Here is a 115343-nt window from a genome sequence, read left to right as displayed (position 1 = left end):
ATGGGACGGTTGCCGACCGACAGGGTGATGCCGGCGATCGGCGCCAGGCGCTCGCGGATCAGCTTTTCCAGTTCCTGCTGCGAGCGGCGCTTGTGCGTCTTGAGGTCCGTCAGTTTCAGGTTCACCTCGGCCGCGTTGCGTCCATCGGGCGTGCCGATATTGGCCACCAGGCTGTCGATCTCGGGAAACTCCTTCAGGGCCGTTTCGATCTGGCGCACTTTGCTGTCCGTGTATTCGAGGCTGGAGCCGACAGGCGTCTTGAAGCGCAGGTTGACCCAGCCCTGGTCCGTCTCGGGGAACATCTCGCCGCCGATCATCGGCACGAGCATCAGGCTGCCCGCGAACAGGGCCACGGCCGTGGCCAGGGTGGTCTTGCGCCAGCGCAGGGCCACTGCCAGCACCTTGCCATACCAGACGTGCAGGCGGTCGATGCCCGTCTCGATCCAGGCCATGAAGCGGCCCAGCCACGGCGCATACTTGAAGCGGTCCTTGACGGGGTCGCGCCAGACGGACGACAACATGGGGTCGAGCGTGAAGCTGACGAACAGGGAGACGAGAACGGCGACCGCCACGGTGATGCCGAACTGCAGGAAGAAGCGACCGATGATGCCGTCCATGAAGGCGACCGGCACGAACACGGCGACGATGGCGAACGTGGTGGCCATCACTGCCAGGCCGATTTCATTGGTGCCGTCGTTGGCAGCCTTGTAGTGGTTCTTGCCCATGCCCAGGTGGCGCACGATGTTTTCGCGCACGACGATGGCGTCATCGATCAACAGGCCAATGCACAAGGACAGCGCCATCAGGGTCAAAAAGTTCAGGGTAAAGCCGAAGGCCTTCATGGCGATGAAGCTGGCCAGCACGGAGATCGGCAAGGTCAATCCCGTGATGATGGTCGAGCGCCACGAGTGCAGGAACAGGAAGACGATCACCATGGTCAGCACGGCGCCTTCGATGATGGTGCGCTTGACGTTATTGAGCTGGCTTTGCACGCGTTCCGATTCGTCGTCCAGCACGCGCAGCTTGATATCGGGCGGCAGCGTCTTTTGCAGGTCCGCCGCCACTTTCAGGATGCCGGTACCCACTTCGACCACGTTGGCATCCTGCACCTTGGTGATTTCCATGGTCACGGCTTGCTGGCCGTTCATGCGCGAGATCGACAGTTCTTCCTGTTCGCCGTCGACCACGGTGGCCACCTGGTCCAGGTAGACGGGGCCGATGGCGCGGCGCGCGACGATGATCTTGCCGAATTCGCGCGCATCCTTGATCTTGCCCTCCACGCGGACCAGCTGTTCGGCCGCGCCATGGCTGATCGAGCCGGCCGGCAAATTGGTATTCGTCGCCTGGATGGCGCGGATCACTTCATCGACGCCGATGCCCTGGGCATTGAGTTCGATCGGTTTCATGCTGATGAGGATCTGGCGCGCGCGCAAGCCGCGCAGCTTGACTTGCCCCACGCCGGCCACGCCCTGGAAGCGCTTGCTGATGATCTGTTCCGTCATGGTCGACAGCGAGCGCAGGTCATGCCCGGTCGAGGTCAGCACGATGGTGGCGATGGGGCGTTCGTTGTCGCCTTCGGCGCGGGCGATGAACGGGTCCTTGGCTTCTTTCGGGAAGCGGGGGCGCACCAGGGCCACCTTGTCGCGCAAGTCCTGCATGGCCTTGTCCATGTTCGTCGACAGCTCGAATTCCAGGTAGACGCCGGCGCGTCCTTCCCACGAGTTGGCGCGGATGGTCTTGATGCCGCTGACGGTGTTGACGGCGTCCTCGATGGGGCGCGTGATGTCGTTTTCCACCGCTTCGGGCGAGGCGCCCGGGTAGTTCACTTCAATGGCGGCGAACGGGAACTGCACGCTGGGCATGCTTTCCACGCCCAGGCCCCGGTAGGAGAAGATGCCCAGCACCACCAGCGCCACCATGACCATGGTGGCGAAGACGGGATTTTGAATACTGACTTTGGTCATCCACATGGCTCAGTCCTTCCGTGCCAGCACGGCTGCCGGCGCGGCAGGGGCGGCAGCCGGTGCGGCGAAGGTCACGCTGTGGCCCGGCTTGACGCCATCGAGCTTGGCGATGATGACTTTCGCGCCCGGCACCAGGCCGGACGTCACTTCCGCATAGCCTTCATCCTCGTTGCGCAGTCCCAGCGTGACGGGCTGGGCGACCACCTTGTTGTTCACCAGCGCATACACGACGGGACCCTGCTTTTCATTGCGCACGGCCGTCAATGGCACCAGCGGGGCCACGGACGAGCGCTCGGTGACGATGCTGCCCTTGGCGAACATGCCGCCGCGCAGCGCGCCATCGCCATTGTCGACGGCGATGTAGACGAGCATGGCGCGCGAGCCGCTCTCGGTGGTGGGGTTGATGCGCGTGACCTTGCCGGCGAAGTCGCGCGCGCCGAAGCCGTCGACCTTGAAGTGCACATCCTGGCCCAGCTTGATGCGGGGGATTTCCGCGCTGGGCACGGGCGCTTCCAGGGTCAGCTGCGCCAGGTTGACGATGGTGTAGACGGGCATGTCGGGCGAGACCTTTTCGCCGGCCTGCAGGTGGCGCTTGCTGACGATGCCGGCCATGGGCGCGCGAATCACCGTGTCGGCCAGCGCGATGCGGGCGATGTCGACCATGGCGGCTGCGGACTTGACGCTGGCGCGCGCCAGATCGACGGAGTTTTGCGTCGTGTCGTAGGCCGTTTGCGAAATGTACTTTTGCTTGAGCAAGGCCTGGCTATTGGCCTCGTTTTTGCTTGCCATCGACAGGCGCGCCTGCGCTTCGTCGAGCATGGCTTGCTGCTGCGTCAGGCGGGCGCGCTGGTCGGCCGCATCCAGGCGCACGAGGATTTGCCCATTCGCCACATGCTGGCCTTCCTGCAAGGTCGTTTCCTGGATTACGCCGGAAACCTTGGCCTTGATGGTGGCCTGGGTCAAGGGCGCCAGCGAGCCGGACAGGGGCAGGCTGATTGCCAGCGCGCGCGCATCGATGGCGGCCACGTCGCCCTGCGCCAGTTCATGCACGGGCGTCTTGTCCTGCTCCTTCTTCTTGCTCGCTTGCAGTTCGGCAGCCTTGGCGGCTTGCTGCTTCGATTGCATCACCGTCCAGCCGCCGCCGGCCAGGGCCAGCACGACCAGGATCAGCACGGGGGTGCGCCAGCGCCGGCGGCGCGTGGCGGCAAGGGGGGAGGCGGGGGGCAGGGTCTCGTTTTTCATAGGTTTTTTAGTCAGGAGCGGCGCAGGGGTTCGGCGCCAGGTCTCGGTGCGGACCCGGCCTGTCGCTGGCCGGGAGAATTCGGGTAGCGCATCACCGTGGCGGCCGCAGGCAGCACGCCTGCCGCTGCGGTCGTTCACGGCGATGCGCATGTTGCCACTTTAGGAAGATTCAAGTCTGGCCGCCATCGCCGTGCGACAGATTGCACAAAATCGGGGCTGGAATGCAAAAAACGGCGACCGGAACCACTGCCGGCATGCCCGCGGTGCGCGTCACGATGCTTGCGCATCCTCAAGAAGCCGATTCGCGGGCGCGCAAGAATGGTCGGGATGGTTGCGCCACCGGACAGGCCATCCGCCCGCCGGTTGCCGCGCTGCCGCGCCACGGGGGGCCTGATGTCTGATCGGATTGTCGGAGCCGCCCCGTCGCCGGGCCGTTTGCTGGCCGCTGCCGAACCGCAGGCGGGGCCGGCCGGCAAGGCGCTCGATTTGCTGTCCATCATTGTTGCCGCCGTCGAACAGGCGCCCGGCCTGGCCGTGCGCGGCATCGACCGCGATGGCATCGTGCGCTACTGGAGCTTTGGCGCGGCGCGCCTGTATGGCGTGACGGCGGAGCTGGCGCTGGGCCAGCCGTGGGCCAGGGTGGCCGCTTCGCTGCCGGACGCCGCCACCGTGGCCGAGGAGGTTGCCGGTGAATTGGCAGCCGTGTGGGACAGCGGCAAGGCGCGCAGCACGCGCTTGTGGAAGCTGGATGCCGATGGGGCCGCGCCGCGCTGCATCTGTTCCACCGTGTTTCCTGTCATGCAGTCCGGAAGAGTGCGGCAAGTGGTCTGCATCGATGTCGACATCACAGCCAGCGGCCAGGATGGCGCCGCGCAGGGCGCCTTGTTGCTGATGGGCGACAATTTCCGCCAGCTGTACCAGAAATCCGCCGATGCCATCCTGCTGCTGCGCGATGAGCATATCGCCGAGGCGAATCCGGCCGCCATTGCCCTGTTTCAATGTGAAGACCGGCAACGCCTGCTGGGGCGCCGCCTCAGCGACTTTTCGCCCTTGCGCCAGCCCGATGGCGAATTGTCATCGTTGAGCGGCACGCAACTGGCGGCGCAGGCCCACGCCGACGGCAATTGCCGCTTTGACTGGCGCTATCAGACGTGCAGCGGCGAGCTGTTCTGGGGCGAAGTGCTGCTCACTTCCGTCACGCTCGACCACACCTATCTGTTTTACGCCGTGATCCGCGATATTTCCTCGCGCAAACTGGCCGAGCGGGCCCTGTACCTGTCGATGCAGGTCATCGAGCATGCAAGTGTCGCCATCGTCGTGATGGACCCGCAGCAGCGGGTCGTCAGCATGAATCCCGCGTACAGCGAGATCAGCGGCTATAGCCTGGACGACATGCTGGGCAAGCCCTTCGTCCTGCACGGCGTGGAGCCGGATGCGCCGGCGTTTTTCGACCACGTGTGGGACGAGGTCGATGCGAATGGCTATTGGCAAGGCGATATCATGGGCCAGCGCAAGGCGGACGGGCGCTACCCAGCCTGGCTGTCGCTGACTGCCATCCGCGATTCGCAAGGGCAATTGAGCAATTACCTGGCCATTCTCAGCGATATCAGCGAGCGCAAGAAAAACGAGGAGCACACGCGCCACCTGGCCGAGCACGATTTCCTTACCGACTTGCCGAACCGGGTGCTGCTGCTGGACCGGCTGTCGCTGGCCCTGGCGGCCGCGCGGCGCAAGCTGAGCATGCTGGCCATCCTGTACCTGGATCTCGATCATTTCAAGCACATCAATGACAGCATGGGCCACCACGTGGGCGACTTGCTGCTCAAGGAAGTGGCGCGGCGCCTGGTGCGCTGCGTGCGCGGCGTCGATACGGTCAGCCGGCATGGCGGCGACGAGTTCGTCATCATCCTGGCCGAGGTGGGCGGCATCGACCAGGTGGCCCATGTGGCGTCCAGCCTGCTGCATGCCGTGACGCAGGTCTACCAGCTGGGCGAATACGAACTGCATGTGTCGACCTCGATCGGCGTGGCCATCTTTCCCAGCGATGGCGACAGCATCGATACCCTCGTGCATAACGCCGACATCGCGATGTACCATGCCAAGGAAAGCGGGCGCAACAATTTCCAGTTTTTCAATGCCGAGATGAATGCGCAAATCGTCGAGCGGGCCAGCCTGGAGCAGGGCTTGCGCGAAGCGCTGGGACGCAATGAATTCGTGCTGGAGTTCCAGCCCGCGCTCGATGTTGCCAGCGGGCAGATCGTTGGCGCCGAAGCGCTGCTGCGCTGGCGCCACCCGCAACTGGGTGTGCTGCCGCCCGAGCGCTTCATCGCCGTGGCCGAGGAATGCGGCTTGATGGTGTCGATTGGCAACTGGGTGCTGCGCCACGCCTGCCTGCGCGCGCGTGCCTGGCACGATGCGGGCCATGCCTGGCACGTGGCTGTGAATCTGTCGCCAGCGCAATGCCTGCACAATAATTTATTGCTTGGCGTACAAGAGGCACTGACCGCGTCGGGTTTGCCTGCCGGCTGCCTGGAACTGGAAGTGACGGAGTCCTTGCTGATGAAGGGCGGCGCCCGCCTGGCCGGGGTGCTGGCGCAGCTGCGCGCGCTGGGCGCCAGGCTGGCCATCGATGACTTCGGCACCGGCTATTCGCGCCTGGCCAATCTGCGCCATTACCCGGTGGATAAACTCAAGATCGATCCATCGTTCCTGCCCGCCGCCGCGAACGGCGCGGCAGGCGAGTCCGACACGGTCGTCGCCGCCACCATCATCGCCATGGCGCGCGCGCTGCAATTGACGGTGATTGCCGAGGGCGTGGAAACGGCGCAGCAGCTGGCGTATCTGCGGGGGCAGGGCTGCCAGCAATACCAGGGCCGCTATGCCAGCGCGCAAGTCGAGGGCAGCGCGCTGGCGAGGTTGCTGCATTAGTGGATATTTCCCAGCAGCTTGATGCGTGCCAGCACCTGGCCATGGTCGGATGCATGCGGCAAGCCCAGCAGCAAATGGTCGTTGAGATAACCCACTTCCTGCACCACGCCGATGGCGCGCGGCGAGGCGGCGTGGAAATGTTCGGACACAAGGATGTGGTCGATCGTCATGTAGGTGCTGTCGTGGATATTCGTGTAGCCCACGTGGCGCAGGGCATCCTGGCGCAGCTGGATGGCATTGGCGTCGTACAGGCGCGCGCGCATTTCCGGCATGTCGCCATGTGGTTCGCACGGCCCGCCCGCCCCCATGACGATGGCCGTGGTGACGGCATTGGCGATGTCGTTGAAGTCGCCCAGCACGATGCGGGGGCGGCCGCTGTGGCCCAGTTCGCTTGCCAGCACGCGCAGGGCCACGGCTTCCGCGCCGCGCCGCTGCAGCGAGCGCAGGTTGGCCAGCGCGTAGGCGATGGCATCGTTGCCGTCGCCATGGCGGTAGTCGGGCCGGCGTGATTTCAAATGCACGACGACCACGTCCGTGAGTTGTCCGCCAGGCAAGATGACCTGGACGTGCAGGGGCGCGCGGGCGAAGCGGCAGGCATTGTCATCCAGGACATGGCTGTCGGCTGGCACGCTCACGCCGGCAGGGAAATTCGCCCAGGCGACACCAGCGCCGGCCAGCGGCAGGCGCGACACCAGCGCCACCGTGGGCAATATGCGTCCGGCGGCATCCATCGCATCGTAGCCGGCCAGGGTGGCTTCGCGGTAATGGCGCGTGCGCGACAGTACGTCGCGCAAGGCCGTTTGCGAGAAAATTTCCTGGAAACCGATCACGTCGGCGTCGAGCAGGTCGATCTGCCGCGCCGTCCACTCCGCCTTGGCCGCGTATTGCGCCGGGCTCAACGGTTCCAGGTTGTCATACAATTTCGCCCCGGCGGGGGCCAGGTTGCAGACATTGAATGTGGCAAAGCGGATTTCTTCCTGCATAATTAGCACTCCTCACTGAACGATCAGCGTATCACGCATGGCTAAAAAAGAGCATATTTCCGAGACCCAGGCGACGCAGTTGCTGCGCAAGCATCAAGTTTCCTTCGATGAACACCCGTATCCGTACGAGGAGCACGGCGGCACCAGCGTCTCGGCGCGCGAATTGAACGTGCCCGAGCATGCGGTGATCAAGACCCTGGTGATGCAGGATGAGGCGGCCAAGCCGATGATCGTGCTCATGCATGGTGATTGCAAGGTCTCGACCAAGAACCTGGCGCGCGCCATCGGCTGCAAGTCTGTCGAGCCGTGCAAGCCCGAGGTGGCGCAGCGCCATTCGGGCTACATGATCGGCGGCACGTCGCCGTTCGGCACGAAAAAAGCCATGCCCGTGTACGTGGAGCAATCGATCCTGGCGCTTGAACGCATCTATATCAATGGCGGGCGGCGCGGCTTCCTCGTCTCGCTGGCGCCGCAGGTGCTTGTTGATTTGTTGCAAGCCAAGCCGGTGCAGTGCGCCCTGCAGGATTAATGAAATGGACGACGGGCTGTTACCGGGCATCGGCCATGGTGTATATTCTGCTGCGCCAGCCTCGATGCTGGTGTAATAAACACAATAAAGGGAAGAAATGAATCCAGTAATCACAACCGTGGCAATGACAGTGGCCGCTTACTTGCTCGGCTCGATATCGTTTGCCGTGGTGATGAGCAAGGTCTACGGCATTGCCGATCCGCGCACCTATGGCTCGAAAAATCCGGGCGCCACCAACGTGCTGCGCAGCGGCAACAAGGGCGCCGCCATCATGACCCTGCTGGGCGATGGCGCCAAGGGCTGGCTGGCCGTGTTCCTGGCCGACCATTTTGCCACTGCGCTGGGCGTGGGCGACACGGCCGTGGCCCTGGTGGCCATCGCCGTTTTCCTCGGCCATTTGTGGCCCGTGTTCTTCCGCTTTGTCGGCGGCAAGGGCGTGGCCACGGCCCTCGGTGTGCTGCTGGGCATCAATCCATGGCTGGGCCTGGCAACCCTGGCTACCTGGTTGATCATCGCCTATGCCTTCCGCTATTCCTCGCTGGCAGCGCTGGTGGCGGCCCTGTTCGCGCCGTTTTACTATGGCTTGCTGTTCGGCGTCGATCCCATCTTGCTGTCCGTGATCGTCATGAGCGTGCTGCTGGCTTATCGCCACAGCCAGAACATCGCGAACTTGCTCTCCGGTAAGGAAAGCAAGATCGGCGGCAAGAAGGATGCGGCCAAGGCGACCGTCAAGAAGAAGTAAGCGCTTGATTTCCCGCGGCCCGCACGCATATGCTGTGCTTGCGGCGCCGCGCGGTGCGGCCGCCACCGACTCGCGCAAAGGCTGCCCACCATGAGTTCCACTCCCGCCACACCCACCCCCATCCGTATCGATTTCGTGTCCGACGTTTCCTGCCCCTGGTGCGTGGTGGGCCTGAAATCGCTGGAGCAGGCGCTGGACAAGCTGCAAGACACCGTCCAGGCCGACCTCCACTTCCAGCCGTTCGAATTGAACGCCAATATGCCGCCCGAAGGCGAGGATATCGGCGAACACATTGCCCGCAAATATGGTTCCACTCCGGAACAGATGGCGCAGTCGCGCGAAGCCATCCGCGCGCGCGGCGAGCAGCTGGGCTTTACCTTTGCCATGGACAAGCGCGGCCGCATCTACAACACCTTCGATGCGCACCGTTTGCTGCACTGGGCCGGGCTGGAAGGGCGTCAGAAGCAACTCAAGATGGCGCTGTTCGATGCCTATTTCACGCAGGGACAGGATCCATCCTCGCATGCGGTGCTGCTGGCCGTGGCCGGCAAAGCGGGGCTGGACACCGTCAAGGCGGCCGAGGTGCTGGCGTCCGATGCCTACGCGGACGAGGTGCGCGCGCAGGAACAGTTCTACCAGCAGAACGGCATCAACTCGGTGCCTGCCGTCATCATCAACGAGCGCCACCTGATTTCCGGGGGGCAGCCGCCTGAAGTGTTCGAGCAAGCCTTGCGCCAGATCATCGCCGGCGCTTGAGCGGGGCGCCAATGGCGCGCGCCATGGCAGACTTTTTGCGCTACACTCGGCGCAGAAGGAGGATAGTCAAATGCCAACAGCCAGCTGGAATGGCGCTGTCATCGCGCAAGCCACCGATGCGCAGGTGCAAGTCGTTGAAAACAATGTATATTTTCCTTTATCGTCGGTGACGCAGGAATACCTGCGTCCCAGCAGCCACACGAGCATCTGCCCGTGGAAGGGCACGGCCAGCTATTACGACCTCGTCGTCGGTGGCCAGACGAATGCCAACGCGGCCTGGTATTACCCCCAGCCCAAGGATGCCGCCAAGCAAATTGCCGGCCACGTCGCCTTCTGGCGCGGCGTGAGCGTCGAGCGCTGACCTGACTCCCCCAATTTCCTGACAAAGAAAGCAGACGATGGATTTACGCCTCGCCGTGTACCAACTCGCCTCGGACCATGCGCTCGATGCCCTACAAACCCGGCAGTTGCAGGAAGTGGCCGGCTTCCAGCGCGAACCCGCGCGCCTGGCCTACTGGCTGCCGCGCGGCGTGGCCGTGCTGGGCGCCGCACTGCTGGGCATGGGCTTGATCTGCTGGGTCGCCGCCAACTGGGAAGAGCTGGGCCGCATGGGCCGTTTTGCCCTGCTGCAAGGGGTGCTGGCCGCCGCCTGCGTGGGCGCCTTCGCCGTGCCCAAGGCGCGCGTGCCCTTGCTGCTGCTGGCCTTGCTGGCCATCGGCGGCCTGTTTGCGTATTTCGGCCAGACGTACCAGACGGGCGCCGACCCGTGGCAGCTGTTCGCCCTGTGGGCCGTGCTGGCCTTGCCCCTGTGCCTGGTCGCGCGCAGCGACGTGCTGTGGACGCCATGGATGCTGATACTGTCGACGGCTGCCACCCTGTGGATGCAGGCGCAGGCGCGCCACAGCTGGCGCATCGATTCGGCCGATCTGTCCATTTTCGTCAGCGGCTGGCTGACCGTGCTGCTTGCCTGTGCGTTTGTCTCGCCTCTGCTGGCGCGCTGGACGGGCGCGGGCAGCTGGGCCTTGCGCCTGGGCCTGGTACTGGCCACCATCCTTATCACGGGCACGGGCGTCAGCGCCCTGTTCGGCAATGATATCGAATCGCCGTACTGGGCGGGACTGGGCTTGCTGGCCGTCGCCGGCGTCCTGCTGGCCACCGGCCGGTTCTTTGATGTGTTCGGCCTGAGCGCCGTCGCGCTCGGTATCAACACCTTGCTGGTGGGAGGGCTGACACACGTGCTGTTCAACGGCCATGGCGATGGCGTCGGCGCGCTGGCCATGCTGGGCTTGCTGGCTGCCGTGCTGCTGGCGCTGACCGTGCAAGGCATCCTGTGGCGCACGCGCCGGGAGGCGGCATGAACACTATCCATGGTCAACGAGCCGATGCGCTCGCCACCCTGATCGACGACGCCACGCGCGCCGGCCTGCTGCCGCCCAACGCCACCCGTCCCGTGCAGGATGTACGGCCGTGGCCGCTGGTGCTGATGACGGCCTTCGGCGCCTGGCTGGCCGCCATTCCCCTGATGATTGCGCTGGGCGTGGGCCTGGAAAGCGTCGTGCGCCACGGACCCGGCGCGTATGTCGTCGCCGCCATCGTACTGGTGGCGGCCGTGCTGCTGATCCGCACGCGCGGCGTGGCGCTGTTCGTCGAGCAGCTGGCCGTGCCATGCCTGCTGGTAGGCGGCGGCTTGCTCGGTTATGCCCTGTACCGCGACTATTCCACGCAGACGGCGTCGCTGCTGCTGTGCCTGGCATGCCTGGTGGTGGCCGCCGCCTTGCCGCGCGACTGGCTGCGGGTGCTGCTGGGCCTGGTCGCCTGCGGCTTGCTGGGGCTGGGCATCGTCGATAGCACGCGCGACTTTATTTTCGAAAACGACCCCACGCAACTGTATCTGGCCTGGATGCTGGCCCTGGCCCTCTGGCTGGGCGCCCACTGGCTGCAGAAGCAAGCCTTCAACGATGGCCGCGGCGCGTCCGTCGCCGCCTTCCTGGAATCGCTGTCGACGGGGTGGGTCCTGGCAATCTTGCTGGGACTGGTCTTCTGGTCCGGCATGACCTTCATGCTGGGCGGCGCCTTGGGCGGTGGTTTTGCCGGCGAAGTGGCGCGCGAAGTGACCCGGCACCAGGCCGGCGCCTGGTATGCGCAAGCCTTGAATGGTGTGTCGCTCGTGCTGGCCATGGCGGCTGCCGCCTGGACGGGATGGCGCTGGCCGGCGTTGCGTCAGTTGCCCGCCATCGGCGTGGCGCTGGTGCTGGTCGTGCTGTCCTGGTTCATGCCGGCGCTGGGGCCCGTGCTGCTGATCCTCGCGTATTGCCTGACGAGCGGGCGCTCCCGCGTGGCCGTGGCGGCCGCGCTGGCCGCCGCATGGATACTCGGCAGCTTTTATTATCAGCTGGCCTGGCCGCTGGCCAGCAAGGCGGCGTTGCTGGCCGTGGCTGGCACCGTGCTGTGCGCCCTGTCGTGGCTGGCCATGCGCGGCGCCGTGCTGCACCTGGTGGAAAGCAAACCGGCGGGCGTGGCCACCGAACACCGCGCCGCGCGCCTGGGCGTGCTGGGCGGCTTGCTGCTGGTGTTGCTGGTCGCTAATGGCGGCATCTGGCAAAAAGAGCAGCTGATTGCCAAAGGACAAGCGATCTTCGTGGCGCTGGAGCCCGTCGATCCCCGCTCGCTGATGCAGGGCGACTACATGCGCCTCAATTTCGTCAACCTTGGCGTCCTGAGCACGCTGGCCAGCGTGGACCGGGCGCCTGGCCGGCCCCTCGTCGTGGCCACGCGCGATGCGCGCGGCGTGGCCGAACTGCTGCGCCCGTACACCAGGGAAGCCCTTGCGCCCGGCGAATTCCTGCTCGAGCTGACGCCGAAGGATGGGAACTGGGTGCTGGTCAGCGATGCCTGGTTCTTCAAGGAAGGCGAGGCGGCGCGCTGGGAAAAAGCCCGTTATGGCGAGTTCCGCGTGATGCCGGACGGGCGCGCCTTGCTGGTCGGCATGCGCGGGCCGGAGCTGGAAAAGCTGTAGCGCACGCGCACGCGGGGGCGGGCGTCCTGTAAAATTGCCCGATGGATAATATTACGCATTCGGTCATCGGCCTCGGGGTCGGCGAACTGGTACACCGCAGCCTGCCGCCCGAGCCGCAGGCCCCCGCCCAGCGCACCCGGCGCGCGCTGTTTCTCTTTACGGCCTGGTTTGCCAGCAACGCGCCGGACCTGGACCTGGTGCTCACCCGATTGCTGCCGCGCCCGTTCGGCTACATGCTGCACCACCGGGGCCACACGCATACCTTGCTGCTGGCCTTGCCCCAGGCGCTGCTGTTGCTGGCCCTGTTGTGGCTGCTATGGCCCGGTGCGCGCCGGCTGTTGAAGGAGAGCGTGCCCGCCCGCATCGGCCTGGCGGCTTGCCTGTTGCTGGGATTCTGCTTGCACATGGGCATGGATTTCCTCAATTCCTATGGCTTGCACCCGTTTTACCCGTTTGACAGCCGCTGGCTGTATGGCGACATGGTCTTCATTGTCGAGCCCATGTTCTGGGTGCTGCTGGGCGTGCCCATGATCATGTCCTTGCACTACGGCATCGTCAAAAGCGTGCTGCTGGCGGGGCTGGCGGCGGCCCTATGTTTCTTCACCTATAAAACCTACCTGGCGCCGGCTTCGCTGGCCATGCTGCTGGGGCTGGGCGTGATCCTGGCCCTGCTGCAAGGCCGGGCCGGCGAGCGGGGACGCGGACCGTTGCTGCTGGCCTTCGCGCTGGCCGCCACGTTCATCGGCACGCAGGGCGTGGCCTCGGCCCTCGGCCGCGCGCGCATCGAGGCGGCCGTGCAGCGCCTGGACCCTGGCACGCGCGTGTGGGATGTGGCGATGACGGCGTTTCCCAGCAACCCGCTGTGCTGGATCTATGTCTCGCTCGACAGCAAAACGGACATGTACACCTTGCGGCGCGGCACGCTGAGCCTGCTGCCGGAGTCGCTGGCGCCCGCCGCCTGCCCGGCGGGCCTGGTGGAAACGGGTAAGCAAGGCCAGCAATTGGCGCCCGGCATCGCCGTGTCCGCGCAAGCGGCGGGCAGCCTGGCCGCCTTGCGCGCGCTGCAGGAAGACAATTGCTATGTCGACGCGTGGTTCCGCTTTGCCCGCATGCCCAGGTTGAATGCGGACAAGCTGACGGACGTGCGCTTCAATCCCGGCATGTTGCCGAATTTCACCACGGTCGAATTGCAGCAGTTCCGTGGCCGGCCATGCCCCGCCTACGTGCCGGGCTGGGACCGCCCCCGTGCCGACATGCTGGCGCCGCCGAAAGCGGATGGAAAGTAGCGGTCATGTTGCCTTGCGGCAAAAAATATCGCGTGCGCGCCTGCTGTGCCCTTGCTCAGCATGCGACAATTGTAAATTCGGCATGAATGCCATTCAATTAGGATTATCTTGGAAGAGCAACACGCCTTACCGTATCTGCGGGAAACCCTGCTGTTTCTCGCCCTGGCCGGGATTTTTATTCCGTTATTGCAACGCCTGAAGGTCAACCAGGTCCTCGGTTTCCTGGCCGTGGGCGCCCTGTTTGGCCCGTTCGGCTTCGGCCTGTGGGCCGGCGAGTTCACGTGGCTGACGTATTTCTCGTTTGTCCGCGCCGAGCAGGTCAGCGGCCTGGCCGAGCTGGGCGTGATGTTTTTGATGTTCATGATCGGCCTGGAACTGTCGACGGAACGGCTGTGGGCGCTGCGGCGCTGGGTATTTGGCGCGGGCGTGGGGCAGGTGGCGGTCAGCGCCTGCCTGATCGGCGGCGTGGCGTATTACTTTGGCCTGTCGCTGGAAGCGTCCATCGTGCTGGGCCTGGTGCTGTCGCTGTCGTCGACGGCCGTGGTGATGCAGTTGCTGACCGATCAGCGCTCGCTGCAGACGCCGGCCGGCCAGGCGGGTTTTTCCATTTTGATGTTCCAGGATCTGATGGTGGTGCCGCTGTTCATCCTGATCGACGTGTTCGCCAGCGGGCGCAGCGACGACCTGGCGTATCTGCTCAGCTTTGCGGCCGTGAAATCGGCCGGCGCCATCCTGCTGATCTATCTGCTGGGCCGCCGCGTCATCCGTCCGCTGTTCCAGTTTTTCGTCAAGAAACGCCAGCCCGACGTGTTCATGGCCTTGACTCTGCTCAGCACCCTGGGCATCGCGGGATTGACCTATCTGGCGGGCTTGTCGATGGCGCTGGGCGCCTTGCTGGCCGGCCTGCTGCTGGCGGAAACGGAATTTCGCCACGAAGTGGAAGTGACGATCGAGCCCTTCAAAGGCTTGCTGATGGGCTTGTTCTTCATGTCCGTGGGCATGCAGATCGACGTGCGCGAAATCCTCAAGTCGCCGGTGTTGATTCCCTTGGCCGTGCTGAGCCTGTTTGCCTTGAAAACCCTCGTCATCAGCGTGATTTTCCGCATCGGCGGCTTTCACTGGGGGCGCGCCGTGGAAACGGGCGTGCTGCTGGGGCAGGGCGGCGAATTCGCCTTCATCGTCGTCGCGTATGCGCTTGGTACCAAGCTGATCGGACCGCAGGTGGCGCAGTTCGTCATGCTGGTGGTGGGCCTGAGCCTGTTCGCCACGCCGGCGCTGGCCAAGGCGGCGCGCGCCTTTGGCAACTGGTGGGAGCAGCGCCACCACCATCAGCTGGCCGACCTGGCGCACGGCGCGCTGCCGCCGCAGGGCAACACCGTCATCATCGCCGGCTTCGGCCGGGTGGGGCAGTTGCTGGCCAAGGTGCTGACGGAGCAGGATATCGCGTATGTGGCCATCGAGAATGATGCGCGCCTGGTGACGACCCTGCATCCGCGCGGTTTCCCCGTGTATTTCGGCGATGCGTCGCGCGCGGAACTGTTGCAAAAGGTCAATGCGGACCGGGCCGCCGCCGTGGTGCTGACCATGGACCATGCGGCGTCCGTGCTGCATGCCGTGAAATCGATCCGCCGCGAATATCCGCAGCTGCCCGTGTATGCGCGAGCCCGCGACGAGGCGCATGCCGTGGCCCTGATACAGGCGGGCGCTACCCTGGTCGTGCCCGAGGCGCTGGAATCGGCGCTGCAGCTGACGGCCACCGTGCTGCACACGGTGGGCATCTCGGAAGCACGCACGACGGACATCGTGCAGGCCGAGCGCGACCGGCGCAATGCCGTGCTGCTGGCGAAAAAGCTGTCGTAGTGTTGTTGTAATGAAACCTGTAGCCCAACCGTGCGTGTCGCCGTGCTTTGTCAATTATCTATACAATAATAGTATATGAGCACACTACCCACATGAAAGCCGCGACGAAGAGCGGCGCGGCGCCCCTGACGCCGCAGCAACTGGCGGCGCAGGAAACGCAGCAGAAATATGGCAAGCCCGAGCGGGGCTGGCGCGAGCAGGTGTACACCGTCATTTTCGAGGCGGAAACGCGCACGGGCCGCGCCTTCGACCTGCTGCTGATCGCCGCCATCCTGATCAGCGTGACGGTGGTCGTGCTCAGCAGTGTCGCCTCCGTGGCCGAGCGCTATGGCGCCTGGCTGACGGCGCTGGAATGGTTTTTCACCATTTTATTTACCATCGAATATTTCGCCCGCCTGTCGTGCCTGCAGCATCCTGTGCGCTACGCCAAGAGTTTTTTCGGCATTATCGACTTGCTGGCCATCGTGCCGACCTACATCGGCTTGCTGCTGCCGGGCGCGCACGTGCTGATCGACGTGCGCATTTTGCGCCTGCTGCGCATGTTCCGTATCCTCAAGCTCACGTCGTATGTGCATGAATACACGGTGCTGGGGCGGGCCTTGCTGGCCAGCCGGCGCAAAATTCTCATTTTCTTGTCTTTTGTCATGATGGTGGTCTTTCTGCTGGGTACTGTGATGTACGTCGTGGAAGGGCCGGAAAACGGTTTCAGCAGTATCCCCACGTCGATATACTGGGCCATCAGCACCATGACCACGGTCGGTTTCGGCGATATCACGCCGCGCACCGACATCGGGCGCACCATCGCTTCGCTGATGATGTTGCTCGGCTGGGGCATCCTGGCAGTGCCTACCGGCATTATCAGCGCGGAAATGACGGTACAGCGCAGTTCCAAGCTGGTGACCACGCGTACCTGCCCCACGTGCCTGAAAGAAGGGCTCGATGACGATGCCAATTTCTGCAAGAACTGCGGTGTTGCATTGCCGCCGCTGGCACGCGATTAGCGCATAGACCATACATCAACCGTATTTACTTTACTTTTTTAAGGCCAACATGATTCCAGTTCGCCTGATCGCGACGGGCAAGGCCGTGCCGTCGCATAGCGTGACTTCCGCAAGCCTGGACCTGACATTGGGCCATCCAGCTGGCTACACCCTGCGCAAGAGCGGCGTGCTGTCGCGCTTTGTCGCCGCGCCCGATGAATCGCAAAGCCAGCTGGGCGCCGCCGCCCTGCTCGACGCGCTGAAAAATGCCAGTCTGCGTCCGGCCGACATCGACCTGCTGATCTGCGCCAACGGCGTGCCCGAGCAGGCCTTGCCGAATACGGCCTGCTTCGTTGCCGAACATGCGGGATTGCCGCCAGGCACGCAAAGCTTCGACGTCAACGCCAGCTGCCTCAGCTTCATGGCCGCCTTCCGCGTGGCCGCGTCCATGCTGGCCGGTGGCGCCTACCGGCGCATCGCCATCGTTTCGTCCGACCTCGCCTCGCGCGGCGTGGACTGGAGCGAGCCGGAAGCGTCGATGATCTTTGGCGACGGCGCCGCCGCCGTCATCGTCGAGCGGGGCGATGGCAGCGCCGGCATCCGCGCCTACAAGATGGGCACATATCCGGAAGGGCGGCGCTACTGCGAAATCCGCGGCGGCGGCACCGAGCGCAACCCGCGCAATGGCTGCGAACCGGGCGATTATCTGTTCCGCATGGATGGCAAGGCCGTGTTCCGCCTGGCCGTCAAGGTAATGCCGGATTTCCTGGCGGAACTAATGCTGGAATCGGGCGCGGGACTGGATAGAGTCGACGTGGTCGTGCCGCACCAGGCCAGCCCATTGGGGCTCGCGCATGCGGCGCGCATCCTTGACGTTCCCGATGCTAAAATCATCAAGATCTTTGAAACGCACGGCAACCAGGTGGCCGCGTCCTTGCCTACCGCCCTGCACGAGGCGGTGATGACGGGGCGGGCCGTGGCGGGCCAGCGTTTGCTGATGATGGGGACGGCCGCGGGCCTGACCATCGGCGGCATGATTCTTGACCTGTGAAGGTGGTGTAATGAGGCGGATACTGGTCACGGGAGCGACGGGCGGGCTGGGGCGCAATGCCGTGCGCACCCTGCTGGCGCAGGGCGTGGAAGTGCGCGCCACGGGCCGCAACGCCGCCGTGGGCCGCGAACTGGAACGCATGGGCGCGCAATTCGTGGCGCTTGATCTGGCGCAAGCATCGCCGCGCCAGGTCGATGAGCTGGTGCGCGGCATGGACACCGTCTGGCACTGCGCCGCGCTGTCGTCGCCATGGGGCCCCGAGCGCGATTTCATCGCCGCCAACGTCACGGCCACGGCCCAGCTGCTGCGCGCGGCCGCCAGCCTGCACGTGGCGCGCTTCGTGCACATCTCCACGCCAGCCATCTATTTCGATTATCGCAACCGCTACGACGTGCCGGAAACCTTCCGCCCCGACGCCTTCGTCAACGCCTACGCGCGCAGCAAGGCGATGGCGGAAAAACTGGTGCAGGATTGCGTCGACCGCCACCGCGGCATGACGTGCGTGATCCTGCGCCCGCGCGCCATCTTCGGCCCGCACGACCAGGTGCTGATTCCGCGCCTGGCGAGGGTGCTGGAACAGCGCGGCGGCAAGCTGCCGCTGCCCAATGGCGGCGCGGCCACCATCGACATCACCTATGTCGACAATGTCGTGCATGCGATGTGGCTGGCCACCGTGCACAAGACCATCGCTTCCGGCGCCGCCTTCAACATCACGAATGGCGAGCCGGCGCGCTTGTGCGACATTTTGCGCACCCTGTTCTGCGACCATCTGCAGCAGCCGTTCGAGATCGTCAGCGTGCCGTACCGCGTGCTGGCGCTGGTGGCGCGCCTGATGCAGTTTGCTTCGCGCTTCACGCGCCGCGAACCGGCGCTCACGCCCTACAGCATCGGCGCGCTCAGCTTCGACATGACGCTCGACAGCGCCAAGGCGCGCAAGGTGCTCGGCTATCGTCCCATCGTCAGCCTGCAGGACGGCATTGCCCGCACGGCGCAGTGGATGCGCCAGGAAGCGGCGGCGCACAAGGTGGGCAAGGAGCGCAATGGCTAGCATCACCGCGTTTCGCGTCGGCCACTGCACGCATCCTTCGTGCATGGTCTTGAAAGGCAGCGGGCTGGCCAGCCGCTGCTTCCCGTCGCGCGCCTACCTGATAGCGACGCGCGCCGGCCTGTACCTGTGGGACACGGGCTACGCCGAACACTTTCGCGCCGCCACGTCCAAGGGCGTGTACCGCATGTACGCGTGGGTGACGCCGATTTCCTTCGACGGGAACGAATCGTTGCAGGGCCAGCTGCGCGCGCATGGCGTGGCGCCCGGCGATATCCACACCTTGCTGCTGTCGCACTTCCACGCCGACCATATCGCGGGCCTGCGCGACTTTCCCGGCGCGCGGCTGATGGCCTCCAAAACGGGCTGGGACGCCGTGCGGGGACTGTCCGGCGTGGCCGCCGTGCGCCAGGCCTTCGTGCCCGAGCTGCTGCCAAACGATATAGCCGACCGCCTGGATTTCGTGGAAAGCGTGCCCGAGACGGCCTTGCCGGCCGCCCTGCTGCCATTCACGCACGGGCGCGACGTCAGCGGCACGGGCGAGATCTACATCGTCGACCTGCCCGGCCACGCCATCGGCCATCTGGGCGCCTTCGTGCTGCAGGAGAGCGGCTGGACCCTGCTGGCGTCGGACGCGGCCTGGGTGCCGGAAAGTTTCCAGCAGCTGCGCGGACCGTCCGAACTGTCGTTTATCATCCAGCACAAGCGCGCGCCGTATTACGCCACCCTGAACCGGCTGCACCAGTTGCACCGGTCGGGCAATGCGCAGATCCGCATCACGCACGAAGACACGGCGGACTATATTCCTGTGGCGGGCCGCCCGTGAAGCGTATCTTCTGGCTGTTGCTGTCGTACTGGCGCACGCGCCGCCTGCACTTTGCGGACCGCGCGCAGCTGCACGCCTACCAGCAGCGGCAACTGGCCCGTTTCATTGCGGTGCTGTGCGCGCGCAGCGCTTATTTCGCCCCGTACCGCGGCTTGCCGCTGGCGCAGTGGCCGACGATGAACAAGGCGCTGATGCTCGAGCATTTCGACGCCATGAATACGCAAGGGGTGACTTTGGCGCAAGCGATGGACGCGGCCATGGCGGCCGAGCAGAGCCGCGACTTTACGCCGGCCGTCGGCGACATCACGGTGGGCCTGTCGTCCGGTACCTCGTCGCGGCGCGCCGTGTTTACCGTCAGCCCCCGCGAAAAGGCCCAATGGGCGGGCGTGATGCTGGCCAAGGCGCTGCCCGACGGCCTGTTTTCCGGCGAGCGGGTCGCCCTGCTCCTGCGCGCGAACAGCAATCTGTACACGGCCGTGCGCTCGCCATGGCTCACCTTTGCCTTTTACGATTTGTTCGAACCGTTCGACAGCCTGTGCGCGCAGCTGGCGCAATATCAACCAACGGTCATCGTCGCGCCGGCCCAGGTGCTGCGCCAGCTGGCCTTGCGCGTCATCGATGGCAGCCAGGCGCTGGCGCCGAAAAAAGTCATCTCGGTGGCCGAAGTGCTGGAAGCCCAGGACCGCGCGCTGATCGTGCAGGCGTTCGGCGCCGTGCATGAAATCTACCAGGCCACCGAGGGTTTTCTCGCCAGCAGCTGCGAGCACGGCGTGCTGCACCTGAACGAAGAGTACGTGCATATCGAGCCGCAGTGGCTCGATGGAGAGCAGCGGCGCTTCGTCCCCGTGATTACGGACTTTACGCGCATCACGCAGCCCATCGTGCGCTACCGCCTGGACGACATCCTGATCGCGCGCGCTACGCCATGCCCATGCGGCCGCGCCACGCGCGCCATCGATGGCATCGAAGGGCGCTGCGACGACATGCTGTTCTTGCCATCCTTGCCGTCCGCGCATGGCGGTGCACCCGTCGCCGTGTTTGCCGACGTGCTGACGCGGGCCTTTGCGCAAGCCTTGCCGCCCGACGCCGATTACCGCCTGGTGCAGTCGGGCGACGCATCGCTGCAACTGCATGCGGCCCTGGACGAGGCAGGACTGGCCGCCCTGCGCGCGCACCTGGCAGCGGTGCTGCAGGGCCTCGGCGTGGCCGTCGACGGCCTGGCATGGACGACGAGCGCTGAACTGCCTCCTTTTGATCCCACCATGAAACGGCGCCGCATCCGGCGCCTTGCGACCGCATGAACCCTTCTTCCATGACCGTACGCGGCCGCCTGCTGCATTTGCTGGCCGGCTGGGGCAGCGTGGGCCTCGTGTATTTTTCCAGCGACTTGCTGCAAGGGCAGGGCGTGCTGCTGCCGGAAACGGCCATCGACCGCGCCATTCCCTATACGGACGCCGCCATCTGGCTGTACCTGTCCTTCTTCATCCTGATCCCCTACGCCTACCTGGCGGCCGATGCGGCGCGGGTGCGCTGGCTGGCGCGCGCCATGGCGCTTTCCGCCGTCATGTGCGGCGTGGTGTTCCTGCTGTATCCGACCACCCTCGCGTATCCGCCCGTCGGTGCAGGCAATGCCTGGAGCACGCAGGCGCTGCGCATGCTGCAGGCGGCGGATTCCACGCAAAACTGCCTGCCGTCGCTGCACGGCGCCCTGACGTTGCTGTGCGTGTGGGCCTTGTGCGACAAGCGCCATCTGCTGCGCTCCGCGCTGGCCGTGGCGCTGGGCCTGGCCATCTGCTATGCCATCATCGCGCTGCGCCGGCACGTGAGCATCGATCTGGCCGCCGGCCTGGCCGTTGGCATCGCTGGCGGCATGCTGGCCAAAATGCAGGTATCCTTGGCTGCCCGCCGCGCCGTTTCCATGAAAACCGCACCATGATGAATCCATTTGCCCTGTCGTTTTTGATCATGCTGGCCTTCGTGCTGGCCGAACTGCTGATCCTGAAATGGGTGCGCAAGACCCCCGTGCCGTGGAAGGACGTGATCTTCAACCTCAATTCGGGGCACATATTGATGTGGGTGTTCCGCGGCGTGGAAGTGGCGGCGTTCGCCCTGCTGCTGCGCCATGTGAACCTGCACATCGTCGACCAGTGGCCCGTGGCGGTACAATGGGTCTTCGCTTTTTTTGCCTGGGATTTGTGCTTTTACTGGATGCACCGGCTGCATCATAAAATCCCTTTGCTGTGGGCCGTGCACGTGGTGCACCACCAGGGCGAGCATTTCAACCTGTCGCTGGGCGTGCGCAATTCCTGGTATTCGTCGCTGACGAATTTCCCCTTCATCGCCATCCTGGCCGTGCTGGGCGTGCCGCTGGAAATCTTCCTTGTCGTCTCTTCCCTGCATTACACGGTGCAGTTCTATAACCACAATGCGCTGGTGAACAAGTCTGGCATCCTGGATAGCTTTATGGTCACGCCCTCGCACCACCGCGTGCACCACGGCACGGATAAACGCTATATCAACCGCAATTTCGGCGGCACCCTGCTGCTGTGGGACAGGCTGTTCGGCAGTTTTCAGCCCGAACTCGAGGGCGTGGAAATGCGCTATGGCGTGAAGGGCATGACACCCACGCACAACCCGCTGCTGGCCAGCAACGGCAAACTGTTCACATGGCTGCGCGCGCGCTTTCCCCACTGGCAGTCGCGCGGCACTTTCCACGTGCCCGAGCTGTTCATCGGCATCGGCGGCGTGATCCTGTTTGGCCTGGTGATCTATTACGTCAATCACGAAGCGGTGCTGGCCGGCGCGCAGCAGGCCATCCTGTTTGCGCTGATCTTTGGCGGCACCCTGGCGCTGGGCGGCCTGTCGGATGCGCGCCGCTGGGGCGCCATCGCCTGGGTCGCCATCGCCGTGGCCATGCCGCTGCTGTTCCTGGGCTGGTATGGCGCGCGCGATGCGTGGGGCGTGGTCTTCCTGGCTGCGCTGCTGGCGCATGGCCTCGACGGCGCGCGCCGCCTGTGGTGGCCGGCAGCGGCGGGGACGCGCGCGTGACGCAGCCTGTACCTTCGTTGCCGCCGCTGCGCTTCCAGCCCGCCCGCGATTCCGCCTTCCGCCGCGAATTGCGCGCGCGCGCCGACGCCTACCTGGCGGACGAAGGAAGACACCGCTTCGGCGACGCGCGCCTGCATGCGAAAACCGTGTTTCTGGCCGCGCTGACGGTGGGGCTGTATGCGCTGGCCTTGAATGCCGGCGGCACCTGGCCGTTTGTCGCCAGTTATGTGGCTTGCCTGGTCGCGGCCATGGCGCTGGCCATGAATACCCTGCACGACGCGGCCCACAGCGCCGTCTTTCGCCAGGGAGCCTGGAACCGCGTGCTGATCCGCCTGGTGGGCTTGCCCGTGGGCGTGGACACGGATTTCTGGACCATCCGCCACGTGCACTTCCATCACACGTACGCCAACGTGGAAGGCTATGACCTCGACACGGAGCCGAATCCGTTTTTGCGCCAGACGCCGTTCCAACGCTGGTCGCCGCAGTACCGCTACCAGTACCTGTACTGGCCCGTGGTGGCGGCCCTGTCGCTGCCGTATCTGAACTGGTATGGCGACTGGCTGGACCGCTTCGGCAAGACGCCCGTGGCCGCGCACAGCCGTCTGCAGGGCTGGCGCGGCTGGCTGTCCTTCCTGGGCTGGAAGCTGGGCCACGTGGCGCTGGTGCTGGCGCTGCCCATGTGGGTGCTGCAGCAGCACGGCATCGGCTGGGGCGTGGTGCTGGGCGCGTATTTCGTGGGCCAGATGCTCGCCTCGTGCGCGCTGGTGGCGCTGATCCTCGGCACGCACTGGGCCGAAGTGGAGTTTTTCCAGCCGGGGCAGGATGGCACCCTGCCGCACGACTGGTACCAGCACACGTTTTATACGGCCTGCGACTGGACGCCAAGGCCGCGTGCCCTGCGCTGGCTCGGCTACTGGCTGGGCGGCTTGAATCTGCATCTGACGCACCATTTGTTCCCCACCTGGAACCACCGCCATTACCCGGCACTGGCGCGCATCCTGGCCGAACTGGCGCCGCGCCACGGCCTCGTGTACCGCGAACTCGGTTACGGCCAGCTGCACGCCTCGCAGCAGCAATTCCTGCGCGCCATGGGCCAGCCACCGGCAAAGCCCTGACGAATCGCGCTTGACTCGGTTTCCGTTTCGTCTTAAATTTCTGTAGCGACAGAAATGAGAGAAAGCAATGGAACTGAGTCCAACTACGCAAAAGTACATTCTCCATTGGGGCGAGATGGGCACCCGCTGGGGCGTCAACCGCACGGTGGCGCAAATCCACGCGCTGCTGTTCCTGGCGAATGAACCGCTGACGGCGGAAGACATCGCGGCCAGCCTGAACGTGGCCAGGTCCAACGTCAGCAACAGCCTGAAGGAATTGCAAAGCTGGGGCCTGGCGCGCATCACGCACGTGATGGGGGACCGGCGCGACCATTTCGTCGCCTTGCAGGATGTGTGGGAAATCTTCCGCGTCATCATGGAAGAGCGCAAGCGGCGCGAGATCGATCCCACCCTGACGGTGCTGCGCGAATGCGCGATCGAGGGCGAGCACGATGCCGCCATTCCACCGGCTACTTTGGAACGCATGGGCGAAGTGCTGGCGTTTTTGGAGATGCTCAGCAGCACCTACAGCGATTATAAAAACCTGCCGCCGGCCACCCTGCAGCGCATGCTGTCGATGGGCGGCAAGGTGGCCAAGTTCCTCAGCCCGGAAGACAAACCGGGCAAGCGTGGCAAATCATGAACGGCCCCTCGGAAGGAGAACTGTTCAAGAAGGTGATGGGCGCACAGTGGCTCACGCTGCACCCGGATATCCGCCGCCGCTTCGAGAAAAATCCCGCGCCGGGCCAGCCCCTGTACTACCGGGGCGAACTCAGTGAACTCACCAGCTCGCGCCTGGGTAAGGTGCTGGGCTGGCTCACGCGCCCGTTCATCGACGGCGCTTTGATCCCGTACGACGACCACGGCTTCCCCGTGGATATCGAAGTCTATTCGCGCCCCGGCTGTCCCTACATCTTCAAGCAGCGCACGTATCGCCTGCACGGGCGCGCGCCGATCCGCTTCACCTCCTATATGGCCGAAAGCGAAAAAGGCGAAGTGCTCGAATACGTGGGCATGGGCCTGGGCATGAAGCTGCTGCTCCACGTCGAGGATGGCAACCTGCACTTCACCAGCGATGGCTATTTTTGGGACCTTTTCGGCTGGCGCATGCCGCTGCCCGGCGTGCTCACGCCCGGCAAGACCTATCTGTGCCACCGCAACGACACGCCGCAGCAGTTCAATATCCGCATCGAGATTCGCCACGCCCTGTTCGGCACCACGTTTACGCAAGTGGGCGTGTTCCGCGAATCCGCCGCGCCGGAAATGAAGGAGACACCATGAATACGCATCTGCTGGCCCTGCAACTGATGGCGGCGCAAGGCTGCCTGGGCGCCTTTGACACCATCTATCACCATGAAATCACGGAGGCGCTGCCGCAAAAGGCATCGGCGCGCCTTGAATTGACCATCCATGCGACGCGCGCCCTGATCTACAGCCTGCTGTTCGTGGGCCTGGCCGCCTGGGAGTGGCATGGCGCCTGGGCCTGGGTGCTGGTGATCGTCTTTGGCGTGGAAATCGTGCTGACCCTGTGGGATTTCGTGGTGGAAGACCAGACCCGCCTCTTGCCGGCCACGGAGCGGGTCACGCATACGGTGCTGGCGATCAATGCGGGCGCCTTTATCGCGCTGCTGGCGCTCAATAGCAGCGAGTGGGCCAGCTTGCCGACGGCCCTCGTGTGGCAGCCGTATGGCTGGCTTAGCGTCTTCCTGGCCCTGTGCGGCGTGGGCGTGGGCCTGTCCGGCCTGCGCGATGCGTATGCCGTGTGGCGGCTGGGACGGCGCAAGGTGCAGGAGACGGCGGAGCAGGAGGAGCGGCTGAGCTTTGCCGCCGCGCCGCAGTCCGTGCTGGTGACGGGCGCCACGGGTTTCATCGGCCAGCAGTTGGTCAGCGCCTTGCTGGCCGACGGCCATGCGGTGACGGTGCTGACGCGCCAGCCGAAACAGGCCGCGTGGACGTTCGATGGCCAGGTGCGCTGCATCCAGGCGCTCGACGAATTGCCGGATGCGCGGCGCATCGACATGGTGGTCAACCTGGCCGGCGCGCGCATCGTCGGGAAGCGCTGGACGGACGCGCGCAAAGCCACTTTGCGCCGCAGCCGCGTGGCCCTGACGCAGGCCCTGGTGGCGTGGATCGCCCGCGCGCAGCACAAGCCACGGGTGCTGCTGTCGGCGTCGGCCATCGGCTATTACGGCGTGCAGCCGCAGGGCGATGCGACGCAGCTCGATGAAGACAGCGCGCCGCAAGCCATCTTCATGTCGCAGCTGTGCCAGGAATGGGAAGCGGCCGCGCGCCAGGCGGAGAGATTTGGCGTGCAGGTGGGCTGCATGCGCTTCGGCCTCGTCTTCGGCCACCAGGGTTCGCTGCCGCAGATGCTGCTGCCGATCCGCTTCGGCGTGGGCGGCCCCCTCGGCAGCGGCAAGCAGTGGGTCACGTGGGTGCATGTGCGCGACGTGATCCGCGGCATCGCCCATCTGGCGCGCCGCAGTGAGCAGGGCATGGTGAGCGGCGCGTATAACTTTTGCGCGCCGGAAGCCATCGAGCAGCGCCGCTTCGCCCAGGTGGCGGGCGCCGTGCTGCACCGCCCCAGCGTCATGCCCACGCCGGCCTTCGTCATGCGCGCCTTGCTGGGCGAGCAGGCCGACTTGCTGGTGGAAGGCCAGCGGGTGGCCCCGCGCCGCCTGCTGGCCGAAGGATTTGCCTTCCGCTATCCGCATCTGGAAGGGGCGCTGCGCAGTTTATAAGTTGGCGTAAGATGGGGATTGGAGGAACCGAACCATGCCCCGCTTCAGCCATACGATAGACAGCCATGTTTACCAGTTCGCCAGCCTGAAAACGCTGCTGGCGAAGGCCACGCCGCCCCGTTCGGGCGATGTGCTGGCCGGCGTGGCGGCAGCCAGCGCGCGTGAACGGGTGGCGGCGCAGCTGGCGCTGGCGGACGTGCCCTTGTTGACTTTTCTCAATGAGGCGCTGGTGCCGTACGAAGACGATGAAGTCACGCGCCTGATCATCGACACCCACGAGCGCGCCGCCTTTGCGCCGATTTCCCACCTGTGCGTGGGCGACTTTCGCGACTGGCTGCTCGATGACGCGACGGATACGCAAACGCTGTCCGAGGTCGCCGCCGGCATCACGCCGGAAATGGCGGCCGCCGTCTCAAAAATCATGCGCCTGCAGGACCTGGTACTGGTGGCCCGTAAGTGCCGGGTCGTCACATCGTTCCGCAATACCCTGGGCCTGGAAGGCCGCCTGTCCACGCGCTTGCAGCCGAATCATCCGACAGACGATGCCACGGGCATTGCCGCCGCCATCCTTGACGGCCTGCTGCTGGGCAGCGGCGACGCCGTGATCGGCATCAACCCCGCCACCGACAATGTGGCGCAAGTGGTGTCATTGCTGCAGCTGCTCGACGCCGTCATTGATCAATATCAGATTCCCACGCAGTCGTGCGTGCTCACGCACATCACCAACACCCTCGAAGCGATCCGCCGCGGCGCGCCCGTCGACCTGGTGTTCCAGTCGGTGGCGGGCACGCAGGCGGCCAACCGCAGCTTCGGCATCGATTTGTCCCTGCTGGCCGAGGGGCAGGCGGCGGCCCTGTCGCTGGGGCGTGGCACGGTGGGCAACAACGTCATGTATTTCGAGACGGGGCAGGGCAGCGCCCTGTCGGCCGGCGCGCACCACGGCATGGACCAGCAAACGTGCGAAGCGCGCGCGTATGCGGTGGCGCGCGCGTTCCAGCCGCTGCTGGTCAATTCGGTGGTGGGCTTCATCGGCCCCGAGTATCTGTACGACGGTAAGCAGATCATGCGCGCGGGGCTGGAAGACCATTTCTGCGCCAAGCTGCTGGGACTGCCCATGGGCTGCGACGTGTGCTACACCAACCATGCGGAAGCGGACCAGGACGACATGGATGCCTTGCTGACCATGCTGGGCGTGGCCGGCTGCAATTTCATCATGGGAGTGCCGGGCGCGGACGACATCATGCTCGGCTACCAGAGCACCTCGTTCCACGACGCCCTGTATGCGCGCCGGGTGCTGGGCTTGCGTCCCGCGCCGGAATTCGAAGCCTGGCTGGCACGCATGCGGATCACGGATGCGCAGGGCCTTTTGCATACGGCGCTGGCGCCCGCCTTCCAGGCGGCCCTGCTGCGCCTGGACACCTAGGGGGACGCATGGACGGGAACCTTCCTTGGCAAGCCCTGCGCGCGTACACGGCGGCGCGCATCGCGCTCGGACGCCGCGGTGTGAGCGTGCCGACCAAGGCACAGCTGGCGTTCCAGCTGGCCCACGCGCAGGCGCGCGACGCCGTGCACTTGGCGCTCGATGGCGAGGCCCTGGCGCAGGCACTGGCGGAGCAGGGGCTGGCCAGCGTGCAGCTGCACAGCGCGGCCGCCACGCGCGCCGACTATCTGCAACGCCCCGACCTGGGACGCCGCCTCGACGACGCTTCACGCCTGCGGCTGGCCGCCGGTGCCACGGGAGCCGACCTGGCGCTGGTGGCGGCCGACGGCCTGTCGGCGCTGGCCGTGCAGCGCCATGCGGCGCCCTTCCTGGCCGCCTTGCGCGAACGGCTGGCGCTGGAAGCGTGGACGCTGTCGCCGGTATGCATCGTGGCGCAGGGACGGGTGGCCATCGGCGACGAGGTGGGGGAATTACTGAAGGCGCGCGCCGTGCTGGTGCTGATCGGCGAGCGGCCTGGCTTGAGTTCCCCGGACAGCCTGGGCCTGTACCTGACGTGGGCGCCCGAAGCAGGTTTGCTGGACGAGCGCCGCAACTGCATTTCGAACGTGCGCCCCGAGGGGCTGGCGTATGCGCAGGCCGCGTACCGGCTGCACTACCTGCTGTCGCAGGCGTTCAGCCGGCAGCTGTCGGGCGTGGGCTTGAAGGATGAAACGGTGGCGGAAGGCGCGGCCCTGGCGGGCGCGCGCAACTTCCTGCTGGCGTGATCAGACTTCGCGGATTTCGTCCAGCGGCCAGCGCGGGCGCACGTTGAACGAGTAATCGTGCTTGGCGGCGTCGGGATTGATTTGCAGGCGCATGGCGCCGGCAAAGGCGATCATGGCGCCGTTGTCGGTGCAGAATTCCAGCTCCGGGTAATACACTTTAAAACGCTTCTTGGCGGCCGCCGCGTTGAGCGAGGCGCGCAGTTGCGCGTTGGCGCCCACGCCGCCGGCGATCACCAGGCGTTTCAAGCCCGTGTGCTTGAGGGCCGAGACACACTTGGCTGTCAGCACGTCGACGATGGCGTCGACGAAGCCGCGCGCGATATTCGCCTTGTCCTGTTCGCAGATATTCGCGATGACTTTTTCTTCATGGTTTTTCACCACCGTCAGCACGGCCGTCTTCAGGCCGGAAAAGCTGAAGTTGAAATCCTTCGAGTGCAGCATGGGGCGCGGCAGCTTGTAGGCCAGCGGATCGCCGAATTCGGCCAGGCGCGAAATGGCCGGGCCGCCCGGATAACCGAGGCCCAGCAGCTTGGCCGACTTGTCGAACGCTTCGCCGGCCGCATCATCGAGCGTTTCGCCCAGCATCGTGTACTGGCCCACGCCATCGACGCGCATCAGCTGCGTGTGGCCGCCCGACACCAGCAGGGCGATGAAGGGGAATTCCGGCGGCTCGGACGCCAGCAAGGGGGAGAGCAGATGGCCTTCCAGGTGGTGGATGCCCAGCACCGGCTTGTTGATGGCCAGGCCCAGGCTGCAGGCGACGGACGATCCGACCAGCAGCGCGCCGGCCAGGCCCGGCCCCTGCGTATAGGCGATGGCGTCGATCTCGGGCAGGGTGATGCCGGCCTTGGCCAGGGTTTCTTCCAGCAGCGGGATGGCGCGGCGGATATGGTCGCGCGACGCCAGTTCCGGCACCACGCCGCCATATTGCTCGTGCATGGCGACTTGCGAATAGAGGGCGTGCGACAGCAGGCCGCGTTGCGTGTCGTACAAGGCCAGGCCGGTTTCGTCACAGGAGGATTCGACGCCAAGAACAATCATGAAGGTGCTAAATAGGGAGGAGTAATCCGCCATTGTAAAGGAAAGCCGGGCAGTCCACCGTGCGGCCGGCGCACCATTTCGGCGGCAGTGTGCACTTGCGCAGTGCGCCGCGGGCCGGTTTTCCCCCGGCTTTTGGCCATTCTTCGCCTGTGCGGCACTGGCACCGCTCTTGCTTAGAGGTGCATGTGCCTTTCTCAAGGGAGCTAGCGATGTCGGAACAATGGAAAATGATTTGCCGCCTGAAGGACATGCCGCTGGCGGGCGCGCGCATGGTGCAACGGGGCCTGGCCTGGCAGGATTTGCCGGGCGTGGCGCTGTTCCGCGCGGCTGACGATACGGTGTATGCCTTGCTCGACACGGTGCCTTGTCTGGGCGGCCCGCTGGCGCATGGGGTGCTGATGGAGAAAAACCTGATGGGGCCGAAAAACAGCTGGATCATCGAACTCGATTCGGGCCGCCTGGTGGCGCCCGTGCAGGGCATGGCGCGCCTGTACGCCGTGCGCATCATGGACGGGCGCATCTACCTGGATGTCAATGAACTCAATATCCCGGCCAGCAAGGCGGAACAGGCGCTGGCGGGATCGTTCGCCGTGCTGCCGCATGTGCAGATGGCTTGATATGTCTCTTGGTGGTGTCGGCTTACGCGCTGTGCGCTAAGCCAACCTACGCATTGACGCGCCCGTCGGGTAGGTCGGATCAGGCCCACAGGGCCGTAATCCGACAACATTGTTGGCCGTAATATTTTACGCCGGGCGATTGACGAGGTGCGCATGCGCATCGCGCAGCATGGTCGCTGTCGTGTCCCAGTCGATGCAGCCGTCGGTGACGGAGCAGCCGTAGGTCAGTTGCGACAGGTCTTGCGGAATCTTCTGGTTGCCGCCAACGATGTTCGATTCGATCATCACGCCCACCAGCGAGCGGTTGCCCTGGCGGATCTGGTTGACCACGTCGGCCATCACCAGCGGTTGCAGTTCCGGCTTCTTGTAGCTGTTCGCGTGCGAGCAGTCGACCACCAGGTTGGCCGGCAGCTTGGCCTTGGCCAGTGCCTGTTCGGCGATGGCGATCGACACCGAATCGTAGTTCGGACGACCGTCGCCGCCGCGCAGTACGACGTGGCCATACGCGTTGCCGCGCGTGCGCACGATGGCCACATTGCCTTCGCCGTTAATGCCGAGGAAGGAGTGCGGGTGCGCCGACGACAGAATCGCGTTGACGGCGATGCTGATGTCGCCATCGGTGCCGTTCTTGAAGCCGACCGGGGTCGACAGGCCCGACGACATTTCGCGGTGTGTCTGCGATTCCGTGGTGCGCGCGCCGATAGCGGTCCAGGCGATCAGGTCGCCCAGGTATTGCGGCGAGATCGGGTCCAGCGCTTCGGTGGCGGTGGGCAGGCCCAGTTCGCATACGTCGAGCAGGAACTGGCGCGCCTTTTCCATGCCTTCGTTGACCTTGAACGAGTCGTCCATGTACGGATCGTTGATATAGCCTTTCCAGCCCGTGGTGGTACGCGGTTTTTCGAAATACACGCGCATCACCAGCAGCATCGTGTCCTTGACTTCCTCTTGCAGCGCTTTCAGGCGGCGCGCGTAATCGAGGCCGGCGACGGGGTCGTGGATGGAGCACGGGCCGACGACGACGAACAGGCGCTGCTCCTTGCGGTCGATGATGTTGCGCAGCGCTTCGCGGCCGCGGCTGACGGTCTCGAAGGCGCTTTCCGACAGGGGCAGCTTGGCGTGCAGTTCGGCCGGTGTCGGCATGGGCGCGAAGGAGGTGACGTTGATATTTTCGATGTCTGGCGTATTCATGATTCTGGCTCGGCTTTCGCTATTGCGTTCTTTAAGAGGCAATAGTGTAGCGGAAATGCGGCCTGGCGGCGGGGATGGCGCCAAAACGGGAATGCCTCAGTTGTTTTTATGGCAGGGCCGGCACGCCGCCGGCCCCCTGTGTGCTCAATGGCCGCCGGCCAGGCTGGCGCCAAAGGTGTAGCGGGCGATGCGCTGGTAGTTGCCGGCCAGCTCGGGCGGCCGGGGCAGGCCGGGATGGCGCCGCACATGGTCGAGGATGGCGCTTTCGTGCTGGCGTATCTGTGCGTCCAGGCAGGCGACCTGCTGGCGCACGAGGGCGTGCAGCGCATGCTGGCCGGCCTGCAGGTGCGCATCGAGGCGCGCCGATTCCTGCCGGCGCACGCCTTCCATGGCGTGCAGGCGGCGCAGCCACAGCCGTAGTTCCACATAGGCGGGCGAGGGCGGCGTCCAGCGCGCAGGGCGCCTGTGCTCGCAGTAGTGGGCCAGCACCGCGGCGCTGTGCGCCGCGTCCCCGGGCAAGTCATGGCTGCGGATATATTCTTCCAGCTGCGCGGGCTGGGCATCGCAGACCAGCATGCCCATGTCTGCCAGCATGCGGGCCGGCGCCTCGCTGTACGGCATATCGAGGCGCATGCAGACGCGCAAGCCCATGACGGGCACGTCGTTCCTTTGCAGCCAGCTGCGCAGCCAGCGGTAGCCGGCCACGTCGTTTTCCAGCACCTTGCACAGCATTTCGCCGCCCGAGAGCAGCACGGCTTTCAGCTGCAGCTTGCTCGTCTCGATGCCGACGAAGGCGCTTTCCCTTTTGCTTGCGTGTTCCATGATGAGTCCCCCCTGTGCAGTCATATACGCAGCGGTGGCGCGTTTGGATGCAGTCGTGATGCAATTCATCCAAATAGCGTGAAAGACTGTTGCATTGGCGCCTATGGCGTCTTTCAGCCCCTCTGCAAGGGGAAAAATCCGTGTAAGCTGGCGCCATGACGACTGTTTCCATCCCCCATACCGATGTGGCCGGTGAGCCATTTCCCGCTGCACGTTTCATCAAAGAAATAGGACGCGGCAAGAACGGTGCGCGCAGCATGACGCGCGACGACGCCCGTACCCTGTACCGCGCCATGCTTGAGGGCCGCGTGTCGGACCTGGAACTGGGCGGCATTTTGTTATCCATGCGCATCAAGGGCGAGTCCGTGGATGAGATCGCCGGCTTCCTCGACGCTGCCGAAGCATCGTTCGCGCCGCTGGCCGCGCCGGCCGGCGAATTTGCCCCGATCATCATTCCCAGCTACAACGGCGCCCGCAAGATGGCCAACCTGACGGCGTTGCTGGCGCTGCTGCTGGCGCGCGCGGGCGCACCCGTGCTCGTGCATGGCGTGACCAGCGATCCGGGCCGCATCACCACGGCCGAGGTGCTGGCCGCGCTGGGCGTGCCCGCCTCGCCGGACCATGCGCAAGCCGAGGCCGCCATGGCCCGCGGGGAAGCCGCCTTCCTGCCCATCGCCGCGCTGGCGCCGCGCCTGGCGCACATGCTGTCCCTGCGGCGCGTGCTGGGCGTGCGCAATTCCACGCATACCCTGGTGAAAATCATGCAGCCGTTCGCCGGGCCGGCCCTGCGCCTGGTGTCGTACACGCATCCGGAATACCTGGAAATGCTGGGTGAATATTTCCTGACTGCCTCTGATCCTGCACGCGGCGACGCATTCCTGATGCGCGGCACGGAAGGCGAGACGGTAGCCAACGCCAACAAGGCGCAGCAGATCGACTGGTTCCATGGCGTGGAGCGCACGGTGCTGGTGGAAAAGCAGTTGCTGGTGGAAGAGTTGCCGCATTTGCCGGCCGAGCGCGATGCGGCCACCACGGCCGCCTGGATCACTGCCGTGCTGCGCGGCGAGGTGCCCGTGCCGCCATCGATCGCCGAGCAGGTGGAGCAATGCCTGATGGCATCGCGGCAGATTGCAGCACGGCCGCGCTAGCCGCGTCGCCGCAGTTTACAATGGCGTCTTTGTAATCAGCGGTGACCGGAATTCTTATGGCAAAACAATTTGATGTGGCAGTGATCGGCGCGGGCGCGGCCGGCATGATGTGTGCGGCTGTTGCCGCCCAGCAAGGCAAGCGCGTGGTGCTGATCGATCACGCGGCCAAGCTGGCCGAAAAGATCCGCATCTCGGGTGGTGGACGGTGCAATTTCACCAATATTAACGCCACGCCACAAAATTTCCTCTCGGAAAACCCGCATTTCTGCAAGAGCGCGCTGTCGCGCTACACGCCGCAGGATTTCCTCGCGCTGGTGAAAAAATACCGCATCGGCTACCACGAGAAGCACAAGGGCCAGCAATTCTGCAATGAGTCGGCCGAGCAGATCATCGACATGCTCAAGGACGAGTGCGCCGCTGGCGGCGTGCACTGGCGCATGCCGTGCAAGATCGACAATGTTGTCCAGCAAGATGACGGTAGCTTCGTGCTGCAGACCGATAGCGGCGACATCGAGACGGCCAGCATCGTCATCGCCACGGGCGGCCTGTCGATCCCGAAGATCGGCGCGACGGATTTTGCCTACCGCATCGCCAGGCAATTCGATTTGACGATGGTCGAGCCCCGTCCGGCTCTGGTGCCGCTGACGTTCGATGCGGCCAGCTGGGCGCCATTCGCGGAACTGTCCGGCATCGCGCTGGAAGTCGATGTGGAAACGGGCAGCCTGAAAGGCCGCAAGGCAACGGGCGCGCGTTTCCGCGAAGATTTGCTGTTCACGCACCGCGGCCTGTCGGGCCCGGCGATCCTGCAGATTTCCAGCTACTGGCTGCCGGGCGAACCCATCGTCATCAATCTGCTGCCGGAAGTGGACGTGGCGCAGACCTTGATCGAAGGCAAGGGCACCCTGAAGAAGCAGCTGGGCAATATCGTCGCGCAATGGCTGCCGCAGCGCCTGGCCGACTGTTTGCTGGCCGTCAACGGCCTGGCGCCGGATGCGCGCATCGCCGACATGCCCGACGCGCAGCTGCGCAAGCTGGGGCTGGCCATCAACGCCTGGTCCATCGTGCCGAACGGTTCCGAAGGCTACCGCAAGGCGGAAGTGACGCGCGGCGGCATCGACACGCGCGAACTGTCGCAGCAGACCATGATGGCCAATAAAGTGCCGGGCCTGTATTTCATCGGCGAAGCGGTTGACGTGACGGGCTGGCTGGGCGGCTACAACTTCCAGTGGGCCTGGGCTTCCGGCGTGGCGGCAGGTATTGCCTTGCAGTAATAATCAGTTGTCATTTTGGCGCGACAAGTGATTATTGGTGACAATGTTCTTGACTTCGATCAAGTGATGTTGAATACTTGGCATGTAAATTAATTTTTAGACATTTTTCATGCCTGGTGGTAATTAGTCAGGCATTCCCCTGACCATGCCCTGGAGTCGCCATGAAACGCCTGATCGCCACCGTCGCAGCAACCGTACTCACCAGCGCCGCCTTTGCCAGCACCCCCGTGCTGAGCAACGGTGGCTTTGAAAACAATTCCGTCGGTGGCGGCTACGTCTATGGCAATGTGGCGCCGGGCTGGAGCTTCACGGGCGGCGCCGGCGTGTCGGCCAGCTACACGGCGTGGAATGGCGTGGCGCAGGAGGGCAACGCCTTTGCTTTCCTGCAAAATACGGCATCGATCTCGCAAAGCTTCGTCAGCTCGGGCGCCGCCGACTACTCGTTCGCCTTCAACCTGGCGCTGCGTCCCGGCTACGATCAGGGCCAGGCCGTGACGGTCAGCCTCGATGGCAGCCTGCTGGGCCAGTACGCGGTGACCAGCACGGGCTGGACCAGCTTCAACGTGAACGCGCTCAACATCGGCGCCGGCAGCCATACCCTGAGCTTTGCCGGCATCAACCCGAACAATGCCTACGATACCTCGGCCTTCCTCGATGGCGTCAGCATGAACGTCAGCGCCGTGCCGGAACCGGGCACGTACGCCATGCTGCTGGCGGGCTTGGGCCTGCTGGGCTTCATGGCGCGCCGCCGCAAGAGCGCCATTTGAGGTAAACTGCTGCCAGGATGCGTGGTTTACACCACAGCCGGGCAGCAATCTCAGGCTGCATGCCGCACGCAAGTGGGGGAGGGGCTTCCCTTTCCGATTAAAAGCTGCTACTATCTATCTCTTCCTATACACCACCTCAACGGTTTGAATTTTACATGACCACTATTCGCCTTAAAGAAAACGAGCCGTTCGAAGTCGCAATGCGTCGCTTCAAACGCACCATCGAAAAAACGGGTCTGCTGACCGAATTGCGCGCTCGCGAATTCTACGAAAAGCCAACAGCTGAGCGCAAGCGCAAGCTGGCAGCTGCTGTAAAGCGTCATTACAAACGCATCCGCAGCCAACAACTGCCGAAAAAATTATTCTAAGACTGTTCAGTCAGAACCAACCCGGGTAGTTCGGCGCATTGTTCGCCACGGGTTTTGTTTTGATTCGCCTGGAGTGATACTTCAGATGAGTCGCATACCCGCTCCGGTTCGCCGCAGCGGGTTTTCGCTTTTGTGGCCGCCTGCTTGGTTCACACATGAGCATCGAACCCCACTTACCAACACGAGGATTGCCATGAGCTTGAAAGAACAAATTACCGAAGACATGAAAAACGCCATGCGCGCCAAGGAAGCGGGCAAGCTGGGCACGATTCGCCTGTTGCTGGCGGAAATCAAGCGCAAGGAAGTCGACGAGCGCATCGAATTGACAGACGCCCACGTGACGGCCATCGTGGAAAAGATGATCAAGCAGCGCAAGGATTCGATCACCCAGTTCGAGGCCGGTGGCCGTGCCGATCTGGCCGACATCGAAAAAGCCGAGCTGGTGCACCTGACGGGCTACATGCCTGCCGGCCTGTCCGACGAAGAAGTGGCGGCCGAAGTGGCTGCCGCCGTGGCCGCCTCGGGCGCCGCCGGTCCGCAAGACATGGGCAAGGTCATGGCCATCGTCAAGCCGAAGCTGGCGGGCCGCGCCGACATGACCGTGGTGTCCGCCCTGGTCAAGAAAGCCTTGACGCCGGCAGCGTAAGCATACAATAGTAGCAAGGGCTGCCAGCCATCGCGCTGGCAGCCTGTTAACAGCCCACACGTTGACCTGGCTCAACCTCAGGCCGCGTGCGGTAGTATAGTCTGACCTATAACAAGACCCGCCCTAGCCAGTGATACCTCAATCCTTCATTTCCGATTTGCTCAACCGCGTCGATATCGTCGATGTCGTGGGGCGCTATGTGCAACTGAAAAAAGGTGGCGCCAATTTCATGGGCTTGTGCCCGTTCCACAGTGAAAAATCGCCCAGTTTTACCGTCAGCCCCACCAAGCAGTTCTATCACTGTTTCGGCTGTGGCGCGCATGGCACCTCGATCGGCTTCCTGATCGAATACTCGGGCATGGGCTTTGTCGACGCCGTCAAGGACCTGGCGCAGAACGTGGGCATGGTTGTGCCGGAAGCGGACGACAAGATCCCGCCGGCCCAGCGCGCGCAGATCCAGGCGCAAAGCATGGCCCTTTCCGACGCCATGACGCAGGCGTGCGATTATTATCGCGGGCAATTGCGCCACGCGCCGGAAGCCATTGCCTATCTGAAGAACCGGGGCTTGACGGGCGAAGTGGCCGCTCGCTTCGGCATGGGTTTTGCGCCCGGCGGCTGGGATAACCTGCGCTCCGTCTTCCCCGACTACGACGTGGTGGCCCTGGCCGAGGCTGGTCTCGTGATCGACAAGGTCGATGAAGAGGGCAATAACCGCAAGCGCTACGACCGTTTCCGCGAGCGCATCATGTTCCCGATCCGCAATACCAAGGGGCAGGTCATCGCCTTTGGCGGCCGCGTGCTCGACCATGGTGAACCGAAATACCTGAACTCGCCGGAAACCCCCTTGTTTTCCAAGGGTTTTGAATTATATGGGCTGTTCGAGGCGCGCCAGGCCATCCGCGACGCCGGCTATGTGCTGGTGACGGAAGGCTACATGGACGTGGTGGCGCTGGCGCAGATGGGTTTCCCGCAAGCGGTGGCGACCCTGGGTACGGCGTGCACGCCCACCCACGTGCAAAAACTGCTGCGCCAGACCGATAACGTGATTTTCAGCTTCGACGGCGACAAGGCCGGCCGCCGCGCCGCCCGCCGCGCGCTGGAGGCGAGCCTGGCCCATGTGTCGGACAATAAAACCATCAAATTCCTGTTCTTGCCGTCGGAACACGATCCGGACAGCTATATCCGCGAATTCGGCGCCGAAGGCTTCGAGCAGCAAGTGCATGAAGCCATGCCGCTGTCGCAATTCTTGCTGAAAGAAGTGTCGGGCGAGCATGATCTGTCGGAACCGGAAGGGCGCGCCCGCGTGCAGTTCGACGCCAAGCCCCTGCTGCAGCTGATGGCGCCATCGTCGCTGCGCCTGCAGATCGTGCGCGGCCTGGCGCAGTTGACGCAGTCCACGCCGGCCGAGATCGAAGCCCTGTTCGAGCTGGCGAAACCCGTTGCCGTGGCGCGCCGTGCGCCGCCGAAATCGGGCCGCCCTGTGCCCGTGGGTCTGGAATTGAAGATCATGCGCATGCTGGTGGCGCATCCGCCCCTGACCATGCGTATCGACGAGGCCGCTCTCACCGCCTTCCAGCACCTGGGGCCCGATGCGGCGCACAGCCTGGGGCAACTGGTGGCCGTGGGCCAGGCGCTGGGCGAGCACGGCAGTTTCGCCGCGCTGGCGCAGCAGTTGAAGGAGCTGGGCAGCGAATACGACGAGATCATCGGCGAGATCGCGGCCGGCACGGAGTCCGATTACGACAGCGAATTGTCGTGGCTGGTGAGCACCATCCGCGAGATCAAATTGAATGCCTTGAAGGCGGAATTGCAGCAATTGTTCGCGTCGGGTTTGCCATCGGAGAAAATTGGTGTACGCTACCGCGAAATCATGCAGGAGCAAGGCGACCTGGAGCGCGAGCGCGATGCCGAGTTGGTGAATCGCTAACCTTGCTCTGAGGGTATGGCGCGCACTGGAAAAACATTTTTCGCGTGCTATAATTAAATGCTAAGTATTGTGTGCTTTGGCAAGCTAGTTCTGTTTCGTAAATAGTATTTGTTTTCAGTAAGTTAGGCTCTTGATCGGCGCGGTGGATCGTGTCGGCAGCCAGGGCCAACTGGCGTTTTCGGCGTTGCGGGCAAGGGCTCGCAGACGCTGGCAAGCCGCGCCAGGCTCTCGCTCCCAACGCGGTCGATGCAGGAATTTTTGCCGAGACGGCTGGCAACAGCCGGTGGACAGGAATTGCTGCGCTTCCCGCGGATCGTGGCCGATGAGGTGTAAGTAACGTAACAGTGTCGAATTTGCGTTGTCCGCAGGTTCGAAGATGGTGGTTCCCGCAGGTAGACAGGGAACTGGCAGCAAACTTTATCCTAATCCACCGTAAAGCAAGTCGTTGTGTAATCGAAAGCGCCTGTGCCAATCAAGAAACCCGAATCCAAAGCGGCTGTAAAGCCCACTAAAGTTACCACGAAAGCCGAAAAGGCGCTCGACCGGCCAGAAGCGCGCGTCACCAGCGCGCCTGTGGTCAGCCAGACCACCGATGCCGCCACCCTGGCGGCGATCGATACGTCCGGTTATGTCTTGCCGTCGGTAAAAGTGCCGGGCCGCCGCGGCCGCAAGCCAAAAGAATTCCAGCCAGAAAATGATGAAGTCGCCGCCCTGAACGCCGTCGAGCGGGCTGAACTGAAGGCCGTCGACAAGGCCAAGGCGAAGGATCGCAAGGCGAAAGAGCGCGCGCTGCTGAAGGACGCTTTCTCGTCCGACACGGAAGCGAGCGAGGAAGAACTCGAGCGCCGGCGCCAGAAACTCAAGACCCTGATCAAGTTCGGCAAGGAGCGCGGTTTCCTGACCTATGCGGAAATCAACGATCACTTGCCTGAAAACATCGTCGATCCGGAAGCCATCGAAGGCATCATCGGTACCTTCAATGACATGGGCATCGCCGTCTACGAGCACGCGCCCGATGCGGAAACGTTGTTGTTGTCCGATAACGTTGCCGTCGTCACCAGCGATGATGAGGCGGAAGCGGCAGCCGAGGCCGCATTGTCGACCGTCGACTCCGACTTTGGCCGCACCACCGATCCCGTGCGCATGTACATGCGCGAGATGGGCTCGGTCGAGCTGCTGACGCGCGAAGGCGAGATCGAAATTGCCAAGCGGATCGAAGATGGCTTGAAAGACATGATCCAGGCCATTTCCGCCTGTCCCGTGACGATCGCCGAGATCATCGCCGCCGCCGACCGCATTGCCAACGAAGAGATCAAGATCGACGAAATCGTCGACGGCCTCGTCGATGAAAACGAACCGGTCGCCGCCGCGCCTGTCGTGGCCGCTCCCGTCGAAGAAGACGAGGAAGAAGGCGAAGCGGAAGAAGAGGAAGTCGAAGAAGAGGAAGAGGCGAGCGCTTCCGGCGCAGCCGGCTTCTCCGCCGAGCAGCTGGAAACCCTGAAACGCACGGCGCTGGAAAAATTCGCCATCATTTCGCAGCAATTCGACAAGATGCGCCGCGCCTTCGAGAAAGAAGGCTACAACTCGAAACCCTACGCCAAGGCGCAGGAAGCCATTTCGCAAGAGTTGCTGGGCATCCGCTTCACGGCCAAGGTCGTGGAAAAGCTGTGCGACACCCTGCGCGGCCAGGTCGATGAAGTGCGCCATATCGAAAAGCAGATCCTCGACGTGGCTGTGAACCGCTGCGGCATGCCGCGCGCCCACTTCATCAAGGTCTTCCCGGGCAATGAAACCAACCTCGACTGGGTCGATGGCGAAGTCAACGCAGGACACGCGTACAGCGCCATCCTGGGCCGCAACATTCCGACCGTCAAGGAACTGCAGCAGCGCCTGATCGACCTGCAGGCGAGGGTCGTCTTGCCGCTGCCGGACTTGCGCAACATCAACCGCCAGATGGCGGCCGGTGAAATGAAGGCGCGCAAGGCCAAGCGCGAAATGACGGAGGCCAACTTGCGCCTGGTTATTTCGATCGCCAAGAAATACACGAACCGCGGCCTGCAATTCCTCGACCTGATCCAGGAAGGCAATATCGGCCTGATGAAGGCCGTCGACAAGTTCGAGTATCGCCGCGGCTACAAGTTCTCGACGTATGCGACCTGGTGGATCCGCCAGGCCATCACGCGCTCGATCGCCGACCAGGCGCGCACGATCCGGATTCCCGTGCACATGATCGAGACGATCAACAAGATGAACCGGATTTCCCGCCAGATCCTGCAGGAAACGGGCGCGGAACCCGATCCGGCCACCCTGGCGATCAAGATGGAGATGCCCGAGGACAAGATCCGCAAGATCATGAAAATCGCCAAGGAACCGATCTCGATGGAAACGCCGATCGGCGACGACGACGATTCCCACCTGGGCGACTTCATCGAGGACAACAACACCCTGGCGCCGGCCGACGCGGCCCTGCACGCCTCCATGCGCGGCGTCGTCAAGGACGTGCTCGATTCCCTGACGCCACGCGAAGCGAAAGTGCTGCGCATGCGTTTCGGCATCGAGATGTCCACCGACCACACCTTGGAAGAAGTGGGCAAGCAATTTGACGTGACGCGCGAGCGCATCCGCCAGATCGAAGCCAAGGCGCTGCGCAAGCTGCGTCACCCATCGCGCTCCGACAAGCTGAAAAGCTTCTTGGAAGGCAACTAGAAGCCAATAGGGCTTGACGCGCGCCCCTGATACCCCTATCCTCGCGTGTCCGTTTCCAAAACGGCCGCGCGAGGCGGGCTTCAACAGCGCCGCCACGCCGCAGTCCCCGGGCCTCTAGCTCATGCTTGGTTAGAGCAGCGGACTCATAATCCGTTGGTGCCGTGTTCGACTCACGGGAGGCCCACCATTATCTTGCAACTGCAATTTGAAATTTTTCGATTTGTGGTTGCGTTCTTCTTCTGCCTGCGCCTCAAAGGCCACGGCAGGGTCTACGCCAGCTTCTTTTACGATCTTCAGGGCCGTATTGAAGTCTGGCATACGCTCCCCCTTCACATACTTCACCAGCGTTGAGTTTGGCAGTCCCCACAACTTGGACATCGCCAGCGTTGGACTGTTCGTTTGCTGGCCGGATTGACCCTCTCAGTTTGACCCTCCCTCCAGGTTCTGGCGAACGCCGCGACCCTATCGTAAGACCCCTCGAATCCCAATTCCTTCAAGTCTTCATGGATCTGTTTCAGCGTACGCCGCTGCTTGCGTGATCGCGCCGCTTCGGTCTTCAAGAGCGCAGAAAGCTGGAACGCGTACTTATCGATGGCGCGGGTAGAGCGCCGCTCTGAGTAAGTCGGTTCAACGGTTTCTGATCGCAGATAGCGTCGGACGGTGTTTCTAGAGATGCCTAAACGCCTGACTATCTCTCTCAAAGGGACCTGGTCGCGAATGTGCCAGCGTCGAATAATGCCTAGTAATGCCACGTCGATCACTCCAATTCCCCACTCAATGTTATGAGCAGGATTGTGTCTTATACGTGGGTCAGTTTCGTGTGCAAATTATGCGGTGAAGTGGGTCAGATTTCGATGCAAATCAATATGTAACGGTCAGCCTGTATTTCTGCCGCTACAGCCGCATGGTACAAGGCGTTAAAACGTTGTGATATTGAAGAATTTAGGTGGCATGATTTGCGCCATACATGGACAAGCTGGCATTTGCAACGTGGTACACCATTGCATGCTTTGCAGGAGTTGGGAGGTTGGAAATCAGCCCAAATGGTTCGACGCTATGCGCATTTCTCAGCTGGGCATCTGGCCACGCATGCGGCAAACTTGCCGGTGCTTATGATTGCTACTTGATGTGTTTTATTGGTTGTGTTATTTTGTTTTCAAACAACATTTTTAATTTCCTGGTTGTGATAATTTGTCTTTAATGCATTTTTGTTTTAAGGAAAAAAATGACTCATAATTTTGAACGTTTGCGAGATCATATCTTACCGCTCTCACACTCCCAGGTATTTGAACAAGCTCGCTTAGAGTGGCGGCTCGACTCAGTGGAAGTTAGTGATGAGTTCGATTCATGTCCGTGCGGCAAGGATATTAAAGAGCATTGCTACATCAGAAATACCGTTACGGGTAATCAGACGTATGTAGGAAACGTGTGCGTCAATCGTTTCATGGAAATAGATACGGGTACATTATTTTCTGGTCTTAAGAAAATTAAGGCTAACCCTACTGCAAATGCAAATTTAGCTGTTATTGAATATGCGGAAAGTAAGGGGTTTCTTTTTGAGAAGGAGTTAGCTTTCCTTACGCAAACCGCTAGGAAGAGAAATTTAAGTGTTGCTCAGAAATCTTGGAAAGAGAAAATTAATACTCGCATCTTGAATGAGACCGTCGTCCAGCGCAGAACGACTAGATAAAAAACTGGAACGAATCCACTGTTCGAAAGCCGTTTTTTGCATGTTGGCAAGATAGATCATGTGTCTCAAAATCCGTTGATATCGTGTTCGACTCACGGGAGGCCCACCAGAATTTAGCAGTAATAGAACAAGCCCCGGCGGGCAACTGCTGGGGCTTTTTCATGCTGTCGTACAATCGCGGCATTGCGATTGACGAAGGATGAAACGAGATGACGGCTGAAGTGAAGATGGAAGATATCGTCGTGGGCGATGGCAAGGCGGCGGCGCGTGGTGCGCTGATTACGGCCCACTACCGGGGCTGGCTGGAAGATGGGACGGAGTTTGACTCGTCGCACAAGCGGGGCGAGCCTTTTCGCTGCGTGTTGAGCAATAACAAGGTGATCCAGGGCTGGATTCTGGGTTTGCAGGGCATGCAGGTCGGTGGCACGCGCAAGCTGCGGGTGCCGGCGCAGCTGGCGTATGGCGAGCGGCAGGTGGGCTTGATTCCGCCAAACTCCAATTTGCTCTTCGAGATTGAGTTGCTGGAAGTGCTGACGCGCGATTGATGTTTGGATGGTGCAATCAGGCCGATACGACTTCCGCTTTTTTCAGCAGCAGTTGCTCGATGTCGGCGCGCAGCGCCTGTTGCGTGGGGAAGGTGGCATAGCGCAAGGTGACGTAGCCGGCCAGCCTGAGCATGGCGTCGCGTTCCCTGTCCTGGCGTTCGCGGCCGTTGTGGCTGCTGTCGTCGAGCTCAATGACGGCGATGACGTTCAGTTGCCGGCTGCACAGGACAAAATCGGCCACCTTGCGGTCGAAACGGTTTCTGTTCGCCCATCCCTTTGCCGTCACCAGAGCGGAAAAAGCCACCTGCGCCAGTACCGTGCATTCCGGTAACGCTACCTGCAGCAAGTGGTACATCTGTTGCTCGCGCGCCGTCATGACGGGTTTTCTTTCCAGCCTTAGCGGCCTGCGGGAATTGCCCGTCTGGCGCTTGACCCGCATGACATAAAGCAGGACGAGCGCCACGATAATGATCAGGAAAGTGAAGTTCGGCATGGACTTGCTTCAGGGGGCGTAGTCCTGATGGTACGCGAGAAGCTGGCCGCTTTTGCACTTCTTCCCGCGCATTTCACATGATGCGTTTGTTGGAGATCAAGCCTGTTTCAGTTTGACTTGCATCATGTCCAGCATTGGCACGATGTCATGCAGGCTGGCCACTTCACAGGTGGGGATGGCAGTCGAGGTATTGGCCATGTTGTCCGGGTTGAACCAGCAACTGTCGATGCCGTAGCGGTTCGCGCCGAGGATGTCGGCGTCCAGCCGGTCGCCGATGATGATGGTCGTATCCTTGCTGAATGCGCGCGCCATGTTGGCGGCGTATTCGAAGAAGCGCACGTCCGGCTTGGCGTGGCCGCACGCTTCAGAGGTGGCAACGAAGGAGATGCAGTCACTCAGGCCGGAGGCGGCGATGCGGCGGTTCTGGATGGATTCGACGCCATTGGTGATGATGCCCACTTCGCCGATGCGCGACAGCGTTTCGCACACTTGTTTGGCGCCATCGATGAGCACGACCGTGTCCGGCAGGGAGTCCAGATACAGCCGGCTGGCCAGTTCCGGGTCGATGGCGATGCCGTTCATTGCAAACGTCTTGCGGAAGCGCTCCACCTTCAGGAAATCCTTGCTCACGTCACCCGTTTCGAAACGTTTCCACAGGTCGACGTTGATCGCCTGGTATTGGGAAAACAGCGCGTCGATGCCGTCGCGCAAGCCCAGTTCGTCCATAGTGTGCAGGAACGAGCGTTTTTCGGATGCCCGGAAGTCGAGCAGGGTATCGTCGAGGTCAAACAGGAATAGCTTGTATTTCATGGCGTGTCATGGAAAGGAACTTGTCTTGCATCGTAGCACGTAGCGATGAGTTCGGTTGCGCTGAGGAGTGCTAGCGAGTCGTCTATTTGTACTGAAACCTGACCATTTTCGTTCGCTACTCAAGGGCCACGATGCACTGTTTGACTCTTGGCAAATCCATGCGCAGGTAGCGCTCGGTACCGGCACGTCTCCCTTCGCTGGGCGGAGTGGGGATAGACAAGGCCTCGGCGTTCGCCGGCGGCTGATTCGCCGGATGGGGCAGCATGCGCACACCGTCGAGCCTGGCGGCGGGCAGGTTCCAGGTCGAGGGAGCCGCTTGTGGGGAAGAAACGGCGGCAACGTGCGCTGCGGCAATGGGCCGCATCGTCGTGGCCGCCATGGCTAATGCCAGCGGCTTCATCCGATGTCCGCCGCCGAACGGCCGAAGTAGATCACGCGGGCGCCGGGTTTGTGATTGCGCCATTGGCCGAAAATTTCAATGCCGCCAGGCACCTGGCGCATGAGGAGCGCCGCATGGTTGCCCTGCCGCAGGTTCTGATAGGCTTACATATCCACCCACCAGTTGAGCAAGGTTTCATCATCGTCGTCATCGAGGTTGACGTAGATATTGGCGAAGTACCATTCGACGCCCGTCGCTTCGCGGAAGGCGTCGAAGGGGCCGTTGACGTTGTAGATGCCGTGATGTCCCGGTACGCTGAAGGTGAGGTTGCCCTTGTACTGGCCATCCATCGTGCCGCCCAACTGGCTTTGCACGTCGCGTTCGAGCTGGTCCACTGCCTCTTGCGACACGTCGTCGGCATAGATCTGGATGCAGAAGTTACCGCCGCGCTTCAGTACTTCGGCAGGGGCCAGCGGGTTGGCAATGTTGACGATGTCGCCGCGCGCCAGGTTCAGGGTCAGGCCGGGCGAGGCCAGCAGTTCGTAGACGTGCTCGTCGATCTGGCGCGCAGGCAGGGTTTCATACACGGGACCCTTGGTGTTTTCGCCTGCCAGTACGCGGATGTGCGGCAAGCCTTCGCAATTGATGTCTTCCATTCATTCTTTCATAGTGCCGGCGCCACGCACTTTGGGCTGCGCCAGGGTGGGTTTATGGCAATATTGTACCGGGTGCGTGCCGGCTGGCCGGGTACGCAACGCTGCAAACGAGGAGACGCGATGGAGAATGTGGTGCAAACAGGCGGCTGTTTATGTGGCGCCGTGCGCTTCGAAGTGACAGGCGAGGGCGGCAATCCGCACAGCTGTTCCTGCCGCAATTGCCAGCAGCACACGGGCGCGCCGGCGGTGGCGTGGGTGGAGTTTGCGCGCGATCAAGTGCGCTGGACGGGGTCGGCCGGTGTGCCTGCCACCTACCGTTCTTCCGAATATTCCAGCCGGGCCTTCTGTGCCGCTTGCGGCAGTTCCATCGGTGCCATCGACGATGCGCCGACGGTGGCCTTGCTGGTGGGCAGTTTTGACGATCCTGCCCAGGCGGCCTTTGCACCCGAATATCACTCGTTTGACGATGTCAGGCCGGGCTGGTGGCACTTCGATCCGGCCGCCGCTGTAGCCGGGCCGGGCGGCGCAGGCAAATAGCCTGCGGCGCGTCAAACTGGCGGCGTGGCCAGGAAGGCGGGCAAGGTTTCCGCCGAGCGCGTGTAGGCGTGGATGGCCGGGTAATCGCTGGGTTTAACGATATCGGGCGTTTCCAGCTGGGCGAAGCTCCAGCCGACGGCGATGGTCACGCCCGCCTGGTCGATACTGCCAGTCTCGCCAGGCAGGGGCAGGTGCGCGCATTCCTGTTCCAGCGCGTTCCAGGCGGCATGCAGCTGCATGCTGACCCGTTCCAGCCACGGCGCATGTTGCTTGTCGAGCGGACGCAGCTTGCGTTCGTAGACGATTTGCACGGCTTTTTCATAGGCGGCCAGCGCGAGGCCCGTCAGGCGCAGCGCGCGCACGCTGTCGGCGAGGGCGGGGACGGCGGTGCCCGGACGCAGCAGCGATAGATAGTGGAGTATCAAGGTGGAATCCATCAGCACTTGCCCGTCGTCCAGTACCAGGGTCGGCACCTTGATGACGGGGTTGATCTCGCGCACGGCATCCATGTTGCGGAACACGGATAGCGGCAAGTGCTCGTAGGAAATTCCCTGCAGTTGCAAACAGATGGCGACCCTGCGCACATAGGGCGAGTCGAGCATGCCGATCAGTTTCATGGCCAGTCTCCGGGGTAGTCAGGAATATCTACGATACCCGCTTGCCTGCCCGTTTGCCAGCGTCGTGCTTAATTGTGTGCGCTGATGCCGCTGCGGAATTGTTCGAAACCGGCGCGCGCTGCCTTGTAGCAATTGCCGGCGGCCGCTTCCAGGCCTTCGCGGTCGAGCACTTCGACCGTGCCGCGGCGGTACTGGATCAAGCCTTCGTCCTGCAGTTTGCGGGCGGTGACGGTGACGCTTTCGCGGCGCACGCCCAGCATGTTGGCCATGGTGTCTTGCGTCACCTTCAGTTCGTTCGACAGTGAACGGTCGAGGCGGTCCAGCAGCCAGCGGCACAGTTTTTGCTCGATGCTGCAATGACGGCCGCCCACCACGTTCTGTGCCATTTGCGCGAACATGGCGCTGGTGTAGCGCATCAGCAATTGTGCCAGCGCGCCGCCTTCATCGAACACTTCGCGCAGGAAGGCTGTTTTCAAGCGATAGCCGTAGCCGGCCGTCTGCACGATGGCCGTGCAGGTGGCGCGCTCGGCTTCGTACAGCACCACGCCAGCCACGCCTTCGCGGCCGATGACGGCGATCTCGGTGGTGGCGCCGTCTTCCATCACATACAACAGGGAAACGATGGCGTTGGTGGGGAAGTACGTGTGTTCAATCTTGCCGCCGCAATCGAACAGGTGCTTGCCCGCAGGCAAAGCGACCAATTCCAGTTGGCAGAACAGGCGCTCCAGATCGGTGCGCGACAAGGCGCGCAGCAATTCGTTCTGTTGTGCGCCCGTGATGCTGATCATCGGGGTGGCGGGAGCAGCTTGCCAGTTGTGCTGGGCGGCGGCGTGGTTATTCGTTGCTGGGGTCAGGTTGCTATAAGCTTTGTACATGGTAGGGCCTCGTCTTCTGATTTTGTTGGATGGCGCTGCTTTTCTGGCTTGCTAGCGTTGTGCTGAATCTTGTATCCACTATAGGACCAGGGGCCGCGGACGGGCATCGGATGAGCCGACGCGCTTATGTAGGCTAGGAACATTGCCTCGTGTCATCCGACTCCTACGCCTGCTGCTGCATTTTTCCCTGTAGAAACAACGTTGCCTGGAAAAAATACGCCGCCTTGCCCGCTACCCGTGAACTTTGGCCGCATACCTTGATCAAACCCCTCTGCACTGCAGTACGACGGTGATAAGATGTTGCGCTGCGGAAATTCGACTGGTGTTTCGGGATGCGCTGCTGTCCTTGTCCTCCATCACTGTTTACTTCCGCTGCAGCCTGCCCTCACTGCCCGCGCCGTGCATTTGCCGGAGCGCGGCCATCTTGTCCCGTTTACCCGTCTAATGAAGGAACGCAACGCATGAAATGGTTTTTTGATCTGAAAATTGCCACCAAGCTGATCTTGTCGTTTGGCGCCGTGCTGCTGTTGACGGCCGCGCTGGGCGTGTCGGCGATCTTTTCCATGGCGCGCATCAATACCGCGTCGACGGACCTGTCCGCCAACTGGATGCCCAGTGTGCTGGCGGCCATGTCCATGCGCAGCGATGTCAGCGATTTCCGCCGCTGGGAACTGGCGCACATGCTGGCCGCGCAGGATGCCGACATGGCGCAGAACGAAACGCGCATGACGGAAACCCAGGCCAAGCTGAAGGTGGACGGCGATAAGTACCGCAGCCTGATTTCCGAACCGGGCGAGCAGCAAGTATTCGAGCGCTTCCTGGCGCTCAACGATGAATTCATGCGCCTGCATGCAACCATGCTGAGCCTGTCGCGCGAGATGAAGAAGGAAGAGGCGCGCGCCCTGGCCGTGGGGCCGTCCGCCAAGGTCATGGCGGACATGATGGTGACCCTCGATAAGCTGGTGTCGATTAACACGGATGGCGGCGTGCGCTCGAGCGCCAGCGCTGATGCAACGTATGCGGCCTCGCGTGCCAGCCTGATCGGCTTGCTGGTGGGCAGCGTCGTCATCGGCATGCTGCTGGCGCTGTGGGTGGCGCGCAGCGTGGCGCGTCCGCTGATCGAGGCCGTCGGCGTGGCGCGCCAGGTGGCGGCTGGCGATTTGACGGCGCATATCGTTGTGCAATCGCAAGACGAAACGGGGCAATTGATGCAAGCCCTGAAAGACATGAATGCCAGCTTGCAAAAGCTGGTGGGCCAGGTGCGCAGCGGCACCGATACGATTGCCACGGCGTCGAGCCAGATTGCCGCCGGCAACCAGGATTTGTCGTCGCGCACGGAAGAGCAGGCCAGTTCGCTGGAAGAGACGGCTTCGTCGATGGAGGAACTGACTTCGACCGTGAAGCAGAATGCGGACAATGCGCGCCAGGCCAACACCATGGCGCTGACCTCGTCGAGCATCGCCATCGAGGGCGGCAAGGTTGTCGGCGAAGTGGTGGGCACGATGGCGTCGATCAATGCCTCGTCGCGCAAGATCGTCGACATCATCGCCGTCATCGATGGCATTGCTTTCCAGACCAATATCCTGGCCCTGAATGCAGCCGTCGAGGCGGCGCGCGCAGGCGAGCAGGGACGCGGCTTTGCCGTCGTGGCCACGGAAGTGCGCAATCTGGCGCAACGCTCGGCCGCCGCGGCCAAGGATATCAAGGTCTTGATCGGCGATTCGGTCGAGAAAGTCGAGGCGGGGTCAAAACTGGTGGATCAGGCGGGCCGCACGATGGATGACATCGTGGCCAGCATTACCCGCGTGACGGATATCATGAGCGAGATCACGGCCGCCAGCAGCGAGCAGAGCGCTGGTATCGAGCAGGTTAACCAGGCGATTGCCCAGATGGACCAGGTGACGCAGCAAAATGCGGCCCTGGTGGAAGAGGCGGCGGCAGCGGCCGAATCGATGCAGGAGCAGGCCGCCAGCCTGAGTGACGTGGTCAGCATCTTCAAGCTCGACGTGGCCAGTGCCGCCGCAACCCGGCCGCGCGCGCCAGTCCTCGTCAAGGCGCCGGCCGCCGTGACGCCGGCAGCGGCGCCGCGTCAATTGGCCGACACGGCGCGTCGCACGGCGCCAGTGGATGAGTGGGAAAGCTTTTGATTAAGCGCGCTTGCGCGGTTTTTTGACGCCCTTAGTGGTGGGCGCGGTAGCGGCTTGCTGGCGCTGTTGCCACGCCCTCAGGGCCTCTTCGTAGGCGGCCAGGTCTTCCTGGTACATTTCCAGTACGCAAAAGGTGCAACCGCTGTGGCAACACTCGTCATTGCCCGGTTTGCTGGGCGCTTGCGGTTGCGGATCGTGGGGTAAAGGCGGGGTGGGCATGGTGAGGGCAGGGGGCGGCGGAAGAGGCATCGGAGCTGGCATCGCAGTTGCCATCATACGGCATCCCGGCGTGCCGTTGCTGGAACGCTTTTTGCTCAAAAATCACGGTTTCCGTGTACAGTTGCGGTGAATTAGGGTATCGTTTACAGCACTGATATTGTATCTTCTGCGCGCGATGTTCCGCCGGCGCGATCTCCGCCGCCATCGCAGCACATCTCTTCGACGCTCCCGCATACGCCCTACAGCATGTCCCGGAGCACGGAGGTGCCGCAAGAACAATGATCCATGGCTTGCAAGACGGAGCTGCCTGTGCCCCGAAATGTTGTTTATTGAGAAAGCATGGCTTCCGCAGTGCGGAGGCACACCAGAAAATTTATGTCTGAAACCGAATCGACTCCTACGCCCAGCCCGGCGATTGCCCCTGAGGCGGCGCCCGTCGCCGCTGCGCCTGCACCAGCACCTGCCGTATCCGCTGCTCCCAGCCTGACCTTTGCCGACTTTGGCCTTGCGCCTGAAATCCAGCGCGCACTGACCGACCAGGGCTACACCCATCCGACACCGATCCAGGAACAAGCGATCCCCGTGGTGCTGCAAGGCCGCGATGTGATGGGTGCCGCGCAAACGGGCACCGGCAAGACGGCCGGTTTTTCCTTGCCGATCATCCAGTTGCTGATGGCGCATGCCAGCAGCAGCATGTCGCCGGCACGCCACCCGGTGCGCGCGCTGATCCTGACGCCGACCCGTGAGCTGGCGGTGCAGGTGGCCGAAAACGTCAAGGCTTACGCCAAGCACACGCCGCTGCGCTCGACCGTCGTCTTCGGCGGCATGGACATGAAGCCGCAAACCGTCATCCTGCGTGGCGGCGTGGAAATCGTCATCGCCACGCCGGGCCGCTTGCTCGACCATATCGAGCAAAAGAACATCAGCCTGAGCCAGGTGCAGATGCTGGTCATGGATGAGGCTGACCGCATGCTGGACATGGGCTTCCTGCCGGACTTGCAGCGCATCATCAACTTGCTGCCGAAACAGCGCCAGAACCTGATGTTCTCGGCCACGTTCTCGCCAGAAATCAAGAAGCTGGCTGCCACGTTCCTTAACGATCCGCTGACGATCGAAGTGGCGCGCAGCAACCAGACGGCCGACAAGGTCACGCAAGTGGTCTATAAAGTGACGGAAGACCAGAAGCATGCCCTGGTCGCCCATCTTCTGCGCCAACGCGACCTGAAGCAGGTCATCGTATTCTCGAATACCAAGATCGGCGCCTCGCGCCTGGCCCGCGTGCTGGAACAGGAAGGCATGAGCGCCACGGCGATTCACGGCGACAAGAGCCAGCAGGAGCGCATGGCGGCGCTGGAAGCGTTCAAGAAGGGCGAGATCGACGTGCTGGTCGCCACCGACGTGGCGGCGCGCGGCCTGGATATTTCCGATTTGCCTTGCGTCATCAACTTCGACTTGCCGTACAACGCGGAAGATTATGTGCACCGCATCGGCCGCACGGGCCGCGCCGGCGCCTCGGGCGACGCCATTTCGATCTACTCGGATAAAGACGAGCGCTTGCTGGCCGACATCGAGAAACTCATCAAGCAAAGCATCAAGCGTGGTGAATTGACGGGCTTCAACCCCGCGCCCGCCCGCAGCAGCGACAGCGAGCGCCGTCCGCCGCGCCGCAGCGAAGGTGGCGAGGCGCGTCCCGCGCGTGCCCCGGAGAGCCGCCATGCTGGCGACAGCAGCCGCGACAGTCGTTCCGCCGAGCGCGGTGCGCGTCCCGCCTTTGGTCCTGGCGCCCGCCGCGAAAAGGCCGATCCCTGGTTCCTGAAGCCATATGAGCCCGCCAAGGCAGCAGCCCCGGCTGCCGCCAGCATGGCGCCTGTCGCGGCCAAGCCGAAGCAGAAGGTGGCTGCGTTGCTGGGTGGTTTGCTGAAGCAATAATATTGTGTGAGAAAGGATGGACGGCGCAAGTCCTTCTCCATGGTGTTGATATCGGATAGTACTTGCCGCCTTCCAGTATGGAAGAGATGCCCGCCCGCCAAGGCGGGCTTTTTTTTGCCGCGATACAAATATATTTTTTCGATATTCAAGCAATGGCCTGCAATTCCTTATGTTGATGATGTTGAATGATTAATTGTGGTGTGCGTCTTCATTCTTCCTATCGCCTGGTGTTGGCTGCAGTTAATTGTTTTTTCTTTGCCTGTATTTTGATCGAATACCGCATTCAAATCCCTGCATTCTTTAGCGGCTATATCCCACTTCTCTTTCACCTGTTTTCCCGCCTGTTTTTGCTTGCGGGGCGCGAGATGGTCATGGTCTGGCCTGTGCTGGCGCTTCTGGCGTGTGATGCCGATGCTGCTGGCCAAGCCGGGATGCTTTGCCCAGTGTCTTGCGGTGCATCGGATGGCTGGAGCGGTCAGCGTTTTTTTGTGACAAGGTGTAAGACACTTTTTTTATTGGATAAATTTGGCATAGGCTACGGTTGGGCACAGCTGTGAGCTGTTTTTGAAGGTGTCATTCATGCCTGGCCTGGCGCAGCTTGCCGGGCGCGTTGCCCTGGCTATCCTGCGCGCATTGCGCGTCATGTGGCAGCATCGTTGTGCGCGAAGACGCCGCGGTAGATGTTTTCGCTTGCCGCGAGTGTGTGTGGCTGGCCTTATCCTGCTGCATCATGATTATTTTTTGATAATATTGATATGTCGCTTGATTGCGGAGCGATTATTCTGTTTCTGCTGTTTTGAGTGTGTTGGCGTCGTACGCATTCTTGAAAAAAATTAATATGTGCATTGGCTGGCGTGTTGTATTTTCTGTTGGGTCGTGATTTGATTTCCGATACCCGGCTCTGGTAATAAATGTGTGTTTCATTTAAAATGAATGCCCGCATTTTGCGTTGCATTATGTTGACTTAATTGCAATTTCCAGTGCGAGGTTTGTTTTCCTTTCGCAATGGAATACTTGACTCAACACAAGGATTTGGTGATCTTTCTTGATAAGGCAGCGCATGCGAGTCTCACGCACTGTAGTGTCTGGAGTGCGATTGACGGCGCGAGTTGCATGGCAGTGCATGCGCCGTACAGCCGATATACATCCAGCCTGGGGGGCATGCGTATCTGGTGTGATGTCGCCAGCGTGTGCGGCTTTGACAGTGCGCAGCACCATGATCGTGGTGCGATCAAAGAAAATTGATTTCGCAAATGATTGTCAAGGCGTAGGCAATTGACTATGCACGGCGATGGGGAGCCGGTCCGTGACGGTGTCAGCCTGTCTTCGTTCATTGCTTGCCGATACGGGCCCTGTGTGGTGTGACTATGTTATGCCAGCATTGATGTACGGTCTGCCAGGAAGTCGGGGTGCTGCTGCGCCTTTGCGTTGCAGCCCATTGTTTAATGCCTTTGGTAAACCGAAAGTTGAAGATGATTCCTTTAGTAAAAGTTGGCTTCCCTGACAAGCAGGTCCTGATGCCTGCGCTTGAGCAAGTGCTGTATAGCGGCCAAGTGGGGGAGGGCGAGCTGGTCTACGAGTTTGAGCGACGTTTCGCCGAGCATTTTGGTTTGCCTTTTGCATTGGGGATGAGCAGCGGTACCGCCGCATTGCATGCGGCATTGCATCTGGCTGGCGTAAGGGCTGGCGATGAGGTCATTTCGACCAGCATGACGGCGGAGCCAACGAATGTCGTTATCCTGCAAATGGGCGCGGTGCCCGTGTTTGCCGATGTCGATGCGCTTTCCGGCAACCTTGATCCCGCCGCCATCGAGGCTGGCATCACCAGCAAGACCAAGGCTATCCTGATTGTGCACTATGCCGGGATGCCGGTGCGACTGGCCGAGATCGCTGCCATCGCGCGTCGTCACGGCATTGCGTTGATCGAAGATTGTGCGCATGCCATGGGTGCGCGCTACGATGGCGCGGCAATTGGCACCATTGGCGACTTTGCCATTTTCTCGCTGCAAGCCATCAAGCACATGACGACCGTTGACGGTGGCATGCTGACCATGCGCGATGCATCGCTGATCCGGGAAGCAAAGAAATTCCGCTGGTTCGGATTGGAAAAGGGTGTGCCGCGTACCGAAGTCGACATCACGTCCATCGGTTATAAATACAATATGAATAATGTGACGGCCACGTTTGGGCTGGCACAACTGCAAGACATTGATGCCCGTGTACTGAACCCGCACAAGGAAAACGGCCGTTATTTTGACCGTGCCATCGGCGCCATCCCGGGTCTGGCCGTGGCCGCGTTCGACGAGCGGGCTGAGCCCAGTTACTGGCTGTACACCGTCTTGTCGGATGACTCCGCCGATGTCGAGCGCCGGCTTGCCGCCATCGGCGTGTCGGCGTCGAAGCTGCATCGTCCTAACCATTTGCATAGCATTTTCAAGGAACTGGCCGCGCCCCTGCCGCAGCTGGATACCTACTATCGCCGCATGGTGCATATTCCGTGCGGCTGGTGGCTGGGAGCGGAAGACCGCGAGCGCATTGTCGACGCCTTGAAAAAAGGGTGACGTCCATGTCCGTACTGCCTTTGTTTGGCGTGGTGAATACACCCGAGATGGAAGCGGCGGCCCTGGCTGTATTGCGTTCGGGGCGCATTGCGTCCGGCCCGCACGTTGCCGCATTCGAGGCTGGTCTGGGGGAATTGCTGGACCAGTCGCATGTCGTGACCACCGTGGATATGACCAGCGCGCTGCACCTGGCCTTGTATCTGGCGGGCGTACGCCCTGGCGATGATGTGCTGACCACAGCTTTTGCCTGCATGTCGACCAATTCGGCCATTGCCGGATGCGGCGGACGGCCCGTCTGGGTGGATGTGGCCCCCGCATCGGCCTGTATGGACGTGGCCGATTTTGAGCGTGCCATCACGCCGGCCACGCGCGCAGTGATTCTGTATCACCTGGCCGGTTATCCAGGCCCGGCGCAGGCGATCGCTGAAATTTGCCGCCAGCGCGGCATCGTTTTGATCGAAGACTGCGATAACGCCTTGCTGGCGACAGTCGATGGACAACAGGTGGGTACGTTTGGTGATTTCGCGGTGTTTTCTTTTTATCCGAACCGGCAAATCAATACCACCGAGGGAGGCGCGCTGGCGTGCCGTGATCCGGATGATGCTGCGCGCGCGCGCAAGCTGCGCCGTTTCGGTATCGATGCCAGCAGTTTTCGCACCGCGGCTGGTGAAATCAATCCGCATTCCGATATTCCCGTCATCGGCTGGTCGATGGCCATGAATAATTTGTGCGCGGCCCTGGGCTCTGTACAATTGCAGGGAGTCGCGCAGCGCATGGCACAAACGCGCCTGCATGCACAGCAGATCAAAGATGGGCTGGCTTCCTGTGCCGGCTTGACCCTGTTGGCGCCGAGCGCCGGAGCGCTGCCGTCATATTGGGCCGTATTAATTGCGGTTGAGCAACGTGACGTTGTCCTGGCAGCGCTGAAAGCGCACGGCGTAGCAGCGTCAATATTGCATCAGCGCAATGATATTTATTCCGGGTTTGTGGCTTGTCGCCGTGAATTGCCGAATACCGACATATTACAACGTAGCATAATCGCCCTGCCGTGTGGCTGGTGGCTTTCCGCGCAGGACGTCGAGCAACTGATCGCTGCCGTGAAGAGCGCGCTGCACGCGTCTGCCGGTCAAGCCTGACGGCAGCGCCATTTTTAATCTCTACCTTTACCTGGACTGACATGTTTGATAATAAAGTTTTAATGATTACTGGCGGCACTGGATCCTTTGGTAATACCGTGTTGAACAGATTCTTAAACACGAATGTCAAGGAAATCATTGTTTTTAGCCGCGACGAGAAGAAGCAGGAAGACATGCGGATCGCGTTGAACAACGATAAGGTCAAATTCCATATCGGCGACACGCGCGATTACCAGAGCGTTGCGCAGGCAATGGCTGGCGTGGATTATGTTTTCCACGCGGCGGCACTCAAGCAGGTACCGTCATGCGAGTTTTATCCCATGGAAGCGGTGCGGACCAATGTCCTGGGCACGGAAAATGTCCTGAATGCGGCCATTGCCAATAACGTCCAAAAAGTCATTTTGCTGAGTACTGACAAGGCCGTATATCCCATTAATGCAATGGGTATCTCCAAAGCCATGGCCGAAAAAGTGCTGGTTGCCAAGTCGCGCATGGTGCGCCCAGGCGGCCCGGTGATGTGCGCCACGCGTTACGGCAATGTGATGGCATCGCGTGGTTCGGTGATTCCGCTTTTTATTGAAAAGCTCAAGGCTGGCGTACCGCTGACGGTGACCGATCCGGAAATGACCCGTTTTCTGATGTCGCTGGAAGATTCGGTCGACCTGGTCATTCACGCTTTCGAGCATGGACAGCAAGGCGATATCTTTGTGCAGAAAGCGCCTGCCAGCACCATCGAAGTACTGGCGCAGGCCATCCAGGAACTGTTTTCCAGCAATGTGCCCGTCAAGGTGATCGGTACCAGGCATGGTGAAAAGCTGTACGAGTCGCTGGTGTCGCGCGAAGAGATCGCCAAGGCAGAGGACATGGGCGATTATTATCGCGTGCCGGCTGATAACCGCGATTTGAATTACGATAAATTCATCCTGGATGGACAGCCCGAAGTGAACCAGGCGCAGGACTACACCTCGCATAATACGCAGCGCCTCGATGTCGAGGGCGTCAAGAAATTGCTGCTGTCCCTTGATTATGTGCAGCAGGAATTGAAAAATAGCTGATAAGCAGCGGAAATGGTACGGCATCGATAACTGATGCCGAACATATTGCTTTAAGAATTATAATAAAAATGACATCTCCTATCTTGCTGCACCATTCCCCGGATATTCATGATTAAGCGGAATATCACTGCCAATATCGTGGGACGTGCATGGGGCTTCATTTCAGTGTATCTGTTTGTGCCGCTGTATCTGCACATGCTGGGAGCGGAAGCGTATGGCCTGGTAGGGTTTTATTCGACACTGCTCGGTGTCATGGCGTTTGCCGACATGGGGTTTTCCGCCACCTTGAATCGCGAGATGGCACGCCTTTCCGCGAGCGCGAATGCGGCGCAGGAGCGGCGCGACCTGTTGCGCACCTACGAGTTGAGCTATCTGGTGATTTGCTGCGTGATCGCCGTGGCGCTGTGGCTGGGCGCGCCATTGATTACCGAGCATTGGCTGCAGGCCAGCACTTTGCGTTCCGACGACATCACGCTGGCGATCCGGCTGATGGGCGTTGCCATTGCGTTCCAGTTGCCATCCGGCCTGTACATCGGTGGTTTGATGGGCTTGCAGCAACAGGTGCGCGCGAACTTCCTGCAGATCGCCTGGAGCGCCTACCGGGGCTTTGGCACCCTCTTGGTGTTGTGGCTGTTTTCGCCAACGATCGTCACCTTTGCTATCTGGCAACTGGTGGCGAATGCGATTTATTGCATTACGGTACGGCATGGCTTATGGCATGCGCTGAGAACTGATGGCGTGCGCGCCGTCGGCTTTTTCCGCAAGCAAGTGTTTCACAACACCTGGCGCTATGCGTCAGGGATGGCGGGCATGGCCCTGCTGTCGATTTTACTGACCCAAATCGATAAGTTGACGGTGAGCAAGATGTTGTCGCTTGAAATGCTGGGCTTTTATACGCTGGCAGGAACGCTGGCATCGGTCCCGTTGATATTGGCCAGTCCAATTGCTTCGGCAATTTTCCCCCGCTTCACAGAATTGGTCGCACGCAATGAGACCGAGCAACTCATTGCCCTGTATCACCGGACATGCCAGTTTGTTGCCATCGTGACGGTGCCCGGCTGCCTGGTGGTGGCGCTGTTTTCGCAAGATGTGATTTATTTATGGACCGGTTCCGCGGCCAGTGCCCAGGCCGCCGCACTTGCCGCTTCGCTGTTACTCGGCGGGCAAGTATTGCAAGCGTTGACAGTGGTGCCCTATTACCTGGCCTTGGCACACGGCAATATCCGCTTGAATTTGCAGGTCGGCATGGTGTCCGTGGTTGTCGTGACGCCGATGATGATTTACCTCGTGCTGCACCACGGTTTGGCAGGGGCTGGCTTGTCATGGCTGATCATGAACCTGTGCACGATGCCGCCGTATATGTATTTCTTGCATCGCAATTTTTTGCCGGGCCAGTTTGGACGGTGGTTCCGGGAAAGCCTGGCATTGCCGGTCCTGGCCAGCTTGCCATGCCTGATGTTGGGCTACTGGTGCCTCTCTACCATCGATGGCCGGTGGCTGCGCTTGTTGCTCATCGCTGTGACGGCAGTGCTGTCTATTGGATGTAGCGCGTTGTGCGCACCAGATATCCGGCGTTGGCTGGCTAACACTAGATTTGCCCGACGGCTGCAGTATTAAAGCAGCATCGGATTGCATTGTTGATACACCACCCATTTGTTTATACATAATACTTATAATGCCTCTTCTGTCTGCCATCATTCCTACGCATAATCGTCAACGCTATGCGATCAATGCGATTACCACCATCCTGACAAATTTTCCGGATACGGAAGTCGTTGTGTCGGATACCAGCGATACCATGCAAATCGCTGAAGAATTGGGGCATTGGATCGAATCGGGACGGCTGATTTATCACCATCCGCAACGTCCGATGGATGTGGTCAGTAATTTTCAGAATGGACTGCGCCTGGCAACTGGCGATTATCTGATCTTCCTCGGCGATGATGATTGCCTGGGACCCGGTGCGGAAGAGCTGGCGCGCTGGGCGCGCGATACGCAGGTTGAAGCGGCCGCCTGTTCCCTGGGCGCGGCTTATTTCTGGCCGGACTTCAAGTCCCTGTATTTCGGTGCCGACTTTACGGCCAAGCTGACGGTGCAGCCATTTGCCGCCACCATTTCCCCGCTCGACGGGCCGCAGGTGCTGCAGCAGGCATTGAAAAATCTGGGGACGGGCGTCATGTCCATGCCACGCGCCTATCTGGGCATGATGTCGCGTGCGCTCGCCGAACGTATCGAGCAAAAATATGGTTCGCTTTTTGGCGGAGTCAGCCCGGATATCTATAGCGCGGCGTTGATTGCCGAGGAGTCGCGCAGCAGCGTGCAGATCGATTTTCCCTTTATTATCGCGGGTAGTTCGGGTGGCAGCACCTCGGGACAAAGTGCGGAAGGCGGGCACAAGGGTGGCTTGCGCGACAATGCGCACATCGGCGCCTTCACCAATCTGGTGTGGGACCCCTTGATCCCCGAGTTCTACAGCGTGCCAACGGTCTGGTCTTACTCATTCAAGGCGGCGATCGATAAGATCGGCAAAGCCGGGTATCGCCCCAATCTGCCCCGCCTGTACGCCAAGTGCTGCCTGCATCACCCTAAATATTGGCGTGAAACGAAGGCTTCCCTGTGTGCCTACGTCAAGCGCGAACGTTATAGCCCGGCCTGTTTATCGTTCGTATGGGAACTGTGCCGCGAGTTTTCACGCCGGGCCTATCGTTTTATGCAGATCAAATTCAAACCTGCCATTAACCGCCAGGCATATGCCCATCAAAATCTGACGAATATTGGCGAGGCATATGCGCATTTGTTGACGCATGTGCAACCGAGTCTGGGCCAGTTGCAATCCGCCATGAAAGAGTTCAAGCGCTGAGATGGCGCCCGAGTGCGTAGCCGGGCTCTTCGGTGCCTGGCACGCGGCGCCGCAGGTGTTGCGTTGCTGTAGCGCAAGTTCGGCACCGCCCCGTTTGAAAAAAGAAAAATGCCAATCGGTCAAGTTTATATACTCGCTTTCCTGCCTGTCTTGATACTCGGGATGTTTACCCAGGATAAGTCGCGTCTGTCATTTCAGATCGCGATGTGCTGCCTGATCACCTTGTGCGCCTTTGCCTTCCGTTCGCCGGAATTCGGCACGGATTCATCGACATACCTGAACTATTTCTTGACGGCTTGCCGAGGAGGCGGCGGCGCCATCGAAGCCGATGACTATTCCTTCTATGTCATGGACTTCGTTTTCTCGATGGCGCCCGGGGCATTGTGCAACCGGTATGCTTTCGCGAGCATCTGGATTCTCTTCATCGTGTTGCCGATTTTGTTTATGAAAGGAAATATCCGGGTCAAGTTCTTCATGTTGTTCTTCCTGGTTATTTCTCCGGTGGGCACCGAATTTTTTACAAATGCATTCAGGCAATCCGCATCGGCCATCCTGTTTTGCGTGGCTGTCTCGCGCGGAATGAAAACCAAGTCTGGCCTGGTTTTCCTGGTTCTGTCGCTGCTGTTGCACAAAAGTTCATTGCTATTGTTGGCAATTTATCTGTTGTCATGCTGTGACATGCGGCGCCTGCTCCAGGGCGGCCTGGTGGTCTTGCTCTGCCTGTTTATTGTGCCGGCGGACAGCGTCCTGTATGCGCCGGTCAACGGTTTTATCTACGAGGTCACGAAATATCTGGCGCATGACAACGATGAGATTTTGGCGCGGATCAGTATCTATGCCAGTTTCTTCTGTCTGTATGGGTTCATGCGCCATTTGAACAAGCGGGAATATATCGACTTGAAGCCCTATGCGAGCTTCCTGTGGCTCCTGTTTATCGCCAGCGTGCTGCTGTTCCCGCTGCCGTACTTCAGCTACCGGTTTGTGTATTCGATTTATCCGATCTTTGTGTGGTGCTTTGCCTATGAGCTTGAGCGCAGCCGAGCCTTGGAGATGTACCCGCGCGTGTACTGCTATGTCCTCGCGTCATTTGGCCTGACCATCGCTTTCCTGCTTGGTTCGTCTTCCATTAACTCGGTGAGCTTCTTCTAATTATGACTATCGGAAAAACATTTGGCATTACCGTGGTCATTCCCGCGTATGCGCGCCATGAAGCTTTGCTTGATGCCATCGAGTCCGTCACGACCACCTCGATTGAACAGGTTGAGATCGTTGTCGTCGACGACTGCTCGCCCAATCTGGTGCTGGCCGAAAAATTGCCCGTTAGCAATTCGTCGGGCGTGCCGGTACGGGTTTACCGCCTGTCGAAAAACAGTGGCCCCCAATCGGCACGCAACCTGGGCGTGCGCCGCGCGCGCTTCAGCTTCGTGGCATTTCTGGACTCGGATGACCGGTTTACCCCAGAGAAAATTGATTTCCTGCTCGGCTACCTGAAACAGGATACGTGCGACATTGTTTATCATCCCGTCGATACGCCGACCAATATCAATGCCATCAATGCGCGCTGGTATGCGGGGCGCCTGCGCCATTTGCCGTTCAAGTATCTGCTGGCGGCGCTCAATCCCGTGTATACCCCTTGCCTGGCCGTGCGGCGTAACCTGGGCCTGGGCGTGCCGTTGATGCGCTATTGCGAAGACTATGCCTATCTGCTCAATATTAATGCGCGGGCCAAGGCCGTGCATTTCGTTCCTCAGCCGATGACGACGCTGTCGCGCGCGCCGGGCAGCACGGGCGGCCTGTCTTCCGCACTGTTCAAGATGCGTCTGAATGAATTCCGCGCAAAGAAAGTGATGCTGCGCCATTGGCGCTTTTATGGCATCGGCTGCCTGTTGATTTCCGTCGCATTCGGTTGCTTGAGAATATTGTCAGATGTGCTGAAGCTAAGATATTTCCGTAAATAATTATCTGTATTGCCTATCGTATCGTCTGGTTGCAGGCAGTGTGCAGCGTATGCGCGAGAGGGCATTTGTGTTGAATGACAAGTTAAAAATGAAGGTTGGTCAATGAAGATTGCAATTATTGGAACGGTGGGCTTGCCGGCAAAATACGGTGGCTGGGAAACGCTGACCGAGCACCTGACGGATAATCTGTGCGGCAAGTTTGATATCACCGTATACTGCAGTGGCAAAAAATATGCCGAGCAGCCGCCGACGTACAAGGGCGTCAAGCTGAAATATGTCAATCTGGACGCGAATGGCGTGCAGAGTATTCCATACGATATCGTTTCCATGCTATCTGCATTACGCTATGCGGACGTGCTTGTTATCCTCGGGGTCTCAGGCTGTATTTTCTTGCCTGTTATTAAGTTGCTGAGCAAGAAGAAAGTCATTGTCAATATCGATGGCATGGAGTGGCGCCGCGCCAAATGGGGACGTTTCGCCAAATGGTTCCTGAAGCTTTCCGAAGCGACGGCGGTACGTTTTGCCGACGTGACGATTGCGGACAACAAGGCGATTCAGCAATACGTCAGCGCGCAATATGGCCGCCCCAGCGAACTGATTGCGTATGGTGCCGACCATGTGACGCAGCAGCCCATCAGCGGCGAGGTACTGCAGCGCTTTCCCTTCTTGCAGCATGACTATGCCTTCAAGGTATGCCGCATCGAGCCGGAAAATAATGTGCACTTGATCATCGATGTCTTTGCTTCGCAGACGCGCATGCCACTGGTGATTGTCGGTAATTGGGCCAATAGCGCGTACGGGCAGGAACTGAAGCAAAAATATGCGCAGGTGGCGCATGTGCACTTGCTTGATCCGATTTATGAACAGGCTATCCTGAATCAGTTGCGCAGCAATTGCCGCATGTATGTGCATGGCCACAGCGCCGGTGGAACGAATCCTTCGCTGGTGGAAGCGATGTACCTGGGCTTGCCCATTCTGGCATTTGGCGTGAGCTATAACCGGGAAACAACGCAAAATCAGGCCCGATACTTCGACGATGAAGCCGGCTTGCTGGCCATCCTCAATACCGTGCAGCCAGATGAGCTGCAGGCGATTGGGCGTACCATGAAGCGGATCGCGGAAGAAAATTATACGTGGAGCACAATTTCGGCTAAGTATGCCGCCTTGTTTGACACGCCGCGCCAGGCGCGCTAACGGCAGGATAAGCCGCCCATGCGGCGCACAGGATGCCGGCCCGGTATCCTGTCCCGAGGTTTTTGATTAGGAATGTATTGTGGTGTTATTGACTGGAGCGACCGGATTTGTCGGCGCCGCATTGATTGAACGGCTGGCCCGCATGGGCGATGGGCGCATTCGTGCCTGCACGCGCGATGCCGGTGCCGTGTTTCCTGATACGGTGGAAACGTTTGTCATCGATGACCTGTCCAGCCAGACATGCTGGGATCATGCTTTCGACTCGGTGAGTGTCGTCGTGCATGCCGCGGCGCGCGTGCATGTGATGAACGAGACGGCGGCCGATCCGCTGCAGGAATTTCGCCGTGTAAATGTCGATGGCACCCTGCACCTGGCGCGTTGCGCCGCCCGCGCGGGAGTACGGCGTTTTGTGTTTATCAGTTCCATCAAGGTGAATGGCGAAGCGACGCTGCCTGGGCAGGCCTTCTCTGAAAGCGATGTTCCGGCACCGTCGGATCCGTATGGTATTTCCAAGCTGGAAGCCGAGCAGGGATTGTTTGCGCTGGCCAAGGAAACCGGCATGCAGGTGGTGGTGATACGGCCGCCGCTGGTGTATGGGCCTGGCGTCGGGGCCAATTTTCTCAGCATGATGCGCTGGCTGCGGCGCGGCGTGCCGCTGCCGCTGGGAGCGATCCGGAATCGGCGCAGCCTGGTCGCGCTGGGCAATTTGGCTGACCTGGTTGCCGTATGCGCTGAACACCCGGCGGCGGCCAATCAGGTCTGGCTGGCGGCCGATGGCGAAGACTTGTCGACGAGCCAGCTGCTGCGCCGTATGGGCCAGGCGCTGGGCAAGCCCGCGCGGCTGCTGCCGGTACCGGCATGGATGCTGGGCGCGGCATGCGCGATGATCGGAAAACGGGGCTTCGCGCAGCGCTTGTGCGGGTCCTTGCAGGTGGATATTTCAAAGGCGCGACAGCTGCTTGGCTGGGTGCCGCCGTTGAGTGTGGATGAAGGTTTGCGTCGTGCGGCGCGGGGAAATTAAATGAAACGTTTGTTTGATGTAAGTGTTGCCTTGCTGGCTGTTGTCGTGCTGTCCATACCGCTGCTGGTGGTGGCCGTGCTGGTCAAACTGACCTCGCCCGGGCCCATCGTGTATTGGTCGGACCGCGTGGGGCGCCATAACCGTATTTTCCGGATGCCGAAATTTCGCACCATGCGTGTGGATACCCCGGCGGTCGCGACCCATTTGCTGTCCGATCCCAAGCGTTTCCTCACGCCAGTCGGCCCGTTCCTGCGTAAATCCAGCCTGGATGAGTTGCCGCAGCTGTGGAGCATCCTTGCCGGTGACATGAGTTTTGTCGGCCCGCGTCCCGCCCTGTTCAACCAGGATGACCTGATTGCCTTGCGTACCGAATATGGCGTAGACCAGGTATTGCCGGGCTTGACCGGCTGGGCGCAAATCAACGGCCGCGATGAATTGCCGATACCGGACAAGGTTCGCCTGGACGCCGAATATCTGCAGCGCCAGTCGTTTTTCCTCGACTTGAAAATTATCTTCCTGACCTTCCTGAAAGTGGTGCGTCGCGATGGCATCACGCATTGATGCCCAGGTTGCGCCTGCATATTGAGATTGGTAAGAATTGATGACTCCTTTATCGAATTTCCCGCGCTTGCAAAAGCAGCTGATCGCCGCATCTGCGGACATTTTCTTTTTGCCACTGACATTTTGCGTGGCGATACTGCTGCGCTTTGACGGTGTCAGCCTCGCCGTATTCCGCCCGTACTTCTGGCTGATTCTCCTGGCGCCACTGATCTCGATTCCGATCTTTATCAAGCTGGGACTGTATCGTGCGGTGATCCGCTTTATCGACTACAAGATAGTCTACGTGGTGGTGCTGGGCGTGACGCTGTCGGTGGCGGTCTTGCTGGCCTTTGCGGCTTTCTCGACGCATATGATCGGCCTGTCGCGCGGTGTCTTTGGCATTTACTGGGTCAGTGCGATCATGTACGTGACGGCCAGCCGTTTCATGGCGCGCGGTTATTTCGCACGGGTATCGGGCGTGACCGGTGGCATTCCTGTCGCCATTTATGGCGCCGGCGCTTCCGGCAGCCAGTTGGCACAGACGCTGAGCTATGGCACCGAGTACCGCCCGGTGGCGCTGATCGATGAGAAAAAAGAGTTGCATGGCGCAATCATCGCCGGCATTCGCGTGTATGCCCCCGAAGACTTGCCGGAACTTGTGGCTGACAAGGGCATCACCAAGATCCTGGTGGCCCTGCCATCCTTGTCGCGTGCACAGCAGCGCCGTATCCTCGACAAGCTGGAACCCTTGAAGATCAAGACGCTGGTGACCCCGCCGATCAAGAGCCTGATCAGCGGTCTGGTTCGCTTGCAGGACTTGCGCGAGATCGAGATCGAGGATTTGCTGGGCCGTGACGCAGTCGAGCCTGACCATGACTTGATGGCTATGTGTATCACGGGAAAGACCGTCATGGTCACGGGCGCCGGCGGCTCCATCGGTTCCGAATTGTGCCGCCAGATTCTGCGGCAGCGGCCTGCGCGCCTGATCTTGCTCGAGATGTCGGAATTTGCCCTGTATACCATCGAACAGGAGTTGCAGGGTTTGCGCAAGGCGCAGCATATCGAACTCGAACTGTTGCCATTCCTGGGCTCCGTCCTGGAAACCGAGAAATGTGAAAAGATCCTGCGCACGTTCAAGGTGGAAACGGTATATCACGCCGCCGCATACAAGCATGTGCCGTTGGTGGAGCACAACCCGATCGAGGGGATACGCAACAATGCCCTGGGGACGCTGAGCATGGCACGGGCGGCCATCGCCGCCGGGGTGAAGCGCTTTGTGCTGATTTCCACCGACAAGGCCGTGCGCCCAACCAATGTCATGGGCTCGACCAAGCGCCTGGCGGAATTGATCTTGCAGGCATTTTCCCGCGAACAGGACAAGACGCGTTTCTGCATGGTGCGCTTTGGTAATGTCCTGGGCTCATCCGGTTCTGTCGTCCCCCTGTTCCGCAAACAGATCATGGCAGGCGGCCCCATTACCATTACCCATCCTGAAATCACGCGTTACTTCATGACCATTCCGGAAGCCGCACAACTGGTTCTGCAAGCGGGCGCCATGGGCGAAGGGGGCGACGTCTTCGTGCTGGACATGGGCGATCCGGTGAAGATCGTCGATCTGGCCAAGCGCATGGTGCATTTGAGCGGCCTGGAAGTGCGCAGTGAACAGACGCCGAATGGCACCATTGAGATCCATCATGTGGGCTTGCGTCCCGGCGAAAAATTGTATGAGGAACTGCTGATCGGCGATAACGTTGAAGGTACCGATCATCCCTTGATCATGCGTGCCCAGGAAGCCGAATTGCCCTGGCCGCAGCTGGAGCTGCTGCTCGATGACTTGACGCAAGCATGCGCACGGTTTGATCATGAAGCCGTACGCGCCTTGCTGCTGCAGGCGGTAACCGAATATGCACCTCAGTGCGGCATTGAAGATTTGATCTGGTGCGCCCGTGGCGATGCCGTATCGCCGCCGCCTTGAATAATCAGGCCCAGCCCGCGCACCTCGTGTCTTGCGGTACCGGTGGATGGATATATTTACTTTCTAAAGAAGAAACATGGAAAATTTGAATCAGCTTGACAAGCACAATGGCGAAAACGTTGTCAATTATGTTAAAGCCTTGCGTGACGCGCGCAAGTGGATTGGCGCCGCCACGATAGCGGTCATGGCCATCGCCGTGTCCGGTGCCTTGTATCTGGGGCAGTATCGTAGCGAAGGCTTCTTGCAGTTTGGCGGTCCGATTCCCTTGCCGCTGGAGACGCTGGACAAGGACAAGGACAAGGATCCGAAAAAGGACAAGGACAAGGAAGGTAATCCGGGTATCGTATTGGCGGATTACAAACGCTATGCCGCCGCCTTCAGTACCAGCGAGCGCTTTGACGCTTTTGTGCAGGCGAACAAGCTGCAGGGAGTCGACGGTATCGGGGGACTGCGCAAGGCCATGGCCAGCGGTGACGGATTCAACAAGATGGTGGAGCCGATTTTCCCCTTCACCAAGATGGACGCCAAGGAGCTGATGGAGCAACCCAAGGATGGCGGCAATAATGTAATTGGTTTGCGTATTTCCTATGCCGCAGGCAGTGCCGAGAGCGCCCAGCGCATGGTAGGCTTGTTGGGGCGCTATGCCATCGACAGCATCATCTACTCCAATTACTCCGATGTGCTGCGTTTCAAGCACATTGAATTATCGGCCAAGATCACCAAGCTTGATAACGACATCATCAGCATGAATGAACGGCTGGAGATGTATCAGCGCAAAGGCGTGGTGCTCAAGAAAATCGTGGGCAGTTACCCTGAAGCGGCGAACAAGTCGGCAACCTCGGTGATTTCAGTCACGGAAGACAGCGCCCGTTATTTGTCGCCCATTACCCATCTGATGTCCGGTGAAGTGGAAGCCTTGAGCACCAGCGAAACCATCATCCGCCTCAAGCGCGAGCAGGCGCAGAGTATTCTGTTGCGCGAGTACTACGACCAGGCCAAGAGTCTGCTTGATACCAACCAGTCGGGCGAAGCGCTGCTGCGCGGCCTTGAAGCGGTGAAGGAAGGCGTCTTCAAGACCAAGAACCTGAACGATGAAGTGGTCAAGGAAGTGTATAACATGATCACGATTGATAACCAGCGCTCCATCAATTTGTATCTGGAAAAGAGCCGCTTCATCGCCGGCCCTACCTTGCCTGAGAAACGCAATATCCGCATGTCCGCGGTATTGTTGCTCAGTCTGCTATTCGGCTTCTTCCTGTCCTCGGCGATCGTCTTGCTGCGTAAATGGTGGGCGCTGAATATGGATGGCGTTCGTCCTTGAGTGGAACGCGGCAGTCGCTAGGTGCCTGGCAGCTGTGTTGGCCGATGCATGCATCGGTTGATGGCATCTGCTGGGCGTGCCGCCGCGAATGCCGTCTGCTGCCTCTTCTCACTGTTCATGTTGGAGCGGATTAACTCATGGAATCGTCGAAAATGGTTCATGCAGAGGGCGTGACAATCACACTCTCCATGGTGGCATCCGAGGCCTTGAAAGCGTTGTTTTGGGAGGTTTTTTTCCAAAGTAAAAACCGTGGTGTGACGCTGCAGCGTCATTTTCCCTGGCTGTCGGCGGCGCCGAACGGCGTGATTTTTGCCGAAGCGCGCATCGGCACGGTGACTGTCGGCGGACTGGTGTTGCGGGAAAAACAGTATCCGCTGGGTGAGCGCACGCTCCGTATCGCGATGATCGGCCTGGTCTGCGTGGCACAACGGGAACGCGGCAAGGGTATCGCCAACAGCATGCTGGAAGCCATTGTTGCCCATGCGAGAGAACAGCAGTTCGATTACCTGACGCTGTGGACCAGCCAGTATTCGGTGTATGAAAAGCATGGCTTCCAAGTGGCGGACCGCTGGATGTATGGCTGGGTCAGGGGGGGCGAGGGCAACGATCAGCAGCCATTCGAGCCCGATGGCAACCTTGTGCCCGACACCAGCTTGCCCTTGCCGCCGTTTGCGCGCGCCGTATATTGCTATCGCGATCCCGTGTGCTCGATGGTGGTGCTGGAGGATACCCATGGCGCCATTGTCACGGCATACGACGGCTTGCCTGCTGCGGCGGCCTCGGCGATGGTGCGCCATCTCCCCTCTTGGTGGCGCCTGAACGTGCTTGCACAGGATGCGATTTTGCATGAGTTGCAGCTGCATGGCAGGACGCTCGAGCTTGCCCCCGTCCGGCTCCAGATGTGGCTCCCACTGCGCGATGTCCTGCCCGTGGAGCAGCTGCTCGATCATGTGACGTTCCCGGTGCTGGATAGAATTTGACGCAATCCCGCTGTTCGACAATACTTGCAGGCTTTTGCTTCAAGTAGATATATTGTCATGTATTTTACTCTGATCACGATGACGCGAATGAGCGACAAGTGCGTGGAAAACGCCGAAAGAAAAGGTTGCACCGATGATTTTTAGTTCCGCTCAGTTCATTCTGTTATTCCTGCCTGTCTCGTTCTTTGGCTATTTTTTCCTTAACCGGATACGGCTTGTCGTGCTGGGCAAAGCATGGCTGGTAGCGGTCAGTCTGTTCTTTTACGCCTACTGGAATCCCGCCTACATCCATCTGTTGCTAGGCTCGATTCTGTTCAATTTCTCGATCGGTAACCACCTGGCTTCGGATTTCCGTTCGCGGCATTTCCCTTTGTCGCGGCGCAGCGTCCTGACGCTGAGCATAGGCTTGAATCTCGCCTTGCTCGGCTACTTCAAGTACACCAATTTTTTGGTCGACAATATCAATGGCGTGTTCGGCGCCGCCTACGTGGTGCCGCAGATATTGCTGCCATTGGGGATCAGTTTTTTTACGTTTACGCAAATTGCCTACCTGGTCGACAGCTATCGCGGCGAGGCCAAGGAATATGATTTCCTCAACTATGCGCTGTTCGTCACCTTCTTCCCGCACCTGATCGCTGGTCCGATTCTTCATCACCACGAGATGATGTCGCAGTTCAAGTCGCACCGTAATCTGTCCATCCGTCATCGTAATATCCTGCTGGGACTGTTCATTTTCAGCATCGGCCTGTTCAAGAAAGCCGTGATCGCCGACACCTTTGCCATCTGGGCCAACGCGGGTTTCGACGGCAAAACACAACTGGATTTTTTCAGCGCCTGGCTGACCAGCCTGTCGTATACCTTCCAGCTGTATTTTGATTTCAGCGGCTATTGCGACATGGCGATCGGTGCATCGCTGCTGTTCAACATCTGGTTGCCGATCAATTTCAACTCACCATATAAGGCGCTCGATATCCAGGATTTCTGGCGCCGTTGGCACATGACGCTGAGCCGTTACTTGCGCGACTACCTGTACATCCCGCTCGGCGGCAATCGCTGTTCGCCTGGACGTGTCTATTTCAATTTGATGGCCACTTTCGTCCTGGGTGGCCTGTGGCATGGTGCCAGCTGGATGTTCATTATCTGGGGCGCGCTGCACGGCGGCGCGCTGGTGCTGCACCGCTTCTGGAGCGGGCGGGGCTGGAGCATGCCGAAACCGCTGGCCTGGCTGGTGACTTTCCTGTTCATCAATGTCACCTGGGTCTTCTTCCGCGCCAAGGACATGGACGATGCACGTCGCATTCTGGGCGGCATGGTTGATTTTGCATCGATTCAGCAGTTGCCTCTGGCCGCAGTCCCCAGCAGCCAGCTGGCCTGGGGCGGCTGGCTGACCGACTATCTGCTGCGCTGGTTGCCTACCGGATTGGCGGCGAACTTCCTGTGCTTCTGCGCAGTCGTGGTGGCCTTTGTGATTGTCCGACAAAAGAATTCCTTTGACTTGATGCAGAGCGGTTTGAGCCGGGCAAAAATGGCTGGTGCCCTGTTCCTGTTTTGCTTTGCAATGTACTCCGTGCTGGTGACAACGACGTCCGTCTTCCTTTACTTCAATTTCTAAGCGGTATCATCATGAAAAAAAGGATTCTTGCCTTTATCGGCCTGGCATTGCTGGCCTTGTCGCTGGTACCTCTGATTAACCTAAGCTTGGGCAAGGTGCAAAAAAAGCCGGGCGAAGCCTGGTGGCACCGCGCCGTTCTGTACAACCTTGATTTTGCCTTGCCTTACTGGAGCCGGGCACTGTATGGCTTTGGTATTTCCACCAGCCCCAGCCAGGTGACGATAGGCCGTGATGGCTGGTTGTATCTGGGGGACCAATATGAACAGACGCTGACGGTAACCCGGCGCGGCAGCACACCTGCCGATGTCGAAGCGGCGAGGAAAATTGCGCTGGCCACCGCGGGCTGGGAGCAATGGCTGGCATCGCAAGGCGTGCAGGCTTTCCACATAGTCCTGGGGCCGAACAAGGATAGCGTGTATGGCGACATGGCACCTGGCTGGGCGCAAGCGCTCAAGCCATCGGCTACCGATACCCTCGTCGCTGGCATGAAGCCAGGCCAGTATGTCGATGTGCGGCCTGCCATGCTGAAAGCCCGGACAGAATTTTCGCAAGCCCTTTACTACAAGACCGACACCCATTGGAACCGGCTTGGTGGATGGGTTGCCATGCGAGCGCTCGGCGACGAGCTGGCACGCACGGCACCGGGACTGCAGACGCTTTCCGGACAACAGGTGCGGCCCGGTACAGTCAGCCAGCGCAACGGCGGCGACCTGGCCAACTTCCTCAAGTTGAGCGAGACCTTGCATGACAGCGAGATTCCTGTCGAGATTGATATCGGGCGTCCGGTGGAAACGGCGAAATATGACTTTGATACGGGCCGTCTGCTGGAATCGGGCGGGAATCCGGAAGTGGGCGCGCCGCGCACGCCGGTGCTTGTCAAATCACCCAATGCGCTGAATCGAAAGAAAGTGCTGTGGCTGCGCGATTCTTTCGGTACTGCCATGTCGCCCTATATGGCAGCGACGTTCAGCGAAACCTTGCAGATTCATTATGGGGTGACCGATGCCGCCATGGTGGTGAAGCTGGTGCAGAAGTATCAGCCCGATTATGTGTTTTTCACCGTTGTCGAGCGCGATGCGAGAGCTCCCCGCTTCGAGCAGGCGCCGCCCCTGCATGTGACGGCCAGGCCGGCCAACTTCGTGGCCATGGCGCGCGGCACGGAGTCCTCGGCAAATGACCTGGCAGCGGTGCCTGCTTCCCGGGCTTACCGGGTCACTGGCGGCGATGCCTTCCTTACTTTCAAGCTCGCACCGGCAGTACGCGCCGCCGAGGCGTCCAGAGTGACGTTTAACCTGGTCTGCGACGACAAGTCCGTGGCGGTGCCGGTACAACTGTTCTGGCACGCTGCGGACGGTCATCCGGGCGAAGCGCTCAGCGTACGTTTCATGGCTACGCCTGGCAGCAACTCCATCGATCTTGCGACGCTGCCGGCATGGCAGCCAACGGCCATGATCGCCGGCTTGCGCATTGACCTCGATTCTCCCGATGCTTGCTCGATGCTGACGATCGATGCGGTGGCGCTTGGCCGCTAGTGTTTGGCCTGGCTGGCGCGTGCCGCCAGCCAGATGATGATGGACAGGCTGGTGGCAATGATGCACCAGTAGATATAGCGGAAATCGGCTGACGGGACGCTCGCCAGGTAGCCCAGGAAGTAGCCGAGCGCCGAGGCGTTCAATGCCAGTATCTGGGTCTTCTCCAGCGACGGCCGCATGCGCCAGCCAAGCACCATCATGGCGATGGCCAGCAGCAGCCAGGAATACGGCTTGAAGAGTTCTCCGAGCGGCGTGACCTGGCTGCCTTCGACATAGGCTTGCATCAGGTGCGCCAGTTTCGGATTGTCCAGTTTGATTCCCAATTCATTGTCCATGATGCCTGGGTGCCAGGCATAGTAGGGTTCCAGCGTGGGCGAGCGCAGGAAATACAGGAATGCTCCGCCCTTGATCTGCAAGTACGGCAGCGGATGCTCGAGGATGGTCTTTTTCCATAAGGCGTGGGCCTCCGTATGCGGCATGCCGGCAAACAGGCTGCCGCTGGGGTCGTAACCTTTGCGTACAAAGCACATCGCCCGCTCATATTGGATAGGCATGGGTGAGCAGGCGGCATTGTCTTCAGGCTTTACCCAAGGCATCAAGTTTTCGCCCGTCATGAAGGCGATCCTGGCCACCTCATCCCCCATCGTTAATGTTTCAAAGTGTTTTCTTTCCGCGTGCAGGACGTTGTAGCTGAGAACTGACGTGGCCAGGGGCAGGGTGGCCGACAGCAGCACGCTCAGGATCGCCATTTGTACGATGGATCGTGTCGGCCAGAAGTGGCGCAGCGCACAGTAGATGAGGGGCACGATGGCCAGGATGGCATTGTGCCTGACTGCGGAGGCATAGAAGATGAAAGGGATGGCCAGGGCGGCGACTCGCCAGTTCTTCGTCCTTGTATACAGCAGTCCCGTTGCCACGAGCAGGGCGAAAGCCATGCCCACGTCTTTCCACAGTACACCGGCAAAATTGACGACCCATGGCAGCAAACACATGGCGGGAATCAGCAGGGCCCAGCCACGCTGTGCCATATTGCCGTACCAGATCAGGATGCCCGCTGCCAGCAAGGCGAGATGCAGCAACAGCAGGCTTTGCGGGCCGGAAACCAGGTACAGGCACAGATGCCACACGTAGGACATGATGGCGGGATTGCTATCCGTATAGTACTGATTCAGTGCCGTCTTGTATTGCACCATGGAATCATATGACATGAAACCGGGAGCAAAGCAGAACCAGATGACAGCCAGGACGATGGCTGTCAGGGCAATGGCCAGGGGAGTGAAAACCTGATTTTTCATGGGTAACTTCAAATTCGAGCAAGAGAATGGACCAGCACCGTGGGTGGCGGCGACAGGGTGCTTATGCCTTTGTGGCAACAAGGATGCCGACGATGATCAGCGCGACACCGATCATGTATTGGGTTTGGAAACGTTCGCCAAAGAGAAAATGGCTGCCGATCGGCACCAGTACAAAGGCCAGCGCCATCAGCGGGTAGATTCGGCCCAGTTCGATGCGTTGCAATACCCAGACCCAGGCCAGCGTCGTCAATCCATAGAGGCAGATGGCCGCCGACAGTGCGGCCAGGGTTTTGACGGAAAAAAAGCTGCCGCTCTGCAGCAATCCATTGGCACTGATTTTAAACAGGATTTGCCCGGCTGCGATGCCAAGCACACATAACAGGGCCACGATGTAAGTCATTCATTTATCTCCATAGAGTTGCTGGGGGTGATTTCCCGTGCGCCATACTCCGCACGGGCGCAGCCTGTAGTGTGTCCGTCAGGCAATGCCATCACGCCTTCACTTCCTGCCGCGCCGAATGCGGTGGAACGGTTTTTTAGGGATCGAGCTGATATCGTGTCCGAGAAAGGCCAGGATTAATTGCAGGCCGACAATCACCGGCAAGCCTGACAGCATGACTGTCCCTGCCGAGGCGGGCATATCGTCATGGACGGAATGCAGCCATTGCGTCGCACCAAACACGCACCCGAAGGCAAGCATCAGGACACCGATGGGCAGTTCAATGGAGGCAATGGACAGGTCCCGTAAATAATAGTTGTAGAAAATGCGTTTGAAGAAATTGCGCAGATGCTTGGCAAAAAATTCCAGCACCACCTGGGAAATCTTCAGATTGCTGACCTCATCGCCATATTTTGCATCCATGGGGATATCGGCGACGACGGCGCGCAATGTATTCAGGCGAAACAAGATATCAGTTTCAAAAAAATAGCGGCGGCTGATTTTTTGCATCGGCAGGTGGCGTACCACTTCGCAGTGGATGGCGGTGTAGCCGTTGGTCGGATCGAAAATATCCCAGTAGCCGGAAGAAATCTTGCTCATGAAAGACAGGATCGCGTTGCCAAAAAGACGCGCCTTGGGCATGCTGCGCACGCTTTCCAGATCGTAGAAGCGGTTGCCCTTGGTGTAGTCGGCTTCGCCAGCAACAATGGGCGCGATAAAGTCGGGAATGCAGGCGGGATCCATCTGGCCATCGCCATCGACCTTGACGATGATATCCATGCCGTCGTCCAGTGCGGCGCGGTAGCCTGTCATGACGGCGCCGCCGACGCCCTGGTTTTCTGCATGACGCAACACGACCACGCGCTTGTCGCTGCAGTGCTCCTCGACCAGGTCGCCGGAGTGGTCCGGACAGCAGTCGTCGACGACATAAATTCGGCTCACTTCGGCGCCAATCTGACTGATGACAGAGAGGATATGCCTATCGACCTTGTAACTGGGTATGACGACCGCAATGGCCAAGCCTTGTTTTTTCATCTTGTTATTGCTTGTCTTTACTAATGGTGGCGTTCCCGGAATCGGGCAATATTGTGAATTATGACATGCGCAGTTGGCGCGCCTCTGGCGCTGGCGGGGAGTGGCGCTGTTGCGCGCCACCAGGCGCGCATGGGCAAGGCAGGGGCTAGTTCTTGTTGCCGTAGCAATGCGGGCAAGACACCTCATACACGTATTCCGGCGCCAGCTGCTGGCGCGGCGTGACGACGGCGCGGCAGACAAAACACTGCACCGTTTCTGTCGGTTCCAGTTTCGGGTTCAGCGCCGTGCGGTAATCGAAGACGAAGCAGTCGCCCGTGTAGTGCTCGCCGCCCACTTCCTCGAAATATTTCAGGATGCCGCCGTCGAGCTGGTACACGCTGTCGTAGCCGATTTCCTTCATGTGGATGGCGGCCTTTTCGCAGCGGATGCCGCCCGTGCAGAAGGTGACGACGGTCTTGCCTTCCAGTTCATCCTTGTGGGCGGCTGCCACGGCCGGGAATTCCGTAAACTTGTCGATGCGGTAATCAAGCGTGTTGTTGAACGTGCCCACGTCCACTTCAAAGGCGTTGCGCGTTTCCATCATGACCACGGGTTTGCCCGCATCGTCGACGCCGGCGTCGAGCCAGCGCTTGAGCGTATGCGCATCGACGGACGGGGCGCGGCCCAGTTCCGGCTTGATCAGCGGCATGCGCATGGTGATGATTTCTTTTTTCAGCTTGACCAGCATGCGCTTGTGCGATTGCTCGTTCGACAAGCTTTCCTTCCATTCCAGATCGGCCAGACGCTCGTCGCTGCGCACCCAGGCGAGGAAGGCATCGATATGTTCGCGCGTGCCCGACAGGAACATATTGATGCCTTCCGGCGTCAGCAGGATCGTGCCCTTCAGTTCCAGCGCCAGGCATTGCTCCTGATACAAGGGACGCATGGCTTCCGTATCGGCTAGCGTGATGAATTTATACGCGGCAATATTGACAAACGTGGCGGCCAGCGGGCTGACGGCGGCGGAAACGGCGGGTGTGGCAGGGGTGATGGCTTGCATGATGGCGATCGGGTTAGACTGAACAGCCGATATTATAAGCCCGACAGGCCAGGCAGGATACCCGGCCAGCCACGTTTTGCCGTGCCGGCGGGCTGTGCACGGCAGGAATTTCTTGCCCGCAACCGAGGGCCGCACCGCCGGTCCGGGGCCGCGACGCGGTAGAATAGACCCCATTGAATTTTGCACGAAACGGTACACAGGATGGAAATGGTAATGCAAGAGGCCGGCGCTCCGGCAGGTTCACAGCAAGCGATGCAGCCCGGTCCTGCCTTCGTCCATTTGCGCGTGCACTCGGAGTACTCGATCGTCGATGGCCTGGTGCGCATCGACGACGTGGTCAAGGCGGCGGCGAAGGACAAGCAGGTGGCGCTGGCCGTCACCGACCTGTCGAACCTGTTTGGCATGGTCAAGTTCTACAAGGAAGCGCGCGGCAAGGGCATCAAGCCCATCGTCGGCGTCGACGTGTGGATCACGAATGACGACAACCGCGAAAAACCGTCGCGGCTGCTGCTGCTGGCGAAGAACCGCATGGGCTATCTGCAGCTGTGCGAACTGCTGTCGACGGCCTGGCTGACGAACCAGTACAAGGGCCGCGCCGAACTGCGCATCGAGTGGCTGCAGGCGCTGGCGACGAATACCTACGACCTGTACCCGGGCGAAAGCGCGGCAAATGGCTTGATTGTGCTGTCGGGCGCGCACTTTGGCGATGTCGGCACGGCCATCGAGAATGGCAACCTGGCCCTGGCCGAGCGCAATGCGCAGCGCTGGGCCGAGATTTTCCCCGGCCATTTCTATATCGAAATCCAGCGCGGCGGCCAGGCCAACCAGGAGGCGCAGGTGCGCCATGCGGTGGCCCTGGCGGCCAAGCTGGGTTTGCCCGTGGTGGCCACGCATCCCGTGCAATTCATTTCCCCTGAAGAATTTATCGCCCACGAAGCCCGCACCTGTATCGCCGAAGGCGAAATGCTGGCCAACGCCAAGCGCGTGAAACGTTTCAACGACAGCCAGCGTTTCCTGTCGCAGGCCGACATGGCGGAACTGTTCGCCGATTTGCCGGCCGCGCTGGCCAATTCCGTGGAAATCGCCAAACGCTGCAACCTGACCCTGACCCTGGGCAAGCCGCAGCTGCCGAACTTCCCCACGCCGGATGGCATGACGATCGACCAGTTCCTCGTTGCCGAGTCGCAGGCCGGCCTGGAAAAACGCTTATTGCAGCTGTATCCGGATCCCGAGCGCCGTGAAAAGGAGCGCCCGCGCTACGAGTCGCGCTTGAAATTCGAGACGGACACGATTTGCAACATGAAGTTCCCCGGCTACTTCCTCATCGTGGCCGAATTTATCCAGTGGGCCAAGGAAAACGGCGTGCCCGTCGGCCCGGGCCGCGGTTCGGGCGCGGGTTCGCTGGTGGCGTATTCGCTGCTCATTACCGACCTCGATCCATTGCAGTACAACCTGCTGTTCGAGCGCTTCCTGAATCCCGAACGCGTCTCGATGCCCGACTTCGATATTGACTTTTGCCAGGAAGGGCGCGACCGCGTCATCCAGCACGTCAAGGATTTGTATGGCAAGGAGGCGGTCTCGCAGATCGCCACCTTCGGTACCATGGCGGCCAAGGGCGCGATCCGCGACGTGGGCCGCGTGATGGATTTCGGCTACAACTTCTGCGACGGCATCTCCAAGCTGATCCCGTTCAAGCCGGGCAAGCCCGTGTCGATCGCCGACGCCATCGAAGAGGAACCGCTGCTCAAGGAGCGCCTGGAAAACGAGGAAGAGGTCAAGCAGCTGCTGGATCTGGCGCAGCAAGTCGAAGGCATCACGCGCAATATCGGCATGCACGCGGGGGGCGTGCTGATCGCTCCGGGCAAGCTGACGGATTTCTGCCCGCTGTACACGCAGGGCGGCGATTCCGGCGTCGTGTCGCAGTACGACAAGGATGACGTGGAAGCCGTCGGCCTCGTGAAGTTCGACTTTTTGGGCCTGACTACGCTCACCATCCTCGACCGCGCCGTGCGCTACATCAAGCAGCTCGATCCGGCGCAGGCGAACTTCGACCTGGCGACCTTGCCGCTGAACGACAAGCCGTCGTACGACTTGCTGACCAAGGCCAAGACCGTGGCCGTGTTCCAGCTGGAGTCGCGCGGCATGCAGGGCATGCTGAAAGATGCGCGTCCCGACCGCTTTGAAGACATTATCGCGCTGGTGGCGCTGTACCGTCCGGGCCCGATGGACCTGATTCCCGATTTCTGCAAGCGCAAGCACGGTGAGCGTTTCGATTATCCCGATCCGCGCACGGAATCGATTCTGTCCGAAACCTACGGCATCATGGTGTATCAGGAGCAGGTGATGCAGATGGCGCAGATCGTCGGCGGCTACTCGCTGGGCGGCGCCGACATGCTGCGCCGCGCCATGGGTAAAAAGAAGGCCGAAGAGATGGCCGAGCACCGCGAGATCTTCCGCGCCGGTGCCGCGAAAGATGGCTTGACGGCGGAAAAGGCCGACGAGATCTTCGACTTGATGGAAAAGTTCGCCGGCTACGGTTTCAACAAATCGCACGCCGCCGCCTATGCCTTGCTGTCGTACCACACGGCCTACCTGAAAGCGCACCACACGGCCGCCTTCATGGCCGCCAACTTGTCGCTGGCCATGGACGACACGGACAAGATCAAGATCCTGGTGGAAGACTCGCTGGAAATCTGCAAGCTGACCTTGTTGCCGCCGGATATCAACGAATCGGACTACCGCTTCACGCCAAGCGGCGCGGCACCGTCCGTGAGCGGCAAGAAAGTCACGCAGATCCGCTATGGCCTGGGCGCCGTGAAAGGTTCCGGCCAGAACGCCATCGAAGCCATCATCGCCGCGCGCGAGGCGGGCGGGCCATTCACGAGCCTGTTCGACTTCTGCAAGCGCGTGGACAAGAAGCAGATCAACCGCCGCACCATCGAGTCGCTGATCCGCAGTGGGGCCTTCGACTGCCTGAAGGTCGACCGCGCCATCCTGCTCGCGTCCGTCGCGTTCGCCATGGAGTGCGCCGACCAGGCCGCCAAGGCGGCAAACCAGGTGAGCCTGTTCGGTGGCGACGACAGCGACATGGTGGCGCCGCCCGAGTACGTCAAGGTGCCCGTGTGGACGGATAAGCAGCGCCTGACGGAAGAAAAGATCGCGCTGGGCTTCTACCTGTCCGGCCACCTGTTCGATTCGTATGCGCCCGAAGCGCGCCGTTTTGCGCGCACGAAATTGTCGGAACTGTCGCCCTCGCGCGAACCGCGCATGATGGCGGGCGTCATCACGGGCTTGCGCACGCAGATGACGCAGCGCGGCAAGATCCTCATCGTCACCCTGGACGACAAGAGCGGCACGGTGGAAGTGACGGTGTACGGCGAATTGTTCGACTCGAACAGGAAAATCTTCAAGGAAGATGAATTCCTGGCCGTCGTGGGCAAGGTCTCGGAAGACCGTTTTTCGGGCGGCTTGCGCATCACCGCCGAGAGCGCCTTCGACATCATCGCCGCGCGGGTGCAGTATGGCCGCCAGCTGGGCTTGACCTTGCCGGCCACCCTGGACGCCAAGCGCATCCGTGAGGTGATCATGCCGCACCGCGCCGAGACGGGCTTGCCGATTGCCGCACGGGTCAGCCCGCAGGGCGTCAGTTGCGTGCTGCAGTTTGGTGACGAGTGGAAAGTGGCGCCATCGGATGAGTTGCAGATGGCGCTGGAGCAAATGCTGGGTGCGCAAGAAGTGGCGGTCGAATACTGACCGGCACCGCCCGGCGCATACAACAAAGCCAAACCGCGGACACGCTGGTTTGGCTTTTTTCGTTTACATGTCTTTCAGGCCCGTGATCGCATAGCCCTTGGCGGCGATCTGCTGGTGCGGCTGTTCGATATGGTAGTTGGGCAAGGCCTGGGCATCGTCGGCCACTTCGCTGGCGCGTACTTCCAGCTGCCAGTCGGTATTGGTAACTTCTTCCGGAATGAGCTTTCCTTCCGGCACGGCGAGGTAGGAAAAAATGCCGTCGTGCTCGGCCCGGCGGTAGATGTCTACGCGCATGACTTGCCTCCTAGTAAGCGTTGGGGGAACCGGCGCACCACATGTGCATACCGATAGCGCTAGCGTAACAGGATTGTGCCGTGCACGGGTTGAAGCGTGTGCCGCAGGAGGAGGGGCGGTGCTCAGGCGGCGGCGGAAGCGTAGTCTTCGTCGTCCATATCTACCGCTTGCCGTGCCTCGTTGGCGGCTGCCGCAGTGCCTGCCGTGGCGACCTGCAGCGGGCTGCGATGGGCGTCGAGGCCGCTACGCAGGCTGCCGATCATGGCCAGCGTCAGTTCGTGGCGTTTGCGTGCTTCCGAGCGTTTTTTTGACGGAATGTCTTCCAGGGCAGGCAGGGGCAGATTTTCGCATGGCAGCTCAAAATCGCCATCCTTGCGTGCCTGGGCGCCAAGTTCTTGCCAAAGGGCATTGTAGTCGGCGAACAAACGGCCCTTTTTGGCGGAATGGTGGACGGCGCGGTTGGCGTTACCTACAAGTACCATGTTGCGGCAACCATGTTCATGTCCCAGCTGGCGCACCAGGCGCACCATCAGGGCCTTGGGGCGCATGCCATGCAGGTCGCGCGTAGCCTCGCGCACGCGGCGCAAGCCTTCCGCACCGCGCGGACCCTGGATGCAACCGATGCCCACGCCCATGCTGGCGCGCGCGCGGGAACCGAAGAAGGTAAAGGCGACCGAGTAGATCACGTCATCGCCATGTGCCAGTTGCAATACCATCTCGCCTTCGCGGTCCATCGGTTGTAGCGAACACAGCTGCAGGTGGTAAGGCGCGCCCGATTTTCCCGGTACGGTACCCAGGCGCACGGGGGCGCGCGCCGCCTGCGTCATCAGCTTGCCCCAGCCTTGTTGCAGGATGAAATGATAGTGCTCGACCAGCAAGGCGACGCGCTGGCGGCACGACAGGTTCGTGCTCAGGTAGTGGCGGTACACCTTGTGCATCATGCGCGGATAGGCTTGCAGCAAATCCTGGAACACGGGATGGGAATTGAGCAGCTGCAGCCAGATGCGCGTCTGCCGGCGCTGCAGCTGTGCCCGCAATTGCAGCTTGAGCAGCTCGCGCACGCGTGACATGCCTGGCGGCATATTGCTCAGGCCTGCGTGCAGGGTAATGGCTTGTGTCATCAAAGGGTTCCATGTGTATGTGGATGGGCCTGGCGCCGGCGGCGCTTCAGGCTGGCGGCGGTCCGCTCATGCCGTCGGTATCGGCCAGCAAGACCGTGGCGCTGCGCGTGGCGCGCGCCAGCCTGCGTGCCAGCGCTCCGGCAAAGCGGCGCTGCCAGGGACTGTGCCGCAGTGCCGGCAGGACGATTTCGTGGCAGCCGAGCAGTTCAGCCGTATCGAGGATCGTAAACAGCAGCTCGCCGGCGACAATATGCGTGCTGAAGGCGAGCTGCGAACGGCTCAGATACAGTCCCGCCTCGTGCATCATCTGCTGCGTGGCCGGGTCCAGCGCATGGCATGCGCCGGCGCTGTGCCGGGGCAAGCCATCGGCCTGGCGCGGTGGCGCCGCTGTCACGTGCAGCAGGCTGACGCTGACCTGGATGCCCCATTCCTGCAAGCGCCTGGCGTAGCGCGCGCCGTAGATGATGTCGCTGGCGCGCTTGACGGGCAAGAGCAGCAGCAAGGTATCCTGGCCCGGCTTGCCGCCCGCGCCCGCGGCGCTGTCTGGGGCGCGGTGACGTTGCGGGGCAAGGCGCGATGCATGCATGGAAGGGATGGCCATAGTCGGAAAACCGTCTCATGTTATCCATGCCACCCCCCTGTGTAAATTGGCGAAACAGCGTACGGGTTCCCCTTATGCCGTCCCGGTCTTAATAGCGGTAGGTGACATACACGGCGCCGATCGGCGATGTCTTGCGCTGCACGATGGGGCTCTTGGCCGCGTCGCCCAGGCGGCTCTCGACGCCGACCAGGGTATTGATGCCCCAGCGCGCATCGAAGCGGTGCTCCCAGTTGATGGTGGCCTGTGCTTCATAGAAGCCGCCCTTGGGCGTGTATTGCTTGAACGAGGTATTCGCCGCCTGGGTGGCCGTCACGCCATACATGGTCTGCACGTACTTGCGCTCGCCCCAGCCCAGCTGGCCGCTGATGTTCACGCTGTCTTGCTGCACGCCCTTGGCATCGGCCCGGCCGTAGATCTGGCCTGTCGCGCCGAAATGCACGTTGGCGCCGTTTTCGCGGTTCGACAGGGGAATGTCGCTCGACACGCTCAACGACAGGCCCGGCAATGGCGAATAGCCCGCGCTGAGCAGGGCGCTGGCGTTGCCCTTGACTTCGCCCATGCCCTTCAGATAATCGCTGCCGCCCCAGCCGTTGGCACCATTGCGCTTGTGGTCTTCGCGATTGCCGCGGTAGCCCAGCGCGGCGCTGTAGCTGAAGGGGCCTGCCTGGCCGCCATAACCGATGCCGCGCGAAGTGCTGAAGAACAAGCCATTGGCCATGGCGTAGTCGAGGATGATCAGCGGCGAGGCCGACAGCTTGTCAGCGCCGGAATAGCTGGACACGGCAGCGACGCCGCCGCCGATGGTGAAGACATTTTCCGCCGCCGGTTCGGCCGCCGCGGCGGCCAGGGGATTCAAGCTCAGGCCGCAGGCCAGTGCCAGCGAGGTCAACAAGGTTGTAGATGCGTGCATGGAGTTTTCCGTCAGGTGGAGAACCGAGTCCGGAGTGGCTCGATTGACAGCCGACAGTATTCATCCTTGCCATGAAGGAAAAATGAGCCTTTTATTAAGATTGGATGAAGAACGCTTCTTTACCCATTCTTCAGCTTGCGGTGGTTTAATACTCCCCATGAAGATACTGCTGATTGAAGACGATATGGACCTGGGCAATGGCGTGCGGATTGCCCTGCGCGACCAGGGCATGCAAGTGGTCTGGGTGCGCAGCCTGGAGGATGCGGCGCGCAGCATCGAGCACGACAGTTGCGAACTGGTGCTGCTGGACCTGGGCTTGCCCGATGGCGATGGCCTCGATTTGCTGGCCCGGCTGCGCGCGGCGCGCCTGCCGGTGCTGATCCTCAGCGCCCGCGATACGCTGGAACAGCGCTTGCGTGGCCTGGACGGTGGCGCCGATGACTACCTGGTGAAGCCCTTCGTGCTGGCCGAGCTGCTGTCGCGCGTGCGCGCCCTGGCACGCCGCAGCTATGGCTTCGATGGCGACACCATCGAATTGCGCGGCTTGCTGCTGCAAGTGCCCACGCGCAGGGTCAGCGTACATGGCCGGCCCGTGGAGCTTACGGCCAGTGAATATGCCCTGCTGAAGACCTTGCTGATGCGTGCCAACCGGGTCATCACGCGCCGCGTCCTGGAAGAGCACATCCTGCCCGGCGGGCTGGCCAATGCCAGCAATACCCTGGATGTGCATATGGGAAACCTGCGCCGCAAGATAGGCGAAGGTTATATCCGTACCGTGCGCGGCGTTGGCTATGTCATCGACCAGCAGGGCGAGACATCCCCCCCGCCGGGTGCTGGCGCATGATGGGGCGTTTCTGGGCCATGCTGCGCCGGCCTACCCTGGTGCGCCGCCTGATGATGGCGCAAATGCTGATGCTGACCGTGCTGTGGAGCCTGGCCGTGGCGTATGTACTGGTCGAGGGCGCGGGCGAAGCGAGCAATGTGACCCGCGGTGTCCTGCACGCCATTATCAGCGTGGCCGATAACCTGGCCGAGCAGCCGCAGCGCCAGGAGCAAAGCTTGCGCGCCATCGACGAAGCCTTGCGCGAGGAATTTGAAATGGGACAGGTGCCGGAACTGGCGCCGCGCATCCTGGTCTGGCGCGAAGGCAAGCTGGTCTACAAGTCCCCCGATGCGCCCAGCGGCATCCGCAGCGCCGGCCCGGAGCAGATGGAAGTGGTGTATATCAAGGGCCAGGCCTGGCGCAGCCGCAGCCTGGCCGAAGGGGGTACCCGCGTGACCGTGCTGGAAGTGGGGGGGGCCTGGCAGTTTTTCATCACGATCAATTCACGTGGCTACTACCTGCTGCCGTTGCTGATCAGCCTGCCGTTCCTGCTGGTGCCGGCCTGGCTGTCGATCCGCCTTGCCATGCGCCCGTGGCGCAAGGTGGCGCAGGAGGTGGCGGCGCGCGGGCCGCAGGATTTGCGTCCGCTGGCGTTCAAGCCGCCGCATGGCGAACTGGCGGCGCTGGTCGACAATATCAATGCCCTGCTGCAGCGGGTCGATGCCAGTGCCTCGCGCGAACGCAGCTTCATCGCCGATGCCACGCATGAGCTGCGCACGCCGCTGGCGGCCATGCGCGTGAATGTCGAGGCTTTGCAGGGGCAGGCGCATGATGCACGCCAGCAAGAGTTGCTGGACGGTATCTTGAACAGCGGCAACCGGGCCGCGCGCCTGGTGGGCCAGCTGCTGCAGCTGACGCGCAGCGAAGTGCAGGCGGGCGGGGGCGAGTTGCCGCGGCGGCAGGCGCTCGACACCTTGCTGCAAGACCGGCTGGCGGCCCTGTCCGGCCTGGCCCAGGCGGGCGATATCGAACTCGAGTTGCAAGCCAGCGTTTCGCTCAACGTGGCCGGACAGCGCGAGAGCCTGGTCTCGCTGATCGACAATCTGGTGGAAAACGCCATCAAGTACAGCCCGCGCGGCAGCAGCGTGACGGTGTCGCTGCATGCGGAGCGGGGCCAGGCCGTGCTGCATGTGGCCGATCAGGGGCCGGGCATCGCGCCGGCCCTGTATGAACGCGTGTTCGACCGCTTTTTCCGCGCGCCGCAGCAAGTGCAGCCAGGCAGCGGCCTGGGCTTGTCCATCGTCGCTTCCGTCGTGCGCCAGCACGGCGGCACGATTCAGTTGCACAGAGGTAATGGCGGCCTGGGCTTGCTGGTGGAAGTGCGCTTGCCGTTGGCCGAAGCCTGACGCCGCCTGCGTGCCTTGCGATATTGCATGAAAATTATTTCATGTGCTTATAACGCAAGTTGGCATGGCGTGGCGCACGCTTGCGATGCATAATGCGGGACAGTTAAAAAAACACCGTTATGCGCCTATTTCTGTCCCGCTACCTGCCGTATCCCGCCTTTGTCGGCTTGTATCTGCTGTTTGACTGGGCCACGTATATCGACCCGATGTACGGGCTGAACATCACCCCCTGGAATCCCGATCCCGCGCTGGGCCTGGTATTTTGGCTGATCCACGGCCGCAAGGCGGCGCTGCCGTGGTTTATCGCCCTGGTGGCAGGCGAGGTACTGGTGCGCGGCATGCCGGCAGGCTTGCCCCTGACCTTGCTCTGTTCGGCGTGGCTGGTGCTCGGTTATGGCAGTATGGGCGCAGTCTTGCGCCGCAGTTTCAGCAGCAGCGACATCTTCGACAACCGGCGCCGCCTGAGCGCCTGGGTCGCCATCGTGCTGTTTGGCACCGTGCTCAATGCGCTAGGCTATATTTCCCTGCTGTCGCTGACGGGACGCATCCCGGCCGGCGAATGGGGGACGGCAGTCTGGCGTTTCGGCATCGGCGACATGGTCGGCATGCTGGTGTCGATGCCGCTGATCTGGGTGCTGTTCAGCGAACGGGGGCGCGAGCGCCTGCATGCCGCCGTCTGGCGCTGGGAAACCCTGGCGTATCTGGCACTCGCCAGTTTTGTGTTGTGGAGCCTCTTCGGTTCCATCGTGCGTTCCGAATACAAGCATTTCTACTTCCTGTTTCTCCCCGTGATCTGGGCCGCCTCGCGCCAGGGATTGCATGGCGCCGTGCTGGCCGTGTTTGTATTGCAACTGTGCATCATCACCCTGGTGAAATGGACGCATGCGGTCGATATCCAGTTTTATGAATTGCAACTGCTCGATGCCGTGCTGGCGCTGGTGGGATTTTTTATCGGCATCGTCGTCGATGAGATGCGCCAGGTGGCCGACGAACTGAAACACACGCTGCGCCTGGCGGCCGCAGGAGAGATGGCGGCCGCGCTCGCGCATGAGCTGAACCAGCCGCTGACGGCCTTGTCGACCTATGGCAAGGCGTGCGAATACTTGTTGGAGCGGGGCGAGACGGGCGCCTTGCTGCAGGGCGCGGTGGGACACATGATCGTGGAATCGGGACGCGCCGCGGACGTGGTGCGCCGCCTGCGCGACTTTTTCCGCACGGGCGCGATGCAGCTCGAAGCGGTGGAGGCGAGCGCCTTGATCGAGGGCATGGCGCGCCAGTTCACGCCGCTGTTCCATGAACATGGCATTGAACTGGTGCTGGTGCCGTCGCCGCCGCTGGCCGTCAACGCCGACCGCCTGCAGATCGAGCTGGTGTTGCGTAATTTATTGGCCAATGCGCAGGATGCGGTGATGGGGCAGCCGCGCGGACGGCGCCGCATCACGGTCTCGGCCGAGCGGCTCGAAGGCGGGCGGCTGCGCCTGTCCGTGGAAGATAGCGGCCCCGGTATTTCCAATAGCCTGGCGGCGCGCCTGTTCGAACCGTTTGTCTCGAGCAAGGCCAGCGGCCTGGGTCTGGGGCTGGTGCTCAGCCGCAGCATCGTCGAAGCGCATGGCGGCCAGCTATGGGCCGAAGTGGGCAAGCATGGCATTTTTCGTTTTGTCCTGCCCCTGGCGCGCGCCAGTGCGGCCGCTACAGGAGAGTATGGTGACAAGTAATTTGACGGTGTTTATCGTCGACGACGATCCCGCCGTGCGCGATGCGCTGGGTTTGCTGCTGGGCATACGCGGCTACCGCACGGCCCTGTTTTCCTGCGGCGAGGATTTCCTGCACAGCTGGCGGCCCGAGTGGGCTGGCTGCCTGCTGGTCGATATCCGCATGTCGGGCATGGATGGCCTGAGCCTGCAGCGCCGCTTGCTGGAGCTCAAATGCATGCTGCCCGTCATCATTATCACGGGACACGGCGACGTCGCCCTGGCACGCCAGGCCTTCAAGGCGCAGGCCAGCGATTTCCTGGAAAAACCGTTTGACCACGACAAGTTGCTGGCAGCCATCGATGAAGCGTTTTCGCGCGAGGCGCATGCGCGCGGCCAATTGCTGCGCCAGGTGGAGGGGCAAGCCTTGCTGCGCGCCTTGACGCCGCGCGAGCGGGAAGTGATGCATCTGGTGGTGACAGGCCAGCACAACCGCGATATCGCCCCGGCACTGGGCATTTCCGTGCGCACGGTGGAAGTGCACAAGGCGCGCCTGATGGACAAGCTGGGCGTCGACAATGTGGCCGACCTGGTGCGCATCAGCATGCTGGGCACCGGTTAGCCACTGCAGCGTTGTCTAGGCGATGGTCTGCAATACCTGGTCGACCGAGATCGCCTTGACCCAGTCGCTGCGCCGCGCCACCGTGATGACGGTGCTGTTGGCGCTGTCGAACGGCGCCCATTCCGGATTCTTCTTGCGCATCAATGCCACCACAGGCACATGCACGGCGTTCGCCAAGTGCATGATCGATGTTTCCACCGAAATGATCAGGTCGCATTGCGCCAGCATGGCGGGCAGCTGGAAAAAGTTGTCAACAGCGCTGAAGGCTTGCGTGCGCGGCAAGCCACGCGCCTGCACGACCGCATCGACCTTGGCCAGTTCCTGCGGCATGGCATTGATCAGGAAGCAGGCATTTTTCCACTTCGGCATCGCTTGCATGCGCGCGATCAGCTCGGCGATGCGTTCCAGCGGCCAGCCGCGCTTGTGCGACTTGGCAAACGGGTTCAGGAGTACGAGCGGACCCTGGCGCGGGGCAAAGCCCCAGGTGGCCAGCTGCGCCTGCGCTTGCTGCAGCGCCTGCTCGGGAATGTGCACGAAGGGATAGCGTTCGGCCACGGGAATGTCGATTCCCGTCAATTGATGGAACCAGTCCGCATACACGCTGCTGATATGGTGCTCGCCGGCATCCTGTCCCGCATACGAGGCCAGCACGGCATCGATCTTGCGATAGGCCAGGTAATGCCAGGGACGCAGTGGGCTGAACGGCTTGCGCGTGCCGATCACCAGCCCGTTCGGGCTGATCGCGCGGGCAAGATCCGCGTACTGCTGTGGCCGTACGTGGGCCAGTGACACGACGACAGGATAGTGTTCCGCCTTGGCTTCGCGCAGTGATTCTTCGTAGAGCGCCGGGCTGTAGGTCTTGCGGTACACCTTGGCGAACAGGCCAGACTGCTCTACCCAGTCATACAGCGAATAGGTGCGCAGGCTTTCCCATTGTTTCGCATCGGACGTGCGGCGCACTTCGTCGACCCACAGGTGGATCTGAATATGGGGATAGGCCGCGGCGAAGGCGCGGAAACCGTTTTGCAGGTAGGTAAAGTCTCCCAGCGCCAGATGGGCGATGAAAAGAATTTTGTCCGACTTTTGTAGAAGTTCGGCGGGAATCAAAGGCGTCATGTATCAGTACGATTTCAGGTATTCATTCGATGGTGTCAAGCCACTTGCTGGGAAAATTGCAGGCGATGCAGATTGGCATACGCGCCGTTGGCATCCAATAATTGCTGGTGACTGCCGGTTTCCATTATTTTCCCATGTGACAATACCACGATACGGTCCGCACGTTCAATTGTTGATAGCCGATGCGCAATAACGAGGGTGGTTTTACCTTGCATCAGATGTTCCAGCGCCGCTTGCACGGCCCGTTCCGCTTCCGTATCCAGTGCCGAGGTCGCTTCATCGAGGATCAGGATGGGCGCATCCTTGTAGATCGCGCGGGCGATGGCCACGCGCTGGCGCTGGCCGCCGGACAGGCGCGAGCCGTTGTCGCCCAAGCGCGTTTCCAGGCCGTCGGGCAAGCCGTCGATGACGTCCGACAGGAAGGCGGCGGCCGCAGCCGCTTCGATGCGTTGCCGGTCCGGCGCCGCATCGCCATACGCGATATTGGCGGCCAGGGTATCGTCGAACAATACGACTTGCTGGCTGACCATGGCGATCTGGCTGCGCAGGCTCGTCAGGGCGATGGTATCGATATTCTGCCCATCGAGCAAGATCTCGCCACTGCTGGCCGAGTAAAAGCCGGGCAGCAGGCTGACCAGGGTTGATTTGCCGCCGCCGGACATGCCGACAAAGGCGATCGTTTGTCCTGGCGCAATGCTCAGATCGATGTGTTGCAGCGCCGGTTCCGGATGTCCGGGGTAGGCAAAGCTCACGTCCCTGAACTCGATGCGGCCTTTGCTGCGCCCGGCGAGCGGCTGGCCGCCCGTGCGCTCCGGCGTCTTGTCGATCAGCAAAAAGACTTCTTCCGCGGCGGCCATGCCGCGCTGCAGGGGGCCGTTGACTTCGGCCAGTTGCTTCAAGGGCGTCAGCAGCATCAGCATGGCCGTGATGAAGGACACAAACCCGCCGACCGTGATCTGCCCCTGCTCCGACTGGAACAGGGCCATCACGATGACCAGAGCCACGGCGGCGGCCGTGATCACCTGCGTGATGGGGACGGTGGCGGAAAAAGTGGTGGTCATGCGCATGCTGTAGCGGCGCAATTGCTCGGCACGCTCTTCGAAGCGCGACTTTTCGTAGTCCTGGCCGCCGAAGATCTTGATCACTTGCTGGGCGCGCGTGGTTTCCTCGATGACCTGGGTCAGCTCCGCGTTGACGGCCAGGGAGTCGCGGTTGAGTTTTTTCAGGCGCTTGCCCGTCGTGCGCACGACGATGGTCAGCAGGGGCAGCAGCACCAGGGTCACCAGCGTCAGCACCCAGTTCAGGTACAGCAGCCACGCCAGCAGGCCCAGCACGGTCAGCGAGGAGCGCACGATCGACGTAAACACCTTGGTCACCATCTCGATTATCTGCTGCACTTCGAACATGATGGAGTTGATGACTTTGCCCACCGTGTGGGTGTTGTAGAAGTCGATGGGCAAGTTCAGCATGCTGGCAAACATCCTGCGCCGCAACTCGTTGAGGATGCGCGTGGAGACATAGCTCATCAGGTAGCTGCTGGCAAACGTCGACGCGCCGCGCATGGCGAAGATGCCGATGACGATCAGCGGCACGAGCCAGAAGGAAAAATTCACCTTGCCGCCAAAGCCATTGTCGAGCAGCAGCTTGAGCGCATACGGCAGCAGCGGTTCCGTCGCCGCCGTGACGACCATCGCCAGCAAGGCCAGGGCCAGGTGTTTCTTGTAGGGCGCGTGCAGTGCGGTGAGGCGCTTCAGGTCGGGCGTGAGCATCGGTATGGTTCCTTGCAGGGGACAGCAAAAACGGTCAGGCGGAAGCTTAGGCAATGCGTTCTTGCTGGCGCAGCATGGCCCACAGTATCACCATCGGGAAGACCAGCATGATGATGCCGATATTCAGGGTGAGCGAGTTCGTCGTCAAGCCGAACGTGATATAGCAGGAAAGCAGGATGACGCCGGCCAGCGCATAGGGTTGTGTCGTTTGTCCATGTCCTGCCGCCCGCAGGGACTGGGTGAACAAGCGCAGCGGGAGGAAAAACAGCACCAGCAATGCTAACAGGCCCAGCATGCCGCGCTTGACCAGCGAATCGATATAGTCGTTGTGCGCATTCGTGAAGTCGCGCGCCACGGCATTCATCTTGCCTTCGGCTGCCAGCTCCTGCTTTTGCGCCAGATAGCCATTGCGGCCGATGCCCAGCAACAGGTTTTCATCCGACATGCGCAGCGCGGAGCGCCACATTTCCACGCGTTGGCCAACGGAAGAGTATATGTTGCCGGAATCATTGAAACTGTTCAGTTCGTTGATGGCGGCGACGCTGCGCTCCCGGACCGGTGAGTTGGGGAGGGCATAGACGAGGGTGCCGAATACGACAAAGGCGGCTGCGACACTGAAAAGGTAACGTTTGCCGTGTTTTCTAGCATGATGCAGGGCGATGATGCAGACACAGATCGGCAATGCCAGCCAGCCGCCACGGCTACCGCTGATGATCGAACCGGCAATGCCAGCGATGCAGCCGCACAGCATCAGCACTGTCCACAGGCGCTGGCGCGATTGCGCGCGTGCCCACGTGACGCCGCATAGCGAGAGCATGCCCAGCAGCATGCTCACATTGCCATAATGGATGGCGTTGCTCGTGGCAGCTTGGGGACGAGCAATGTCATGGACAAAGAATTGCCAAAAAGCCAGTGCAGCGCCGCCGATGGCACCAATGGCAACACCGCTCCACCACGCTTCCGGCCGCGGCGGATAGGCAATCAGCAGCAGCAGCACGGGCGCGGCCAGCAGGGCCCGCAGGGGCATGTCGAGTTCGCGCGCCGGATCGGCGTGATACAGCATGTTGGCGGTAAAGATGAAGAAGTACAGCAGCAGCGTGCCGAGCATCAGGTAATCGCGGCGCTGCAGATTCAGACGGGGGCGTTTCCACAGCAGCCAGCTGCTGGCCAGCAGCAGCACCAGCGCGCCAAGGGAATATCCGCTGTTGACTGCCAGCGCCAATGCCGAAAAGAGAAAAACACAAACAGAGGTCAGGCCGAGCATGAATATCCTTGGTAACGCACGACGTCGCCATTATGGCAACTGTAGCAACATAAAGTAGGCGTCATTGTAATCGAAGGGGGCAGCAAAAACGGCACCCGGGAATTTACTCTTCGATAACTATATGGGCGGTCTCAAGGGGGAAATGAAAAAAACCATGGTTTTCAGCCATGGTTTTTTTGTAAGCAATGGTAACTTGCTGTTATTTTGCCAAGGCAGGATCGCCTGCCATGCGTATCAGGCGACTGCTGGCACGCGGGTGGCGACGCCGGTGGCGATGGCCGCTTGCGACACGGCAGGCGCGACCCAGCTGCGCAGACGCTCGTCGAACGGCGACGGTATCAGTTGCAGCGGCGTCAGGGCGCTGCTCTCGTGACCCGGCAGCGGCTCCTTGGCCAGCGCGGCGATGGCGCGCACGCAGGCCAGCTTCATTTCTTCATTGATGGTGGTGGCGCCCACGTCGAGCGCGCCACGGAAGATGTACGGGAAGCACAGCACATTGTTGATCTGGTTCGGGTAATCCGAGCGGCCCGTGGCGACGATGGCGTCGTCGCGCACGGCATGCACTTTTTCCGGCGCGATTTCCGGATGCGGATTGGCCAGGGCGAAGATCAGCGGCTTGGCGGCCATCGATTCGACCATCTGCGCGCTGACCACGCCGCCCTTCGAGACGCCGATGAAGATGTCGGCGCCGACCATGGCGTCAGCCAGGTCGCGGTCGCTCGTGTCGTTCGCGTAGCGCGCCTTGTTCTCTTCCATGCTGGCATCGCGGCCCGGGTAGATCACGCCCTGGCTGTCGCACACTTTCAGCAGCGACTTGTTCAGGCCCAGCGAGACGAGCAGGTCCAGGCAGGCGATCGACGCGGCGCCAGCGCCCGAGACGGCCACTTTGACGTTGCCGATGTCCTTGCCGACCAGTTCCAGGCCGTTCAGGATGCCGGCCGCGACGATGATGGCCGTGCCGTGCTGGTCGTCGTGGAAGACGGGAATATTCATGCGCTTGCGCAATTGCTGTTCGATGTAGAAGCAGTCGGGCGCCTTGATATCTTCCAGATTGATGCCGCCGAAGGTCGGCTCCATGCGCACCACGGTGTCGATGAACAGGTCGGGATCGTTCTCGGCCAGTTCGATGTCGAACACATCGACGTCGGCGAACTGCTTGAACAGGCAAGCCTTGCCTTCCATCACCGGTTTGCTGGCCAGCGGACCGATATCGCCCAGGCCCAGCACGGCCGTGCCATTGGTGATCACGGCCACCAGGTTGCTGCGCGACGTATAGATGCCGGCCGTGCGCGGATCTTCCACGATGGCTTCGCAGGCAAAGGCCACGCCCGGCGAGTACGCCAGGGTCAGGGCGCGGGCGTCGCCCAGCGGTTTGGTTGGCGTGACGGAAATCTTGCCTGCGCGGGGTTCCGCATGATAGGCGAGGGCGGCTTCTTTCAGGTTGAAGGTTTCGCCGTTCTGTTCGGCGTGCTTGCTGTGGGAAGTAGACATAAGAATTCTGGGAAGGGCAACCAGGCCCGAGTGATCAATCCGAGTCATGGTATGCAAGCGTTTGCACGCTGTCAAGGCTGGATTGTGCTTAAGCCCACCAAAACCGCTTTGGGCAACCCGATTATTTCAATGCAAGCGTTTGCTCGGTTTTTGACGGAATAGGGAATTTTTACGATAAAATCACGGTATTGCGATCCGGGAAGCCCATGACAAACAAGAACCCCACCTTAAGCGACGTCGCGCGGGCCAGCGGCGTGCACTTTTCCACCGTGTCGCGCGTGATGAACCCGGCAACGCGGCAAATGGTCAGCGCCGAGGTGGCCGCGCGCGTGCTGGCCGAAGCGGGCCGGCTCGGCTACCGGCCGAACCGCGCCGCCTCCACCCTTGTCACACGCAAGTCGCGCATCATCGGCGTGGTTTTGCCCGACATTACCAACGCTGTCTTTCCACCGATCCTGCTGGGCATCGAGGAAGGCTTGCGCAAGCATGGCTACCTGGCCATCGTCGCCAACGTGGGCGCCGACGAGGAAGAGCAGCTGTTCGTCATCAACCGCCTGCTGGGACAGCAGGTCGACGGCCTGATTTTGGCTACCGCACGGCGCGACGATCCCGTCATCAAGATGTGCATCGACCAGAATGTGCCTGTCGTTACCGTCAACCGCAGCGACGAGACGGGCGTCGCTTCTTGCGTCGTCAGCGACGACGTGGTCGGCATGCGTCTGGCGGTGGAACACTTGCTGGCGCTGGGCCACCGCCATATCGCGCACATCGCCGGCCCGGAAAACCTGTCCACTGGCCACGTGCGCCGCCTCGGTTTCCTGGCCGCCATCCAGGCCAGCGAACTCGATCGCTCGCAAGCGTTCGTGTTTGAAAGCAGCGGTTATTCGCGCGAATGCGGCAAGGCGGCCCTGTTGGAACTGCTGCGCCAGTCGCCGCGGACGACGGCCGTGGTGACGGGCAGCGACCTGGTGGCCCTCGGCTGCTACGACGCCATCCGCGAATTGGGTTTGAGTTGCCCCGAAGATATTTCCGTGGTGGGCCACAACGACATGCCCTACATGGACATGATCCGTCCGCCCCTGACCACCATCCGCATCCGCCACCACGGCATCGGCACGGAAGCGGCCCGGCTGATCCTGCAAACCATAGCTTCGCCCGATTCCCCGGTGCTCGACGTGCGCCTGAAACCCGAACTGGTGGTGCGCGAATCGACGGCGGCGCCGCGCGCCTGAGTCTGCCGCTTGTTGCCCTTCTTTTGCCGGAGTATGTTTAAATCTTGATATTGATAATGATCAAGATAACCCCATGCAGACGACATATAGGCGACAACGGCGGCATGCACGGCAGGGAGGCCGCTGATGCCGAAGAATTTCGGCATGCCTGGCAATGCCTGGCGCTATGCGCTGGGCAGCGACTATGGCTATTGCTCGCCCTTGCTTGACGGCATAGAGTTTGAAAACGAGTGGGTGACGATACGCGAATCGGCGATCCGCATCCGCGCCGGCTATGCCTGGGATGGCTGTTCGCCCTGTATCAGCGTGCTCGGCCTATTTTATGTGGGCACGCCCGATGGCGCGCAGCACCTGGGCTTGCCGGCGACGTATCATGCCAGCCTCGTGCATGACGTGCTGTGCCAGTGGCGCGCCGACATTCCCGTCACCCGCGCGCAGTCGATCGCCATTTTCCAGCAGTTGCTCAGGGAGGTGCGCTTCCCCCTGGCGGGGCTGTATGCGGGCGCCGTCTTCCTGTTCGGGCCACGGCGTGACTTCATGCGGCCTGGCGCGCGCGCCGCAGTGGCCGCGCCGCACCCGCCAGGGGCAACATTAAAGCGGCGCTGAAGCTGCCGCCGACGCGCCATGATGTTAAACTGGCGGCCCTCAACGTATTTTGCCCTCCATCGCCATGACCAAAACCAACACGCCCTCCCCGAAACGCCGCGAAGAGGGCGTCGCCAAGCTGACCGTCAATCCCTTCCTCGATGCCGAGTTTTACGCGCGCATGCGCGATTACACGGAACGCGATGCGGCCATCATCAAGGAATTGAAAGCGATCGCCGAGATCCGCGCCGGCAACAAGCAGCCCGATCCCCGCCTGGCGCCGTCGTTGCAAGCACTGCGGGATACCGTCAAGAAAGGTCTGACGTTTGGCGAGATGCTCGAGCGCATGGCGGCCGGCAAGGAAAAAGGCTTGTGGGAACCGTGGATGACGACCTTCGGCATTGAAATCCGCGCCGTCAACTACGGCGCCGGCCCGCGCAACGCCTGCCTGGTGCTGGACCTGGCGGCGAATGCCCCTGCGCACGCCATGTTCGCCAAGGCCGGCATCCAGAACTGGCGCAGCCTGGCCGCCGACGATTGCTCCGTCGTGCGCTCGGAAAAGGCGACGGAAACCACGCCCTTGAAAGTGTATGCCGTGTTTTACCTGGATCCGCTGCCAGCCTGATCCGCTAGCAGCACCACCGCCAGCACGATCAGCATCACGCCCGACAGCCGTTCCAGCGACGGCAGTGCGCGCGCAAAGCGCTGCCGCAGGGCGGTGCTGCCGATAGCCAGCGCCACCGCCATATCCCACGCCAGCACGGCAAAGACCATCCACGTACCATATGCGACCATCGCAGCGGTGTTTGTCTGCCTGGAGGCCAGCACGGTGGCCAGGCTGACGTAGAACAGCGCATTTTTCGGATTCAGGATGGCGGAGACAAACCCCATCACGACACCGCCGCGCCAGCGCGCCTTGCCGGTGGCGGGCTTGGCATCCAGGCTGCTCTTGCCCGCATGGCGCAGGAACAGCCAGCCCAGGTACAGCAGATAGGCGCATCCCGCCAGCCGCACCACCATGAATGCCGTACTGCCCGCCTGCAGCACCGACAGTCCTCCAAATGCCGCCACGATAAACACCGCATTGGCCACGGTAATGCCCATGCACGTGCCGGCGGCGGCGCGCCAGCCGTGGGCCAGCGAGGTGCGCGCGATCAGGAAGAAATCGGGACCGGGCGACAGCAGGGAAAGAAAGTGGGCGGCGGCGATCAATAAAAAGTCTTGCATGGCTTGCGCTCCGTAACGATAGGGAGGCGAGTATGCAATGCTGCTGCTGGCGCGTATTGAAGAAAATTGCAGGCTAGCGGTAGCGCCCGGGCGTGATGCCCGCATGCGCCTTGAAGACGCGCTGCAGGTGGCTCTGGTCGGCAAAGCCCAGCTCATGCGCCAGCTGCGCCAGCGCCGTCCCTTCCTGCAAGCGGCTGCGCGCGCGGTTGACGTGCATATTCAGCTGGTAGGCATGCGGCGTCAGGCCCGTGGCGGCGCGAAAGGCGCGGATCAATTGATAGGGGCTCAGGCCAGCCGCCTCCGCCAGTTGCCGCAGGCTGGCAGAGGGCTGCGCCTGCAGCGTCGCGAGCACGGGCGCCAGCTGCTGGGGCAGCGGCTTGCGTTCCGACGGCAGCACGTCTGCGCAGGCGCTGGCGCAGGCGCCAAGGAACGCCTGCAGCGCCGCATTTTTCTCCGCCGCGCCGGCCCTTGAAAACAGCAGCGCATTCATGGCGCAAAACTGCGCATACAGCAGCGGGCAACGCAACACCGTCGCCGTGTCGCCATCGAGCGCCGGCGCGTGTGCCTGCAGCCACCGCGCATCGAGATGCAGCATCTGGTAGCTCCACGGGGCGTCAGGCAGGGGATTGCAGGCGTGCACGCAGCCGGCCGGCACCAGCACCAGGCTGCCATTGCCGAGGGCGACCTTGCCGTCTTTGCTGCCTGTAAAGATGCTGCCGCCTGCGTCGACGGCGCCGATGGAAAACGTGGGATGGCTGTGCGGCTTGTAGCACGCCCGGCTGTGGCAGGCGCGCCGGCTCTCCACGTGGGGGAGAGACGGGTCGCGCCAGAAGGCGGTGGTGCCCGGCATGACTACATCAGGATCACGTCGTACTGCTCCTGGTGGTAGGCGTTCTCCACCTGCAGCGAAATTTTCTTGCCGATGAAATCACCGAGCATGGCCAGGTGCTGCGATTCTTCTTCGAGGAACAGATCGACCACTTCCTGCGAGGCGAGGATGCGGAATTCGCGCGGGTTGAACTGTTTCGCCTCGCGCAGCAGTTCGCGCAGGATTTCATAGCAGATCGTGCGCGAGGTCTTGACTTGTCCCTTGCCGGCGCAGGCGGGGCAGGGTTCGCACAGGATGTGGGCCAGCGATTCGCGCGTGCGCTTGCGCGTCATTTCCACCAGGCCCAGCGGCGAGAAGTTGCTCACCGAAACCTTGGTGCGGTCGCGCGACAGCGTGCGTTTCAGTTCGGCCAGCACGGCGTTGCGGTGCTCGGCATTGTCCATGTCGATGAAGTCGAGGATGATGATGCCGCCCAGGTTGCGCAGGCGCAGCTGGCGCGCGATGGCGTGCGCCGCTTCCAGGTTGGTCTTGAAAATCGTGTCGGCGAAATTGCGCCCGCCGACGAAGCCGCCCGTGTTGACGTCGATGGTGGTCATCGCTTCCGTCTGGTCGACGATCAGGTAGCCGCCCGATTTCAGGTCGACCCGGCGCCCCAGCGCGCGCAGGATCTCTTCTTCCACGCCATACAGGTCGAACAGCGGGCGCTCGCCCGTGTAGTGCTGCAAGCGCGTCAGTTCGCTGGGCGTGTAGATTTCCGCGAATTCGCGCAATTTGACGTAGTTCTCGCGCGAATCGACCTGGATGGTGGCTGTTTCATCGCCGACGAAGTCGCGCAGCACGCGCTGCGCCAGGCTCAAGTCCTGGTGCAGCAGGCTGGTGGCGGGACGCGTGCGCGCGCCGTGCGTGATTGTGCTCCAGGTCTTGCGCAGGTAGTCGACGTCCGCCTTCAAGTCAGCGTCGGAAGCGTCCTCGGCCATGGTGCGCACGATGTAGCCGCCTTTTTCATCGGGCGGCAGCAGGCTTTGCAGGCGCACGCGCAACTGCTCGCGCTCCGCTTCCTTTTCGATTTTCTGCGAGATGCCGATGTGCTTGTCCTGGGGCAGGTACACCAGCATGCGTCCGGCGATGGAAATTTGCGTCGACAGGCGCGCGCCCTTGGTGCCGATCGGGTCCTTGATCACCTGCACCGTCAGCACCTGGCCGTCGAAGAGGATTTTTTCGATCGGCGCCGGTGTCGCGTTTTGGCCATCGTGGCCGCGCGCTTCCCAGATGTCGGCCACGTGCAGGAAGGCGGCGCGCTCCAGGCCGATGTCGATGAAGGCCGACTGCATGCCCGGCAACACCCGTACCACTTTGCCGGAATACACATTGCCGGCCAGGCCGCGCGTGAGCGTGCGCTCGATGTGCAATTCCTGCACGGCGCCCTGCAGGATGAGGGCGACGCGCGTTTCTTGCGGCGTGATATTGATCAGGATGTCTTCGTTCATGGAGGCGGGGAAGTGGAGGCGACGAATGACATCATACCCGGGATCAGGGCAGGGGCAAACCTGCTTCACGCAGCAATTGCGCCGTCTCGTACAGAGGAAGGCCCATGATGCCGGAATGGCTGCCTTCGATATGCTCGACGAACAGGGCGGCGCTGCCCTGGATGCCGTAGCCGCCGGCCTTGTCGTAGGGCTCGGGCGTGGCGCAGTAGGCGGCGATGGAGGCCGGCGAGAGCACGCCGAAGCGCACTTGCGACACCTGCGTGCGCTGCTCGGCGAAATCCTTGTAGTGCACGGCGATCGAGGTGAGCACCTCGTGCGTGCGGCCCGACAGCTGCTGCAGCATCGCCACGGCCTCAAGGCGGTCGGCCGGCTTGCCGAGGATGATGCCGTCGATGGTGACGGTGGTGTCGGCTGCCAGCACGGGGCGCGGGGTCAGGTGGCGGCGGCGCACCAGGTCCCAGGCGAAGGCGGCTTTTTCATTCGACACGCGGGCGACATAGTCGAGCGCCGATTCGCCGGGCAGGACTTCCTCTGTGACGTCGGCGCCGCGCGGGCCGTCGCTGCGCAGCAGCAGCAATTCGAAATCGATGCCGATCTGGCGCAGCAGTTCGCGCCGTCGCGGGCTTTTGGAGGCAAGGTAGATCTTGTGATCAGCCGTTTTCATGGGGGAGTTCAGACGCGGTGATAGGGGTGGTTTTGCGTGATTGACCAGGCACGATACAGCTGCTCGGCGAGGATCACGCGCACCACGCCGTGCGGCAGGGTCATGCTGGAAATGCGCAGCATGCCTTCGGCACGTGCCTTGAGTTGCGGATCGAGGCCGTCGGCGCCGCCGATCAGGAAGGCGGTGTCGCGGCCATCCTGCTGCCACGCCATCAACTGCTGCGACAGGCCGACACTGGTCAGGTCCTTGCCGCGTTCGTCGAGCGCGATGATGCGCACGCCCTTGGGCAGGACGGCTTCGATGCGTTCGCGTTCCAGCGCCATCGCCGTGGCGGCGGTCTTGCTGCCGGAACGCTCCACCGGCTTGATTTCTTTCAGCACGATGCGCAATTCCGGCGGCATGCGCTTCGCGTATTCCGCGAAGCCCGTCTCTATCCAGGCCGGCATTTTATGGCCGACCGCAGCGATGATAAGCTGCATCGAGGCTTACGCTTCGACTTTTTTGATACGCTTGATCACGGTTTTTGCCGGTGCAGCATCGGCTGCCGGCTTGGCCGCGCGTGGGGCGCGCACTTTTTTCTCTGGCAGCGCTTTCAAGGCTTTCACGGCAGCCGCTTCGGTCTTGGTTGGCGCGACTTTCACGGTCTTGCCGACAGCTTTGGAAGCGGTGGTTTTTTTCGCCGGGGCTTTCTTGGCGGCGGTGGCGGCCGTGGCTTTCTTGGCCGGTGTCTTTTTCTCGATCACGGGCGAAGCTTCCACATTGGCCTTGCTCGCTGCCAGATGGCCGCTGACCTTTTTCGGCTCGTCGCCGGCCGCTTTTTTCGGCGCGCGCTTGGCGGCACCCAGCTTGACCGGCGTGTCGCCCCAGATTTCTTCCAGGCGGTAGTAGGCGCGGATAGGCGCTTGCATGATGTGGACGATCATGTCGCCCAGATCGACCAGCACCCATTCACCCGTTTCCTCGCCTTCCATGCCGATGATGTCGCCGCCGGCGTCCTTGACCTTGTTGCGCACCGAGGCGGCCAGCGCCTTGGTTTGACGGTTCGAGGTACCGGAAACGATCGCGATGCGGTCGAACAGGCTGGTCAGGTGACTGGTTTCGAAGACGGCGATGTCTTGGCCTTTGACGTCTTCAAGGGCGTCAACGACGAGGGTTTGCAGTTTTTTGATGTCCATTTAGCTTTTGTATAAATTATGTTGTTCAATATAGTCTAGCACTAGCGGGGAAACAAGCGAGTTTGCCCGATTCCCCCGTTGTAATGCCGCACGTATTTCGGTGGCGGAGATATCCACCGCGAAGTCCTGTGCCAGATAAGTCAGACCGTGCGGCGTGTTGCGGATGCTTTCCAGTGCCCCCAGGCGGCGCGAAAATTCTTCGGCGACCACTTGCGGCACTGCGGTGTCATTCAGCGCGAAGCCGGGGCGGGCCGCGACGCAGATATGCGCGTATTCAAATAATTGCTGCCATTCGCGCCATGTCGCGAGCCGCTGCAGCTGGTCGGCACCCATCAGGAAAACGATGGATGCGCGCGCTCCCAGCTCGGCGCGTACCTGGCGCAAGGTATCGATGGTGTAGCTGGCCTGGCCATGTTCGCTGCGCTCGATTTCCTGGCGGTCGATCACGACCGGCACGGGCAGGCCTGCAAACGCCAGGCTGGCCATCTCGGCGCGCTGTTGGCCGGTGGCGCCCAGGTTGCCCTTTTGCCAGGGCGCGCCGGCCGGAATCACGCGCAGTTCATCGGCGTGCAGCAGGCTGGAAAAATGCGTGCCCAGCGCGACATGGCCCATATGCACCGGATCGTAGCTGCCGCCCAGCAGCGCCACGCATGGGGTATTGCCGGCGATGCCATGCGTCGTGCTAACTCCGGTCACGCCTGCAGCCAGTCGCGATGCACGAGGAAGTCAGTATACAACGCCGCTTCGGGACTGCCCGCTTCCGGGTGCCAGTCGTAGCGCCACTTGACCACGGGCGGCATCGACATCAGGATCGCCTCGGTGCGTCCGCCCGACTGCAGGCCGAACAGGGTGCCGCGGTCGAACACCAGGTTGAACTCGACATAGCGTCCGCGCCGGTAGCACTGGAAATCGCGTTCGCGTTCGCCGTAGGGCGTGTCCTTGCGGCGCGCCAGGATCGGCACATAGGCCTTGACGAAAGCGTCGCCGGCGCTGCGCATCATCGCAAAGCTGTCGTCAAAGCCCAGGGCATTGAAATCGTCGAAGAAGATGCCACCGGCGCCACGCGCTTCGCGCCGGTGCTTCAGGTAGAAATAATCGTCGCACCACTGCTTGAACTTCGGATGCAGTTCGTCGCCAAACGGCGCCAGCGCATCATGGCACACCTGGTGGAAGTGCTTCACGTCGCCCGCGTCGCCATAATACGGCGTCAGGTCCATGCCGCCGCCGAACCACCATACGGGTTCGCCATCGGCATTGACGGTGCTGAAAAACCGCACATTCATGTGCACCGTGGGCGCATACGGATTACGCGGATGCAGCACCAGCGACACGCCCATCGCTTCCCACGCCTTGCCGCCCAGTTCAGGGCGCGCGGCCGCTGCCGATGGCGGCAATGCGGCGCCGGTAACGTGCGAAAAATTCACGCCGCCCCGCTCGAATACATTGCCTTCCTCGATCAGCCGCGAAATGCCGCCGCCGCCCTCGGGGCGCTGCCAGGCATCGGTCAGGAAGGGCTTGCCGTCCTGCGCTTCGAGTGCCTGCACGATACGGCTTTGCAAATCGAGCAAATAGGCCTTGACGGCCGAAGGAGAGGGAGTTGACGACATCGCGTGGGCCGACGAGGCCGAAATAAAAAAGTAAGGACGGATTGTACCCTGTTACGGATTTTTGTGATAGCAAAACCGGCGCTGCTGTTGCCGGCCCTGCTTTACCGAGGCGGCTTGTCCTGCACCACATGGACATCGTATTGCACGCTCTCATGGCCCGGCTGGCGGGCGGCATCGAGTGCTTGCGCCGCACGCTGCTGCCGGTCGTCGCGTTCCACCGTGTCGGCCGGATGCGCCAGTGGTGCCGCAGGCGTTGGCTGCTCGCGCTTGAACCACAACGGCCCCACAATCGCCACGAGCATCAGCATTAGCAGCATCAGCACTATCATCAGGACGTTGAACGGGCGCGCGGCGCGCCGACCATACTGGACCGGCGGTTTGCCGGCAGCATCGACGATCACGCGCGCCAGTGGCGAGCCGTTCGCGCGCGTGCGCGCTTGCAGCTCCTTGTATTGCAGCGGCGATAGCGTGCCCTGTTTCAGCATATGCCGCAAGGCCGCGATGGGCGTGGCGGCCAGGTGGCCGGTTGGCAGGCTGTCGTGGGCGGCGTCGCGCTGCCACGGGTTGATCAGGTTCTGCTGGTACAGCGCGTCGACCGCCTGCCGGTTCACCTGCTGCAGCGCGGCGCTGGCCAGGTGCCGGCGTGGTTCATCGGCGGGCAGCTTGCGCAGCATCTTGAAAAAACGGTCCTCGGGCACGAGTTCGGCGCTCAGCAGCCAGGCCAGCGTCCCGATCTGGTCGGCATTCATCGCCAGCTCCGGCACATCAATGTCTTCGGCGGCATTGTGCGCGCGCTGCAGGTCGATGATCTCCAGTTCGGCCAGCGTATCGTCGTATTCGTCGCTGGTGATCAGGCCGAGGCGCATCAGTTCTGCCAGCGGCAGCAGGCGTGGATCGGTGCTCATGGCTGCAGGCCTCCGGTAAGCAAGCCGTACACGACGGACATGACCAGGATCAGCCCCAGCACGATCAGCGCGCCTTTCCAGGCCGGTGGGCGCTTGTACGGGATGCGGTCGTGGCCATGGCGCAGCCTGGACGCTTCCATGATGTCGCGCGCCAGTTCGCTACCATGTTCACGCACGTGCACTTCCAGCGCTTCGAACTGCGCCGTCGGCAGGATGTTGTTTACCACCAGCCAGCGCATGGCGATCCAGGGCGTATACAACATGCGGTCGGCTGGCGCCGCCGCGTGTGCCGCATCGCGCTGGAACTGGTTCAGCAAATCGAGCTCGTACAAGGCGTCGACCTCGCGGCGGTTGTAGTGCCTCACCCCCTCTGCTGCCAGTGCCTGTTGCCGGGGTGGCAGTTTGGCCACGCGCTTGTCGAAGTCATTCTTGGGCAGCAGATCGGTCAGCAGCAGCCAGCCCAGGGTGCTGGCCAGATCGGCGTCCTGCGCCAGTTCCGGCATGTCCACGGGATCCTCGGGCGGGTGCAGGCGCTCATGGGCGGCGATATCGCGTTCCGCATTGGCCTCGTCCAGTTCCTGCGCGGTGATCAGGCCAAGCTGGTGCAGCTGGCCCAGCGATGCGTGGGGCGGTTCGATATGCATGGACTTACTCTTTTACTTTGGCCAGACGCGGTTCGCCGGCAAATTGCGTCGTCACCGACCAGCCATTGCCGGCCGCGTCGCGCTGGCGGCGCGTGAGCAGCTTCAGCACATGCAGCGCCTCGACGGAAGTATGCGTGGGCACAGGTGGATCGCTTGTCATCGGGAGTGGGTTTGTGAAGAATCAAGATGATAAATTTTACAATGCAATCTCGTTTCTCCAGCGCACTATTGAAGTTGCGCCTGCTCCAGTTCTGTCCTGATGCGCGGTGTTACCGACCAGTTCTTGCCATCCTCGCTGCGCTGGAAAGTAAAGTCGCCTTGCTGCAGCACCGACACTGCCAGCACCTTTGTTGCGGCAGCGGGCGCAAGGTCGTTACGGGCCAGCAGCAGGCGGCAGGAAACCACGCCGGGCAATACTGCCTTGCATGGTCCCAGCGCTTCAATATCGCCGATTTCACGGTAGTGCTGCGGCGACAGCACCGCGTTGAGATTGACATGGTAGAGCGGCTTGCCGCGCAGTGCATCCATGCCGGCCAGCACCGCCTTCTTCAGTCCATCGCGCCCGATGGGCTGGCCCTGCTGCGCAAAGCCGCCATGCCAGGCGATGTCGGCAAAGCGCGTTTGCACGATGCCCGGATGCGCATGGTCATACTCCAGCCGGCTTTTGCGGCGGCCTTCCACGCGCGAAATGGTCCAGGCGTATTGCATCGGCTTGCCGTCCTGGATGACGGTAGCCAGGCAGCCACGGGTTTTTTGCGACCAGGCATAGCCGGCCTGCTTGATATCGTGCAGGCTGAATTTGCCATCCGTGACGGCGGCCACGGTTTGTCTGGTATCACAGCGTGGTACGGCATAGCTGCTGAACCAGTACCAGGCCAGGCCGGCAACGAGCAGCGCGGCAAGCGTCAGCCAGGTCAGGGGGCTCACCGGGGCATCGCGGTCTGGTGCGGCAAGGCCGGGTGGAATGGTCATGGCGAGGAATGGGGGCGGCGATCAAAATGAAAACGGGCCGGGGCGGATGCATTCCGCGCCGGCCCGCCGTGTGATCGTTATGGGGCGATCAATGCTTCAAACCGCGCCAGCCGATGTCGCGGCGGTACTGGGCGCCGTCGAAATGGATTTTTTCCACGGTTTCATACGCCTGCTTCTGCGCCATCTTGATGCTGTCGCCCAGGCCCACCACGCACAGCACGCGGCCGCCGTTGGTGACCAGGCGTTCGCCTTCGATGCGGGTGCCCGCATGGAAGGTGACAGAATCGACGGTTTCGGCCGGGATGTCGCCGATGGATGTGCCCTTGACAGGATCGTCCGGGTAGCCGGCGGCAGCCATGACGACGCCGACGGCCGTGCGGCGGTCCCATTCCAGTTCCACGGCGTCGAGCGTGCCGTTGACGGCGTGCTCCATGACGGTGACCAGGTCGGTTTTCAGGCGCGCCATGATCGGCTGCGTTTCCGGGTCGCCCATGCGGCAGTTGAATTCCAAGGTCTTCGGCGTGCCCTTGTCGTCGATCATCAGGCCAGCGTACAGGAAGCCCGTAAACGTGATGCCATCCTTGGCCATGCCCTGGATGGTCGGCACGATGATTTCGCGCATGACGCGCGCATGCATGGCCGGCGTGACGATAGGCGCCGGCGAATACGCGCCCATGCCGCCCGTGTTCGGGCCCTGGTCGTGGTCTTTCAGGCGCTTATGGTCCTGGCTGGTGGCCAGCGGCAGGATGTTCTTGCCGTCGCACATGACGATGAAGCTCGCTTCTTCGCCGGCGAGGAATTCCTCGATGACGATGCGCGCGCCGGCGTCGCCGAACTGGTTATCGGCCAGCATCATGTCGACCGCCTGGTGCGCTTCTTCCAGGGTCATGGCTACGACGACGCCCTTGCCGGCGGCCAGGCCGTCGGCCTTGATGACGATGGGCGCGCCCATGGCGTCGATGTAGGCGTGCGCGGGAGCGACGTCGGAAAACGTCTGGTAGGCGGCTGTCGGGATGCCGTGGCGCTGCATGAAGGCCTTGGCGAAGTCCTTTGACGATTCCAGCTGCGCCGCTTCTTTCGTCGGGCCGAAGATTTTCAGGCCGCGCGAGCGGAACAGGTTGACGATGCCCGCCGCCAGCGGCACTTCCGGACCGACGACCGTGAGGCCGATGTGTTCCTGTTGAACGAAATCGGCCAGCAATTGCGGGTCGCTGATGTCGAGATTGACCAGGCGCGCATCGCGCGCGGTGCCGCCATTGCCCGGCGCGACATACACCATCTGTATGCGTTCGGACTGGGCCAGTTTCCAGGCCAGGGCGTGTTCGCGGCCGCCAGAGCCGACTACCAGAATTTTCATAGGTACCGTTCGTTCAATGTGGGTTGCAGGGCGGCGGTGCCGCCCTTGATGTTGTTGCTTAATTCTCGATCAGGGCGTTCGTAAACACTTCCTGGACATCGTCCAGCAGTTCCAGCGCATCGATCAGCTTTTGCATCTTGATGGCGTCGTCGCCCGCGTAGACGGTTTCCGTCGCCGGCTTCATGATGACTTCGGCCACTTCAGCCTTGAAGCCGGCCGCTTCCAGCGCTTCCTTGACGGTGGCGAAATCGTGCACGGGAGTGACCACTTCGAAGCCGCCTTCTTCATCGGCGATGACGTCGTCGGCACCCGCTTCCAGTGCCGCTTCCATCAGCTTGTCTTCGTCGGTGCCCGGCGCGAACAGCAGCTGGCCGCAGTGCTGGAACATGAAGGCAACCGAGCCTTCATTGCCCATGTTGCCGCCATTCTTGTTGAAGGCGTTGCGCACTTCGGCCACCGTGCGCACCTTGTTGTCGGTCATGCATTCGACGATGACGGCCGCGCCGCCCACGCCGTAGCCTTCGTAGCGCACTTCCTCGTAGTTGGCGCCGTCGACGCCGCCGCTGCCGCGGTTGATCGCGCGCTGGACGTTGTCTTTTGGCATGTTCGCATCGGCCGCCTTGTCAACCGCCAGGCGCAGGCGCGGATTGGTGATGGCATCGGCGCCGCCCATGCGGGCCGCGACCGTGATTTCCTTGATCAGGCGCGTCCAGATTTTGCCGCGCTTGGCATCGGTGGCAGCCTTTTTATGCTTGATGTTGGCCCATTTGCTATGTCCTGCCATGTCGAATCTTCCTTAGACGGGTGTTCAATTGTGGCCGACATTTTAGCATATCGGCCCCCCGCAAAGCGGCATGGCCCCGTCATCAAGCGGACACATTTTGTTGTTAAAGTGACGCGCTTTCACCATATCGAGGGCGCGACATCATGGCAAATCAAATGGACAGGCGGCAATTTCTGAAATTGGGCGGCTTTATCACCGTCTCCGTCGCCACCGCCGGCCTCGCCGCCTGCGGCAGCACCGATTACAGCGATCCTGGCGTGCCGCTGGCCTCGGGCAGCGACTGGAAATTCCCGCAAAGCGTGGCCTCGGGCGACCCGCGCGCCGACAGCGCCATGCTGTGGACGCGCGTCGTGCCCGCCAGTTTTGATGCCGTCGCGCCCGCCGTGGCCGGCAAGGACGAGGTCGCCGTACGCCTGATCGTCAGCGCCAGCGACAATACGGCCGCCCTGGGCGGCAATACGGCCCTGGCCGGCACGCCCATCGTCGATGCCAAGCTGCCGCTGAAAGCCGATTTCGACAATACCCTGCGCCACAAGGTGACGGGTTTGCAGCCGGGCCAGGTGTATTTTTACCAGTTCATCGCCGGCGACATGCGCTCGAACGTGGGCCGCTTCAAGACGGCGCCCGCCGCCACGGCCGACGTGCCGCAGCTGCAGTTCGCCTACCTGACGTGCCAGGACTGGAGCATCAACCACTGGGGCGCGCTGTCGCACATCGCCGCCAATGAAAGCCTGGATTTCATCGTCCACCTGGGCGATTACATCTATGAAACGGTGGGCGAGGCCTTCCAGAGCGGCGCCGTGGAAAGCCGCCACGACCAGCTGAAACTGCCGGACGGCACGTATAAAAGCGGCACGTCCGGCGCGAAGTACGCCACCACCGTGGCCGATTACCGCTACCTGTACAAGAAATACCGCACCGATGCGCGCCTGCAAGCCGTGCACGAACGCTTTGCCTTCATCGCCATCTGGGATGATCACGAATTCACGGACGACGCCTGGCAGGACGCCTCCACCTACGAGGGCATCGTGGCCGCCGACGGCAGCGATTTGCACCAGCCGGCCCGCCGCCGCAGCGCCAACCAGGCGTGGTTCGAATACATGCCGGCCGACGTCACGTTCGATGCCGCCGCGACAACGTTCCAGAACATCCAGATCTACCGCGATTTCCAGTTCGGCAAACTGATGCAGCTGGTGATGACGGACGAGCGCCTGTACCGCGCCGACCATGCGATCGCCGAGTCGACCATCAATCCTGCCACGGGCAAGCCGCTGGGCAGCATCGGCAGCCGCTATCTGGTGCCGCAAGCGCTGTTCGACAGCGTGGAAGGGCAGAAGATGGCCGCCGCCACCAAGGCCGGCGCCGACCCGCTGGCTGCCGTCGGCATGCTGGGCACGACCCAGCGCGACTGGTGGAAGAGCAAGATGAAGGCGGCGACGTCCACCTGGAAGCTGTGGGGCAATGAAGTGTCGCTGCTGCGCATGGGCTTGAATGGCACGGATGCGATCGCCACCTTGCTGGCCCTGAGCGCCATGTCGAACGTGGGCAAGGCCATCGCCAGCACCCTGCCTTTGGTGGGCGGCAGCGTGCCACTGGCCTGCGCCATCGTGGCGGCCTCGACGGCGGGCGCCTCATCAACCGTGGCGCAAGCGGCGGCCATGGCGATTGCCGGCGCGGCAGCCAATGCCAGTGCGCAGGGCGCCGCTGCCGTGGGCGCCGGCTTGAGCGCGGCCCAGGCCGGCATCACGGTAGCCGCCTACAACAGCGCTTCGCCGGCCGCCGCCGCGCAAGTGATCGCCTTCGGCTGGATCAAGCCCGACGTGCAGGCCAAGGGCGCTGCGTCAAGCTTTGTCACCGCTTCCGGCCAGCAGGCGGCGCTGGCGCCATTCTTCACGCGCTTCCTGCTCAATTGCGACCAGTGGGATGGCTACAACAGCGAGCGCAAGAACCTGATGGCGCACCTGAAAAACAATGCCATCGGCAACGTGGTGGCGATTACCGGCGATATCCACTCGTTTTTTGCGGGCACGGTCAGCGACGATTTCGACGCCGCCGGCGGCGGCACGCCCGTCATGGTGGACCTGGTGTCGGCCGGCGTCAGCTCCGATTCCTTCTTCAGTTACCTGAAATCGGCCGCCGGCAGCATGGGCGATATCGGCACCCTCGTCAGCTATCCGCTGGCCATTCCCGTCACGGGCCTGGGCACGGTGAATCTCGACATCAACCTGCTCGACTACACCATGGGCAAGGCGGCGCCCACCATCGACAGCCTGCTGGAGCAATTGCGCGTGCAGCTGCGCGGCGCCCTGGCCGCCAAGGGCGTGCCGGAGGCGCAGCTCGATGCCACGGTAGCTGCCGTGCAGGCTGGCTTGAAAGCGAGCACTGACTTCAGCGCGACCCTGCTGGGCCTGGCGCAGCAATTGTCCGGCCTGGGCAACAACCCGTGGATCAAGCATTTGAATACGGATGCGCAGGGCTACACGGTGGTCACTTTGACGCCGGGCAAGCTGGTGGCGCAGTTCAAGCAGGTAAATAAACTGATCGGCACGGCGGCACCAAGCAACGTGATTGCGCGGGTGACGACGGCGACGGTGACGGCGGGCGCGGCGGCGGTGGTGGTGTCTTAAAATTATTTATTAAACGTCAAGCCCAAAGCAAGGGCTGGGGTCAGACCCTCAGGGTCCGACCCCGGTTTTTGCCGTCGGGCTTATCAGCCGCCTGTCGCTTTTGCCTTACAATCTGGAGATGAGCTCCAGTTCCCCGCAAGCATCTCCTCCCTCGCTTCCCCGTTCCGTCTACCTCGGTGGCCTGGCCATCGCCGTGGGCGGGGCGGTGCTGTTTTCCACCAAGGCCATCGTCGCCAAGCTGCTGTACCGTTACCAGATCGACGCCGTCACCCTGATCGCCTTCAGGATGATTTTTTCGCTGCCCGTTTTTGCCGTCATCGCGTACTGGCAGATGCGCACGGAGCCGCCGCTATCAAACAGCGACCGGCTGCGCCTCGTCGGGCTGGGCCTCGTCGGCTACTACCTGTCCAGCTATCTGGATTTTCTGGGCCTGCAATACATTTCCGTGGGGCTGGAGCGGCTGATCCTGTTCCTCACGCCCACCTTCGTACTGCTGATTACCACCGTGTACTTCAAGCAGCGCATCAGCCGCCTGCAGTGGCTGGCACTGTTCACGTCCTATTGCGGCATCGTGCTGGTGTTCGTGCACGACTTGCAGGGCGGCGCCAGCAATGTGGCGCTGGGGTCGACTCTGGTGCTGGGTTCGGCTTGCGCGTATGCCGTGTATCTGCTGGGCTCGGGTGAACTGGTCAAGCGCATCGGCTCGATGCGCCTGGTTAGCTATGCGATGTGCGTGGCCAGCTTTGCCTGCATCTTTCAATTCTTCATCCTGCGTCCCGTCGAGCTGCTGATCCAGCCCATGCCCGTGTATGGCTTGTCTTTGCTGAACGGCATCTTTTGCACGGTGATGCCCGTCTTCATGACGATGATCGCCGTCGAGCGCATCGGCGCGCCCGTCGCCTCGCAAGCGGGCATGATCGGTCCCGTGTCGACCCTGTTCCTGGGCGCCATGATTCTCGATGAACCGATCACCAACTGGCAACTGGCTGGCACCAGCCTGGTCTTGGCCGGTATCTACTTGCTGTCGAAAAAGAAATAATTCCTCCACCCACTGAAATGGTCCTCACCATGAAAACACGTATCGCCCTGATTGCCCACGACAAGAAAAAAGATGACATGATTACCCTGGCGGGCGAATACCTGGACTTTTTGAAGGGTTGCGAACTGTCGGCCACGGGCACCACGGGCGGCCGCCTGATCAACGAACTGGGCCTGGCGGTCGAACGCAAGCATTCCGGTCCGTTCGGCGGCGACTTGCAGATCGGCTCGCTGCTGGTGGAAGGCTTGATCGATTGCGTGATTTTCCTGCGCGACCCGATGACGCCGCAGCCGCACGAGCCGGACATCAACGCCCTGGTGCGCGCCTGCGACGTGCACAACGTGGCGTGCGCGACGAATCTGTCATCGGCGCACCTGGTGCTGTCGCAGTTGCAGGCGCGGGCCAGCGCGGCCGCCTGACGTTTTTCCCGATTCTTCTTCAAGGAGCATACTGTGAGTGCAACGATTACCACCAAGGCCATCCGCGTGCAGCGCGTGGGCGGCCCGGAAGTGATGGAATATGTGGACGTGGAACTGCCGCCGCCCGGCCCCGGCGAGGCGCGCGTGAAACACGAGGCCATTGGCCTCAATTTCATCGACGTGTATTTCCGCACTGGCCTGTACCCGCAGCCGCTGCCCAATGGCCTCGGTGTCGAGGGCGCGGGCATCGTCGAGGCAGTGGGCGAGGGCGTCACGGAAGTGAAAATCGGCGACCGGGTGGCGTATGCGGCGCGCATCAATGGCGCGTATGCGCAGCAGCGCAACTTGCCGGCGGCCCTGCTGCTGGTGTTGCCCGAGCGCATCGCTTTCGATACGGCCGCCGCCATGATGCTGCAAGGCTTGACGGTGCAATACCTGTTCCACCGCACGGTGGCCCTGAAGGCGGGCGATACCGTCCTGTTCCACGCGGCCGCGGGCGGCGTTGGCCTGATCGCCTGCCAGTGGGCGAAAGTGCTGGGCGTGAACCTGATCGGCACGGCCGGTTCCGATGAAAAGGCGGCCCTGGCCAAGGCGCATGGCGCCGCCCACGTCATCAACTACAACACGGAAAACTTCGTCGAGCGCGTGCGCGAGATCACGGGCGGCAAGGGCGTCTCCGTGGTGTACGATTCCATCGGCAAGAATACGTTTACGGGTTCGCTCGACTGCCTGGCGCCGCTGGGCATGATGGTCAGCTTCGGCAACGCGTCCGGTCCCGTGCCGGCCTTCACCCTCAGTGAGCTGGCGTCGCGCGGCTCGCTGTTCCTCACGCGCCCGGCCCTGTTCAGCTATGCCTCGAACCGCGCGAACCTGGAAGAAATGGCCACCTCGCTGTTCGGCGTCGTCAGCAGCGGCGAAGTGCAGATCGAGATCAACCAGCGCTACAGCCTGGCCCATATCGCCCAGGCGCACACGGACCTGGAAGGGCGCAAGACGACCGGTTCCACTATCATCGTGCCATGAGCGGCAGCGATGACGGCACGCCGAAGTTCGGCCGCCTGCTGATCGTGCTGTTATTGGCGGTGGCCCTGATCGGCGCGCTCACCTTTGCGGCAGAGGCGTATTATTCGTAGGCATAAAAAAACCGGCTGGCGCATCGCTGCACCAGCCGGTTTTTTTAAAGTACTCCAGACTTCTCGCGCCTGACAAAACCGTAGCGAGCGGCAGTGATTTGTGGCCGAGAAGCGCAACCGTACTTTAGTACGGGGGCGCCGAGACGGTGAGCATCGCCGGCCGCAAAGCGCGACGCGCAGTAGGTTTTGGCTGGCGCTCTCAGTCTATCTTGACTTCCACCTTGCGGGGCACGCCGCTCTGGCCGGGGAAGTCGGCAAAGGCGCTGGCCACCATGGCGGGCATCACCTGCGGCGTGGCGCGCTTGTTGCTGGTCGATTGCACGGTCACGTCATACAGTTTCTTGCCGTTGCGGTCATTGATCGTCACGCGCAATTCGCGTTCGTATTTATGGCGCACGCTTTCTTCCATGTCCATCGGGCCATACCAGTAGGGGTTATAGCCAAAGCGGCCATAGCCTGGCCATGCGCCGTAGCGGTAGCCGTAGCGGCCAGGCCAGTAGCCGGGGCCATACCAGAATGGATCGGACGCCTGCAGCACGCGCTCAGGATAGTCGACGGTGGAAAACTGCATCGCCACGCGCAAATTGGCTGCCGCAGGGCCGGAAGCTTCGCCGAAGCCGTGCTTGGCCAGTTCCGCGCGCACCAGGTTCTGGTAGCTGCGGTATTCCAGCGTGTCGTTTTCCGCCGCTGGTGCTTCAAACGCATACGATTTGTCCTGCAATTGCGCAGGCCACTCGTGGAAGACGGTGACGTCGCTGCGTATGGTGGTGGCGCATCCGGTCAGCAACACGGTCAATGCGGCCATCATGATGGTGAGATAACGTTTCATTGCATGACCTCCTGATAGTAGACACAATTCATCGCTTAGTATTATAAGAATAGTTCTATTTGTTTCTATTCATTATTACAGAATGTTACCGAGCATGTCGGCGTGTAAGGGAATCCAACATTCCTGGCCTGAATCGCGACTATCGGGGGCTGGTGTTGGTAAAATAGGCTTTTGCCTCCGCTCCCACCCAAATCCCTATGCGCACAGACAGCCCTCAGACGATTTACCGCAAAGATTACACGCCGCCCAGCTTCCTGGTCGACAGCGTCGAACTTGGTTTCGATCTCGATCCCGCCCGCACAGTGGTGGCGAGCCGGATCCGCATGCGCCACAACCCGGCCAGCACCAGCCGCAGCATCGAATTGCACGGCGAACATATTGAACTGGTGCAAGTCCGCCTGAACGGCAAGCTGCTCAAGCCGTCGCAGTACAAGCTGACGGCCAGCATGCTGACCATTCCCAAGGCACCGGACGATGTTACGCTCGATATCGAAACCGTGCTGGCGCCGCAGGACAATACCTCGCTGTCCGGCCTGTACGTGTCGAACCATAATTTCTTCACGCAGTGCGAAGCGGAAGGCTTCCGCCGCATCACCTTCTTCCCGGACCGCCCGGACGTGATGGCCAAGTACACGGTCATGCTGCGTGCCGACAAGGAGCAATATCCGGTACTGCTATCGAACGGCAACCTGATCGAAGAGGGCGACCTCGGTGACGGCCGCCATTACGCCAAGTGGGAAGACCCGTTCAAGAAGCCGTCCTACCTGTTCGCCCTGGTCGCCGCGCGCCTGGTGTGCCAGGAAGAGCGCTACACCTTGAAGTCGGGCCGCGAAGTGCTGCTGCAAGTGTGGGTGGAAGACGGCAACCTCGATAAGACCGACTACGCCATGCAGTCGCTGAAAAACTCGATCCGCTGGGACGAGGAGCGCTTCGGCCTGGAACTGGACCTGGACCGCTTCATGATCGTCGCCGTGGGCGACTTCAACATGGGCGCCATGGAAAACAAGGGGCTGAACATCTTCAATACCAAGTATGTGCTGGCCAATGCGCGCGTGGCGACCGACGTCGATTACGCGGGCATCGAAGCGGTGGTGGGCCATGAATACTTCCATAACTGGACCGGTAACCGCGTGACGTGCCGCGACTGGTTCCAGCTGTCGCTGAAGGAAGGCTTGACGGTGTTCCGCGACCAGGAATTCTCGGCTGACATGATCGGCACGGATACGGGCCGCGCCGTCACGCGCATCGACCAGGTGCGCACCCTGCGCCAGGCGCAGTTCCCTGAAGACGCGGGCCCGATGGCCCATCCCGTGCGTCCCGATTCCTTCGTCGAGATCAATAACTTTTATACGGTCACGATCTACGAAAAGGGCGCCGAAGTGGTGCGCATGTACCAGACCCTCGTGGGCCGCGACGGCTTCCGCAAGGGCATGGACCTGTATTTCGAGCGCCACGATGGCCAGGCCGTCCAGTGCGACGACTTCCGCGCCGCCATGGCCGACGCGAATGGCCGCGACTTCAGCCAGTTCGAGCGCTGGTACAGCCAGGCCGGCACGCCCATCGTCACCGCCTCCACGCGCTACGATGCCGCCAGCCAGACGTTCGAGCTGACCCTGGCGCAAAGCTGCCCCGCCACGCCGGGCCAGCCGAAAAAACTGCCGTTCCACATTCCCGTCACCGTCGGCCTGCTGGCTGCCGATGGCGGCGACCTGCCGCTGTACGTGGATGGCGTGGCATCGAACGGCGCCACCAGCGTCGTGCTGGAATTGACGCAAGCGTCGCAGACTTTCCGCTTCACGAATGTGACGCAAGCCCCCGTGCCGTCGCTGCTGCGCGACTTTTCCGCGCCCGTGGTGCTCGAATACGGCTATACCGACGCCGAACTGCTGCACCTGTTCCGCCACGACAGCGATCCCGTGAACCGCTGGGAAGCGGGCCAGCGCCTGGCCATGGAGCGCCTGCTGAAACTGACCGGCGCCGTCGCCGCAGGCGAAGCGCTGGCGCTGGACGACACCTTCATCGAAGCGCAGCGCGCCTTGCTGGCCGATGAAACGCTCGATCCTGCCTTCCGCGAGCTGGCCCTGATCCTGCCGTCGGAAACCATCATCGCCGAGCGCCTGGCGCAAGTCGATCCGCAGGCCATCCATGCGGCGCGCCAGTTCATGCGCCGCACCATCGCTGCCGCGCTGAAACCTGAGCTGCTGGCGCAATACCACGCCAACCAGACGCCGGGCGAGTACAGCCCGGACGCCCTGTCGGCCGGCAAGCGCGCGCTGAAAAACCTGGCCCTGTCGTATCTGCTGATTGCGCCCGCAGCGGCGGAGCTGGACCTGGCGCGGCTGCAGTTCGACAATGCCGGCAACATGACGGACCGCGCCGCGGCGCTGGCGGCGCTGATTCATTCCGGCTCGCAGCCGCATGCGCAGGCGGCCCTGGCCAGCTTCTATGGCGATTTCGAGAACGAGGCGCTGGTGGTCGACAAGTGGTTCGCCATGCAGGCGGCCGCGCCATCGACCGATGTGCAAGCCGTGCGTCAACTGATGACGCATCCGGCCTTCACCCTGAAAAACCCGAACCGCGCGCGCAGCCTGATCTTCAATTTCACCAACGCCAATCCGTCGCAATTCCATGCGGCTGACGGCAGCGGCTATGCCTTTTGGGCCGAACAAGTCATCGCGCTCGACGCGCTGAACCCGCAAGTGGCGGCCCGCCTGGCGCGCTCCATGGACCGCTGGCGCCGTTACGTGCCCGCGCTGCAAAGCCACATGCGCGAGGCGCTGGAAAAAGTCGCCGGCCAGGCCAGCCTGTCGAATGATGTGATGGAAGTCGTCAGCAAGGCATTGGCCAATTAACACCGCAATAATTCATCAAAACAGAGGGATTACATGAAACGCATCAGTCTTACGCAATACCTGGTTGAAGAGCAGCGCTCGAACAACAGCATTCCGGCCGAACTGCGCCTGCTGATCGAAGTCGTCGCGCGCGCTTGCAAAACCATCAGCCACGCTGTCGGCAAGGGCGCCCTCGGTGAAGTGCTGGGCACGGCCGACACGGAAAACGTGCAGGGCGAAGTACAGAAGAAACTCGACATCATCTCCAACGAGATCCTGCTCGAAGCGAATGAGTGGGGCGGCCACCTGGCGGCCATGGCGTCGGAAGAGATGGAATCGATCCACCCGATCCCGAACCGCTATCCGAAGGGCGAATACATGCTGCTGTTCGATCCACTGGATGGTTCCTCGAACATCGATGTCAATGTGTCGATCGGCACCATCTTCTCGGTACTGAAGGCGCCGGACGGCATGGGTCAGCCGACCGAGCAGGACTTCATGCAGGCGGGCAGCAAGCAAGTGGCGGCCGGCTATGCCGTGTACGGCCCGCAAACCATGCTGGTACTGACCTTCGGCAATGGCGTGAACTGCTTTACCCTGGACCGCGAGATGGGTTCGTGGGTCCTCACGCAAAGCAATATGCAGATTCCGCCGACGACGAAGGAATTCGCCATCAATATGTCGAACGCGCGCCACTGGCATCCGCCCGTGAAACGCTATGTCGATGAACTGCTGGCCGGCGACACGGGCCCGCGCGGCACCAACTTCAACATGCGCTGGATCGCCTCGATGGTGGCCGACGTGCACCGCATCCTGAACCGCGGCGGCATCTTCATGTACCCTGCCGACCTGCGCGATACGTCGATGCCGGGCAAGCTGCGCCTGATGT

At 61.7% G+C, this 115343-nt stretch carries 104 protein-coding genes, 1 tRNA gene and 3 pseudogenes (2 of these 108 cut by a window edge); 67 read left to right on the top strand and 41 right to left on the bottom strand.

Annotated features, from left to right (window positions below; all coding sequences use genetic code 11):
* On the bottom strand, positions 1-1970 hold the 5' portion of the coding sequence (locus tag CSQ92_RS16475; protein WP_099394809.1) for an efflux RND transporter permease subunit. The gene continues 1150 nt to the left of window position 1, outside the view; the window shows 1970 of its 3120 coding nt (coding positions 1-1970); its start codon is at positions 1968-1970; its stop codon lies beyond the left edge, outside the window.
* 3 nt (positions 1971-1973) lie between these two features.
* Positions 1974-3206, bottom strand: coding sequence for an efflux RND transporter periplasmic adaptor subunit (locus CSQ92_RS16470; RefSeq protein ID WP_099394808.1), 1233 nt, complete (start codon positions 3204-3206; stop codon positions 1974-1976).
* A gap of 393 nt (positions 3207-3599) precedes the next feature.
* Here CSQ92_RS16470 and CSQ92_RS16465 point away from each other — a divergent pair, with 393 nt between their 5' ends.
* The gene (locus CSQ92_RS16465; protein ID WP_099395085.1) at positions 3600-6134 is read left to right on the top strand and encodes a sensor domain-containing protein; all 2535 of its coding nucleotides are present in this window, start codon (positions 3600-3602) and stop codon (positions 6132-6134) included.
* On the opposite strand, the gene CSQ92_RS16460 is transcribed toward CSQ92_RS16465, so the two are convergent.
* The gene (locus CSQ92_RS16460; protein ID WP_099394807.1) at positions 6131-7117 is read right to left on the bottom strand and encodes an endonuclease/exonuclease/phosphatase family protein; all 987 of its coding nucleotides are present in this window, start codon (positions 7115-7117) and stop codon (positions 6131-6133) included. The two genes, CSQ92_RS16465 and CSQ92_RS16460, sit on opposite strands and share 4 nt — an antisense overlap.
* A 37-nt stretch (positions 7118-7154) precedes the next feature.
* On the opposite strand from CSQ92_RS16460, the gene ybaK reads away from it, so the two are divergent.
* The 21 genes from ybaK to eutC all read left to right on the top strand — a co-directional run bounded on the left by ybaK (position 7155) and on the right by eutC (position 28296).
* Positions 7155-7646 carry a Cys-tRNA(Pro) deacylase gene (ybaK, locus tag CSQ92_RS16455; protein ID WP_034779956.1) on the top strand — a complete coding sequence of 164 codons (492 nt, stop codon included), beginning with the start codon at positions 7155-7157 and terminating at the stop codon, positions 7644-7646.
* 97 nt (positions 7647-7743) lie between these two features.
* A complete protein-coding gene (plsY, locus tag CSQ92_RS16450; RefSeq protein ID WP_230520638.1) occupies positions 7744-8388 on the top strand; it encodes a glycerol-3-phosphate 1-O-acyltransferase PlsY in 645 nt (214 codons plus the stop codon).
* A gap of 90 nt (positions 8389-8478) precedes the next feature.
* Complete coding sequence (locus tag CSQ92_RS16445; RefSeq protein WP_099394806.1) at positions 8479-9144, top strand: DsbA family oxidoreductase; 666 nt, start codon at positions 8479-8481, stop codon at positions 9142-9144.
* A 70-nt stretch (positions 9145-9214) separates the two neighbouring features.
* Positions 9215-9505: a DUF427 domain-containing protein gene (locus CSQ92_RS16440; protein ID WP_070281496.1), complete on the top strand. Its 291-nt coding sequence runs from the start codon at positions 9215-9217 to the stop codon at positions 9503-9505.
* Positions 9506-9542: 37 nt separating this feature from the next.
* Positions 9543-10502, top strand: a complete 960-nt coding sequence (locus CSQ92_RS16435; protein ID WP_099394805.1) for a DUF2157 domain-containing protein — start codon at positions 9543-9545, stop codon at positions 10500-10502.
* Positions 10499-12160, top strand: coding sequence for a GDYXXLXY domain-containing protein (locus CSQ92_RS16430; protein ID WP_099395084.1), 1662 nt, complete (start codon positions 10499-10501; stop codon positions 12158-12160). Before CSQ92_RS16435 ends, CSQ92_RS16430 begins: the two co-directional genes overlap by 4 nt.
* A gap of 41 nt (positions 12161-12201) precedes the next feature.
* On the top strand, positions 12202-13446 hold the full coding sequence (locus CSQ92_RS16425) for a metal-dependent hydrolase (protein WP_099394804.1): 1245 nt from the start codon (positions 12202-12204) through the stop codon (positions 13444-13446).
* A gap of 108 nt (positions 13447-13554) precedes the next feature.
* Positions 13555-15306 (top strand): cation:proton antiporter domain-containing protein, encoded by a 1752-nt coding sequence (locus tag CSQ92_RS16420; protein WP_099394803.1) that lies wholly within the window; start codon positions 13555-13557, stop codon positions 15304-15306.
* Positions 15307-15398: 92 nt separating this feature from the next.
* Entirely contained in the window at positions 15399-16307 is a 909-nt protein-coding gene (locus CSQ92_RS16415) for an ion transporter (protein ID WP_099394802.1), read from the top strand.
* A gap of 49 nt (positions 16308-16356) precedes the next feature.
* The gene (locus tag CSQ92_RS16410) at positions 16357-17337 is read left to right on the top strand and encodes a 3-oxoacyl-[acyl-carrier-protein] synthase III C-terminal domain-containing protein (protein WP_099394801.1); all 981 of its coding nucleotides are present in this window, start codon (positions 16357-16359) and stop codon (positions 17335-17337) included.
* Positions 17338-17347: 10 nt separating this feature from the next.
* Positions 17348-18385 carry an NAD-dependent epimerase/dehydratase family protein gene (locus CSQ92_RS16405; protein WP_034779928.1) on the top strand — a complete coding sequence of 346 codons (1038 nt, stop codon included), beginning with the start codon at positions 17348-17350 and terminating at the stop codon, positions 18383-18385.
* The gene (locus CSQ92_RS16400) at positions 18378-19208 is read left to right on the top strand and encodes an MBL fold metallo-hydrolase (protein WP_034779925.1); all 831 of its coding nucleotides are present in this window, start codon (positions 18378-18380) and stop codon (positions 19206-19208) included. Before CSQ92_RS16405 ends, CSQ92_RS16400 begins: the two co-directional genes overlap by 8 nt.
* Complete coding sequence (locus tag CSQ92_RS16395; protein WP_099394800.1) at positions 19205-20509, top strand: F390 synthetase-related protein; 1305 nt, start codon at positions 19205-19207, stop codon at positions 20507-20509. Before CSQ92_RS16400 ends, CSQ92_RS16395 begins: the two co-directional genes overlap by 4 nt.
* Positions 20506-21144, top strand: coding sequence for a phosphatase PAP2 family protein (locus CSQ92_RS16390; RefSeq protein ID WP_099394799.1), 639 nt, complete (start codon positions 20506-20508; stop codon positions 21142-21144). Before CSQ92_RS16395 ends, CSQ92_RS16390 begins: the two co-directional genes overlap by 4 nt.
* Positions 21141-22256 carry a sterol desaturase family protein gene (locus CSQ92_RS16385; RefSeq protein WP_099394798.1) on the top strand — a complete coding sequence of 372 codons (1116 nt, stop codon included), beginning with the start codon at positions 21141-21143 and terminating at the stop codon, positions 22254-22256. Before CSQ92_RS16390 ends, CSQ92_RS16385 begins: the two co-directional genes overlap by 4 nt.
* Positions 22253-23371 carry a fatty acid desaturase family protein gene (locus CSQ92_RS16380; RefSeq protein ID WP_257219253.1) on the top strand — a complete coding sequence of 373 codons (1119 nt, stop codon included), beginning with the start codon at positions 22253-22255 and terminating at the stop codon, positions 23369-23371. The genes CSQ92_RS16385 and CSQ92_RS16380 overlap by 4 nt, the downstream gene beginning before the upstream one ends.
* A gap of 67 nt (positions 23372-23438) precedes the next feature.
* The gene (locus CSQ92_RS16375) at positions 23439-23993 is read left to right on the top strand and encodes a GbsR/MarR family transcriptional regulator (RefSeq protein ID WP_070281486.1); all 555 of its coding nucleotides are present in this window, start codon (positions 23439-23441) and stop codon (positions 23991-23993) included.
* Positions 23990-24631: a DUF4166 domain-containing protein gene (locus CSQ92_RS16370; protein ID WP_099394796.1), complete on the top strand. Its 642-nt coding sequence runs from the start codon at positions 23990-23992 to the stop codon at positions 24629-24631. The genes CSQ92_RS16375 and CSQ92_RS16370 overlap by 4 nt, the downstream gene beginning before the upstream one ends.
* A complete protein-coding gene (locus CSQ92_RS16365) occupies positions 24628-26091 on the top strand; it encodes a TIGR01777 family oxidoreductase (protein WP_099394795.1) in 1464 nt (487 codons plus the stop codon). The genes CSQ92_RS16370 and CSQ92_RS16365 overlap by 4 nt, the downstream gene beginning before the upstream one ends.
* A 34-nt stretch (positions 26092-26125) precedes the next feature.
* Positions 26126-27514 carry an ethanolamine ammonia-lyase subunit EutB gene (locus CSQ92_RS16360; protein WP_099394794.1) on the top strand — a complete coding sequence of 463 codons (1389 nt, stop codon included), beginning with the start codon at positions 26126-26128 and terminating at the stop codon, positions 27512-27514.
* 8 nt (positions 27515-27522) lie between these two features.
* Positions 27523-28296, top strand: coding sequence for an ethanolamine ammonia-lyase subunit EutC (gene eutC, locus CSQ92_RS16355; protein ID WP_099394793.1), 774 nt, complete (start codon positions 27523-27525; stop codon positions 28294-28296).
* Here the strand turns inward: eutC and tsaD are convergent, their stop codons facing one another.
* The gene (gene tsaD / locus CSQ92_RS16350) at positions 28297-29337 is read right to left on the bottom strand and encodes a tRNA (adenosine(37)-N6)-threonylcarbamoyltransferase complex transferase subunit TsaD (protein WP_034779881.1); all 1041 of its coding nucleotides are present in this window, start codon (positions 29335-29337) and stop codon (positions 28297-28299) included. It lies immediately after the preceding gene.
* A gap of 209 nt (positions 29338-29546) precedes the next feature.
* Between tsaD and CSQ92_RS16345 the strand changes: the two genes are divergently transcribed.
* Complete coding sequence (locus CSQ92_RS16345) at positions 29547-29954, top strand: nitrite reductase (NAD(P)H) small subunit (RefSeq protein ID WP_034779878.1); 408 nt, start codon at positions 29547-29549, stop codon at positions 29952-29954.
* A gap of 126 nt (positions 29955-30080) precedes the next feature.
* Here CSQ92_RS16345 and CSQ92_RS16340 read toward each other — a convergent pair whose 3' ends face one another.
* Together CSQ92_RS16340 and CSQ92_RS16335 are read right to left on the bottom strand one after the other, a co-directional pair.
* Positions 30081-31142 carry a 3-deoxy-7-phosphoheptulonate synthase gene (locus CSQ92_RS16340; RefSeq protein WP_099394792.1) on the bottom strand — a complete coding sequence of 354 codons (1062 nt, stop codon included), beginning with the start codon at positions 31140-31142 and terminating at the stop codon, positions 30081-30083.
* A 144-nt stretch (positions 31143-31286) separates the two neighbouring features.
* Complete coding sequence (locus CSQ92_RS16335; protein WP_143450376.1) at positions 31287-31964, bottom strand: hypothetical protein; 678 nt, start codon at positions 31962-31964, stop codon at positions 31287-31289.
* A 155-nt stretch (positions 31965-32119) separates the two neighbouring features.
* On the opposite strand from CSQ92_RS16335, the gene ybiB reads away from it, so the two are divergent.
* From ybiB to CSQ92_RS16295, 8 genes are all read left to right on the top strand, one after another.
* Complete coding sequence (gene ybiB, locus CSQ92_RS16330) at positions 32120-33112, top strand: DNA-binding protein YbiB (RefSeq protein WP_099394790.1); 993 nt, start codon at positions 32120-32122, stop codon at positions 33110-33112.
* Between the two features lie 56 nt (positions 33113-33168).
* The gene (locus tag CSQ92_RS16325) at positions 33169-34383 is read left to right on the top strand and encodes an NAD(P)/FAD-dependent oxidoreductase (RefSeq protein WP_070254317.1); all 1215 of its coding nucleotides are present in this window, start codon (positions 33169-33171) and stop codon (positions 34381-34383) included.
* A 161-nt stretch (positions 34384-34544) separates the two neighbouring features.
* A complete protein-coding gene (locus CSQ92_RS16320; RefSeq protein ID WP_092608033.1) occupies positions 34545-35150 on the top strand; it encodes an FxDxF family PEP-CTERM protein in 606 nt (201 codons plus the stop codon).
* A 155-nt stretch (positions 35151-35305) separates the two neighbouring features.
* Positions 35306-35518 carry a 30S ribosomal protein S21 gene (gene rpsU / locus CSQ92_RS16315; protein WP_008451879.1) on the top strand — a complete coding sequence of 71 codons (213 nt, stop codon included), beginning with the start codon at positions 35306-35308 and terminating at the stop codon, positions 35516-35518.
* A gap of 193 nt (positions 35519-35711) precedes the next feature.
* Positions 35712-36164 carry a GatB/YqeY domain-containing protein gene (locus CSQ92_RS16310; RefSeq protein ID WP_034746974.1) on the top strand — a complete coding sequence of 151 codons (453 nt, stop codon included), beginning with the start codon at positions 35712-35714 and terminating at the stop codon, positions 36162-36164.
* A gap of 130 nt (positions 36165-36294) precedes the next feature.
* Positions 36295-38091 carry a DNA primase gene (gene dnaG / locus CSQ92_RS16305; RefSeq protein ID WP_070254315.1) on the top strand — a complete coding sequence of 599 codons (1797 nt, stop codon included), beginning with the start codon at positions 36295-36297 and terminating at the stop codon, positions 38089-38091.
* A 465-nt stretch (positions 38092-38556) separates the two neighbouring features.
* The gene (gene rpoD, locus CSQ92_RS16300) at positions 38557-40797 is read left to right on the top strand and encodes an RNA polymerase sigma factor RpoD (RefSeq protein ID WP_034779848.1); all 2241 of its coding nucleotides are present in this window, start codon (positions 38557-38559) and stop codon (positions 40795-40797) included.
* Between the two features lie 108 nt (positions 40798-40905).
* Positions 40906-40984, top strand: a tRNA-Ile gene (locus tag CSQ92_RS16295).
* 244 nt (positions 40985-41228) lie between these two features.
* Here the strand turns inward: CSQ92_RS16295 and CSQ92_RS29420 are convergent.
* Positions 41229-41558 (bottom strand): annotated as a pseudogene (locus tag CSQ92_RS29420) (IS21 family transposase); the annotation flags it as partial.
* A gap of 135 nt (positions 41559-41693) precedes the next feature.
* Between CSQ92_RS29420 and CSQ92_RS16285 the strand changes: the two are divergent.
* The 3 genes and pseudogenes from CSQ92_RS16285 to CSQ92_RS16275 form a co-directional block, all read left to right on the top strand.
* Positions 41694-41924: pseudogene (locus tag CSQ92_RS16285) on the top strand (tyrosine-type recombinase/integrase); the annotation flags it as partial.
* A gap of 98 nt (positions 41925-42022) precedes the next feature.
* Positions 42023-42487 carry a hypothetical protein gene (locus CSQ92_RS16280; RefSeq protein WP_099394788.1) on the top strand — a complete coding sequence of 155 codons (465 nt, stop codon included), beginning with the start codon at positions 42023-42025 and terminating at the stop codon, positions 42485-42487.
* A 209-nt stretch (positions 42488-42696) separates the two neighbouring features.
* Entirely contained in the window at positions 42697-43032 is a 336-nt protein-coding gene (locus CSQ92_RS16275; protein WP_099394787.1) for an FKBP-type peptidyl-prolyl cis-trans isomerase, read from the top strand.
* Positions 43033-43048: 16 nt separating this feature from the next.
* Here CSQ92_RS16275 and CSQ92_RS16270 read toward each other — a convergent pair whose 3' ends face one another.
* The 4 genes from CSQ92_RS16270 to CSQ92_RS16255 form a co-directional block, all read right to left on the bottom strand.
* The gene (locus CSQ92_RS16270) at positions 43049-43525 is read right to left on the bottom strand and encodes a DUF2726 domain-containing protein (RefSeq protein ID WP_099394786.1); all 477 of its coding nucleotides are present in this window, start codon (positions 43523-43525) and stop codon (positions 43049-43051) included.
* A 96-nt stretch (positions 43526-43621) separates the two neighbouring features.
* The gene (locus CSQ92_RS16265) at positions 43622-44335 is read right to left on the bottom strand and encodes a YjjG family noncanonical pyrimidine nucleotidase (RefSeq protein WP_099394785.1); all 714 of its coding nucleotides are present in this window, start codon (positions 44333-44335) and stop codon (positions 43622-43624) included.
* Between the two features lie 115 nt (positions 44336-44450).
* Complete coding sequence (locus tag CSQ92_RS16260) at positions 44451-44735, bottom strand: hypothetical protein (RefSeq protein WP_099394784.1); 285 nt, start codon at positions 44733-44735, stop codon at positions 44451-44453.
* A gap of 143 nt (positions 44736-44878) precedes the next feature.
* Positions 44879-45370 (bottom strand): DUF4265 domain-containing protein, encoded by a 492-nt coding sequence (locus tag CSQ92_RS16255; protein ID WP_034779835.1) that lies wholly within the window; start codon positions 45368-45370, stop codon positions 44879-44881.
* A gap of 120 nt (positions 45371-45490) precedes the next feature.
* Here CSQ92_RS16255 and CSQ92_RS16250 point away from each other — a divergent pair, with 120 nt between their 5' ends.
* Positions 45491-45907 (top strand): GFA family protein, encoded by a 417-nt coding sequence (locus CSQ92_RS16250; protein ID WP_070254309.1) that lies wholly within the window; start codon positions 45491-45493, stop codon positions 45905-45907.
* Positions 45908-45918: 11 nt separating this feature from the next.
* On the opposite strand, the gene CSQ92_RS16245 is transcribed toward CSQ92_RS16250, so the two are convergent.
* Complete coding sequence (locus tag CSQ92_RS16245; protein WP_099394783.1) at positions 45919-46524, bottom strand: glutathione S-transferase; 606 nt, start codon at positions 46522-46524, stop codon at positions 45919-45921.
* Positions 46525-46592: 68 nt separating this feature from the next.
* Positions 46593-47312: a Crp/Fnr family transcriptional regulator gene (locus CSQ92_RS16240; RefSeq protein ID WP_099394782.1), complete on the bottom strand. Its 720-nt coding sequence runs from the start codon at positions 47310-47312 to the stop codon at positions 46593-46595.
* A gap of 548 nt (positions 47313-47860) precedes the next feature.
* Between CSQ92_RS16240 and CSQ92_RS16235 the strand changes: the two genes are divergently transcribed.
* On the top strand, positions 47861-49546 hold the full coding sequence (locus CSQ92_RS16235) for a methyl-accepting chemotaxis protein (protein WP_099394781.1): 1686 nt from the start codon (positions 47861-47863) through the stop codon (positions 49544-49546).
* Here the strand turns inward: CSQ92_RS16235 and CSQ92_RS16230 are convergent, their stop codons facing one another.
* The gene (locus tag CSQ92_RS16230; RefSeq protein WP_099394780.1) at positions 49547-49765 is read right to left on the bottom strand and encodes an oxidoreductase-like domain-containing protein; all 219 of its coding nucleotides are present in this window, start codon (positions 49763-49765) and stop codon (positions 49547-49549) included. It lies immediately after the preceding gene.
* A 375-nt stretch (positions 49766-50140) separates the two neighbouring features.
* Between CSQ92_RS16230 and CSQ92_RS16225 the strand changes: the two genes are divergently transcribed.
* The 17 genes from CSQ92_RS16225 (at position 50141) to CSQ92_RS16150 (ending at position 71439) form a co-directional block, all read left to right on the top strand.
* The gene (locus CSQ92_RS16225; protein WP_099394779.1) at positions 50141-51694 is read left to right on the top strand and encodes a DEAD/DEAH box helicase; all 1554 of its coding nucleotides are present in this window, start codon (positions 50141-50143) and stop codon (positions 51692-51694) included.
* A gap of 185 nt (positions 51695-51879) precedes the next feature.
* Positions 51880-52251 (top strand): hypothetical protein, encoded by a 372-nt coding sequence (locus CSQ92_RS28770; RefSeq protein ID WP_143450375.1) that lies wholly within the window; start codon positions 51880-51882, stop codon positions 52249-52251.
* A gap of 852 nt (positions 52252-53103) precedes the next feature.
* Positions 53104-54255 carry a DegT/DnrJ/EryC1/StrS family aminotransferase gene (locus CSQ92_RS16220; protein ID WP_230520662.1) on the top strand — a complete coding sequence of 384 codons (1152 nt, stop codon included), beginning with the start codon at positions 53104-53106 and terminating at the stop codon, positions 54253-54255.
* Positions 54256-54260: 5 nt separating this feature from the next.
* On the top strand, positions 54261-55391 hold the full coding sequence (locus CSQ92_RS16215; RefSeq protein WP_139179240.1) for a DegT/DnrJ/EryC1/StrS family aminotransferase: 1131 nt from the start codon (positions 54261-54263) through the stop codon (positions 55389-55391).
* A 41-nt stretch (positions 55392-55432) separates the two neighbouring features.
* Positions 55433-56446: a nucleoside-diphosphate sugar epimerase/dehydratase gene (locus CSQ92_RS16210; RefSeq protein WP_070254302.1), complete on the top strand. Its 1014-nt coding sequence runs from the start codon at positions 55433-55435 to the stop codon at positions 56444-56446.
* A gap of 108 nt (positions 56447-56554) precedes the next feature.
* A complete protein-coding gene (locus CSQ92_RS16205; RefSeq protein WP_070254301.1) occupies positions 56555-58063 on the top strand; it encodes a lipopolysaccharide biosynthesis protein in 1509 nt (502 codons plus the stop codon).
* Positions 58064-58121: 58 nt separating this feature from the next.
* Complete coding sequence (locus tag CSQ92_RS16200) at positions 58122-59306, top strand: glycosyltransferase family 2 protein (protein ID WP_099394778.1); 1185 nt, start codon at positions 58122-58124, stop codon at positions 59304-59306.
* 108 nt (positions 59307-59414) lie between these two features.
* Positions 59415-60455: an EpsG family protein gene (locus CSQ92_RS16195; protein WP_092608075.1), complete on the top strand. Its 1041-nt coding sequence runs from the start codon at positions 59415-59417 to the stop codon at positions 60453-60455.
* Positions 60456-60457: 2 nt separating this feature from the next.
* On the top strand, positions 60458-61264 hold the full coding sequence (locus tag CSQ92_RS16190) for a glycosyltransferase family 2 protein (protein WP_099394777.1): 807 nt from the start codon (positions 60458-60460) through the stop codon (positions 61262-61264).
* Positions 61265-61366: 102 nt separating this feature from the next.
* Positions 61367-62458 carry a DUF1972 domain-containing protein gene (locus CSQ92_RS16185; RefSeq protein ID WP_099394776.1) on the top strand — a complete coding sequence of 364 codons (1092 nt, stop codon included), beginning with the start codon at positions 61367-61369 and terminating at the stop codon, positions 62456-62458.
* Between the two features lie 76 nt (positions 62459-62534).
* A complete protein-coding gene (locus tag CSQ92_RS16180) occupies positions 62535-63479 on the top strand; it encodes a UDP-glucose 4-epimerase family protein (protein WP_092608079.1) in 945 nt (314 codons plus the stop codon).
* On the top strand, positions 63480-64040 hold the full coding sequence (locus tag CSQ92_RS16175) for a sugar transferase (protein WP_070254295.1): 561 nt from the start codon (positions 63480-63482) through the stop codon (positions 64038-64040).
* A gap of 40 nt (positions 64041-64080) precedes the next feature.
* Positions 64081-65994: a polysaccharide biosynthesis protein gene (locus CSQ92_RS16170; RefSeq protein WP_070254294.1), complete on the top strand. Its 1914-nt coding sequence runs from the start codon at positions 64081-64083 to the stop codon at positions 65992-65994.
* A gap of 76 nt (positions 65995-66070) precedes the next feature.
* The gene (locus tag CSQ92_RS16165; protein ID WP_099394775.1) at positions 66071-67315 is read left to right on the top strand and encodes a lipopolysaccharide biosynthesis protein; all 1245 of its coding nucleotides are present in this window, start codon (positions 66071-66073) and stop codon (positions 67313-67315) included.
* 137 nt (positions 67316-67452) lie between these two features.
* A complete protein-coding gene (locus CSQ92_RS16160) occupies positions 67453-68295 on the top strand; it encodes a GNAT family N-acetyltransferase (RefSeq protein WP_099394774.1) in 843 nt (280 codons plus the stop codon).
* 220 nt (positions 68296-68515) lie between these two features.
* Positions 68516-69907, top strand: coding sequence for an MBOAT family O-acyltransferase (locus tag CSQ92_RS16155; protein ID WP_230520666.1), 1392 nt, complete (start codon positions 68516-68518; stop codon positions 69905-69907).
* A gap of 11 nt (positions 69908-69918) precedes the next feature.
* Positions 69919-71439 carry an alginate O-acetyltransferase AlgX-related protein gene (locus CSQ92_RS16150; RefSeq protein ID WP_099394773.1) on the top strand — a complete coding sequence of 507 codons (1521 nt, stop codon included), beginning with the start codon at positions 69919-69921 and terminating at the stop codon, positions 71437-71439.
* Here the strand turns inward: CSQ92_RS16150 and CSQ92_RS16145 are convergent.
* From CSQ92_RS16145 to CSQ92_RS16130, 4 genes are all read right to left on the bottom strand, one after another.
* A complete protein-coding gene (locus tag CSQ92_RS16145; protein WP_092608090.1) occupies positions 71436-72734 on the bottom strand; it encodes a hypothetical protein in 1299 nt (432 codons plus the stop codon). The two genes, CSQ92_RS16150 and CSQ92_RS16145, sit on opposite strands and share 4 nt — an antisense overlap.
* A 61-nt stretch (positions 72735-72795) precedes the next feature.
* A complete protein-coding gene (locus CSQ92_RS16140) occupies positions 72796-73134 on the bottom strand; it encodes a 4-amino-4-deoxy-L-arabinose-phospho-UDP flippase (RefSeq protein WP_070254288.1) in 339 nt (112 codons plus the stop codon).
* 99 nt (positions 73135-73233) lie between these two features.
* On the bottom strand, positions 73234-74208 hold the full coding sequence (locus CSQ92_RS16135) for a glycosyltransferase family 2 protein (protein WP_099394772.1): 975 nt from the start codon (positions 74206-74208) through the stop codon (positions 73234-73236).
* Between the two features lie 145 nt (positions 74209-74353).
* Complete coding sequence (locus CSQ92_RS16130; RefSeq protein WP_099394771.1) at positions 74354-75247, bottom strand: sulfurtransferase; 894 nt, start codon at positions 75245-75247, stop codon at positions 74354-74356.
* A 213-nt stretch (positions 75248-75460) separates the two neighbouring features.
* Here CSQ92_RS16130 and dnaE point away from each other — a divergent pair, with 213 nt between their 5' ends.
* Positions 75461-79000 (top strand): DNA polymerase III subunit alpha, encoded by a 3540-nt coding sequence (gene dnaE / locus CSQ92_RS16125; protein WP_099394770.1) that lies wholly within the window; start codon positions 75461-75463, stop codon positions 78998-79000.
* A 63-nt stretch (positions 79001-79063) separates the two neighbouring features.
* On the opposite strand, the gene CSQ92_RS16120 is transcribed toward dnaE, so the two are convergent.
* From CSQ92_RS16120 to CSQ92_RS16105, 4 genes are all read right to left on the bottom strand, one after another.
* Complete coding sequence (locus CSQ92_RS16120) at positions 79064-79294, bottom strand: DUF6139 family protein (protein ID WP_034786466.1); 231 nt, start codon at positions 79292-79294, stop codon at positions 79064-79066.
* A 122-nt stretch (positions 79295-79416) separates the two neighbouring features.
* Positions 79417-80415, bottom strand: coding sequence for a VirK/YbjX family protein (locus tag CSQ92_RS16115; RefSeq protein ID WP_052140499.1), 999 nt, complete (start codon positions 80413-80415; stop codon positions 79417-79419).
* Between the two features lie 46 nt (positions 80416-80461).
* On the bottom strand, positions 80462-81016 hold the full coding sequence (locus CSQ92_RS16110) for a universal stress protein (protein ID WP_070281447.1): 555 nt from the start codon (positions 81014-81016) through the stop codon (positions 80462-80464).
* 88 nt (positions 81017-81104) lie between these two features.
* Entirely contained in the window at positions 81105-81926 is an 822-nt protein-coding gene (locus CSQ92_RS16105; RefSeq protein ID WP_070254282.1) for a MipA/OmpV family protein, read from the bottom strand.
* A gap of 157 nt (positions 81927-82083) precedes the next feature.
* On the opposite strand from CSQ92_RS16105, the gene CSQ92_RS16100 reads away from it, so the two are divergent.
* From CSQ92_RS16100 to CSQ92_RS16085, 4 genes are all read left to right on the top strand, one after another.
* Entirely contained in the window at positions 82084-82770 is a 687-nt protein-coding gene (locus CSQ92_RS16100; RefSeq protein WP_070254281.1) for a response regulator, read from the top strand.
* The gene (locus CSQ92_RS16095) at positions 82767-84155 is read left to right on the top strand and encodes an ATP-binding protein (RefSeq protein ID WP_099394769.1); all 1389 of its coding nucleotides are present in this window, start codon (positions 82767-82769) and stop codon (positions 84153-84155) included. The genes CSQ92_RS16100 and CSQ92_RS16095 overlap by 4 nt, the downstream gene beginning before the upstream one ends.
* A gap of 119 nt (positions 84156-84274) precedes the next feature.
* Positions 84275-85870 carry an ATP-binding protein gene (locus CSQ92_RS16090; RefSeq protein ID WP_099394768.1) on the top strand — a complete coding sequence of 532 codons (1596 nt, stop codon included), beginning with the start codon at positions 84275-84277 and terminating at the stop codon, positions 85868-85870.
* Positions 85857-86468 (top strand): response regulator transcription factor, encoded by a 612-nt coding sequence (locus CSQ92_RS16085; RefSeq protein WP_034786674.1) that lies wholly within the window; start codon positions 85857-85859, stop codon positions 86466-86468. Before CSQ92_RS16090 ends, CSQ92_RS16085 begins: the two co-directional genes overlap by 14 nt.
* Positions 86469-86483: 15 nt before the next feature.
* On the opposite strand, the gene CSQ92_RS16080 is transcribed toward CSQ92_RS16085, so the two are convergent.
* From CSQ92_RS16080 to CSQ92_RS16065, 4 genes and pseudogenes are all read right to left on the bottom strand, one after another.
* Positions 86484-87584: a glycosyltransferase family 9 protein gene (locus tag CSQ92_RS16080; protein ID WP_070254278.1), complete on the bottom strand. Its 1101-nt coding sequence runs from the start codon at positions 87582-87584 to the stop codon at positions 86484-86486.
* Between the two features lie 35 nt (positions 87585-87619).
* Positions 87620-89353: a lipid A export permease/ATP-binding protein MsbA gene (gene msbA / locus CSQ92_RS16075; protein ID WP_092608106.1), complete on the bottom strand. Its 1734-nt coding sequence runs from the start codon at positions 89351-89353 to the stop codon at positions 87620-87622.
* 46 nt (positions 89354-89399) lie between these two features.
* On the bottom strand, positions 89400-90617 hold the full coding sequence (locus CSQ92_RS16070) for an O-antigen ligase family protein (RefSeq protein WP_070254276.1): 1218 nt from the start codon (positions 90615-90617) through the stop codon (positions 89400-89402).
* Positions 90618-90869: 252 nt separating this feature from the next.
* Positions 90870-92108, bottom strand: a pseudogene (locus CSQ92_RS16065) (malic enzyme-like NAD(P)-binding protein); the annotation flags it as partial.
* Positions 92109-92314: 206 nt separating this feature from the next.
* Here CSQ92_RS16065 and CSQ92_RS16060 point away from each other — a divergent pair.
* The 3 genes from CSQ92_RS16060 (at position 92315) to CSQ92_RS16050 (ending at position 94550) form a co-directional block, all read left to right on the top strand.
* Positions 92315-93340: a LacI family DNA-binding transcriptional regulator gene (locus CSQ92_RS16060; protein WP_034786474.1), complete on the top strand. Its 1026-nt coding sequence runs from the start codon at positions 92315-92317 to the stop codon at positions 93338-93340.
* A 126-nt stretch (positions 93341-93466) separates the two neighbouring features.
* Positions 93467-93946, top strand: coding sequence for a hypothetical protein (locus tag CSQ92_RS16055; RefSeq protein WP_052140504.1), 480 nt, complete (start codon positions 93467-93469; stop codon positions 93944-93946).
* A 64-nt stretch (positions 93947-94010) separates the two neighbouring features.
* On the top strand, positions 94011-94550 hold the full coding sequence (locus CSQ92_RS16050) for a hypothetical protein (protein WP_226939445.1): 540 nt from the start codon (positions 94011-94013) through the stop codon (positions 94548-94550).
* Here CSQ92_RS16050 and CSQ92_RS16045 read toward each other — a convergent pair.
* The 14 genes from CSQ92_RS16045 to CSQ92_RS15985 all read right to left on the bottom strand — a co-directional run bounded on the left by CSQ92_RS16045 (position 94526) and on the right by CSQ92_RS15985 (position 105576).
* Complete coding sequence (locus tag CSQ92_RS16045; protein ID WP_099394767.1) at positions 94526-95152, bottom strand: LysE family translocator; 627 nt, start codon at positions 95150-95152, stop codon at positions 94526-94528. The two genes, CSQ92_RS16050 and CSQ92_RS16045, sit on opposite strands and share 25 nt — an antisense overlap.
* A gap of 73 nt (positions 95153-95225) precedes the next feature.
* On the bottom strand, positions 95226-96002 hold the full coding sequence (locus CSQ92_RS16040; protein WP_099394766.1) for an AraC family transcriptional regulator: 777 nt from the start codon (positions 96000-96002) through the stop codon (positions 95226-95228).
* 2 nt (positions 96003-96004) lie between these two features.
* Positions 96005-97468: a ribonuclease G gene (rng, locus tag CSQ92_RS16035; protein ID WP_034747098.1), complete on the bottom strand. Its 1464-nt coding sequence runs from the start codon at positions 97466-97468 to the stop codon at positions 96005-96007.
* Positions 97469-97511: 43 nt separating this feature from the next.
* Positions 97512-98132, bottom strand: a complete 621-nt coding sequence (locus CSQ92_RS16030; RefSeq protein WP_034786478.1) for a Maf family protein — start codon at positions 98130-98132, stop codon at positions 97512-97514.
* 8 nt (positions 98133-98140) lie between these two features.
* Entirely contained in the window at positions 98141-98611 is a 471-nt protein-coding gene (rlmH, locus tag CSQ92_RS16025) for a 23S rRNA (pseudouridine(1915)-N(3))-methyltransferase RlmH (RefSeq protein WP_034747108.1), read from the bottom strand.
* A gap of 6 nt (positions 98612-98617) precedes the next feature.
* Positions 98618-99307 carry a ribosome silencing factor gene (rsfS, locus tag CSQ92_RS16020; protein WP_099394765.1) on the bottom strand — a complete coding sequence of 230 codons (690 nt, stop codon included), beginning with the start codon at positions 99305-99307 and terminating at the stop codon, positions 98618-98620.
* Entirely contained in the window at positions 99308-99955 is a 648-nt protein-coding gene (gene nadD, locus CSQ92_RS16015) for a nicotinate (nicotinamide) nucleotide adenylyltransferase (RefSeq protein ID WP_257219252.1), read from the bottom strand.
* Positions 99956-99999: 44 nt separating this feature from the next.
* Positions 100000-100914, bottom strand: a complete 915-nt coding sequence (hemF, locus tag CSQ92_RS16010; protein WP_034786480.1) for an oxygen-dependent coproporphyrinogen oxidase — start codon at positions 100912-100914, stop codon at positions 100000-100002.
* Positions 100915-101015: 101 nt separating this feature from the next.
* Positions 101016-101819: a hypothetical protein gene (locus tag CSQ92_RS16005; RefSeq protein ID WP_099394764.1), complete on the bottom strand. Its 804-nt coding sequence runs from the start codon at positions 101817-101819 to the stop codon at positions 101016-101018.
* The gene (locus tag CSQ92_RS16000) at positions 101816-102463 is read right to left on the bottom strand and encodes a hypothetical protein (RefSeq protein WP_099394763.1); all 648 of its coding nucleotides are present in this window, start codon (positions 102461-102463) and stop codon (positions 101816-101818) included. The genes CSQ92_RS16005 and CSQ92_RS16000 overlap by 4 nt, the downstream gene beginning before the upstream one ends.
* A 4-nt stretch (positions 102464-102467) precedes the next feature.
* On the bottom strand, positions 102468-102605 hold the full coding sequence (locus CSQ92_RS29075; protein WP_180277039.1) for a hypothetical protein: 138 nt from the start codon (positions 102603-102605) through the stop codon (positions 102468-102470).
* Positions 102606-102688: 83 nt separating this feature from the next.
* Positions 102689-103435, bottom strand: a complete 747-nt coding sequence (locus tag CSQ92_RS15995) for a hypothetical protein (RefSeq protein WP_099394762.1) — start codon at positions 103433-103435, stop codon at positions 102689-102691.
* Positions 103436-103523: 88 nt separating this feature from the next.
* Complete coding sequence (gene purD, locus CSQ92_RS15990; RefSeq protein WP_070254269.1) at positions 103524-104792, bottom strand: phosphoribosylamine--glycine ligase; 1269 nt, start codon at positions 104790-104792, stop codon at positions 103524-103526.
* Between the two features lie 58 nt (positions 104793-104850).
* The gene (locus CSQ92_RS15985; RefSeq protein WP_034786485.1) at positions 104851-105576 is read right to left on the bottom strand and encodes a YebC/PmpR family DNA-binding transcriptional regulator; all 726 of its coding nucleotides are present in this window, start codon (positions 105574-105576) and stop codon (positions 104851-104853) included.
* A 143-nt stretch (positions 105577-105719) separates the two neighbouring features.
* On the opposite strand from CSQ92_RS15985, the gene CSQ92_RS15980 reads away from it, so the two are divergent.
* From CSQ92_RS15980 to CSQ92_RS15965, 4 genes are all read left to right on the top strand, one after another.
* Positions 105720-108203: an alkaline phosphatase D family protein gene (locus tag CSQ92_RS15980; RefSeq protein ID WP_257219251.1), complete on the top strand. Its 2484-nt coding sequence runs from the start codon at positions 105720-105722 to the stop codon at positions 108201-108203.
* Between the two features lie 118 nt (positions 108204-108321).
* Positions 108322-109242: a DMT family transporter gene (locus tag CSQ92_RS15975; protein WP_099394760.1), complete on the top strand. Its 921-nt coding sequence runs from the start codon at positions 108322-108324 to the stop codon at positions 109240-109242.
* 29 nt (positions 109243-109271) lie between these two features.
* Positions 109272-109661 (top strand): methylglyoxal synthase, encoded by a 390-nt coding sequence (locus tag CSQ92_RS15970; RefSeq protein ID WP_034786684.1) that lies wholly within the window; start codon positions 109272-109274, stop codon positions 109659-109661.
* A 93-nt stretch (positions 109662-109754) separates the two neighbouring features.
* A complete protein-coding gene (locus tag CSQ92_RS15965) occupies positions 109755-110684 on the top strand; it encodes a quinone oxidoreductase family protein (RefSeq protein ID WP_257219283.1) in 930 nt (309 codons plus the stop codon).
* A 309-nt stretch (positions 110685-110993) separates the two neighbouring features.
* Here CSQ92_RS15965 and CSQ92_RS15960 read toward each other — a convergent pair whose 3' ends face one another.
* The gene (locus CSQ92_RS15960; protein ID WP_099394759.1) at positions 110994-111623 is read right to left on the bottom strand and encodes a DUF4136 domain-containing protein; all 630 of its coding nucleotides are present in this window, start codon (positions 111621-111623) and stop codon (positions 110994-110996) included.
* 197 nt (positions 111624-111820) lie between these two features.
* Here CSQ92_RS15960 and pepN point away from each other — a divergent pair, with 197 nt between their 5' ends.
* Together pepN and CSQ92_RS15950 are read left to right on the top strand one after the other, a co-directional pair.
* Positions 111821-114475, top strand: a complete 2655-nt coding sequence (pepN, locus tag CSQ92_RS15955; protein WP_099394758.1) for an aminopeptidase N — start codon at positions 111821-111823, stop codon at positions 114473-114475.
* 33 nt (positions 114476-114508) lie between these two features.
* A protein-coding gene (locus CSQ92_RS15950; protein WP_034747152.1) for a class 1 fructose-bisphosphatase crosses the window boundary here: on the top strand, positions 114509-115343 show its 5' portion. 167 nt of this gene lie beyond the right edge of the window; the window shows 835 of its 1002 coding nt (coding positions 1-835); the start codon lies at positions 114509-114511; its stop codon lies beyond the right edge, outside the window.

Origin of the sequence: Janthinobacterium sp. BJB446 (assembly GCF_002735655.1) — a bacterium.
GTDB classification, from domain to species: domain Bacteria; phylum Pseudomonadota; class Gammaproteobacteria; order Burkholderiales; family Burkholderiaceae_D; genus Janthinobacterium; species Janthinobacterium lividum.
The sequence above is the reverse complement of the archived record's forward strand: the minus strand, read 5'-3'. Positions and strand labels throughout refer to the sequence as shown.

Coding starts and splice junctions, on each gene's coding strand:
- CSQ92_RS16365 (WP_099394795.1), top strand. CDS start 24,628: ATGAATACGCATCTGCTGGCCCTGCAACTGATGGCGGCGCAAGGCTGC.
- CSQ92_RS16390 (WP_099394799.1), top strand. CDS start 20,506: ATGAACCCTTCTTCCATGACCGTACGCGGCCGCCTGCTGCATTTGCTG.
- CSQ92_RS16255 (WP_034779835.1), bottom strand. CDS start 45,370: ATGGAAGACATCAATTGCGAAGGCTTGCCGCACATCCGCGTACTGGCA.
- CSQ92_RS16320 (WP_092608033.1), top strand. CDS start 34,545: ATGAAACGCCTGATCGCCACCGTCGCAGCAACCGTACTCACCAGCGCC.
- CSQ92_RS16030 (WP_034786478.1), bottom strand. CDS start 98,132: ATGAAAACGGCTGATCACAAGATCTACCTTGCCTCCAAAAGCCCGCGA.
- rpsU (WP_008451879.1), top strand. CDS start 35,306: ATGACCACTATTCGCCTTAAAGAAAACGAGCCGTTCGAAGTCGCAATG.
- CSQ92_RS28770 (WP_143450375.1), top strand. CDS start 51,880: ATGATTAATTGTGGTGTGCGTCTTCATTCTTCCTATCGCCTGGTGTTG.
- CSQ92_RS16310 (WP_034746974.1), top strand. CDS start 35,712: ATGAGCTTGAAAGAACAAATTACCGAAGACATGAAAAACGCCATGCGC.
- CSQ92_RS16160 (WP_099394774.1), top strand. CDS start 67,453: ATGGAATCGTCGAAAATGGTTCATGCAGAGGGCGTGACAATCACACTC.
- CSQ92_RS16195 (WP_092608075.1), top strand. CDS start 59,415: ATGCCAATCGGTCAAGTTTATATACTCGCTTTCCTGCCTGTCTTGATA.
- CSQ92_RS16345 (WP_034779878.1), top strand. CDS start 29,547: ATGTCGGAACAATGGAAAATGATTTGCCGCCTGAAGGACATGCCGCTG.
- dnaE (WP_099394770.1), top strand. CDS start 75,461: ATGCAAGAGGCCGGCGCTCCGGCAGGTTCACAGCAAGCGATGCAGCCC.
- rng (WP_034747098.1), bottom strand. CDS start 97,468: ATGAACGAAGACATCCTGATCAATATCACGCCGCAAGAAACGCGCGTC.
- CSQ92_RS16335 (WP_143450376.1), bottom strand. CDS start 31,964: ATGGAACACGCAAGCAAAAGGGAAAGCGCCTTCGTCGGCATCGAGACG.
- CSQ92_RS16055 (WP_052140504.1), top strand. CDS start 93,467: ATGCCGAAGAATTTCGGCATGCCTGGCAATGCCTGGCGCTATGCGCTG.
- CSQ92_RS16240 (WP_099394782.1), bottom strand. CDS start 47,312: ATGATCAGCATCACGGGCGCACAACAGAACGAATTGCTGCGCGCCTTG.
- hemF (WP_034786480.1), bottom strand. CDS start 100,914: ATGTCGTCAACTCCCTCTCCTTCGGCCGTCAAGGCCTATTTGCTCGAT.
- CSQ92_RS16215 (WP_139179240.1), top strand. CDS start 54,261: ATGTCCGTACTGCCTTTGTTTGGCGTGGTGAATACACCCGAGATGGAA.
- CSQ92_RS16200 (WP_099394778.1), top strand. CDS start 58,122: ATGCCTCTTCTGTCTGCCATCATTCCTACGCATAATCGTCAACGCTAT.
- CSQ92_RS16095 (WP_099394769.1), top strand. CDS start 82,767: ATGATGGGGCGTTTCTGGGCCATGCTGCGCCGGCCTACCCTGGTGCGC.
- CSQ92_RS16100 (WP_070254281.1), top strand. CDS start 82,084: ATGAAGATACTGCTGATTGAAGACGATATGGACCTGGGCAATGGCGTG.
- CSQ92_RS16080 (WP_070254278.1), bottom strand. CDS start 87,584: ATGACGCCTTTGATTCCCGCCGAACTTCTACAAAAGTCGGACAAAATT.
- CSQ92_RS16175 (WP_070254295.1), top strand. CDS start 63,480: ATGAAACGTTTGTTTGATGTAAGTGTTGCCTTGCTGGCTGTTGTCGTG.
- CSQ92_RS16405 (WP_034779928.1), top strand. CDS start 17,348: ATGAGGCGGATACTGGTCACGGGAGCGACGGGCGGGCTGGGGCGCAAT.
- purD (WP_070254269.1), bottom strand. CDS start 104,792: ATGAAAATTCTGGTAGTCGGCTCTGGCGGCCGCGAACACGCCCTGGCC.
- CSQ92_RS16130 (WP_099394771.1), bottom strand. CDS start 75,247: ATGCAAGCCATCACCCCTGCCACACCCGCCGTTTCCGCCGCCGTCAGC.
- CSQ92_RS16060 (WP_034786474.1), top strand. CDS start 92,315: ATGACAAACAAGAACCCCACCTTAAGCGACGTCGCGCGGGCCAGCGGC.
- CSQ92_RS16370 (WP_099394796.1), top strand. CDS start 23,990: ATGAACGGCCCCTCGGAAGGAGAACTGTTCAAGAAGGTGATGGGCGCA.
- CSQ92_RS16205 (WP_070254301.1), top strand. CDS start 56,555: ATGATTAAGCGGAATATCACTGCCAATATCGTGGGACGTGCATGGGGC.
- eutC (WP_099394793.1), top strand. CDS start 27,523: ATGGACGGGAACCTTCCTTGGCAAGCCCTGCGCGCGTACACGGCGGCG.
- CSQ92_RS16070 (WP_070254276.1), bottom strand. CDS start 90,617: ATGCTCGGCCTGACCTCTGTTTGTGTTTTTCTCTTTTCGGCATTGGCG.
- CSQ92_RS16340 (WP_099394792.1), bottom strand. CDS start 31,142: ATGAATACGCCAGACATCGAAAATATCAACGTCACCTCCTTCGCGCCC.
- CSQ92_RS16415 (WP_099394802.1), top strand. CDS start 15,399: ATGAAAGCCGCGACGAAGAGCGGCGCGGCGCCCCTGACGCCGCAGCAA.
- CSQ92_RS15995 (WP_099394762.1), bottom strand. CDS start 103,435: ATGACCATTCCACCCGGCCTTGCCGCACCAGACCGCGATGCCCCGGTG.
- CSQ92_RS16185 (WP_099394776.1), top strand. CDS start 61,367: ATGAAGATTGCAATTATTGGAACGGTGGGCTTGCCGGCAAAATACGGT.
- pepN (WP_099394758.1), top strand. CDS start 111,821: ATGCGCACAGACAGCCCTCAGACGATTTACCGCAAAGATTACACGCCG.
- CSQ92_RS16245 (WP_099394783.1), bottom strand. CDS start 46,524: ATGAAACTGATCGGCATGCTCGACTCGCCCTATGTGCGCAGGGTCGCC.
- CSQ92_RS16465 (WP_099395085.1), top strand. CDS start 3,600: ATGTCTGATCGGATTGTCGGAGCCGCCCCGTCGCCGGGCCGTTTGCTG.
- CSQ92_RS16360 (WP_099394794.1), top strand. CDS start 26,126: ATGCCCCGCTTCAGCCATACGATAGACAGCCATGTTTACCAGTTCGCC.
- CSQ92_RS15980 (WP_257219251.1), top strand. CDS start 105,720: ATGGCAAATCAAATGGACAGGCGGCAATTTCTGAAATTGGGCGGCTTT.
- CSQ92_RS16140 (WP_070254288.1), bottom strand. CDS start 73,134: ATGACTTACATCGTGGCCCTGTTATGTGTGCTTGGCATCGCAGCCGGG.
- CSQ92_RS16005 (WP_099394764.1), bottom strand. CDS start 101,819: ATGAGCACCGATCCACGCCTGCTGCCGCTGGCAGAACTGATGCGCCTC.
- ybiB (WP_099394790.1), top strand. CDS start 32,120: ATGACGACTGTTTCCATCCCCCATACCGATGTGGCCGGTGAGCCATTT.
- CSQ92_RS16250 (WP_070254309.1), top strand. CDS start 45,491: ATGGAGAATGTGGTGCAAACAGGCGGCTGTTTATGTGGCGCCGTGCGC.
- CSQ92_RS16105 (WP_070254282.1), bottom strand. CDS start 81,926: ATGCACGCATCTACAACCTTGTTGACCTCGCTGGCACTGGCCTGCGGC.
- CSQ92_RS16000 (WP_099394763.1), bottom strand. CDS start 102,463: ATGCATATCGAACCGCCCCACGCATCGCTGGGCCAGCTGCACCAGCTT.
- CSQ92_RS16120 (WP_034786466.1), bottom strand. CDS start 79,294: ATGCGCGTAGACATCTACCGCCGGGCCGAGCACGACGGCATTTTTTCC.
- CSQ92_RS15970 (WP_034786684.1), top strand. CDS start 109,272: ATGAAAACACGTATCGCCCTGATTGCCCACGACAAGAAAAAAGATGAC.
- rsfS (WP_099394765.1), bottom strand. CDS start 99,307: ATGGACATCAAAAAACTGCAAACCCTCGTCGTTGACGCCCTTGAAGAC.
- CSQ92_RS16190 (WP_099394777.1), top strand. CDS start 60,458: ATGACTATCGGAAAAACATTTGGCATTACCGTGGTCATTCCCGCGTAT.
- CSQ92_RS16050 (WP_226939445.1), top strand. CDS start 94,011: ATGACCAAAACCAACACGCCCTCCCCGAAACGCCGCGAAGAGGGCGTC.
- CSQ92_RS15975 (WP_099394760.1), top strand. CDS start 108,322: ATGAGCTCCAGTTCCCCGCAAGCATCTCCTCCCTCGCTTCCCCGTTCC.
- CSQ92_RS16235 (WP_099394781.1), top strand. CDS start 47,861: ATGAAATGGTTTTTTGATCTGAAAATTGCCACCAAGCTGATCTTGTCG.
- CSQ92_RS16230 (WP_099394780.1), bottom strand. CDS start 49,765: ATGCCCACCCCGCCTTTACCCCACGATCCGCAACCGCAAGCGCCCAGC.
- CSQ92_RS16165 (WP_099394775.1), top strand. CDS start 66,071: ATGGAAAATTTGAATCAGCTTGACAAGCACAATGGCGAAAACGTTGTC.
- CSQ92_RS16425 (WP_099394804.1), top strand. CDS start 12,202: ATGGATAATATTACGCATTCGGTCATCGGCCTCGGGGTCGGCGAACTG.
- CSQ92_RS16440 (WP_070281496.1), top strand. CDS start 9,215: ATGCCAACAGCCAGCTGGAATGGCGCTGTCATCGCGCAAGCCACCGAT.
- CSQ92_RS15960 (WP_099394759.1), bottom strand. CDS start 111,623: ATGAAACGTTATCTCACCATCATGATGGCCGCATTGACCGTGTTGCTG.
- msbA (WP_092608106.1), bottom strand. CDS start 89,353: ATGCTCACGCCCGACCTGAAGCGCCTCACCGCACTGCACGCGCCCTAC.
- CSQ92_RS16225 (WP_099394779.1), top strand. CDS start 50,141: ATGTCTGAAACCGAATCGACTCCTACGCCCAGCCCGGCGATTGCCCCT.
- ybaK (WP_034779956.1), top strand. CDS start 7,155: ATGGCTAAAAAAGAGCATATTTCCGAGACCCAGGCGACGCAGTTGCTG.
- CSQ92_RS16435 (WP_099394805.1), top strand. CDS start 9,543: ATGGATTTACGCCTCGCCGTGTACCAACTCGCCTCGGACCATGCGCTC.
- CSQ92_RS16260 (WP_099394784.1), bottom strand. CDS start 44,735: ATGAAGCCGCTGGCATTAGCCATGGCGGCCACGACGATGCGGCCCATT.
- CSQ92_RS16270 (WP_099394786.1), bottom strand. CDS start 43,525: ATGCCGAACTTCACTTTCCTGATCATTATCGTGGCGCTCGTCCTGCTT.
- CSQ92_RS16045 (WP_099394767.1), bottom strand. CDS start 95,152: ATGCAAGACTTTTTATTGATCGCCGCCGCCCACTTTCTTTCCCTGCTG.
- CSQ92_RS16375 (WP_070281486.1), top strand. CDS start 23,439: ATGGAACTGAGTCCAACTACGCAAAAGTACATTCTCCATTGGGGCGAG.
- CSQ92_RS16400 (WP_034779925.1), top strand. CDS start 18,378: ATGGCTAGCATCACCGCGTTTCGCGTCGGCCACTGCACGCATCCTTCG.
- CSQ92_RS16090 (WP_099394768.1), top strand. CDS start 84,275: ATGCGCCTATTTCTGTCCCGCTACCTGCCGTATCCCGCCTTTGTCGGC.
- rlmH (WP_034747108.1), bottom strand. CDS start 98,611: ATGCAGCTTATCATCGCTGCGGTCGGCCATAAAATGCCGGCCTGGATA.
- CSQ92_RS16110 (WP_070281447.1), bottom strand. CDS start 81,016: ATGGCCATCCCTTCCATGCATGCATCGCGCCTTGCCCCGCAACGTCAC.
- CSQ92_RS16275 (WP_099394787.1), top strand. CDS start 42,697: ATGACGGCTGAAGTGAAGATGGAAGATATCGTCGTGGGCGATGGCAAG.
- CSQ92_RS15965 (WP_257219283.1), top strand. CDS start 109,755: ATGGAATATGTGGACGTGGAACTGCCGCCGCCCGGCCCCGGCGAGGCG.
- CSQ92_RS16430 (WP_099395084.1), top strand. CDS start 10,499: ATGAACACTATCCATGGTCAACGAGCCGATGCGCTCGCCACCCTGATC.
- CSQ92_RS16445 (WP_099394806.1), top strand. CDS start 8,479: ATGAGTTCCACTCCCGCCACACCCACCCCCATCCGTATCGATTTCGTG.
- CSQ92_RS16410 (WP_099394801.1), top strand. CDS start 16,357: ATGATTCCAGTTCGCCTGATCGCGACGGGCAAGGCCGTGCCGTCGCAT.
- CSQ92_RS16040 (WP_099394766.1), bottom strand. CDS start 96,002: ATGCCGGGCACCACCGCCTTCTGGCGCGACCCGTCTCTCCCCCACGTG.
- CSQ92_RS16085 (WP_034786674.1), top strand. CDS start 85,857: ATGGTGACAAGTAATTTGACGGTGTTTATCGTCGACGACGATCCCGCC.
- CSQ92_RS16115 (WP_052140499.1), bottom strand. CDS start 80,415: ATGACACAAGCCATTACCCTGCACGCAGGCCTGAGCAATATGCCGCCA.
- CSQ92_RS16145 (WP_092608090.1), bottom strand. CDS start 72,734: ATGAAAAATCAGGTTTTCACTCCCCTGGCCATTGCCCTGACAGCCATC.
- CSQ92_RS16280 (WP_099394788.1), top strand. CDS start 42,023: ATGACTCATAATTTTGAACGTTTGCGAGATCATATCTTACCGCTCTCA.
- CSQ92_RS16325 (WP_070254317.1), top strand. CDS start 33,169: ATGGCAAAACAATTTGATGTGGCAGTGATCGGCGCGGGCGCGGCCGGC.
- CSQ92_RS15985 (WP_034786485.1), bottom strand. CDS start 105,576: ATGGCAGGACATAGCAAATGGGCCAACATCAAGCATAAAAAGGCTGCC.
- CSQ92_RS16170 (WP_070254294.1), top strand. CDS start 64,081: ATGACTCCTTTATCGAATTTCCCGCGCTTGCAAAAGCAGCTGATCGCC.
- CSQ92_RS16470 (WP_099394808.1), bottom strand. CDS start 3,206: ATGAAAAACGAGACCCTGCCCCCCGCCTCCCCCCTTGCCGCCACGCGC.
- CSQ92_RS16210 (WP_070254302.1), top strand. CDS start 55,433: ATGTTTGATAATAAAGTTTTAATGATTACTGGCGGCACTGGATCCTTT.
- tsaD (WP_034779881.1), bottom strand. CDS start 29,337: ATGATTGTTCTTGGCGTCGAATCCTCCTGTGACGAAACCGGCCTGGCC.
- CSQ92_RS16265 (WP_099394785.1), bottom strand. CDS start 44,335: ATGAAATACAAGCTATTCCTGTTTGACCTCGACGATACCCTGCTCGAC.
- plsY (WP_230520638.1), top strand. CDS start 7,744: ATGAATCCAGTAATCACAACCGTGGCAATGACAGTGGCCGCTTACTTG.
- CSQ92_RS16150 (WP_099394773.1), top strand. CDS start 69,919: ATGAAAAAAAGGATTCTTGCCTTTATCGGCCTGGCATTGCTGGCCTTG.
- CSQ92_RS16385 (WP_099394798.1), top strand. CDS start 21,141: ATGATGAATCCATTTGCCCTGTCGTTTTTGATCATGCTGGCCTTCGTG.
- CSQ92_RS16460 (WP_099394807.1), bottom strand. CDS start 7,117: ATGCAGGAAGAAATCCGCTTTGCCACATTCAATGTCTGCAACCTGGCC.
- CSQ92_RS16135 (WP_099394772.1), bottom strand. CDS start 74,208: ATGAAAAAACAAGGCTTGGCCATTGCGGTCGTCATACCCAGTTACAAG.